The 106,531-nt window shown below is 44.9% G+C and carries 84 protein-coding genes; 7 read left to right on the top strand and 77 right to left on the bottom strand.

Annotated features, from left to right (window positions below):
* The first annotated feature begins 239 nt into the window (after positions 1 to 239).
* Positions 240 to 422 carry a hypothetical protein gene (locus IEY34_RS20835; protein ID WP_189014745.1) on the top strand — a complete coding sequence of 61 codons (183 nt, stop codon included), beginning with the start codon at positions 240 to 242 and terminating at the stop codon, positions 420 to 422.
* 31 nt (positions 423 to 453) lie between these two features.
* On the opposite strand, the gene IEY34_RS20840 is transcribed toward IEY34_RS20835, so the two are convergent.
* The 12 genes from IEY34_RS20840 to IEY34_RS20890 all read right to left on the bottom strand — a co-directional run bounded on the left by IEY34_RS20840 (position 454) and on the right by IEY34_RS20890 (position 12,112).
* Positions 454 to 1,065, bottom strand: a complete 612-nt coding sequence (locus IEY34_RS20840) for a DUF4291 domain-containing protein (RefSeq protein WP_189014747.1) — start codon at positions 1,063 to 1,065, stop codon at positions 454 to 456.
* A gap of 333 nt (positions 1,066 to 1,398) precedes the next feature.
* Positions 1,399 to 1,836, bottom strand: coding sequence for a DUF5071 domain-containing protein (locus tag IEY34_RS20845; protein WP_189014748.1), 438 nt, complete (start codon positions 1,834 to 1,836; stop codon positions 1,399 to 1,401).
* Positions 1,837 to 1,951: 115 nt separating this feature from the next.
* Positions 1,952 to 2,077, bottom strand: a complete 126-nt coding sequence (locus IEY34_RS37340) for a hypothetical protein (protein ID WP_268240149.1) — start codon at positions 2,075 to 2,077, stop codon at positions 1,952 to 1,954.
* 147 nt (positions 2,078 to 2,224) lie between these two features.
* Positions 2,225 to 2,554, bottom strand: coding sequence for a hypothetical protein (locus tag IEY34_RS20850; protein WP_189014750.1), 330 nt, complete (start codon positions 2,552 to 2,554; stop codon positions 2,225 to 2,227).
* A 194-nt stretch (positions 2,555 to 2,748) separates the two neighbouring features.
* A complete protein-coding gene (locus tag IEY34_RS20855; protein WP_189014752.1) occupies positions 2,749 to 3,666 on the bottom strand; it encodes a GNAT family N-acetyltransferase in 918 nt (305 codons plus the stop codon).
* Positions 3,667 to 4,188: 522 nt separating this feature from the next.
* Positions 4,189 to 4,668: a DinB family protein gene (locus IEY34_RS20860; protein WP_189014754.1), complete on the bottom strand. Its 480-nt coding sequence runs from the start codon at positions 4,666 to 4,668 to the stop codon at positions 4,189 to 4,191.
* Between the two features lie 184 nt (positions 4,669 to 4,852).
* Positions 4,853 to 5,359 carry a hypothetical protein gene (locus tag IEY34_RS20865; RefSeq protein WP_189014756.1) on the bottom strand — a complete coding sequence of 169 codons (507 nt, stop codon included), beginning with the start codon at positions 5,357 to 5,359 and terminating at the stop codon, positions 4,853 to 4,855.
* Between the two features lie 646 nt (positions 5,360 to 6,005).
* Entirely contained in the window at positions 6,006 to 6,473 is a 468-nt protein-coding gene (locus IEY34_RS20870; protein WP_189014758.1) for an RICIN domain-containing protein, read from the bottom strand.
* Positions 6,400 to 6,756 (bottom strand): hypothetical protein, encoded by a 357-nt coding sequence (locus IEY34_RS20875; protein WP_189014760.1) that lies wholly within the window; start codon positions 6,754 to 6,756, stop codon positions 6,400 to 6,402. The genes IEY34_RS20870 and IEY34_RS20875 overlap by 74 nt, the downstream gene beginning before the upstream one ends.
* A gap of 105 nt (positions 6,757 to 6,861) precedes the next feature.
* Positions 6,862 to 7,479: a histidine phosphatase family protein gene (locus tag IEY34_RS20880; protein WP_189014762.1), complete on the bottom strand. Its 618-nt coding sequence runs from the start codon at positions 7,477 to 7,479 to the stop codon at positions 6,862 to 6,864.
* A 347-nt stretch (positions 7,480 to 7,826) separates the two neighbouring features.
* Positions 7,827 to 8,783 (bottom strand): aldose epimerase family protein, encoded by a 957-nt coding sequence (locus IEY34_RS20885; protein ID WP_189014764.1) that lies wholly within the window; start codon positions 8,781 to 8,783, stop codon positions 7,827 to 7,829.
* Positions 8,780 to 12,112 carry a DUF5107 domain-containing protein gene (locus IEY34_RS20890; RefSeq protein ID WP_189014766.1) on the bottom strand — a complete coding sequence of 1,111 codons (3,333 nt, stop codon included), beginning with the start codon at positions 12,110 to 12,112 and terminating at the stop codon, positions 8,780 to 8,782. The genes IEY34_RS20885 and IEY34_RS20890 overlap by 4 nt, the downstream gene beginning before the upstream one ends.
* A gap of 106 nt (positions 12,113 to 12,218) precedes the next feature.
* On the opposite strand from IEY34_RS20890, the gene IEY34_RS20895 reads away from it, so the two are divergent.
* A complete protein-coding gene (locus IEY34_RS20895) occupies positions 12,219 to 13,118 on the top strand; it encodes an AraC family transcriptional regulator (RefSeq protein WP_229757756.1) in 900 nt (299 codons plus the stop codon).
* Positions 13,119 to 13,156: 38 nt separating this feature from the next.
* Here the strand turns inward: IEY34_RS20895 and IEY34_RS20900 are convergent, their stop codons facing one another.
* The 4 genes from IEY34_RS20900 to IEY34_RS20915 form a co-directional block, all read right to left on the bottom strand.
* Complete coding sequence (locus IEY34_RS20900; RefSeq protein ID WP_189014770.1) at positions 13,157 to 15,265, bottom strand: alpha-galactosidase; 2,109 nt, start codon at positions 15,263 to 15,265, stop codon at positions 13,157 to 13,159.
* 15 nt (positions 15,266 to 15,280) lie between these two features.
* Positions 15,281 to 16,102 carry a carbohydrate ABC transporter permease gene (locus tag IEY34_RS20905; RefSeq protein ID WP_189014772.1) on the bottom strand — a complete coding sequence of 274 codons (822 nt, stop codon included), beginning with the start codon at positions 16,100 to 16,102 and terminating at the stop codon, positions 15,281 to 15,283.
* A complete protein-coding gene (locus IEY34_RS20910; RefSeq protein WP_189014774.1) occupies positions 16,102 to 16,974 on the bottom strand; it encodes a carbohydrate ABC transporter permease in 873 nt (290 codons plus the stop codon). Before IEY34_RS20910 ends, IEY34_RS20905 begins: the two co-directional genes overlap by 1 nt.
* Before the next feature lie 91 nt (positions 16,975 to 17,065).
* Positions 17,066 to 18,394, bottom strand: a complete 1,329-nt coding sequence (locus tag IEY34_RS20915; RefSeq protein ID WP_189014776.1) for an ABC transporter substrate-binding protein — start codon at positions 18,392 to 18,394, stop codon at positions 17,066 to 17,068.
* A 190-nt stretch (positions 18,395 to 18,584) separates the two neighbouring features.
* On the opposite strand from IEY34_RS20915, the gene IEY34_RS20920 reads away from it, so the two are divergent.
* Together IEY34_RS20920 and IEY34_RS20925 are read left to right on the top strand one after the other, a co-directional pair.
* On the top strand, positions 18,585 to 20,387 hold the full coding sequence (locus IEY34_RS20920) for a sensor histidine kinase (RefSeq protein ID WP_189014778.1): 1,803 nt from the start codon (positions 18,585 to 18,587) through the stop codon (positions 20,385 to 20,387).
* Positions 20,388 to 20,400: 13 nt separating this feature from the next.
* Positions 20,401 to 21,957: a response regulator gene (locus IEY34_RS20925; protein ID WP_189014780.1), complete on the top strand. Its 1,557-nt coding sequence runs from the start codon at positions 20,401 to 20,403 to the stop codon at positions 21,955 to 21,957.
* Between the two features lie 21 nt (positions 21,958 to 21,978).
* On the opposite strand, the gene IEY34_RS20930 is transcribed toward IEY34_RS20925, so the two are convergent.
* From IEY34_RS20930 to IEY34_RS21070, 29 genes are all read right to left on the bottom strand, one after another.
* On the bottom strand, positions 21,979 to 22,746 hold the full coding sequence (locus tag IEY34_RS20930) for a DeoR/GlpR family DNA-binding transcription regulator (RefSeq protein WP_189014782.1): 768 nt from the start codon (positions 22,744 to 22,746) through the stop codon (positions 21,979 to 21,981).
* Between the two features lie 93 nt (positions 22,747 to 22,839).
* On the bottom strand, positions 22,840 to 24,045 hold the full coding sequence (locus IEY34_RS20935) for a carbohydrate kinase family protein (protein ID WP_189014784.1): 1,206 nt from the start codon (positions 24,043 to 24,045) through the stop codon (positions 22,840 to 22,842).
* A 2-nt stretch (positions 24,046 to 24,047) separates the two neighbouring features.
* A complete protein-coding gene (locus IEY34_RS20940; protein ID WP_189014786.1) occupies positions 24,048 to 25,205 on the bottom strand; it encodes a Gfo/Idh/MocA family protein in 1,158 nt (385 codons plus the stop codon).
* A gap of 23 nt (positions 25,206 to 25,228) precedes the next feature.
* Entirely contained in the window at positions 25,229 to 26,068 is an 840-nt protein-coding gene (locus IEY34_RS20945; RefSeq protein ID WP_373291298.1) for a class I fructose-bisphosphate aldolase, read from the bottom strand.
* 425 nt (positions 26,069 to 26,493) lie between these two features.
* A complete protein-coding gene (locus IEY34_RS20950; protein ID WP_189014788.1) occupies positions 26,494 to 27,090 on the bottom strand; it encodes a manganese efflux pump in 597 nt (198 codons plus the stop codon).
* Positions 27,091 to 27,117: 27 nt separating this feature from the next.
* Positions 27,118 to 27,780 carry a bifunctional 2-keto-4-hydroxyglutarate aldolase/2-keto-3-deoxy-6-phosphogluconate aldolase gene (locus IEY34_RS20955; RefSeq protein ID WP_189014790.1) on the bottom strand — a complete coding sequence of 221 codons (663 nt, stop codon included), beginning with the start codon at positions 27,778 to 27,780 and terminating at the stop codon, positions 27,118 to 27,120.
* Positions 27,781 to 27,793: 13 nt separating this feature from the next.
* Entirely contained in the window at positions 27,794 to 28,768 is a 975-nt protein-coding gene (locus tag IEY34_RS20960) for a phosphotriesterase family protein (RefSeq protein ID WP_189014792.1), read from the bottom strand.
* 428 nt (positions 28,769 to 29,196) lie between these two features.
* Positions 29,197 to 30,042, bottom strand: coding sequence for a carbohydrate ABC transporter permease (locus tag IEY34_RS20965; RefSeq protein ID WP_189014794.1), 846 nt, complete (start codon positions 30,040 to 30,042; stop codon positions 29,197 to 29,199).
* Positions 30,042 to 30,923, bottom strand: a complete 882-nt coding sequence (locus IEY34_RS20970; RefSeq protein ID WP_189014796.1) for a carbohydrate ABC transporter permease — start codon at positions 30,921 to 30,923, stop codon at positions 30,042 to 30,044. Before IEY34_RS20970 ends, IEY34_RS20965 begins: the two co-directional genes overlap by 1 nt.
* Before the next feature lie 87 nt (positions 30,924 to 31,010).
* Positions 31,011 to 32,393 (bottom strand): ABC transporter substrate-binding protein, encoded by a 1,383-nt coding sequence (locus tag IEY34_RS20975; RefSeq protein WP_189014798.1) that lies wholly within the window; start codon positions 32,391 to 32,393, stop codon positions 31,011 to 31,013.
* A 106-nt stretch (positions 32,394 to 32,499) separates the two neighbouring features.
* Positions 32,500 to 34,128, bottom strand: coding sequence for a response regulator (locus IEY34_RS20980; protein WP_189014800.1), 1,629 nt, complete (start codon positions 34,126 to 34,128; stop codon positions 32,500 to 32,502).
* Positions 34,129 to 34,133: 5 nt separating this feature from the next.
* Positions 34,134 to 35,924 carry a sensor histidine kinase gene (locus IEY34_RS20985; protein ID WP_189014802.1) on the bottom strand — a complete coding sequence of 597 codons (1,791 nt, stop codon included), beginning with the start codon at positions 35,922 to 35,924 and terminating at the stop codon, positions 34,134 to 34,136.
* A 155-nt stretch (positions 35,925 to 36,079) separates the two neighbouring features.
* Positions 36,080 to 37,060, bottom strand: a complete 981-nt coding sequence (locus IEY34_RS20990) for an aldo/keto reductase (RefSeq protein ID WP_189014804.1) — start codon at positions 37,058 to 37,060, stop codon at positions 36,080 to 36,082.
* Positions 37,061 to 37,063: 3 nt separating this feature from the next.
* Entirely contained in the window at positions 37,064 to 37,657 is a 594-nt protein-coding gene (locus IEY34_RS20995; protein WP_189014807.1) for a glucose-6-phosphate isomerase, read from the bottom strand.
* A gap of 42 nt (positions 37,658 to 37,699) precedes the next feature.
* A complete protein-coding gene (locus IEY34_RS21000) occupies positions 37,700 to 38,638 on the bottom strand; it encodes a shikimate dehydrogenase family protein (protein ID WP_189014809.1) in 939 nt (312 codons plus the stop codon).
* Entirely contained in the window at positions 38,632 to 39,594 is a 963-nt protein-coding gene (locus IEY34_RS21005) for a phosphoglycerate dehydrogenase (RefSeq protein ID WP_189014811.1), read from the bottom strand. Before IEY34_RS21005 ends, IEY34_RS21000 begins: the two co-directional genes overlap by 7 nt.
* Before the next feature lie 11 nt (positions 39,595 to 39,605).
* Positions 39,606 to 40,592 (bottom strand): SMP-30/gluconolactonase/LRE family protein, encoded by a 987-nt coding sequence (locus tag IEY34_RS21010; protein WP_189014813.1) that lies wholly within the window; start codon positions 40,590 to 40,592, stop codon positions 39,606 to 39,608.
* 32 nt (positions 40,593 to 40,624) lie between these two features.
* Entirely contained in the window at positions 40,625 to 41,668 is a 1,044-nt protein-coding gene (locus IEY34_RS21015) for a zinc-dependent alcohol dehydrogenase (RefSeq protein WP_189014815.1), read from the bottom strand.
* Between the two features lie 29 nt (positions 41,669 to 41,697).
* Complete coding sequence (locus IEY34_RS21020; protein ID WP_189014816.1) at positions 41,698 to 42,657, bottom strand: PfkB family carbohydrate kinase; 960 nt, start codon at positions 42,655 to 42,657, stop codon at positions 41,698 to 41,700.
* A complete protein-coding gene (locus tag IEY34_RS21025) occupies positions 42,654 to 43,697 on the bottom strand; it encodes a glycoside hydrolase family 88 protein (RefSeq protein ID WP_229757758.1) in 1,044 nt (347 codons plus the stop codon). Before IEY34_RS21025 ends, IEY34_RS21020 begins: the two co-directional genes overlap by 4 nt.
* Positions 43,694 to 44,374 (bottom strand): ThuA domain-containing protein, encoded by a 681-nt coding sequence (locus IEY34_RS21030; protein ID WP_189014818.1) that lies wholly within the window; start codon positions 44,372 to 44,374, stop codon positions 43,694 to 43,696. The genes IEY34_RS21025 and IEY34_RS21030 overlap by 4 nt, the downstream gene beginning before the upstream one ends.
* Before the next feature lie 174 nt (positions 44,375 to 44,548).
* Positions 44,549 to 46,156, bottom strand: a complete 1,608-nt coding sequence (locus IEY34_RS21035) for a response regulator (protein ID WP_189014820.1) — start codon at positions 46,154 to 46,156, stop codon at positions 44,549 to 44,551.
* Between the two features lie 104 nt (positions 46,157 to 46,260).
* Positions 46,261 to 46,941: an MgtC/SapB family protein gene (locus IEY34_RS21040; RefSeq protein ID WP_189014822.1), complete on the bottom strand. Its 681-nt coding sequence runs from the start codon at positions 46,939 to 46,941 to the stop codon at positions 46,261 to 46,263.
* A gap of 16 nt (positions 46,942 to 46,957) precedes the next feature.
* On the bottom strand, positions 46,958 to 47,668 hold the full coding sequence (locus IEY34_RS21045; protein WP_189014824.1) for a glycerophosphodiester phosphodiesterase: 711 nt from the start codon (positions 47,666 to 47,668) through the stop codon (positions 46,958 to 46,960).
* A gap of 32 nt (positions 47,669 to 47,700) precedes the next feature.
* Positions 47,701 to 48,615, bottom strand: a complete 915-nt coding sequence (locus IEY34_RS21050; RefSeq protein ID WP_189014826.1) for a carbohydrate ABC transporter permease — start codon at positions 48,613 to 48,615, stop codon at positions 47,701 to 47,703.
* An 11-nt stretch (positions 48,616 to 48,626) separates the two neighbouring features.
* The gene (locus IEY34_RS21055; RefSeq protein WP_189014827.1) at positions 48,627 to 49,499 is read right to left on the bottom strand and encodes a carbohydrate ABC transporter permease; all 873 of its coding nucleotides are present in this window, start codon (positions 49,497 to 49,499) and stop codon (positions 48,627 to 48,629) included.
* Between the two features lie 104 nt (positions 49,500 to 49,603).
* Positions 49,604 to 51,043 carry an ABC transporter substrate-binding protein gene (locus IEY34_RS21060; protein WP_189014837.1) on the bottom strand — a complete coding sequence of 480 codons (1,440 nt, stop codon included), beginning with the start codon at positions 51,041 to 51,043 and terminating at the stop codon, positions 49,604 to 49,606.
* A 42-nt stretch (positions 51,044 to 51,085) separates the two neighbouring features.
* A complete protein-coding gene (locus IEY34_RS21065) occupies positions 51,086 to 55,756 on the bottom strand; it encodes a sugar-binding protein (RefSeq protein WP_189014839.1) in 4,671 nt (1,556 codons plus the stop codon).
* 261 nt (positions 55,757 to 56,017) lie between these two features.
* Positions 56,018 to 56,938, bottom strand: coding sequence for a DMT family transporter (locus IEY34_RS21070; RefSeq protein WP_189014841.1), 921 nt, complete (start codon positions 56,936 to 56,938; stop codon positions 56,018 to 56,020).
* A gap of 126 nt (positions 56,939 to 57,064) precedes the next feature.
* Here IEY34_RS21070 and IEY34_RS21075 point away from each other — a divergent pair, with 126 nt between their 5' ends.
* Complete coding sequence (locus tag IEY34_RS21075; protein WP_189014843.1) at positions 57,065 to 57,955, top strand: LysR family transcriptional regulator; 891 nt, start codon at positions 57,065 to 57,067, stop codon at positions 57,953 to 57,955.
* On the opposite strand, the gene IEY34_RS21080 is transcribed toward IEY34_RS21075, so the two are convergent.
* The 13 genes from IEY34_RS21080 to IEY34_RS21140 form a co-directional block, all read right to left on the bottom strand.
* The gene (locus tag IEY34_RS21080; protein WP_189014845.1) at positions 57,938 to 59,746 is read right to left on the bottom strand and encodes a cache domain-containing sensor histidine kinase; all 1,809 of its coding nucleotides are present in this window, start codon (positions 59,744 to 59,746) and stop codon (positions 57,938 to 57,940) included. The genes IEY34_RS21075 and IEY34_RS21080 overlap by 18 nt on opposite strands.
* A 120-nt stretch (positions 59,747 to 59,866) precedes the next feature.
* On the bottom strand, positions 59,867 to 60,907 hold the full coding sequence (locus IEY34_RS21085) for a S66 family peptidase (protein ID WP_189014847.1): 1,041 nt from the start codon (positions 60,905 to 60,907) through the stop codon (positions 59,867 to 59,869).
* 723 nt (positions 60,908 to 61,630) lie between these two features.
* The gene (locus IEY34_RS21090; protein WP_189014849.1) at positions 61,631 to 62,029 is read right to left on the bottom strand and encodes an RICIN domain-containing protein; all 399 of its coding nucleotides are present in this window, start codon (positions 62,027 to 62,029) and stop codon (positions 61,631 to 61,633) included.
* 129 nt (positions 62,030 to 62,158) lie between these two features.
* On the bottom strand, positions 62,159 to 62,362 hold the full coding sequence (locus tag IEY34_RS21095) for a hypothetical protein (RefSeq protein WP_189014851.1): 204 nt from the start codon (positions 62,360 to 62,362) through the stop codon (positions 62,159 to 62,161).
* A gap of 89 nt (positions 62,363 to 62,451) precedes the next feature.
* Positions 62,452 to 63,825, bottom strand: a complete 1,374-nt coding sequence (locus IEY34_RS21100; protein WP_189014852.1) for a sulfatase family protein — start codon at positions 63,823 to 63,825, stop codon at positions 62,452 to 62,454.
* Between the two features lie 15 nt (positions 63,826 to 63,840).
* A complete protein-coding gene (locus tag IEY34_RS21105) occupies positions 63,841 to 65,400 on the bottom strand; it encodes an extracellular solute-binding protein (protein WP_189014855.1) in 1,560 nt (519 codons plus the stop codon).
* 27 nt (positions 65,401 to 65,427) lie between these two features.
* Positions 65,428 to 66,291, bottom strand: a complete 864-nt coding sequence (locus IEY34_RS21110) for a carbohydrate ABC transporter permease (protein WP_189014857.1) — start codon at positions 66,289 to 66,291, stop codon at positions 65,428 to 65,430.
* 11 nt (positions 66,292 to 66,302) lie between these two features.
* On the bottom strand, positions 66,303 to 67,196 hold the full coding sequence (locus IEY34_RS21115) for an ABC transporter permease (protein ID WP_229757759.1): 894 nt from the start codon (positions 67,194 to 67,196) through the stop codon (positions 66,303 to 66,305).
* Positions 67,197 to 67,354: 158 nt separating this feature from the next.
* Positions 67,355 to 69,574, bottom strand: a complete 2,220-nt coding sequence (locus IEY34_RS21120; protein ID WP_189014861.1) for an AraC family transcriptional regulator — start codon at positions 69,572 to 69,574, stop codon at positions 67,355 to 67,357.
* Between the two features lie 170 nt (positions 69,575 to 69,744).
* Positions 69,745 to 71,259 (bottom strand): glycerol kinase GlpK, encoded by a 1,515-nt coding sequence (glpK, locus tag IEY34_RS21125; RefSeq protein WP_189014862.1) that lies wholly within the window; start codon positions 71,257 to 71,259, stop codon positions 69,745 to 69,747.
* Positions 71,260 to 71,261: 2 nt separating this feature from the next.
* On the bottom strand, positions 71,262 to 72,203 hold the full coding sequence (locus tag IEY34_RS21130; protein WP_189014864.1) for a transketolase family protein: 942 nt from the start codon (positions 72,201 to 72,203) through the stop codon (positions 71,262 to 71,264).
* Position 72,204: 1 nt separating this feature from the next.
* Positions 72,205 to 73,050: a transketolase gene (locus tag IEY34_RS21135; protein WP_189014866.1), complete on the bottom strand. Its 846-nt coding sequence runs from the start codon at positions 73,048 to 73,050 to the stop codon at positions 72,205 to 72,207.
* A 16-nt stretch (positions 73,051 to 73,066) separates the two neighbouring features.
* Positions 73,067 to 74,500 carry an L-fucose/L-arabinose isomerase family protein gene (locus IEY34_RS21140; RefSeq protein ID WP_189014868.1) on the bottom strand — a complete coding sequence of 478 codons (1,434 nt, stop codon included), beginning with the start codon at positions 74,498 to 74,500 and terminating at the stop codon, positions 73,067 to 73,069.
* A 271-nt stretch (positions 74,501 to 74,771) separates the two neighbouring features.
* Here IEY34_RS21140 and IEY34_RS21145 point away from each other — a divergent pair, with 271 nt between their 5' ends.
* A complete protein-coding gene (locus IEY34_RS21145; RefSeq protein ID WP_189014870.1) occupies positions 74,772 to 75,812 on the top strand; it encodes a LacI family DNA-binding transcriptional regulator in 1,041 nt (346 codons plus the stop codon).
* 64 nt (positions 75,813 to 75,876) lie between these two features.
* On the opposite strand, the gene IEY34_RS21150 is transcribed toward IEY34_RS21145, so the two are convergent.
* The 13 genes from IEY34_RS21150 to IEY34_RS21210 all read right to left on the bottom strand — a co-directional run bounded on the left by IEY34_RS21150 (position 75,877) and on the right by IEY34_RS21210 (position 96,565).
* A complete protein-coding gene (locus tag IEY34_RS21150; RefSeq protein WP_189014872.1) occupies positions 75,877 to 77,325 on the bottom strand; it encodes a four-carbon acid sugar kinase family protein in 1,449 nt (482 codons plus the stop codon).
* A 7-nt stretch (positions 77,326 to 77,332) separates the two neighbouring features.
* The gene (locus IEY34_RS21155) at positions 77,333 to 78,592 is read right to left on the bottom strand and encodes a ribulose-bisphosphate carboxylase large subunit family protein (protein WP_189014874.1); all 1,260 of its coding nucleotides are present in this window, start codon (positions 78,590 to 78,592) and stop codon (positions 77,333 to 77,335) included.
* A gap of 14 nt (positions 78,593 to 78,606) precedes the next feature.
* A complete protein-coding gene (locus IEY34_RS21160; protein WP_189014876.1) occupies positions 78,607 to 79,269 on the bottom strand; it encodes an aspartate/glutamate racemase family protein in 663 nt (220 codons plus the stop codon).
* Positions 79,270 to 79,314: 45 nt separating this feature from the next.
* Positions 79,315 to 81,039, bottom strand: a complete 1,725-nt coding sequence (locus IEY34_RS21165) for a glycoside hydrolase family protein (protein ID WP_189014878.1) — start codon at positions 81,037 to 81,039, stop codon at positions 79,315 to 79,317.
* A 20-nt stretch (positions 81,040 to 81,059) separates the two neighbouring features.
* Positions 81,060 to 82,640: a response regulator transcription factor gene (locus tag IEY34_RS21170; RefSeq protein WP_189014880.1), complete on the bottom strand. Its 1,581-nt coding sequence runs from the start codon at positions 82,638 to 82,640 to the stop codon at positions 81,060 to 81,062.
* Positions 82,641 to 82,676: 36 nt separating this feature from the next.
* Complete coding sequence (locus tag IEY34_RS21175) at positions 82,677 to 83,498, bottom strand: carbohydrate ABC transporter permease (RefSeq protein WP_189014882.1); 822 nt, start codon at positions 83,496 to 83,498, stop codon at positions 82,677 to 82,679.
* The gene (locus IEY34_RS21180; protein WP_189014884.1) at positions 83,495 to 84,364 is read right to left on the bottom strand and encodes a carbohydrate ABC transporter permease; all 870 of its coding nucleotides are present in this window, start codon (positions 84,362 to 84,364) and stop codon (positions 83,495 to 83,497) included. Before IEY34_RS21180 ends, IEY34_RS21175 begins: the two co-directional genes overlap by 4 nt.
* A gap of 72 nt (positions 84,365 to 84,436) precedes the next feature.
* Entirely contained in the window at positions 84,437 to 85,777 is a 1,341-nt protein-coding gene (locus IEY34_RS21185; protein ID WP_189014886.1) for an ABC transporter substrate-binding protein, read from the bottom strand.
* Positions 85,778 to 85,897: 120 nt separating this feature from the next.
* On the bottom strand, positions 85,898 to 87,715 hold the full coding sequence (locus IEY34_RS21190; RefSeq protein WP_189014888.1) for a cache domain-containing sensor histidine kinase: 1,818 nt from the start codon (positions 87,713 to 87,715) through the stop codon (positions 85,898 to 85,900).
* Between the two features lie 34 nt (positions 87,716 to 87,749).
* The gene (locus tag IEY34_RS21195; protein ID WP_189014890.1) at positions 87,750 to 90,392 is read right to left on the bottom strand and encodes a family 78 glycoside hydrolase catalytic domain; all 2,643 of its coding nucleotides are present in this window, start codon (positions 90,390 to 90,392) and stop codon (positions 87,750 to 87,752) included.
* Positions 90,393 to 90,465: 73 nt separating this feature from the next.
* On the bottom strand, positions 90,466 to 93,537 hold the full coding sequence (locus tag IEY34_RS21200; RefSeq protein WP_189014892.1) for a glycoside hydrolase family 2 TIM barrel-domain containing protein: 3,072 nt from the start codon (positions 93,535 to 93,537) through the stop codon (positions 90,466 to 90,468).
* Between the two features lie 227 nt (positions 93,538 to 93,764).
* Positions 93,765 to 94,913, bottom strand: a complete 1,149-nt coding sequence (locus tag IEY34_RS21205; protein WP_189014894.1) for a Gfo/Idh/MocA family protein — start codon at positions 94,911 to 94,913, stop codon at positions 93,765 to 93,767.
* Between the two features lie 458 nt (positions 94,914 to 95,371).
* The gene (locus IEY34_RS21210) at positions 95,372 to 96,565 is read right to left on the bottom strand and encodes an ROK family transcriptional regulator (RefSeq protein WP_189014896.1); all 1,194 of its coding nucleotides are present in this window, start codon (positions 96,563 to 96,565) and stop codon (positions 95,372 to 95,374) included.
* Between the two features lie 459 nt (positions 96,566 to 97,024).
* On the opposite strand from IEY34_RS21210, the gene IEY34_RS37880 reads away from it, so the two are divergent.
* Positions 97,025 to 97,099, top strand: a complete 75-nt coding sequence (locus IEY34_RS37880; protein WP_229757760.1) for a hypothetical protein — start codon at positions 97,025 to 97,027, stop codon at positions 97,097 to 97,099.
* A gap of 287 nt (positions 97,100 to 97,386) precedes the next feature.
* On the opposite strand, the gene IEY34_RS21220 is transcribed toward IEY34_RS37880, so the two are convergent.
* The 6 genes from IEY34_RS21220 to IEY34_RS21245 all read right to left on the bottom strand — a co-directional run bounded on the left by IEY34_RS21220 (position 97,387) and on the right by IEY34_RS21245 (position 106,239).
* Positions 97,387 to 98,982, bottom strand: a complete 1,596-nt coding sequence (locus tag IEY34_RS21220) for a xylulokinase (RefSeq protein ID WP_189014898.1) — start codon at positions 98,980 to 98,982, stop codon at positions 97,387 to 97,389.
* A gap of 947 nt (positions 98,983 to 99,929) precedes the next feature.
* Complete coding sequence (locus IEY34_RS21225; RefSeq protein ID WP_189014900.1) at positions 99,930 to 101,525, bottom strand: xylulokinase; 1,596 nt, start codon at positions 101,523 to 101,525, stop codon at positions 99,930 to 99,932.
* Positions 101,526 to 102,208: 683 nt separating this feature from the next.
* Positions 102,209 to 103,186, bottom strand: coding sequence for a glycoside hydrolase family 43 protein (locus IEY34_RS21230; RefSeq protein WP_189014902.1), 978 nt, complete (start codon positions 103,184 to 103,186; stop codon positions 102,209 to 102,211).
* Positions 103,187 to 103,254: 68 nt separating this feature from the next.
* Positions 103,255 to 104,088, bottom strand: coding sequence for a formylglycine-generating enzyme family protein (locus tag IEY34_RS21235; RefSeq protein ID WP_189014911.1), 834 nt, complete (start codon positions 104,086 to 104,088; stop codon positions 103,255 to 103,257).
* 198 nt (positions 104,089 to 104,286) lie between these two features.
* Entirely contained in the window at positions 104,287 to 104,925 is a 639-nt protein-coding gene (xynA, locus tag IEY34_RS21240) for an endo-1,4-beta-xylanase XynA (RefSeq protein WP_189014913.1), read from the bottom strand.
* Between the two features lie 237 nt (positions 104,926 to 105,162).
* The gene (locus IEY34_RS21245) at positions 105,163 to 106,239 is read right to left on the bottom strand and encodes an alpha/beta hydrolase (protein WP_189014915.1); all 1,077 of its coding nucleotides are present in this window, start codon (positions 106,237 to 106,239) and stop codon (positions 105,163 to 105,165) included.
* Between the last annotated feature and the right edge of the window lie 292 nt (positions 106,240 to 106,531).

Below are 106,531 nucleotides of genomic sequence, written 5' to 3' on the forward strand. Positions count from 1 at the left end.
ACTTTGGGTGCAGCACCCAATCTATTTTTCTCAAGCATGAAGGTCATCTCCTAGAATAAATTCTGACCTCTACACCTTCGACAAAAGATTGGAAATACCTGCTAGTTAATTGTGCTGTCGTAGTTTAAAAAAGAGCCTGTTCCCTAAATGGGAAGACAGGCTCTAATGCATTAAGAGTTCACTTTCACGATGATCCTCCCGCTGATCGCCATACCGGCATCGTTTATCAATTCGCCTTGATGAACACCGATCGATCGAATACGACAGAATTAACGATGGCGGTGATCACGATTCGGATCGACTACGATCATACGTATCCATTCTTCCGATTTTTCAAATCGATTTCCGGCAGCAGTCCCGGCAAATACAAGAAAGCGCTGACTCGCCGCCTAATAGTCCAGTTTACAAAAAGAACCTTGTAAGGGTTGAAGCCCCCTAAAGGTTCCATTTTAATTACCGAGTTACCATTCCAAGAGTTCTCTGAATGCAATCATCCAAATGGTATTCACGTTCATTTGGTAACATGCTAACCTCAAAGCTGTTTAATTGTATTGCTTCTCTGATCTGTATTACATGCTCAGTAATGTCATTAACTTCTACTATCCATTTATGGACGTAATTTTCTACCATGTCACCTTTTAAACCTAGTTGAACAGCACGTCTGTGCAAAGGATTTCCATGTATATCACGATCAGGATCCCATTGGCATCTAACTTGAGAATTTTGTAGTTTTAATTTCCATTCATCCAAAGATACATAGGCATCTGAATGAAAGGAAGACAAAACTACATCTGACAAAATTGCATCGAATCCTTCTCTAGAAATGTCGATAGCTAGAATTCTTTCTTGATCAATTTTGGTGCCCCAACCTGACCGATACATCATCCATAAAAAAGATGGTTTGATCCAAGTCATCCTTTCCATTTTAAATGATGCGCCGAACGAACCTAACTCGACTGCTTCATCTGCAATCTTATGGTTATAAGCTTGATACACTCTAATTGTTTTTTCATTGTAATGCGCAAAAATTATCTTCTCTTCTGCATGTTTAGTAGAATTGCTCATTGATTACATCCCCGTCGTATTTAAATTTGTATATGGCCAAAGTTTAATCTCTTTGCTCGTATACAATCATTCCTTGTAATTGACCCCATCGTTAGTTTTTCAATTAAATCTCGTTCTTTGTCAGTCATCATTTTAATCAAGACGTGTGATGCGATGTATTACTTTTGTTTCGATAAATGAGTAAACAAAAGAAAGGATGACAAGTAATAGAGCCTGAATGAAAAATTGTCCTTTATAATAGTCCAATATCTTTAACATACCAATCAAAAAAAAGATGAATAAACATGATTTTATTATTATTATTTTCATCCCTTATCCTCCAGCGCAAATCAATTACCATTCAGCTTTTTTCAAAATATATTTGTATTCATGAAAATCAGATGCTACATTCATCTCTTCAATTAAGTACTTAATCCAAGCAATCCAAATAGTGTCGTTCTCTTTGTCAGCTCTTCTTAATGTATCTTCTATATAGTACTTTATACTATCGATCTCTAATCTTTTCATTATTTCAACTGCAGGCAACGCTCCAGGCCAATTCAAATCGGCCAAAAGTAAAAGCATTTGAGGAACTGCATTAATTTGATACGATATATCAAGTTTATCAATTATTCTAATTACATTGAGCCATTGTTCCTTGCTCGTTTCACTAATTAAATTATGTATAATCTCATCCTTGTATTTTATTAGCTCCTGAACAGCGAGGTCTTGGTCTTCTTGGGAACGATGCCAATTTAGTGCGGCAAGCAGTTCAGTAATTTTATTTTCCATAAAAACCTCCTCACATTCCATCTTGATGGTATTCTTAAAGGACGTTACTTTAATAAACAAGAGGAGCAGCCGTCAGAAGCCCCTCAACTTACTTTTTCCATCCCTATGAACTTGCTCATTTTCGCTCAAGCAAATCAATTACCACAATTGGCGCTTCGATCTCCGAAACGACCATGATCTTACCCGTTCTGGCATCCATATACACAACCATCTTGTTGCCCGCCGGGTAGACCTCTTCCACAACCCACCCGTCATAGATTTGTCTGTTCTTATTGTAATGAAGTACCAGACTCTTCTTGAAAATTGCTTTCCATTCGGCGAGGGAGTCGGGGTCCAGCTTTTTGGCAGTTTGTAATATCTTGATAATCCAGCAGCGCTTTTGCCGGCTTTAATTCTTCCCCTGACCAGCTCCCATTCCTCCGACCGCATTTTCACGGGTAATCTCCGTCCCTTGTCCAAGCCCATGAACATACGTGTTGATCCAGGCTTCACTGTCTTTCTCCGGCAAAGCCGTCGCCATCTTCAGCGCCGTCGCCCAATCATCGAGCACAATGGGGTTATTCAGTTTAGTCGCATCCAGCACATTTATTTGAAATGAATTCCACTCTTTTAGACTAATTGAACCTTGTGTCGAATGGGTATCCTCCGAAGCCCCGTAAGCCACACTTCCACATGACAATAAAACAGCCAGCATCGATACAATCAGCTTCTTTTTCATCGCCTTCACCTCTTCAAAATTATTCTCCTGTCGATTTGATTAGACGATGAATTTTCCAAAAAGTTCCTTTAACCTCAAAAAGAAGATAGGTATTGTCCAGCAGGCAGACTCTATATATGAGGTACTAGACAAACTCTCGAAATTGAAACAGCGACAGCCAAGGACGAGAAAAAAAGTCCTAGACTATCGCTGTATCATTGATAGAGTTCTCGATCATAACGCACTTCTTCTGAGACTTCTTTAAAGCCAACAGAGTTATATAAGGACAGAGCCGATTTATTAGCTGTTTCTACTTGTAGTTCGGCAAACGTACTACCATTTTCTTTGAGATATGAGAGCGCTTGAGACAGCAAATGTTTGGCTATACCTTGTTTTCTCCATGACTCTCTGACAAAAACATCTTCAATGATTCCCTCTCCATCTTCATCCATCCAAGCCATAACACTTCCTATTAAGGTGGCATCCTCCCTAACAACAAAAGCAGTCCACGCAGAATTCTTCTGATTATCCATTAATCGTTTGTGCCCAATTGGGGCCTCCGGCCAAATCTCCCTGTCGACGTTTAAGTATTCATTTACGTTGTCCTCCGAAGCCATTTTCCATTGCATGCATCGATAAGGAGCAGCAAGAACTGGGTGTTCAATCATCTCGGATAAATTACTACGCATCGTATACAAACTCTTCCTGTACACAAAACCTTTTGTTATGAAATAGTTGTTGTTTTGCTCTTCGGTGGATTGGTTGCCTATGCCCATCATCGTTTGGTAGGCATTCAGTAATGTTTCTTTCAACTCATATGCTCTATTTAACAAACGCTCATATAGGAGTTCGTAGACGTGGTAGTCTGCTTCTCTTTCTGGAAGCGTCTTTAAATTGAAATAAATATAGTGCTTATGTTCTTTGGGGCTTCCTAGTGGTATGGTGCAAACAATATGAACTTGCCCCTTAGCTATAATTCGCTCTTCCTCAACCGCTATGAATACATTCGACCAGTTATCTTCTTCGCCAACCCACCATAAAACCACGTTGTCACTTGACGTAACAATTTGGTAGAACTCACCCGTTTTCTGCAAATCATTTTTTGTGAATTTGCGGATTTCGATTTTCACCATAACACTAATCCCCCCTTTTTCATTACTTTTGAAAAGGTTTAATCTAACAAATTATATCATTTAATTTGTTATAACGATTAGTAATAAACAGTTATATTGATTTTAGGAGTTCACACATGGACGCGGAAATTCCGAAACAAATAGAAAGGCACAAGCCTCCTTACGAACTCAATAACCTTTATTTAGCCAAAATTGCTCATTCTGAAAATCTAATGAATTCCATATGCGCTATTTCAAGCTATCGATAACAATTCGGGCAATAAAATACCGGGTAACGCCAATCCAGTTCATTAAATCTTTAAAGTAGCCATTTTCTCGTCTATTAGCATCCTACAGTTCATTAGATGCCTTTGAGAGGCCGAATACCTCCCAAGCAAAGAAGTTTGCAAAAGCGGAACTCCAGTGCCTTATTCCAACGAAAGGAGCTGAATTTCCCATTAAACAGCAACTTAGCGCACTGTAGTTCCCTCCGCACGAGGGAGCCGGGGTAACTCCTCATTCACTCCAAAACAGTAGAAAGAGTTATAATACCGTTAAAATTTGATTTTTATGATGATTGTCGTGATCGTTAAATTCATGAATGATGTAAAGCAGAGAATAGGGTGTGCCGGTGTGTGGGCAATTTTCTAATCCGTTCGCGGTAACAGGTTTAGCAACAACCTCAGACTCGGTTAACAGTGTTTCAACCAGCATAGTACGAGTTTGCTTAAATTCATCGAGCAGACAATTTCTAGAAACTCCCGATCTGGCATATTCATATGCTATATTGTTAAAATAATCGAAATCTGGAAATACCATTCCTTTTCCATTTTTAATCGCAGGAATAATCGTAGATATGAGATAAGTATCCCAATTTTTAAGATGCGAAATAATTTCTCCTACTGATGCTTTTCCTTCAGCAATCGGTTGTAACCAGATTTTTTCGTGTATATTATGTAAGGTATCCGTCCACTCTGTAAATTCTTTATACCGATAAATCGTATTTTCACCGATACTAATCATAATGGAACCTCCAATTTATATAGATAAAAATTTGGCAATCATTCCTGTTTGGAATTCAAACCCATTTCAATAATACCGAATATATGTTCGATTGTATAGATGTCATTTTTGAACTAAACTGAACCTAACTTAACGAGGCTGCCGATTAATCTAGCAACAGCGTTTCTTATTTGAACAAACATTGTTACTTAGTAGAATATGCTTTTTTCAATATGTTTTCACTAAGACCAAATTGGGATACTTCCCCGTTCTGTAAATAATAACTATCTATACCAATTAGTTTTCCTTCTGTATCCCATGTAACAAATACCTGACATTTAATTGCATGAGATTTCAATCCTTCCATATCCACATTGCCATTTCCAAAAACATCGTAATCAGCTTTATAGCCATTTTTAGGTTCAACATCAAAACGCCATACTTTCCATTCTCCTGTCATAGCATCGGTTAATTCCGTATACTTTTCACCAAACAGAACCTTAATTTGCTCCTTTGTTAGTTGAAAAGACATGGGATTTCTTACATCATTACCTGTCTCTGGCATTGGAGACAACATTGGCGTTGTTGTAGATGTACTTGAATCTCCAATTTCTACTGGAGACGTTGTAACTAAAAGGTTGCTCCGTAATTGCTTGCAACCTGTCAAAGCAAAAATAAGAACAAGTGAAATTAAAATCAACCAATTTCTCATTTTAAACACCTCATGTCCATAAAAAACCTACTATCGGCTCCAATTTCTCCAGCATCATTTCCGTTATTACTTATTAAAACCAAGTTTTTGCCTTATCTTGTTTTCCTTGCTCGCGAACATGATTAATAACCTCATAGCTACTTTTGATCCCCCTTATTATATCATCAATTTACAAATTTAGGATATTTCCAGAACTCTTTTCTAAAGGATTACTGATTAACGTAAAAAGTACAGTATATTAAAAGGGGCTGTCCCAAAATGAGTTCATCTTCAGGCAGTCTCTTGCTTTCAATGTTGAACTACATGAAAAAGCTACCGTTAATGTAGACGTTTTTGCATGAAAAGCCGGATTACATGGAAAATCTCCCGTTATTCCTGATGTTTTTCCGCTGAATAGCGATTTCCCCCTAAATTAGCTGGAGGTTTTCCAGTTAGATGAGTGCTTAGAGCACTTAACGCTAAATTAGTAGGAGATATTCCTGTTAGATTTGGCTCCAAATCGAAACAAAATAGAGACTGCTCTCTAGGTTTGCAACCTTTTGAGTCAGCCTCCTATTTAGTGACGTGACCTGTTATCGCCCACACCCAACGCTTCACGACATGCCTAGTAAACTGCGATAACTGCCATTTCTGATTGTCTCCGCCATTAATCTGTCCACTGAGTGGGCCGAGCTCCGTCTGCCGTCGACCCAACGCTATCTAATACTTTATCTCTTTTGCGAATAATGAGTTTAGAGAATCCATTACCCACATCGACAAGCTGCCACCGTTGATTCTTTCCACCATGATAATCCCATTGAGAGATTTTTGCGCCTTCCGTCGTGGAACCACCGAAAACTTCGACAGCTTTACCTGAGTTTGCGCTGATCATCTTGTTAGCAGTGGGATTCGTGTTAAAAGTAATATTGGACGTGTTCGCTCCGATATCAATTACCCCTTGGGATGCGTTAGTGATCAAGCTGCCGTCCATCTTTAAATCGCCATATTTGGCCGTCCAGACGAGGATCGGAGCCGTCCTGAATTGGCCAGAGGTTCCATTATTATGGATCTTTTCCGTACGGATGTCGATAAAATGAATATCGTCCCGTACGCCATTTCCTTGGCCATAATTCACGCTTACGCCCCGCTAGCTCTGAATCATCGCCGGTATAGGCGAAGCATTGATCCACAACAGCATGGGAAGTATTAACCAGATCGAAGCCATCGCTATGGATCCAGTTGACGTTAGTTGCATCCTGAATCCTGAAGTTCCAGGTTGTACCATCTCGTAGGGTGATACCCTTGAATGTCAGACCATCCGGTTTCGTACCCGCCGTGTCTTTGTAAGAATGGATGATATATTCTCGGTTCGGCCCGCTATCCCCCGTTGTAAGCGTAATCCCTTTGGAATCGATCATCCTTCTTCCTTTGATAGCTACATTAGATGCCCCTACGATACGGATGTTGGCATTGGTATAAATGGTGTTAGTGAAATCATAATCGCTGACCGTTGCAGCGATGCCTTAACTATGAGGACTGATGTCGTAGAAGGTGAGACTATCTTTGGCTGCAACTAATTTAAAACCCTCAGCACCACATCTTATTTTAGTTATAGAGCACTCTGGGACCAAATTACTTTGTTCTATAATAAAATTCGGATGTTTAATATTCAGCTCTTCTTGAGAAAATTCATTTAACAAAAAATCTGTAATTAATCCACCGTGCGTCACTATAACAGTACTTTCCTGTGGATATTGAACTGATATTTCTATTAGACAGGAAGATAATCGCTCACCAGCTCTTCTTGCGGAATCTCCGCCAGGAGGTGAAAAGTCTCTTTCCTTTGTGCACCGATTCCACATTTCAACAAATTCCTGAAAGGTCTGTCCTGGAATGTCTCCCCAATTAGCACGCTCTCGTAAGCGAATATCCTTTATAATCGGTATTCTTGTAGCTTTTCCAATAATCTGAGCCGTCTGTTTTGCTCTGTTAAGCGGACTGCTGAATATTCTAGATATGGGTACTTTTTTAAAATGGCTTGCTGTCCTATGTGCTTGCTCTAAACCATCAGCTGTAAGGGAGACATCTCCAACATCTTTTTCTTTAATAGCATGTCTAACAAGGTAAATATCTGTACTCATCTTCACAACTCCTTTCTTAAAATTTTACAACCATCTAATTAGATATATATCTAATTAGATGATACAGTAATTTCAAGTATTTAGAAAGCCTAATTAAACTATCGGTTTCCGTTCGCTTACTGAACGGCAGCCCGTTGAATACAATGCAGAACAATTATTTTCTACGTGAATTATTCCCTAATATTTCAACCGATGAATTGAGCGCGGAAATGAGTTTATTCTGGTTAGGTCTAGAATCTCCTCAAGCGTTAGCCGATACATTTTCTTGAATATAAGTTATCTATGATCGTTAATGGACAAGAATAAGGAGGCTGTGCCCATGCACAGCCTCCCACAGGGAGTATAGCTCACTTAGAGAACTTGTTAATTCTATGACGCCAATCTCCTGCACCGATGGAAAGCTCTAAATACCATGCAAAGGATGCCTTTGCCGGTATGTGCCGCGCTGTCCCATTACCCTCTGCCATGTCTAGCGAGTCATAATAGCCGATGCTAGGCTCCAGCGCACAAGTAACCCGATCATTGAACTTGCCTTCGTCCATCCAAACCCCTAGGTACGGAACCTTATCGCGCGGAACAGACATGATTAAATAGTTGCCGCTCTCTTCCCCGTATAGACCAGACCAACCCGCAGGTACTTGGCCTTCGTAATAGAACTTTCTGCCATCTCCAGTAACCCCAGGAGCAAGCAGTGACACATCATCCCAAGTATACGATTCTTCCCGCTTAAGGGTAAGACCTTCGTACACACACATCATTTTGTCCATGTAATCTGGAAGAAGAACACGCGTTGGCTCGATGATTGCGAATTGGGGATGCGGCACCCACAAAAAGGGCATAGGCTGGTCGCTCAAATTGTCAACACGATAATCTATTCTTATCCGATCTGTTGAAGGAAATGAAATACGTCTTGTGAATAGGTAATGGAGCCGCGGACTTCGAACAGAGCAAAAAATCGTGTTTGCAACAATCGTATAATCCCAAGGAATCGCCCATATTTCTCCATGATCTGGCAGCGTTATATCCTTATCTATCATAGAAGGACAAGCATTTATTGTCGGAAAACATTCATCCCAACCGCTCATATCCCATTCGGAAAAGCTGGAGCCGTATTCCGGCTGTCGCAAAGCACGATGACCGGAGTCCAGCATCCATTCCCTCCCTGTAGGCTTGTAAACGATAGAAACCAATTTCCCGCCGATATCAGGTACCGTTGTTAGGCTGATATGTTCGCTTTCCATGGTTATGGATGCGAAACCTTTGTAGGTTCCCGTGGTAACACGAACCATTTGCTCGTTCTTCACACGCTCATGCCTCGATGAATTCGCGCACCAGTATGATTGGCTTCCTGACGAAGTGCTGCATCAAACTGCTCTTTTGCCAGCTCCATATTTCCCAAACCAAGATGCCCTAGTCCCATCATATATCGGCAGTGAACTTCATTGCGTACGTTCAAATCATCCTCGAACACTAGGAAGTCCGGCAAGGAAACGGCGAAATAGTCAAATTTCACGCTATCGAAGAGATGCTTCTCCGCATAATCAATCAGTTTATTAAAGCGACGCTTCGCTTCCTTCTCATTGCCCAGGGCAAGCCAAGCCATTCCTTGATAAAATATCATATCTGGCGGTTGGTCATTGTAATACATGGCGCTAGCCGGTTCCTCCAATCCCTGTGAAGCAATCGTGAAACATTCCTGTGCATGCGCAGACTCATTTAGACCAGCATAAGCAAGTCCCAGATAGTAATAGACATTGTTTTCTTGCGCGCCAGATAACTTGCCTTCACCAAGATTATCCGGATAAATAAGTGCTTGTCGCAATAAGCTGACGGCTTCTTCAAAGTGTTCTTCAGCCAAAGCTCGCTTGGCCAATTCGACATGGGCAAAAACATGTTGGCCCGTTACTTTGCCTTCGCCACCCTCCCACGGGTGGAAGTTGCGTGCTTGCAGGGCTTGAACGGCTTTCTCATGATAACCTTGCGCATTCAATAGAGTAATGTACTCCACGTAGAGATCATCGCGTTTGTTTACCAAAGCTTGATGTTCGCCCAGCTTGCCGCAGCGAGTCTCTGCCGTGTAACCAAGTTTTTTATACATTTGGTCCAGTTCATAGAAAATGCGTGCATCACTTGGCCCATAGGCAAAAGCCTTTTCCATGGCAATCAGCGCTGATGCTGCGTCCCCGCGTTTATTATAATAAGCGAGTGACAGATTCCGGTGTACAGTCGGGAAATCTTCCCGAATGGAGCGTGAAGTTTCCCAATGCGTGATAGCATCTTCATGTCTTCTTTTATCGTAATACCAATTGCCCAGATAATAATGTGCTTTATCATCGTTAGCGTCGGCCGCAATGGCACTTGACAATACGTGTAAATCGAATAGACTATTCGGGAAACAGTAATCGGGTGCTGCCGCGTTTCCTGACTTGCTATGAAGTCGAGCCCGTTCCAGCTGACCTAATCTCTCATGTAGGTAGCTGAGCGTGTAATGAATCATCGGGTACACTTCTGAAGAGTCGCTGCCTTGTACAAGGCGATTAAGCACGTCAATCGCTTCCTCGTACAAGCCGCAATTCGCATAATCAGAAGCTAGATGGAGATAATTATGTGCATCTCCACGCATAAGCCGCAGGAGTTCAGTTTTCACTTCGTTTGCAGTCTCTTGCCCACCATGACTTGATAAGGTAAGATATCGTTCGTTGGCCGAACCGAAATCAGCGATATCAAGTGCCAATGTCTCCTGCGAGAAGACGATTGCTTCCTCTAACCGTCCTAACTTGCGAAGCAGCGCGGCTTTCAGGTGGCGTGCTTTGTAGTTGCGAGAATTGCGAATAAGCGAACGCTCAACGAGTTCAAATGCTTCCGCGAAAGCCCCCTTCTCGCAAGCGATTTGTGCCAGCGTGAAGAAGCCAGCATCTTGCCACGCCGCGGACCACGTTGATTTGTAGAGCGCTGCAAACGCTTCTTCCAAACGTCCTTGAGCTTTAAGCGCAATCCCTAATTGATAGAACGCTTCACTGTCATAAGGGTTCGGATTACGCCAAGTTAATGATTTCACAGCAGTCCGGAAGTGGCTTTCCGCCTGGGTATACAACCCTCGACGCAGCAGAAGCGTACCGAATGCCACGTTAATGCGGCTGTCACTTGGATCGCGTTGCAAGCCTTCTAAGTAGTAATCTTCCGGTTCGAACGTAGCATGACGGTACTGCTCCAAATGCAAACCGGCCAAATACAGCTGCTCATTCGTTTTCAGCTCTGCCGGGGCAAGCAGCGGCTTAGCTGCGTCTGGTACTTGCTCGATGGACGGCTTCGCAGGTTGATAGGCAATGAGTAAGGTGCCACTCTCATCCCGTACAGTCAGCTTCAGGTCATGTGGCTGATCGTTAGCATCAAGCGTGATTACAGACTTGAACGTTTGTGTCGGCGACAATAGAGCGACTTCCTTCACATACGTGCGGCTTCGGCCTGTTAGCTCCACAACAGCGTTCTCGAATACAGAAGTTGCATACGCTAACACAACAGCTTCGCGCGCCTTCTCATCCACTTCTAAGTTGACGGCAGCATCAATGGAAGCATTTTTCACAACGCCGATATTTTTGTATGGCATGAAATACTGTTTGAACGATTTCTCCTCATAGGGCTGCAGCCAGGTGAAATCCGGTTGATTGTCCGTGTACACGCCGGTCATGAGCTCGATGTAAGGTCCATCTTCATCTGTCAAATTGCGATCCCATGCCTGCCCGAATTCGCCATTCCCCCAAGTCCATTGTTTCTTGCCTGGCGATACATGATGATTCGCCACGTGCAGCAAACCTGCCCCAACGCCGTGATCATACCCTCCTACGAAGTTATAATCGGATTTATAGGCCATATACGAAGTAGGGACTGGAATATTTTTGTACCGTGAGATATCAACGCCAGCAGAATAATCCATCTTGTAATACGTTCCTGTCGCGATTGGAAATCTGGAGACGTCGCGTTTGCCATGGTCGAAGACCGCCGTTACATCTGGCGGAAAAACGGATTGCGTATGTTCGTTAACCGCAACAGCAGGATTCGCCCACCACAGGAAGGTTTGCGGTTCTGGTGTCCGATTATATAACTGCGCAGAAATTTCCAGATAGGCTTTGCCTGGATATAAGGTGAAGCCAGCCGTCACTTTCGTCCCGTACATACGGTCGATTTCACTGACCCAGACGGTCGCACTTCCGTCCTCATTTTCGGTAAGTTTGTATTCCACTTGACCATACGTATTCGGACGGTGATGCTGCGGCCAGTTGAATTCGATGCCGCCGGAAATCCATGGACCCGCTAAGCCGACCAGTGCTGGTTTAATAACTCGATTGTAATAAACGAAGTCATAGTCATTCGTTTTGTCCAACGCTCGGTAAATCCGTCCGCCAAGCTCTGGCATGATCTCGATGCGAACATAGTCGTTTTCCAATATTACCATTTGATAGGACTGAGGTTTCTTCTCATCCTCAATTTTATCGATAACCGGATGTGGATATACTTTACCGGAGCTTCCTTGATAAACGCGCTTCTCTAAGAACATCGGATTGCGGTCTGGCTCCCCAATTGCATAAGTCGGAATCGATGCTTCTTCTTCCCATATACGAACTTTCTGACTCATCCTCATCACTCCCTTATCTTATTGTCTCTACTTTACCTCGGCAGAAGCTAATATCCAATTGACAAAATGCTTAATATAATGGATTATATTCTTATTTATAATGGAGGTGTACAAGTTGGACATAACGAGAAAGCCCGAAGGCTTTGAAGAAGAGAAATTGTTTATTCTTCCTGACTATATGCAGACGGAACTCTCCCGCTCGGAGCTGACGCGAGATTTATTCGTAAGTGATATTGGCTATTTCCCACATGCTCGCCACCATTACCGTGAACGCAGCGAAGGCAGCAGCTCCCATATCTTCATCTTTTGTTCGGATGGGGAAGGCTGGATCGAGATCAATCCGAACAAATCCATCCCTTTAACCCAGAATCATCTTGCTGTCATTCCGGCTGGAACGCCGCATCGATATGGCGCCTCTGGTGATGCACCATGGAGTATTTACTGGTTTCATCTGCAGGGCGACCATGCTGGTGCCTTTATACAGATGTATGGGATGGATGCAGGGCCCGTTCATCTCCCTATCGGTGCGATGTCCGAATTCAAGGATGTTTTCGATAAGTGTTATGTCCTCTTATCCTACAAAACGTATTCGCTCCCTATCCATACGCACGTATCCCAGTCGATGCGCCAACTGTTAAGCAGCATTGGGCTCAGTGCTGGCGGCACCGCTAAAGACAAAAAAAGGGAGCAATATCTAGAACTCGCCATCCGATACATGAATGATCGTTTGGAGAATTCGATTACGCTCCCTGAGTTAGCCAAGCACACCGGCTTGTCTAAACAGCATTTAATTTTGTTATTTAAGGAAGAAACAGGATTCCCGCCGATTGACTATTTTTTGCGAATGAAAATCCAACAGGCATCCCAAATGCTCAGTCTGACCGGTTTATCGATCAAGGAAATTGCCGCGAGATTAGGTATCGCTGACCCCTACTATTTCTCGCGGCTATTCAAGAAAATGACCGGTTCTGCACCTAGTGCTTACAGGAACGTTCCGAAGGGGTAATGTCCATCCAGGACTTGGAAAACTTTGTAATACGTATATCAATCAACTTTATGAATCCGTAAAATCGCACTTTGAAAGTCCCCTTTAAGATCAACCTTAATTCCTATTTTCAATAAAGCCTTGCCACTAAGAGGACTTTCAATGCCTTCAACTTGATACACCGATTGCTCATCCAATCCCTGCAGGCGAATCCGAGGCAGCTCATCCGCAAAGTTATTCGAATGTAAGAACGCAAAAACGACTGCTTCGTCTTGGCTTTCACTTACATACATCACCGATGCCAATTTACTTTCTCTCACGGAGAGAAGTCTATATTGATGCCCTTGCTGGATAATTGATCTTATCTCCTTATATAAATGAATAAGTTCTTTGGCTTCCTGATTCTCATCGTCACTCCATTTCAACAGGTTATCCCCGATACCCAAATTGCCCATCATGGCACAGTGAAAACGATACGCCAAGGAAAGTTTTCTACGATTGACCCAATTCACTTCATCCGTTACCCAGGACTCCATGATTTTGGCGCAATAAGCATAAGAAAATCCTTCTTGAATCCGTAACCGATCAAACGCATCGTTATTATCACTTGTCCATACTTGATCAAAGTATTGCAAGATCCCCATATCAACACGCCCTCCTCCACCGGAACAGGACTGGAGAATGACACTAGGATGCTTACGTTTCAGTTTTTCCGCTATTTCATAAACGCCCTGAGCATGCCGAACCCAAATTTCCTTCTGCTCCTCTGGTGCTGCACTCGGGTACCCTGGCTCACTCAAGTTTCGATTCATATCCCATTTAATGAAAGCAATCGGATGCTCGGATAGGAGGCGATCCATAGCGTTATAGATAAACTCCCTTACATCCGCTCTAGCTAAATTTAATACGAGTTGATTTCTTATTGGCGTTCGATCTCTCGTTGGAAAATGGTAAACCCAGTCCGGATGCGAACGATATAAGTCACTGTCCGGATTAACCATTTCCGGCTCTATCCATAATCCAAACGCCATGCCTAAATCGTTAACTTTACGAATTAAACCATGCAGTCCATTCGGAAACTTATCTGAATTAACAACCCAGTCCCCAAGTCCTGCCTGATCCGAATTTCGAGCACCAAACCAACCATCATCCATTACAAATAGCTCTACACCCATCTTGGACGCGATCTCTGCCAGCTTAATCTGTTGTTCTTCGTTCACGTCAAAGCTTGTGGCTTCCCACGAATTATAAAGCACTTTCCGCAGCTTGCCTCTGTTCTCTTCAGGCAGCACATAGTTCCGTTGATATTTATGAAGGTTTCGGCTAGCTTCACCGAACCCGCTATTGACATAACCAACGATATATTTCGGCGTATGGAAACTCTCTTGCGGCTTCAAATTCCAAGCGAAATCAAAATCATTAACCCCTGCGCTTACTTTCAACATATTAAATCTGTCTTTCTCGAAAACCATTTTCCAGTTCCCGCTAAAAGCCAATGCCCCAAAGAAAACCTCCCCTTGGTGTTCATCCGCTTTCCCACCTTGATCCAACATGAAGAAGGGGTTTGCATAATGACTGGTTGTGCCTCTTCTGCTTTCAAGCACGACCTTCGTATCTGGCAGCATAACGCGATCTAATTGCGTTTCAGCTGGCCATTTGCCAGTCAGATAAGTAAGTCTATAATCTCGCTCTCTTGGCAAGTACATGGACCCTGTCAATGCTTGTTCTAAGCCTATATTTGTCTTACCGAGGTTACGAATTTCAGCATATCGTTCAATGAGGTCACAATCTGCAATAACCTTATAATAGAGCCTCACCTCTAAGGGGTAATGACTATCTTTCAATATGAAGAGAAGTATGTTATCCCAAATTTCGAAATCGACAAATGTTAAATTCAGATCCCTCACATGGTCATGAAACGTAACTTTTAAACTTGGCTCCGTAAATTTGGCCTTCCCCCACCCCATATACTCCTCTTCACTCAGTTCACTTCCAAGGGTATAAGGGTACTCCGATATCTTCGCGGCCTCGGGATAATCCGAGAGGCGTGGAAGCTTTTCCCCGAAATAAATATGATTGAGGGTACCTTGCTCACTTAATCCCAAAGCGTAGGAAATATGATCTCCTTCAAGCACCCAAATATCCCTTAAAGCATCATGCCTTATCATCTATCATTCACCATCCTATCCTTTTACTGAACCGGAAGTCATACCGGTTATAATATATCTCTGGCCAAGAATATAAAGAATTAGTACAGGTAATACGGTCAAAATAATAATGGTAAAAATCATATTCCAGTCATTAAAATGAACTCCGAAAAAATTATATATCGAATTGATCATTCCCAATTTTTCTTGTCGATTTAATAGGTACAATGGGGTTACAAAATCATTCCATGCCCCTAGGAAATTTAGGATAAAGCCTGTAATCGTAACCGGTTTTAAGAGGGGAAATACGACACTAAAGAACAGTCTTCCTAGCCCGCAGCCATCTATAATGGCAGCCTCATCTAGCTCTCTCGGCACACTACCGATGAATCCGTAATAGAGAAACACCGCAAAGGGGATACCTAAAGTGGCGAATATCAAGATAATTCCTGTAAACGTGTTTTGCAGATGAACCATTTGAAGCACTTTAATCGTCGATACATAGTTGAGTGGAGCAACCAGGCCCAGGAAGAAATAATTATAAATAAATTTATTCCATTTATCTTTGTTCCTGACTAGTATGAACGCCGCCATGGAGGTAACAATAATACTGATTGCTGCCGAAACAGTGGACATGAGCAAGCTATTGAAAAAGGAGTGAACAAGGTTCCCCTTTTCGATGGCTTCCGCATAGTTGGACCATTGAAAGATATGCGGGAACTTGAAATTCATCGTATTCGCTTCACTTGATGTTTTGAGTGAATTAATGATAAGCAGGTACACAGGGATAAGGACAGATAAGCTTAACAGCCAAGTAAGAATCTCTTTTACATTTAGAAAAACAGCATTTCTAGTCATTAAGCATCTGCCTCCTCATCCGCAACTACCTTCTTCATAATGAACGCAATAATAAGTGTAATCAGAAATGCAATTATCCCTAGTGCGTTTGACATCCCATATCTACCAATTGAAAATTCTTTGAATATTTGCGTATTGATAACTTCCGTCAAGTTGCCAGGTCCGCCATTGGTTAACGCATAGATAATCTCGAATACGCGGAGTCCATGAATCGTATTCAGAATAATCGCAATGGTTAAAGCTGGTGTGAGAAACGGGAGTGTAATGGAGATAAATTGCTGCCATTTATTCGCTCCATCCAGAGAAGCCGCTTCATAATAAGATTTGGAGATCGTCTGTAGCCCAGCGAGTAGAATGACCATATTCCATCCAACCATTCGCCAAACTTCCACGCCCATCGTTGAGGCAAGTACAACACTCTTATCCGTAAGCCAGCTGCGTGTGAAATCACCTAGACCTATAAACTTTAAGATCACATTAATGGGACCCTGGGGGCCAAGAATAGACACAAATATAATGCCAATAATGAGCGGTGATAGCGTGTAGGGCAGGAAGAAAACCATGCGCAGCAGGTTTCTCGTCCTCAAGCCTTCATTCAATAAAATGGCCAGAAAGAGTCCAATCAGCACTTTAAAAATAACGGTAAAAAAAGTAAACGAGAAGGTATGAATAATGCTTTTCATATAGGGCCCTGTGGAGGAAAATATTTCTTTGTAATTATCCAATCCGACGAATCCAATATCGGGTCTCATCATATTCCAATCGGTGAACGAATAGTACAATCCTCCTGCGACAGGAATAATAAAGAAAAGGGTATATAAGACAATGGCAGGAATTACAAATAAGCGACTATACAATTTATTCATGTGCATGCTTTCATCACCCGGACTTTCAAATTGAATTTAAAAAGAAGGAAGCTTGATGGATTATCAGATTAACTAATCGTCAAGCTCCCTTGTTTAATTATTTAAACATTTTTGCGCGGTCAGCATCGATGGATTCTAGTACTTGTTTTGGCGTTTTTCCTCCTAAATACAAGTCTTGAACAGCCTTACCAATCGTTGATTGATTAAAGAATTGAACACCGCCTTCAAAATCCAGCCCTGCTCCATCTTTGGCATTAGCCATGACACTCGAATACGCTAATGTTGACTTACCTTCAACATCTTTGAATGAAGTGGGTCCTAAATCAGGTCTTCCAGCATAATAGACCTTAATATTGTCTGCTTTTACCAAGAAGTTGAAGTATGCTTTTGCTGCATCTATGACTTTGGAATCTTTATTGATGGAGCGAACAATCCCGCCTGATGAAGTAGCCCATGATTTATTATCGCTTAAAGGAACAGGAAACATTTTCCATGTATCCGCTTTACTATTAGGGAATTTCGCAATGACTTCATTCTGAAAAGTGGAATATGTGAGCATCATGGCATATTTTCCTGATCCCATTGCATCTACCGAATTTTCCCACGTTTGCGACATGAAGTCTTTACCGTAATAACCCTTATCCGCTATTTCCTTCATTTGCGTAAGACCTGTTTCTAATTCCTTTTGGTCTGCAAATTTGGCTTTGTTTGTATTGAATTGTTCATATATGCCTGGCGTTTTCTTGGCAATCATCGCTCCCAATGTATTTAACCAAGTCTCTTGGTGCCACTCTGCCTTTCCTGGTTCATAGATTGGCGTAATCCCTTTCGCTTTCAGCATTTCACAAACCTTTAAAAATTCTTGATAGTTCGTTGGAACTTGAACCCCGGCTTGTTCGAATAATGCTGTGTTATAGAGTAAACCCCATCCATCTACTGACCAGGTATTCAACGCGATAACTTTACCATTACGGGTAGTTCCCGCTTTGGCCCAATCCGTGTATCTGCTAACCCATGGCTCATTGGAAAGATCCAGCGCATGCTGATCTGGTAAATATTCATTCATCGCTACTCCGCTTGATGTGAGGTATATATCAGGACCTTCACCTGTTGCGAATTTGGCTTTCAAGACATTCGTATACTGATCGTCCGGTGAGATAACGAACTCAATCGTATTGCCTGTTTCAGTTTTGAATTGTTCAGCTAGTTTTTTGTCAATATCTCTGGTCCAGCCAGCAGATGATGCCACTTTAATCGTTACACCTTTGGCTGGTGCTTTCGTCGGATCTGCCGATTTCGTGGCTTCTGCTGGTTTGGTAGTCTCCGTTGTTGTGGAGGATGAAGTTCCACATCCTGCTAATACACCTACCAAAGCCAATATCGTCAACATTCCGCTTATCGTTTTAAATTTGTTGGTTTGTTTCATGTTAAATCGACGCCTCCTTTTAGTGTTTCTTTATTGGGGTGGCCTACCTTGTTACTATCATAGAACAATTTTCGACATTGTTACATGGATGAATTAAGCTACACTTTGTGGACATTTTTGTTCTATCGTGTATATAATGATTTCATTTCCTAGCTATTCATCAAATACGGGAAGATGAAAGGGTTTTTACATGTTTAAATTTAAAACCATTCAATCCAAACTATTCTTAAGTTATTCCCTGCTGATCATTGTTGTTATACTCGTTTTTGTTAGTTCATTCTATGTTTATATATCTAAAATTTTAGAAAATAAAGCTTCAGAATCGCTATATCAAGTCTCAAGCCATATCACGGCTGAATTTGATTCACAGCTGCAATTTATGAACTCCACTTCCCAAAAACTCTTATTTTCAAAACCGCTTAACCGACTGTTCTTCTCCGATATGTTTCAATTAAACAAATCTACGATCGATCAACAACGCCAATTCAATGATATTTTGTACTCGATCATTGGCTTAAACAAAGAATTTTCCCAAATCAATATGTTCCAAAAGAGTGGTGAATTCGCAAATATTGGCGATAACTCTGTTTTTTCGATCATTTCACCTGAGCAAATAGCAAAAATTCAATGGATACAAAATGCCTTTTCGAATCATGGGACAAAGCTGATTTCACTTCACAAACAAGATGTTTGGAATTTGAAAACACCAACAGTGATCTCATTAAGCAGAGCCTTTTCACCAAGTTGGGGCGAGATAGAAACTAGTATTCTTGAGATTCAACAAGATTATCATGTTTTTTCAAATATCATTAAATCCGCATTAGTAAAACCAGATTCCCAAGCAGGCCAAGAGATCACCGTATATGTCTTTAATAAAAATGGTGATTTAATTTACCCTATGGAAACTACGCAAACCGCACAGTTATATTGGGAAAGCATTCTTACACATACAAATACCTCCAATTTTATTATTAAAAACGCAAACACCCAAAGTCAGGATATGATATCTTACAAATATTCCGATTTTTCGGAATGGACCGTAATAGCGGCAGAGTCGAAAAACCTATTATTGAAACCTGTAACAACCTTTCGAAATGTGATCCTTGTCTTTGGCCTGATAGCCATCTTGATTACCTTGCTTATTTCCTATATGGTGTCCAAAACATTAACGACGCCGATTAAAAAAATTCATAGATCCATTCGGAGTTTAAGTCTGACTTCTTTATCTCCCACACTATCCCAACCCATTGAAAGCCAAAGCCACTTAAATGAATTAGAGCAGCTAAACTACTCATTTCTAGACATGCGATTACGGTTGCAAGAGTCGTTACAAGAAGCTATTGCTTCACGTGCTCACGAGCTTGAAGCTCGCATGTTCGCCTTACAAGCCCAAATGAATCCTCATTTCCTCTACAACACCATCACGAATGTTAGTATTATGGCCGAAGAGAATGGTCAACAATCGATTGTTGAGGTATGTGAAAACCTTTCTGCCATGTTGCGATATATTTCTTCTGAACATGCAGCTCCAGTAAAATTTAGAGAAGAGCTGGAGCATACACGCAGCTATCTAAACCTGATGAGGCTAAGATACGAAGATGATATTGTCGTTCATATCGATGTATCGGACTCACTTCTTGACCTGGATGTACCTAAATTAATGCTTCAACCCATCGTGGAAAATTGTATGAAATATGCCATTCATATTGATCCGCCTTGGATCATCACGATAGTTGGCCGTACGTTACCAGGCGGATGGGAATTAACGATTCGGGACAACGGACAAGGTTTTGATGCGGATGCAATTGTTCACTTACAGGAGCAATTTGAGAAAACAGATCCTTTAGTTAGAATCCCAAATTTAAAAATTAACGGCATGGGACTTCTCAATATTTATAGCCGATTAACCCTATTATTTGGAGACTTATTACGATTTACTTTGAGTAATCACCCGGAGGGTGGTGCGGTTGTTACCATTTCCATCAAACACTAGGAGGGATTAGGAAATGTCGAAATTAACGAAGCGCCGCGTTGTTGTCGTCGAGGATGAACATAAAATTCGTAGAAACACCGTACAAAAGATTGCAGATTCTGGGCTTCCCTTTGAAGTTGTTGGCACCGCCTCTAACGGACTAGAAGCTCTGACTATCATTCATTCACTTCAACCTGATGTTGTATTTACTGACATTATAATGCCCAAAATGGATGGCTTAGCGTTGATCAAACAACTAAGAAACGATAACCCGGAAATCCATATCGTCATATTAAGTGGATATAGTGAATTTGAATATGCGAAATCTGCTATGAAACTCGGGGTTCGGGATTATTTGCTTAAACCCTTGAAATTGGAAGCATTAATTGATTGCTTAAGTAATATTAGAACTAGCTTGGAAATGAATGACTCCATCACCGTCAGACATATATTGACCTCTGATATTTCCGGGTCCCTCTCAGAAACAATCGCTATTCATAACGAGGAATTTATCCTATTTCTACTCTGTATCGGGAACCTGTGCCCTTCTATCACAGCCTTATCACTAACGACTATTTTTCATGACAATTGGTCATCAATACCACTGAATGATATTCTCAGAAGCTCTTTGCAAGAGAATGAACCGTGGTGGATCATTGATGAGAAAACACCGAACCAGAAATTCCTCCTTATTTCAGCAAGCAATCGACAGCCTAGAGACATCATTCATCTTGCAGAAGAGATTCAACAGAAACTAGTAGACAAATCACCTTTGCATCCAGTGAATTTATGTCACGGTGGCGCCATTATTCAACGCAGCGGCATTTGGGAGAAAGCTCAAGCTCTTCGATTTAAGCTCGATTATGAATTATGTATTGGAACTTCCCGTGTTATTACACTGACGAATGGGAGCAACCCCAAAAAACCACCAATTTCCATTAATCCGTTACTTCGTAATAAGATGACTTCTTTTCTGCAATCTGGGGAGAAGGCTCTTTTGAAACAGGAGATTTTTCATCTGCTTCTTAACTGGGATCGCTTGAAATACCCACAACGATTATTGGAGATAGCAACTATGCAATTAATCCGAAACATACACCTACAAACAGGCAAGTTATCTGAGGAAGAACTCTATCAACTCGAATATGGGTTATATGAGAAACTTGCTATTTCCTCCGACTTTCCAAGTATCTTCGAAGATGTTTGGGAAATTATTGAAAGTATGCTTACAGTTAAGCAAGATGAAGACATGGGTACTCAGAAACTCATGCATCAAATCGCTGAGTATATGAAGTTGAACTTTACCGAATTTATAAATATTGAGGACATTTCTCAAAGATACCATTTCACACCTGCCTATCTTTCTAAATCATTTAAAAAGTACTATGGGGAAACTCCCCTTAAATTTTTAATCAAACTACGCATAGAAGAAGCCAAGCGATTGATTCAAGAAAACCCTACCTATGATATCGGAAAAATAGGAGAAATCGTCGGCTATTCAGACCAACATTACTTTAGTAGAATTTTCAGAAATTCAACAGGAAAAAGCCCCTCTGAGTTTAGGGAGCTTGTTCGTAAAACACGCATCTGACTAGAAAAAAAGGCGTTTATATTACGGAGAAACAACTACGATTTCTACAGAGGCATCCTTTAGCCTATCCGTCAAGTCCTCCTCAGGACTGCGATCTGAGATTATTCGATCCACAGCATTCAGTGACGCGAACGAAAACAAATCCCTCATGCCATACTTCGTATGGTCCATGACAATGTTCACTTCTGAAGCCTGCTTGATGACAAGCCGTTTAATTTCTGTTTCATGCATATTAGAGTTGCTGAATCCATGCTTGACTGACACGCCAGTGGTACCAATGAAGACACGATCAAACGCCATTTGAGCAATGGAACCTGCCGCAATAGGACCGACCAAGGTCGATGTTTTATCCAGAAGCATGCCTCCAACGACGATTGTGGATATTTGCTTTCCTTGAAGCTCAGCGGCAATATTCAGGGCATTTGTCACAACGGTAATATTCATATCTGGCTTCAAATATTTGGCTACCTGCAGTGTTGTTGAACCGCCATCCAGAAAAATAGAATCACCAGACTTAACTAGCTGAGCGGCTTGCAAGCCAATTCTCATCTTCTCATCCATCATAAAACCAGTACGGACCTGCAGCTCGATATCCTTGCCAACGAGAATAGCGCCACCGAATGTGCGCCTAAGCAGTCCCATGAATTCAAGCTTTTCCAGATCTCTGCGCAGCGTCATTTCGGTAACGTCAAACATATCTTTCAACTCAGTTATTTTAACTTCGCCGTCTAAAGCCATTCGATCCAGAATTTGCTGCTGTCGTTGGTTGATGGTTTGGTTATTCGTCATGGAGAGCCCCCGTTACTTTTCTTCAATGACTCTATTATCCCTAGAACTCACTTTAGGATCAACCTTAAGTTTACTTTCACCGTTTCGCAAGGCCTAAGATTTGTGATGAGGTCCGTTCCATAAGCCTTGCTCATTCAAAGTCCAATTATGCAGATTAAGCTTCATTTCACGTTTTGCCCAACCGCCGCTGATTCGACTCCATACTACTGATCCATCTGGAATGCCACTTGTCGCATCTGTCTGTTCAACATTACATGCACCGACGCCGACAGCAGTATGGAGTGAATCCTCCAAAGTTACCCCCCTCATTAGTCCAAGTAAAAATCCCGCTATCGTACAATCGCCAGCGCCAGTAGTCCCCGCAACATCCACCTTATAGCAAGAAGTTAGTAACTCACTATTCGTCCAATTTCTGAAATGCTCTTGAGCTGGCGCGCAAAGTCCCATAGCCAAAAGACGGCTATGATTGGAGGTTGTTCGCACATACAAGCCATGCTCTCCTAATTTCAGTACGACAATTGCAGCACCCATTTCCAGCAAATCTCCCGAAATTTCAGATAGTAGAGTTCCACTCGCAAAAGGTAAGAGATCTCCAGACGGAGCCTCTTGCAATAGTTGATCGTAATGTTCACGGTGCAGCATATAAAGAATTTCTTCAAAGCTGGGCATAAACACATCGACATATGGGAGTACTTTGGAAAATATAGCACGCCAATTAGCCCTGCCTGCATCAGACTTCGGGTCAGGCTTCGCCAAATCAAGCGATACGGTCAACCCGCTTTCCTTGACCTTCTTAAGCAATAAAGCCAATTCATTGCCTTCATCCTCATACATCCTGCGCATTAAAGGCGGGTATCCAAAATGAAACAAGCGCGCACCTTTGAGCTGTTCAGGTCTTAGGTCTCCCGCAGAATACGTATCGTTGGCTCCTGTCGAATGCAGGAAGGTCCGGTCTATATGCGGAGGACTAATAACAATAGAGTAAGAACTGTGCTCATCAGGAGACACGATCATACCATCAATTAAGGATGCACCATGCTGTCTCAAAATCATTAGAATGGCTTCACCGAAGATGTCATTTCCAATCTTGCCCATTAACTTCACTCGACTGCCTAGACGGTGAAGCGCAATTCCCGTATTGGAAACTGCGCCTCCCGTTGAAATAACCGCTGGACCAATATCAACGAGCTTACCCGGAACCAGATAAGCATCCATCCCAGATTGTTTGTCGTAGATCGTTGGTATAATATCCAAGCAGATATGTCCAGCAATGATCACTTCCGCCTCGTTCTGACTCAAAGCTAATCCCTCCAGTTAATCGGTATCGTCTGCCCTGTCCGGTTCGATTCCAACGCTGCTGTAAAAATCCTGTGGCTTCCTGCTGCCTCTTCTGGCGTTGCACAGTAGAAAGGCTGCTGTGTATCCTTGCCATGCGCCAGTTCATCACAGAAAGCTGCCCACATTTGGAGAATCGAATCCGAGAAGCCAAACTCAAAGATACCTCCAGTAATTGTGCCGTACGCTGATTTATATGGCGCATCCACGACATGCCACGCTTGATTTCCACCCGGTTTATAAGGTAAGGAAGCTACCTGCTTAGGATTTTTCGTAGTAAATTCTGCCGAGAAGTCCGTACCTGTTATCCGAATAAACCACGTGTTCGCATTGCCCGGGGCAATCCGTTTCGTTGATAAAATCATAGGAAACTGTTGGCCTTCCATTTCAACATCACAGGCAAGAATGGCATTGTCCCACGTTTCACAGGGCACCATGTTTCCTTTTCCATCTGGTCGTTCGGGTACGATTTTGGACAATAAGGCCCTTACGGACTTCGGCTTCCAGCCATACCGCATAGGCAGGTGCAGAACATGCATCCCTAAATCCCCCATGCATCCATATTCGCCATTCGTCGCGATTCGCCTTTTCCAATTAATCACTTTGGTCGGATCGAGATCGCTGGAATGCCAGAAGCCCGCTTCGACTTCGATAATTTTACCGAATTTATTCTCATGGACCCATTGAAAGATTTGTAGAGCTCCCGGATAAAAGGGAAATTCAGAGGAGCAACGAACGATGACGTTGGGATATTTGATAATGGCTTCTGAAATGAGTCGGTTTGCTTCCTGATCAATGCCAAACGGCTTTTCACCCAGCAAATGCTTGCCTGACTCGATAATATCGATATAGATTTGCGCATGAAGATGATGTGGAACCGCACAATAAACGGCGTCTACAGAAGGATTAGCAAGCAGCTCCTTATAGTCTGTGTAAGCTGCCTCCACGCTTGGGATGTTATCCTGAAACCACTGCGTCGCAGCCGAATTCGCATCGCATACAGCCACAATCTTCGGCTCAAAATCAACATTTGTAAGATGACACCAGCGGGCTGCCGCGCTTGCAAACTCTTTCCCCATTAAACCGCAGCCAATAACACCAAAGCGTATGATTTTTTTCGACATTTTTGATAATCTCCTTTGGGATGTTATGAAGTTAAACTAGCAAGAGCCTGCTCTGCGGAATTGCCGTGGTGAACGATGGACATCAATGCTTTGGTCATACCAGCTGGATTCGGGTGCTGAATCACATTGCGGCCATAGACAATGCCTGACGCGCCTTGCTTCATCAATTCTACGGTACGGGTCATAATTTCCTCATCGCTGGCTCTTCCGCCGCCTCGCACAAGTACTGGAATCCCAGAAGCAATTTCAATGACGCGGTGATATTCTTCTACATGGTCACAAGGATCTGCTTTAATCACATCTGCGCCCAATTCAACAGCTTGGCGAACCAGCGGTAAAATTTTATGTATATCACCATCAACCATATAACCGCCCTTTGCTTCATTGGCCAGCATAACTAAGGGTTCTACCATAAGGGGCATGCCGTATTTTTCACATTCTGTTTTTAAAATAGAAACATTTTTAGCACATTGATAGTGCAATTCTGGCTGATTAGGCAGTAACAAAAGATTGACACAAACCGACACAGCATCCATTCGAACGGCTTGCTCAATTGCCTTATCCATAAGCTCGCTAAACAAGAAACGCGGCAGCGTACTTCCATAAATATTCGCTACATCTGTACGCAGCACAAGTCCAGGCTTCTGGCTGCCAGGGATCGACTGGAGATGCCCAGCCTGCCCAATGCTTAGTTGGATACAATCCGGACCTGCTTCCACAATCGTCGCGATCGCTTGTTTCATATTCTCAATGCCAGCTAGAAATCCATACTCGTTAAAAAAGCCATGATCAACAGCTACATCAAAGCATTTTCCTTGCTCACTAAACATTCGGTTTAATCTTGGTTTTAGCGACAATGCCATACACTCCCTTAAATGAATGTTTTTTTATAACTTTTTAAGTTGTTTTCAAACATAATAATATGTTAATTTATAACATTTGTCTATAGAAAATAACCCCCCAGAACGAATTGGGGGGGGATTTGTGAGATTGCCGTCTTTGACCACGGTAGTGGAGCCTGCCAAATCGGCATCTCCTGTGCAAAAACCTAGCCCACGGATAGGTCACCCGGTCCATGTACCTTGAGGGAAACCAAGTTTCCTAACGAACTCAATACCCTTTATTCGGTTAAAATCGCTCATTCTGAAAATCTAACGATTTCCAGATGCGCTATTTCAAGAAAACAATCACCTTTCCGCCTAAAAGCTGCTCGATAACGCCAATCCAGTTCATTAAATCGCAAAAGCAGCCATTTTCTCGTCTATAAGCATCGTACAGGCAACCAGCACTATACAAACACTTCATACAATCCAATCAGAACTATAAAAATACCACCTATTCGATTAAACCATTTGCCAAGCCATGTTCTAGCCAGTTGCTGACCTGCTCGAACTCCAATATGTATGGTTAGTAACGAGAATATACCAATGGATATCGTCGTCATGACTGGAGATAATCCTGTCATGCCAGCTCCAAATCCACCAACAGCACAATTTAGCGCAAGCGCAATTCCGAGAGTAAGAGACTCCCTCCATGAAATTACTTTATCTCCATCGCGATCAGCTTTATTGGGACTATGTAGTAAAGAAGTGATGCCATTCTGACGGTGCTGATTTGAGCTGTTTTTCAAATCCGCCTTGATTGCAAAAAGCCCAATAATTACGAGAAAGGCTCCCCCACCCCAATTCGTAATCTCACCAGGAATGTATTGTGAAATTACATCGCCTAAGGCAATGGAGGTATAAGAAGCAATCATCGAAAGAATTGCAATAACGAAATTCGATATCAATGGAACCCTTGTAGAGCGAGCACCAAATGAAAGACCAATCCCCAAATTATCCAAGTTAGCAGCGATACCAATTCCTATAATTGAAAACCAATGCATCTCCCTACCTCCAAGCAAGCCAGATGATCAGATAGGCACTGCCAATCCCTTGGATTGAGCCTTCTTAATCAACGCCATATAGGCTTGAGCAGTATCCGTAATAGCCTGGTAATCACCCGTGTTGGCTCCCGCAGTCAAGCTTCCTCCTACGCCAACCGCGACAGCTCCGGCCTCCATCCATTGCGAGACATTCTGAATCGTCACGCCGCCAGTCGGCATAAGCTGAGCATGTGGCAGCGGACCTTTGACTGCCTTAATAAAGGCCGGTCCGAACAGCTCACCCGGAAACACCTTAATGATATCCGCGCCAGCTTCCAAACATTCGGCGACTTCTTTAATCGTCATTGCTCCTGGCATGATCGGCACCCGATAACGGTGGCAGAGCGTTACCGTGTCGATATTCAAATAAGGGCTCACGATGTACCGCGCTCCAGCCAGAATAGCGGTTCTGGCCGTTTCAGCATCCAGCACTGTACCAGCTCCAATCAGGCATTCATGTGGATCAAACTTTTGGGCAAGCGAGGCGATGATTCTCTCCGCACCAGGTATCGTGAAGGTGATTTCAATGGCCTTAATACCGCCAGCCATGCACGCAATCGCAATCTGCTCAGCTTGCTTCTCATCCTCTGCCCTTACAACAGCGACTAAGCCGCCTTGTTTGATTTTAGCTATAATCAGTTCTTTTTCCATGATGAATTGCCTCCTAATTAGCCGATATGGGTTTACTTGCTTTCAAGGCAAACGCGTTTGCCGGATTGTCCGTCATCACTATGCGAATCTGTTCCTCGCTAACCCCGGTGTGCTTCAATAAAGGAATGAATTGCCGGCTAATAAAGTCCAAACCGATTTTCCCACCGTAGCTTTTCATGCGTTCCCTGGTTGTATCAAGACCTAGTAAAACTCGCTTCTCCAGCCCCCAGTCCATCATTTGACGAATAAGAAGCGCTTCTTCCTCATCCGAGTGGTATTTGTAGCGAGCTATCGTATCATACTCCAAATAAACACCCATTTCCCCGAGTTTACGGTGCATGGCTAACTGATCCAGCTTACGATCTAAATGACAAATGATGATTTGCCCGGCAGGAACTCCGAGCTCCAAGTACATATTCACCAACGTTTCAGCCTGTGTATAGGATTCAATATGGCAAAGAATAGGTGCGCCTGTTTGAATTGCGGCATACGCAGCAGCGTGAAACCACCTTTTATCAGGATCGTTCATTCGCTCCTCATCCATAGCTGTTTTGATCACACCCGCTTTGGCGGTCATGCAGCTAATCGGTTCCCCGAGGTCCGTGCCAAGGAACATGCCTTCTGTAAGTTCATGCACGAATAGTTCAATAAGCCGGTCCTGTTCGTATTTTCGTATCCAATGGTCATCCCGGTAAAAGCTAAGTTTGTGAAAGCCCGTCGAAGCAACGATATGAATGTCTGTGCGAATCGAAGCTTCCATTAACCACGATTCGATTCTCCCGCAGCCCAAAGGCTGGGCATCAACAACAGCTCGGCCTCCGCAGCTTTGAAAGAGAAGCAGTTCCTCTACACTTAGGTGGTAATCGTCAAGGCACAGGGCCGGATTTAAAGAAGAAGGCTGCCCAGGAGCAAGAAACAAGTGTTCATGGCTGTGGCAAAAACCAAAATCCTGCATGGCGACAGGGCCTCTTACTGTTTGAATATGCATGCAAAGCTGCACCCCCCGTCCATATAATTCCTCTTTCCTAATAAGAAAAGCGGCTTTGCCGCCCTGAGAGATCAGTCTCTTCTTAGCGGCAAAACCTTGTAAGGGAACTAGAGGACGCTAATTAGGCAAAAAGTAGGGATGCGTGGGTAATAGCGGAACTACAGGGTCTTATTTCCACGAAAACGTTAAAAATTCCCATGAAACGGCAAAATAGCGTACTGTAGTTCCCTCACCCTCCCGAAAATGACACTTTTAGCTAGAATAGCGTATCGTAGTTCCTTTACTTCCGCGAGAGGCAGTTGGAATAACTCCGCGTTCACTCCAAAACATATAAACTCTTATATTTTGAAAAAGCCGTCCTTTCGGCTGATAGCCTTATGGACAGCTTGGGCATTGAATGCTAGCGGTACCTTACTAGCACAAACCGCTCAGCCCTTAACGGCTCCAGCAGTCAAGCTGCTCGTAATTTGTTCTGTGAAAAGCATGTATAGGAGAACAGAAGGGAGCGCGATCACCGTCATTACTGCGAATTGAGCAGCATAATTGGACGCATATTCACCAGTAAACTGAATCAACGAAAAGGGTAATGTTTTATACGTGTCTGTTCGTATGAAGGTAACCGCCATAATGAATTCGTTCCAAGTGTTTAGGAAGGCCAGAACGGCAACAGACGAAATCACGGGTTTGGATATTGGAATAATGATGCGAAAAACAACACCCAGCAAGTTTAGCCCATCAATAACGGCAGCCTCCTCGATTGCCCGAGGTGTCGTTTGTAGAAATCCGATAAAGATAAACACACTTAATGGGATTAGAAAAGCAATATTCGGTAAAATAAGGGCAAAATAGGTATCAATTAATTTAATTTTATTGAATATGAAGAAATTCGGCAAAAGAGTTGAATACAGCGGTACAATCATACAAATCATAACAAGGCCAGCCAAATATTTATTCCATTTCCAGTCAATTCTTGCGATTACATAGCTGAGCATCAGCGAAACGATGACGGTCACCGCGATAACGACAACAGCAACAATCGCACTGTTCAGAAGGTAAGCGGGCACGTGTCCAAGCTTAAACGCGTCGGCATAATTTTTCCATTGGAAAGGGCTGGGCCATTTTAAAATGTAGCTGCCGAAGAAATCACCGCTTTTTAGCAGCGAGAAGTTGATCATCCAAATTAATGGAAATATTTGTGCGATCGCTACCAGAGCCAAACTTATATAAAAGATTATCTGCACCAATTGTGTATAAGGCTTGGATAAGGTCCTCATTAGAATTCACCTACATCTTTCTTCAGCAAGCGATTCATCAACAGTGTCAGGAGCAGGCAGAAGAACACGAACAGAACGGAGATCGCACTTCCGTAACCGAATAGCCCGTCGCGGAACGCCTTGGAATATAAATACGTCGCCAGAAATTGCGTACTGTTGGCAGGTCCGCCTCCAGTCATCAAGAAGACCGTCTCCATCTGTTTGAATCCAGCAACGACGGCGAGGACGAAGTTAATACGGATGACAGGAGACAACAGCGGAAGCACGACCCGCAAATTGTACTGCCATTTGTTCGCGCCATCGACGACTGCCGCCTCGTACAACTCAGACGGAATGCCTTTGATTCCTGCATAGTAGAGCAGATAAGCATAACCAAAGCCTTGCCACATCGCCACGAAGATAATGGAGAAAATGGCGATATCCGGGTTTCCTAACCAGTCCTGCTTCCAAGAAGACAACCCGATGTCAGCCAGAACCCGATTAAGCAGCCCATATTGAACCGACAAAATGCTCACCCACATTTGCGAGGTCACGAACGTCGAGATTATAGACGGAATGAAAATGACTACACGCAGGAAACGTTCCCACCTGCCAGTATGAGGGGTAACAATCGCCATCAAGATGGCCAGGGGATGCTGAAGCAGGATGAAAGCTATGCCCAGTAAGACAGCATTCCGAAGCGAACTCCAGAACACAGGATCATGGAAGAAAATTTCCTTGTAATTTTCCAACCCGAGGAAGAGATAGTCTACCCCGTCATAATTCGTAAAGCTTAGATAAAGCGCGACCAGAATAGGTAGTAAAATCAATCCGAGAATGAATACCAGCCCCGGTAAGATTAACACAGCAATATTCCGTTTCTCCATCCAAAGTTTGTTCATGTTCCTCCACCACTTCCAATTCTCTCTGTGAAAGGGAGCAAAACCCTCTGTTATGTTTTGCCCCATGTTCCGTTTCCATCTATTGAATTATGGATTCAACTCTTTATTTGATTTTTCGGCAATAGCGTCGATGGATTCAGCAAACTTCTCAGGTGTTGATTTGAGCGCCAACAGCTCTGTTATGGCATCCAGGTAGCCCTTGGATGTGGAAGCAGAGAAACGGTCCTGCGAGTTCGCACCGCTGAATGCTTTAGCCGACTTGAGGATGTTCGTCAGATCCTTTTGAATTTGGGTTTCCTTGCCCGTGTTAAACTCATCATAGGATTGCGCTGGGAACGTAATGCCATTCTGCCAAACAGTTTTGGACCAATTCTCTTTTTTGAACATCCAAATGGCAAATTTCTTGGCTTCACCGGAATTTTTGGATTTACTGGATACACTGTATCCGCCGCCAAACCAGGCCAGAAGATCGGTTGTCGGACTCTTGCCATCATCAGAAGCTGGGTACGGAATGGCGATCATGTTGCTGCGCACATCATCCGGGAAATTCGTATCGGTCGAAACGCCCATTTCCCATTGCCCCATCAGGTACATCGCAGCCTTGCCTTGTCCGAATAAGTTTCTAGCAGCTCCGTAATCCAGATTCAGGAAGCCTTCGCCGAATACGCCGCTTTTCACCATGTCCTGCAATTTTTTCGCTGAGGTGATTACAGCTGGATCCTTGAAGGAGCCTGAGCGATCAATCGCTTTATGATACAAGTCGAAACCGCCGGATTGACGGGCTACAACAGCATCAAACAGCAAGCCTAGCGGCCACGAATCTCTTCCATCCAGCGCTATTGGCACAACATTGGTGCCTTTCAATTTCTCAGCAATTTTGAAAAGATCGGCTTCAGTTTTAGGAGGCTCCAATCCACGGTCGGCAAGCACTTTTTTATTGACATATAGGACCAAAAAGTCCGTATTTTTGGGAATTCCATAAATCTTATTGTTCAACGTGAATGAATCGAATGCTGCATCAATAAAGCCTTGACCCGCAAAATCCTCCTTAGTGAAGCTGACAAGCGCATTGTTCTTAACCAAAGGTCCGAGATAGCGTGCGCCTCCCCACATCATCGTGACATCCGGAAGAGTTTCCGAAACGTTATAAATTTTCAGCTTATCTTGGAACTGGGGATCTGGAGAAAGCGTTTCCACTGAAATCTTAATAGTCGGATTTTCTTTCATGTACTGGTCAATTAATAGCTGCTCAGCTTTCCCTTGACCACCTCCGCGATCAGGGTTGTTGCTGAAAAACTTGATTTCGACCTTCTGACCGCTCTCTGTCTTTTTAGCTGCGTTAGGCGTGTTGGTCGCGCTTGGGGCTTTGTCCGTCGTGCTGCTTGACCCTGCTTGATCCGATTTCCCACATGCCGTAGCGAGGCCGGCAAACATCACAATGACCGTAACCGTATTAAGAAGCTTTTTCAAAAGAACCCCTCCATATCATTTAATCTTGCATCAGCGCTGTAATTTCATTATAAAACAGGCTCGTTGGGGGCATAACCTATGATTCTTCGGTAAAGCTGTATGTTTATTAGGAGCCATTTTGTTTTTTGTACTGGGAGGGCAGCATTCCCGTCCATTTTTTGAAAAAGCGAACAAAATGCGCTTCATCGTAATACCCGACCTCACGTGCTACCATGTAGACTTTCCCATTATCCTGTTTGAGCAAAAGCTTCGCTTTATCTATTCTGAACTGGTGCAAATAGTCGAGAAAATTAATCCCCATCTCTTGACGGAATAACGTTGACAAGTGAGATTGGGATATGAAAACCTCTTCGGCAATCGATTTCAGCGTCAAATTCGTCATGTATTTGTCTTCTATCAGGGATAGTACATATTTAATAGTCTTATGAAGCGGTTTTTGGGTATTTCTAAGTTCAACGAATTTCTGAATAACAACCGTCAGCAGCGTTGACAGTTCCTCGAACGTTTCTTGGCACTGCACCTGCTCGGCAAAGGCTTCGAACTGCTCTACATACAATTTGGCAGAATCCCCGTTTGCAGCTTTAATTTCCTTAATCAGCGAGTCAATCAATGAATACGTGTGTAAATGGATGCGTTGGATGGAAAGATCCTGTTCCCGGAACGTATTCAGCCATTCCTCCACCTCTATGACAAAATCCGAAAAATTACTTGAAGCAATATTTTCGCGAATACGCCGTTCAAAATCAGCGAAATCCTCCTGAAATTTAGAAGCATCCCCTGCAGATGATTCCAGCTCCTTGGCCTCGGATGCGATAAACAAGCCGTTTGCTCCATGGAAAAACCGACGCGACAGCGCTTCCTTAGCCTTCCGATAAGAGTGGCCAATCTCAGCCAGACTAGTCGCAGATCCCACACCAATGCTTACGCTCACTTTTAAAAAAACGGCTAAATTGCGCTGTATCCCTTCAAGACTCATCTGAATTTCCGTATGAGTCATTGCTTGTGGCGCATTGGCAATCAAAATAAATTGATCCTCAAGCGTCAGCAGCTCGTGCTTGCCCGTGAAGAGGTCCCCAATACTTTCTTCCATGATGTTCGAAGCCGCGTAACGGATGAGTGCCAGGTCGGCATCCCGATAGGCGAGGGTCTTTAATTCCTTGGTGTCGAACCGGAATACAATAACCAAAGTCGGATTGTTCACTAACCTGATCCCGTATTCGGCGATTTCCTCCAGACAATTCCCCAAGTTTTGCGGATCGGTGGATCGCAGCCATTTCATTAACCTATCCTCTTTGATCGTTTGGATATTGGCATTCCACTGCCGTTCCAATCGGCCAAATTGTGAATCTTGGCTCCGCTTGCCAATTAATTTGCTTTTGGCACGCACAATAGCCTCTAGGACCATCTTGGGATTGCAAGGTTTAAGAATATAATCGAGCACGCCAAGTTTGACTGCCTGCTGGGCATATTCAAATTCGCTGTGCCCTGTTAAAAGCACTGGAATGAGATCCCAGCTTCGCTTGGATATTTCCTCAATGAGTTCCAGTCCTGACATGATTGGCATGCGGATATCCGTGAGAACAATATCCGGCCTATCCGCCTCCATCATCTCCAATGCTCTGAGGCCATTGGAGGCGGTCCCTGTAATGAGGATGTCCTCGGACTCCCAATCGATCATCGTGAGAATGCCTCCGCGAAATTCCGGCTCGTCTTCAACGATAAACAATTTATGCATGACCCTCATTCCTCTCTATAAGGCGTATCGTTCATATCGACTTTTAATTTGATCGATGTGCCGAAGTGAAGCCGGCTATTGATTTCGATTGCGATCCCTTTTCCGAAATGATTTTGTAATCGTTCCCTCATGTTCAGCAAGGCAAATCCGCCTTCAATCTCCGCAGAACCGGTTCGCTTCTCTAAGAGAACCGCCGTTCTTAGTCTCTCGAGTGTATCCGGCGCCATCCCCATGCCATTATCCGTAACTTCGAAAATGAGCTGCTGATCTGCTTCACGGATAGATAGATGAATAAAGCCCTGCCCTTCCATCTGCTCAATCCCGTGGACGACAGCATTTTCTGCAAGCGGCTGCAGAAGCAGCTTAGGCACTCGGAACTGCCGGAGATGTTCCTCCACTTCGATCGAATAAGTCAACTTGTCGCTAAAGCGGATTTTGCTGAGAAAAAAATAATTTTCAACAATCATAAGCTCCTTCTCTATCGTTATGACATCCGCGCCCTGACTCAAATTAAAGCGGAAAAATTCAGACAATCTTTGAATCATATCGGCCGTCTTTTCGGCGCCTTCACGGTATGACATCCAGGTAATCGAATTCAGCGTATTATATAGAAAATGAGGATTGATTTGCGATTGCAGCATCCTGAGTTCAGCCTCTTTTTGCGATATTTCGGATTCATATACATCTTGAATTAATTCCTTGATTCTCATAACCATAATATTATACCCTTTGCCAAGTTGGCCAATCTCATCTCTAAGTTCAATCTCAACGTGCTGTTGGAAATCTCCGGCTTGAAATTCCCGCATGGATCTCAGTATCCGCATCAACGGATTGGAGAAGAGTTTGGAGAGAAGCCAGCTAAGCGGCACGTTAATGAGTAGAATCATCACAACAAAGCCAATAGTCAACCAACGAATTTGATTCAACTGCTTAAGCTCCTCGATCTTGGGCTGGATCACAAGCACATGCCAGCCCGTCGCTGTAGAAGAAGTATGTGTGATCAACCATTGTTTCTCATTCTTGTCCCAATCCACCTTGCTGAACGGCACATGATTATAATATGGCAGCTCCGTAAACGCGCGGCCGCTCCACTTGCCGTCGGAATCAGAGAGGATCGTTCCGTCCTCATTAATTACGATAATTTCAACGTTATCACGTGCGGGACCAAACGATTTGCGGAAATCCTCCTCAGTCATGCCTATGATCATTAGCCCTTCCTTCTTGAGGCTCTCCGGATTCACGAGCACTTTGCTGTAAAACACCTTCCTGCGCTGGTCGCCAATAAACAGCTTCATCGGCCCTTCCTCCACTCCCCAAGCCCCTTTGACAACCTGGGAAACCGTTTGATTATAAATCCCGCTGGTTTTGTACGACTCATAGCTAATAATTTCGTTATTATTCAAGCTATTAAATTTAATCGTAGGATGATTGTCAGAGAAAATTAGGAGGGATTGGAAAAATTGCCGGGTGCTTAGCAGTCGGTTAATCATCGAGTTTACCACCTGAGCGGAATTGTAGCTGGCCTCGGGAGAGAGCAAGTCGTGCAGCTCCGACGAGAGCGACAAATAACTATAAATATCATAAATATCTTTGGCTAAGTAATCCAAATGGGATACCGTTTGTGAGGAAATGTTGTTTTGCGCTTGAGCAATTTTATCCAGCACTTGGTTCGAAGCGGTCACATAGGAGATGAACCCGATGCTTCCAGCCGAAACAATTAATAATGGCATGAACCAGAGCTGAAACTTTAGACGGATCGGGAGTTCTAGATATACCTTCTTGATTCTCGCCAACATGATGTTCCCTCCCATTTTTACTGTGCGAAAGATAGTAGAATATCTATAGAGTACTAGAATTAGACCATCTTTTGAATAAAAAAGATTGAAAGCCCGATTCCATGTAGGAAACGAGCTTTATCATGCTTGAGAGCGTATCTTTTATCATCAATGATTTACCAAGAATAGGATTCGGGAGCCGGACCACCCGGTCCAGGGAATAATTCATCAAGTCTTTGCAGAAAAGAAGCATCCAGCTTGATCTCAACAGCCCGGAGCACATCACGCAGCTGCTCAACCGTACGCGGGCCAATAATCGGTCCGGTAAGCGCGGGGTTCGCAAGCACCCAAGCCAGTGCGACGTTAGATTCCTTCTCGCCGAGTTCTCGACAAAGAGCGGAATACGCTTCGAGACTAGATCTGTTCTTCTCGATAACAGCCTTCTGTTGTGCGGTGCGGTTGTTTAAAGTCGAATTAAGCGCGCTGCCGCCTAGAACGCCCCCTGCCATTGGGCTCCATGCGACAACGCCAATTCCCAGATCATTCGCAGCCGGTAGAACTTCCAGCTCGGGCGTCCGATTGAGCAGGCTGTAAATATGCTGCTCAACGACCAGCCCCATGAACTTGCGATCTTTGGCTGCCGCCTGTGCTTTGACGAGATGCCAGCCGGCGAAGTTGCTCGAACCAATGTAATCGGCTTTCCCTTGGCGCACCACACCTTCGAGGGCCTCCCACAGCTCATCCCATTGCGTTCGCCAGTCGATATGATGCATGAAGAATAGCTCGACATGTTCCGTCTGCAAGCGGCGAAGCGATCCTTCCAAATGTCGGCGGATTTTGTACAGGGACAATCCTTTCTCATCGTTAGGCCCATCGAGTGGATTGCCTATTTTTTCGTAAGCCTTGGTAGCAAGGATCACTCGTTCGCGGCGATTGCCCCCTTGTGCAAACCAACGGCCGATTATGGTTTCAGTAGCACCCGAGTTCTCGCCCCAACCATAAATATTCGCAGTGTCGAAGAAGTTAATGCCTGCATCCAACGCTTCGTCCATCATACGGAATGCTTCCTTCTCATCCGTAGACACGCCGAAGTTCATAGTGCCAAGACATAGCCGGCTAACCTTCATCCCAGTTCTTCCAAGATAGGTGTATTCCATTGGTTAAATCTCCTCCCCGTCACGCCATTTTGGGTTATCGACAACGACTGGAACACCCTGCTCTTCAACAATCAGCTTGCGAAAACCTTTCGTTTCAATTGTGCCATAATCATGACCTGAATCTGCGCGATACACGAAAAAAGTCACAAGTGATTCATTCCCTGTATTCACGCTTCGGTGGGCATAGCGAGGTGGGACGTATACGGCCTGTCCGGGGGTGAAGCGCTCGGCTTGCCAATCTCCCTCAGGATTCTCCATCAGCATATAGCCTTCTCCGCTTAAGCAATAATACACTTCAGGCGTATCCAAAATGGTATGAAAATGACCCTTCGTCATGTAATATTCACGTCCAACTTTCCCTGGATGCACAATGCTCGTACCAAACAATAGCTCGTTAGGGGTTTCTGGCATTGTCAGCTCATAAAACTCATAGACAAGCGGATCGTCTTCCGCTACCAAATTAGCGAATGCTTTATCATTCTCATACATTCCAGCCATTTTAGACAACATCCGTTTGGTGGAGGTGTAATCTTTGGATAATCCGTTTTTCAAATCAAAATGAGCGGAAAAAGGGATCGTGACAGCTTGTAAACTCATCTAGTTTCTCTCCAATCTATCGGTAAGGTCGGGCAAAAAGGGTTAACGCAAGGTGCCTGCGATGCTCTCAAGCTCTGCAAATGCAGCAGGATCTATGTCCAGATGGAAGACTTCCTGAATCACTTGCGTCCAGCCGTGAATGAAATAGATCCAGCCGTCTTCGACGTGAAGCTGGCTTCCTTCCTTTTGGCGATTGGCTTGGTGCAAATAATCAAGCGCACCTCGATAGTTAAGCTCCCATACCAAGCTATTGGACGGAAAGCATCCCTCATCGGTAATCGGTGAACCAGGCTGATCTTTACCAAGCCCTGTGGCATTAACGACCAGTGAATGCGGCTTCAACCCGCTCAGAATTTCGTCGTTCTTAGCCGACTCTGGCGTTAAATAATAGGCGGCGACGGCATCGGGCGCGACCAGCTTCATGATCCGTTCTATTTCGTCCAGACGCTGCTTGCTCCTGTTGGACACGATCAGTTTGGTTGGCCGGTCCTTTTTGCGTGGATCAAGCAGATAGGCAGAGATTGCTATCGCACTGCCGCCTGCCCCCATGACAAACAACTCACCGCCATGCTCCTCCCAGTAGCCCTCGGGGACGAAGGCATCCAGAGTCAACCCGCTGGAGATTGGATCCTTGGCATAGCCTTCCAGCCGACCGTCTTTCTTGGATATGCAGGAAAGCTCGCCGAACATCGTCGCATAGGGGTCCAGATAATCAAACAGATCTTTGGCTGCATGGTAAAGATCGATTTTATGTGTCGTTACCAATGCTCCAAGTGATAGTTCATCATTTTTAATAAATTCAACGGCTTCTCTGTACAGGTCAGCATCAGCGTGAATGCCGATGTCGATTCCTTGAATAATGGCATCCTTGAGCCCCAGTGCTTTCGCCCAGAGCGGGAATAATTTCATAATTGAAGATTGAGTCGTCGTCACACCAATGAAATAAAGGGTCGGCCTTTCGGCTTTTTGCAGCTTTAGCATCGTGCTGCTCCTTTCGAATGCTCTTCCAGCATATTTAATAAATTGTATGTCGATATCGTCGCCATTCGCTCCACGGCTTCTTGGGTGAAAGCCCCTGTGTGAGAGGTTAGTAGAAACTGCTCCAAGCCTAACAACTTATGGCCCGCTTCCGGCGGCTCCATTGAGAACACATCCTGAGCGGCTCCAGCAATTACTCCTCCAACAAGAGCGTCATACAAAGCTTCTTCGTCCACAAGTTCCCCTCTAGATGTATTGATAATCAGGGCTGAGCGCTTCATCTTGCCCAATGTTTGGCTGTTGATCAGGTGCTTCGTCTCCTGCGTATAAGGAAGATGCAGCGATACGATATCGGACTGCTCCAGCAGCGTATCCAGATCATGTAAACGGCGGATACCATTCGTCTCCAGGAAGGATTCATCGTGCATGTAAGGGTCGTACATGGCAACCTGCATGCGAAGACCTTTGGCCCGGAGCGCAACCTCTCTTCCGATCTGGCCTCCGCCAACCACACCAATGATCTTGGAGGTCAGCTCGACGCCTAGGACCCGCCCCCACTCGCCCTGCTTGACCGCAGTGACATTCTGCGGAATGTGTCTTGCCAAAGCGAACAGGAGACCAATCGCATGCTCGGCTACCGAAATGTGATTCGTGCCCGCCGCATTTCTGACCTCGATGCCAAGCTCCTTGGCTTTCTCAAGATCAATATTATCCAAGCCCATCCCGTATTTCGAGATGGCGCGCAAATCTTTGCATCTCTCCAGCACAGCTGCCGGCAGCGGATCAACCCCAATAATGATGCCGACGACGCCCTCACTGGCAAATTCAATAATTTCCTGCTCCGTCATCGTCCGCCCGAACCGGTTCTCCACGATCTCGTAGCCCCGCTCGGTCATGAGCGGATATACAATTTCCTTGTAATTATGAAATGATTTCGGAGTGATTAGTACTTTTCCCATACAAAACTCCTTTATAAATCAAGCTCTGACAACGTTGCGGGCAATTCATGCTTGGTATTCACTTTGCCAGGGCCCGTTACCAGGTCGAAACAGGAAACGATCAGCTTCCCGTTCCAGATAATCGGCTCACTAGGCTGATCGAGCTCACCACTTAAGCCATTGGAATCCGGGCTTTGGGCGTACCGTTCGACTGTGCCATCCGGATACACCTTGGCAATTGCATTGGCTGAGAAATCGGCAATATACAAGTGGCCATCTTCGTCCATCACCATGCCGTCAGTCGTCTGAAGTTGATCAGGGTTTTTTGCCCAAACGACGTTGTCCTTCACCGTACCGTCCAAATTAAACGTAATCTTGTGGACAGCTCCATCGCCGAAATTGCCTACATACAAGTTGCCTTGCGGATCGAACTCAATGCCATCGGCACCATATTGATCGTTCTCATTGAGGGTCAGCAGCGTTGTCAGCATATGCGGATCATCCAGCGTATTGTTGATCTGAATGCCTTCCTCGTCGAGTCCGAAGCGATAAACACAGCTTCGCAGTAGTCCCGTAGGATCCTTGACCTTGGTCAACACACTTTGTGTGACATACATATGCGAGCCGCGAATGCGAATCCCGTTAGGATGCTCCATCCCTTGCGCAACAACAGTCGCTGCAACAACTCGGTCATCCACGATGCGAAGCCTTAGAATCCGGCCTTTGAAGCTGCCTGCCTCTGAGCCCGACCAGCCTTGATTGTCGCAAATATACACGTCACCGTCCGGTCCGAAAGCGATGCCCATCGGGCAAGCGATTCCTGTATCCGCATGAACCGGCACTTCGACCCATTTGCGCACTTGTCTTTGGGAATCGATTTTGACGAGGCAGCCTGGCCGGGAATGATCGGCAAAATTGGGACAGGATAGCACCAGTGTTCCATCTGATGCTACCGCCATACCATCAGGTGTCGTAACATACGCTTCCGGCAATAATGTGAACAATCTTGGTTCTTTCATTTTAAATTCCTCCTTCAATCTATGTGTTTCGTTCATTTGAACGTGATGACTGTTTTCTTCAGACCGCTGTTTGTTCCAACCAACTCGAACGCATCCAGAATGCGATCAAATTCGAATACCGTTGATACGAATGCCTCTGGTTTCAGAACACCGCACGCAATCCAATTCATCACCTGCAGGTGGCTCTCCGATTCTTCCAGCTTAGAGGGCCATTGAATGAAATCCAGATGCCAGTTATACGGCGCTTTGCTCCAATTCAGACGCATTTCGGTTTCGGGTGAAATCCCATAGCAACAAATATGCCCGTAGGGTGCAAGCAGTTCCATACTCTGGTTAATAATTTCATTTTTACCGACAGCATCCACAGAAAAGTCCACACCGTTATGACAAATGTTTCTTACCGCTGCTGTCAAATCGCATTGCTTGCTATTGAAGGCATAGTGAGCACCGGCCTGCAGCGCCTCTTCCACCTTCGCGTCACTCGTTACAGAAGCGATGATGGGCCCCATACCTAGCAGCTTGGCAAACGTGATGAAGGCAAGCCCGACTGGCCCCGCTCCAAAAACGACCACACTCGCATTGGGGCGGAATCCGAAACGTTTACAAGCGCTGAGCACCTCGCGAAAGGTAATGATCATGGGAGCAACCGTGATATCAATATCATGCGGCAGCCGCTGCTGGGCATAGTAAGCTTCGGAGAATTCCGGATATCCCGGCCCTTTGCCATCTTCGAGCAAAGATTTGCTGTCTCCTACAACCGCATATTCGGAGAAAGCCCCCCATCCGGAATGAACCCCGTCCGTCACGCCTTCGAGAAACGGCAGCAGCACTAAGTCGCCGACTTGCAAATACCGTACGCATGCCCCCGTCTCCACCACACGACCTACCCCCTCATGCCCCAGCACCGCAGGATACGTATCAAATCCTTTGAATTCCCCATGAATCAGCTTCATATCCGTTCCACGGCAAATGCCGCAGCTAACCATCTTCACCAATGCCTGATATTCCCCATGCACGGGCTTCGCTATTTCACGGATGGCTAGCTGTCCGTCTTTGTCTACAACCAGACTTTTCATAGCCTCTGACTCCTCTCTGCACGAAGCGCTCAAACTATCAGCGCCTCTACCTCCTCTTTCGTCGGCAACGAAGGAATTGCACCGATGCGCGTAGTCGCTAGGGAACCAGCCGCATTAGCAAAAAGCAGCATCTGAGGCAGCCCTTGCTCCAGATGGGGCACGCCTGCTTTCATACAATGCGCAAAGTTATGCAGCATCGCTGCCACGAAAGCGTCTCCGGCTCCCGTTGTATCCACAACCTGAGCAGCATATCCGGCTACATATCCACTTGATTGCCCCGTTGTGTAATAGCATCCGTCTTTGCCCAACGTAACGACAACCAGTTTGGCTCCCCGGTCTAGAATGTACCGGCCGCAGGCTTCGACATCTTGACAGCCCGTTATGAATGGATACTCTTCCTCACTGATTTTGACAAAATCGGCATAGCCGAACCCTTCATTAATTTCCTTGTATGCCTGCTCCGAGTCTCGCCACAGATCCATTCGCAAATTGGGGTCATAAGAAATCAGCAGATTGTGAGCACGCGCATAGCCAAGTGCACGAAGGGTAGCTGCTTTGCTGCTTTCACTGCCTAAGCTAATAGACCCGTAATGAAAAATTGTCGCATTGGAAATGTAGGATTCTACGATTTCTTCTGACGTGAGACGCATGTCCGCTCCAGGATGACGATAAAACATGCACTCCCGATCTCCGTCCGGCTTTTGCGCCACGAAGGAGAGCGTAGTCCGCGTCTCCTCATCGAATGCCAGATAGGAGGTGTCTACCTGCAATTGCTGAAGCACGTTTTTCAAATAGTAACCGAACGGGTCGCGCCCAACCTTGCCGATGAATCCGGCAGTTCCGCCTAATCTTGCAATACCAGCTGCAACATTGGCCGGCGCTCCGCCTGGTGCTTTAAGAAAACCTGTACTTTCCGTCAAAGGTACATCCTTGTTCGTGGAAACGAAATCAATTAACAATTCCCCTAGACAAATGACATCCAGACTCATGACTCCCCTCCTTTACCGTTCTCCGTTGACGCTCCAGCTTCTCCAGCTCTATTTGCGCTTATCAGGGCCAATGACCTAGCTGCGCTTTCCATCAGCATAAAGAATGCCTGACTTTCCGGAGCGGTCCCCGGCCGATCAAAAAATGGCGCTGCGCACGATCCTTGAACGAGTCCATTGCTGTCGACACGTCCACGAGCAGCTCTGCGCATATCATCCGCGTAGCGTGTATAGCCATCGCCCAGAAGTCCCATTCCAATAGCCCGATAAATGGTATAGCTTAGCATTTGCGCTGCATTGGTCTCGACAAATGTCTCCGCATCATCCATCACATCGTGGAATAATCCATCTTCGCGCATATGCAGCAAACAACCGTCAATCGTTTCGAGCAAATAGCCAGAAATGCGGTTTCGCTCCACCTTCATCGAAGCAGGAAGGCTGTCCAAAACCCTTACCATGCCGGCAGCTGCCCACCCGTTGCCTACACCCCAATGCGCTTTGCGAACAAATGATTTCGCCCCATCATCCCATATATGGGAAAACAACCTGGCCTCCGGGTCCCAGAGAAGCTTCCAGTAGCCATCGATTTGTTTTACAGCTTCTTTGTAATAACCGCATACCGCCAAAAAAGGCGGTGCCATATAGAAAGAATCAATCCAAACCTGCGGCTTATCTACGACATGGTGCAAAATCCCCTCCTCTGTTCGGGGAGCTTGGTGCAGCAGCCATGCGAGCATGCTTGCCTCCGCCTGCACGAACATCGGGTCGCCCGTGAGCTTAGCTGCATAGGCAACGGCTTCGCCATTCGCCGCAGAGTCGGTAACCGAATATCCGTCATTCATGACACCCAGCTTACCCGAAGCATCTTGCCGAACAACCGCATCTCTCGCTAACAAGATCGCCAGCTCTGAATCTCCGCTTTCTAACATTGCTTGAGCTGCTACCCCTTGTTCCCAGGAAAATCTTTGCATGCTGAGCAGTGCTCTTTTTACTCGTTCCACTAGCTGCTCATCATCAATAAAGTTAGGCGCCCTATCTGTCACAGCTGTGTTTCCTCCTTTATTGCGATTTGCTTGCTCACCGAATTGCTCACGCCCGCACACCAAGCAACCGCTTCTCCCAATAGTTGAATAACCTTTCCATGTTCTAATCCATCGGGAAGATGAGCCGGTGTGAAGCAGCACACTCTGCCATCTCCAAATGTATGTCTCCAAGCCGCGATGGAGTTTCCATCTATGGAGGAAGAACGTAAATAGACTTCGGTCTGATCTTCCTGACAGCTCACAAAATAGTGTTCGTCCAGTATCGTAAACTTGATGCCCGCTCCTTCATAATCTACAGGCTGATGCAGCGTCGGATGTGAGAGGAAATGACCTCTCAGCATCTGGACATACCCGCCATTTGCCGGGTAGGAGGCAAGGCCAGAGTGCCAGGCCAACCAGCCGCCGCCACGCATGACATACCGTTGGATCGCTTCACTTATTTCCTCCGTCATCCACATCCATTGCGAATCACCTTCGGGATCAAGCCGATTCTCCTTGAATAGAACGACAGCATCCGGTCGCTCGTCTAATGCACCGATCAAATCCTTCATTTCAATTATTCTCACTTCCGTTGAAGCCCGATCTCCGATAGCGGAAAGCACCGCTGACATCAAAGACTTTTCGAGTAATTCCCGTGGATGATAGTAGTCCCCCAGGACAGCAAGTATTTTATACATAGGTCCTCCTTACAAGCAGCCAACTCATTTATCCAGTTTACATCTAACTTTCTTTCTCAAATCCATCATATAGGCATTAGCACTCGGGCAGTACCCCACATCTTTCGCAAATCCTGTATATTTATTCGATGCTTAGTCCCTTTCCTCTGCTCTAATAACGCTATTTCTTCGCTTTTACTTATCACCCTCCTCGTCATTCCGTACATAACAGTCCCTGAACTCAGTGGGGGTCATTCCGGTATGTTTTCTAAACACTTGGCTGAAATACCTTGCATCCTGGTAACCGACTTTCCCCGCAACATCATAAGCTTTTGTTTCTTTATCTTTCAGCAGCAGTTTTTTGGCTTCCTCGATACGGATTCTGGTTAAACATTCAAGATAATTTTCTCCCGATTCATCTTTAAAAAACTGGCTGAAATACGTTGGATTCATATAGAAAACTTCAGCGATCTTAGTGAGACTCATTTCGCTCATATAATTCGCTTTCATATATTCCTTCGCTCTATGAACCAACGCTTTTTCCGAATTCAGTTTCAAAGTCTTAATCGTTCCATACGTTTTTGCGAGCGTTTCCTTCATACGCTCTTTCAACTCATGTATCCCCACAGATTTGTTCAATTCATTCTGAGAATAAAACTCGTTCATAAGCAGGTAACTCGGTTCCAGTCCCAACTCCATTTGCACTTTTGTAAAGCGCATCAGCATTTTCAAAAAAAAGTGCCGTATAAACTCAATTCTATTGTGCTCAAGTGTTATGCACGCTTCCAAATGCACGACGATTTCTTCGACCAAACCAAATGAAACACTTAGATTACCGGTCTCCAAAGAAAGCATCATCTTCTTCTCGTATTCAATAAACGTATGCAGCAGGATCGGCTCTTTCTCCTTAAGTTCAGAGAATCGCATGATGCCTCCTACACCTGCCTTTCCAACACGATTTAAAGCTTGCAAGGCTTCACGGAATGAATTAGAGGCGTTATCCAGACCAATGTACCGATTTCCTATCCCGAATTTGATCCCACCATCCACACTTTTGTTCAGCGAGTTCTGAATCAACTGGAACAAACCCTCACATTCGTAGCGCCCTTCCAACTCTGTGCTGCAGTTTATCAAAAAAATACACCGTCGGTATCCATCGTAAAAATATTGAACATTGTCTGAACAACAGACGCTGGCTATTATCGATTCCACGATGTCAAGCGAGTACACACCCTCATCCAATTCTCCGATTGCAACAACGAAACCGTTGTATGTGAAGTGAAAATGAAGAAGTCGGCTGATCTCCTCGATTTCGTCTTGATCCGCAATACCATAAATCAGGAAAGAGAAAAACTTCTCCCTTAATAACGGCAAACTCTTCTGCAATTGATGCTGTATCACTGATTCTTGGTCGGCCTGTTTCTGTTGCGTATGAATTTCCGCCGCAATCTGCTGCAAAAGATTCTCCAGTTTGTGCTTGTTTACAGGTTTAAGAAGATAGGAATATACCCCCTTCTCAATCGCCTCTTGGGCATACCCAAAATCATTGAAACCACTTAAAATAATAACCCTTGCCTGAAGATTCATTTGTTTTAACATCGTTATTAGTTCAAGCCCATTCATAACGGGCATTCGAATGTCTACAATTATAGCTTCCGGCTGGTGCTCTTGTGCCATCTCCAGCGCTTTCGCTCCGCTATCTGCTTCCAGAACAATCCCATATCCGAGACGTTCCCAATCCACAAGGCATTGCAAACCGGTCCGGATGATTTCCTCATCATCGACGATCATTGCTTTCAACATAGCTTTCCCCTTCCGGTATGGTTACTATTTGAATTCCGGAAAAAGAGGCCGTTTAGCATTTGCGCGCTATACAGCCTCTTCATTTTAAATCTATAGATTCCGATTCAACTTATCGTTTCCACTTCCACTGCCAAAACGTGTCTTAGTCTCTTGATCTGGTAATAAATCGACGTCGTGCGCTGTTTACCTGATGCGGAGATGACCATTTCAACCTGCTGCTTGTCATCACTCAAATCTTTCACCTTGATGTGTTTGACCCTCAAATGGCTCTCTTGCAGCTCGTCAATCAGTTTCGTCATCTCGTCGTTATTCTCCACGATGATGTTGACAGACAAATCCCGTTCACTCAGCTTCTGCGGCCCCAACAGCTTGAAGAACATCGGAAACAGGTTAACGGCCATAATGATGAGAATGACAGTCGTCAGCGCTTCCATATAATAGCCTGCACCAGCAGCAATGCCTAGCGCCGACGCTGCCCATACCATTGCTGCTGTCGTCAGGCCCGAGATAACATCGTTGCTCCGGCGCAAAATCACACCGGCGCCGATAAAGCCGACACCGCTGACAATCTGCGCAGCTAGCCTCAGCGGGTCCATGTTCGTATGCCCTGGCAGCGAATATTTGTGCACTGATTCGATAGAAACGATCGTGATCAGGCAGCTTGCCACGGAAATAACCATGCTTGTCTTCATCCCAAGCGGCTTATTCTTGAGCTGGCGATCTATGCCGATCAAGAGCCCTAGAAAGAGCGAGAAGATCAATTTCAACAAGAAATCGTATGTCATCACAATCCCCCATTATTCAAAGGAAACGATCCGGGTAATTCGTAATCACGCCATCGAGCCCCGCGATAGCCAGAGGCTCTGCCCATGCTCGCTCGTTTACCGTATACGGATACACCTTGTACCCTTGCGAATGACTTCGCGCGATATACTCTTCATTCACTACTGTATAATGAGGATGCAGACTATATGCCCTAAACGGAAGCTGCTCCACATAACTCCAAGGTTCGCTTTTACTTGTACCGAATAACAATCCTAACTTCATTCGTGGCTCTAACTCCACTATTGCTGCGAGCACGTAGTGATCAAAAGAAGAGATGACCACCCTCTCTAACAAATCATGTTCTAGCACAGTGCGGACAATTTTTTCTTCAATACCTTTATAATAGAAGGGTAGGTTTTTAATTTCAAGATTAATTAGCAGCCGTGTTTCGGCTATAAGCGCCATAAACTCATGCAGAGTCGGGATTTTCTCGCCTCGAAACCGCTCTCCGTACCAAGAACCAGCATCGAGTCGCTGTAATTCTTCAAGCGTCATATCCTGAATTAAGCCTTGTCCATTCGTCGTTCGCTTGACATCATCATCATGGCAAATGACCACCTCGCCGTCCTTCGTCTGATGAACGTCCAGCTCTAAACCATCCGCGTTCATGTCCAGCGCGAGGCGGAACGCCGCCATCGTATTTTCCGGAGCATGCCCGGAAGCTCCGCGATGTGCAATAATGAGCATCTCTAATCACCTCTTCGTTTTATCTTGTGGTTTTATCCTTTTATCCCGGACATCGTGTAACCTCTCATGATTTGCTTCTGGAAGATGGCAAACAATGCTAATGCCGGTAATAGTCCGATGACCAATCCAGCGAACATGGAATTGTATTCGTTAGCTCCTCCCGAGGCGTTTGATATTCTCAGCATCGCGTAGATAGCTGTCATAATCGGGAATTTATTCATATCTGTCAATAAGAGCATCGGCCAGAAAAATTCGTTCCATGTCGATGTCACTGTAAATATCGCCGTCACGACAAACACCGGTTTGCATATCGGTACAACCACTTTCACGAATATGCCAACCTCTTTTGCTCCGTCGATTCTCGCCGCTTCCAAAAGCTCTGTCGGAACAGAAAGAAAAAAGCTATAAAATAAATAAACATAGAAAGCATTTCCGATATGCGGCAACCACAATCCCCAGTACGAATCAAACAAATTCAGGTGAAAGATCGGCAAATCTTTTAAATTCAAATAAAGCGGTATCATGTACACCTGTCCTGGTATCATTACGGATGCTAGTATCAAGTAAAATATTATCTTTTTGCCCCGCGGATTCAATTTGGCCAACGCATACCCGGATAAAGCCGCAGGAATAATCGAAAACAATAAATTTCCCATCAAAATAACAAGTGTATTTTTAATATATAGCGCGAATTTAAATGATGTCCAGGCGTTCGCATAATTGCCCCACTTCCACTCTTTCGGTATAAATGTAGGCGGAAATGTATACAGCTCTTTTAAACTTTTGAAACTGCCCAGCGTAAGCCAAACGATCGGATACAAGACCATGCACGCCAGCAGTATCATTATGATGATAAGGATACCATATCCTATTTTTACTGAAGTTTTTTTAAAATCCATATCAGTAATCAGTGTTCGGTCTGCACTATCTGTAAGTTCCGTTTTCACAAGAACACCTCCTAATCTTCATTTTTTTGCAACCTAAAATAAATGAGGGTAAAGATGAGAATAAATAAAAAAGTAATAATCGCTTGTGCGGTTGCTTTACTATATTCAAAGTCAGAAAAGGCGTAGTTGTAATTCAACAGCATTACGGTTAACGTCGAGTTCACGGGACCGCCCTTCGTCATCAGAAACGGTTCTGTAAAAAATTTAATATTGTTAACGATTGCCAAAATAAATGACATTTGGATGAGCGGGCGGATCGAGGGCAGCGTCACATACCAGATTTTTTTCCAAATGCTAGCCCCATCAATTTCACATGCTTCATATAGCTCCGCTCGTACACCTTGCAGGCCAGCCAAAAAAACAATCGCGGAACTCCCTACCCACCCCCATATTGTCATAAGCAGAAGGGAAGGCATCGACTGAGATGGAGAATTGATAAAGGGCTGTGCAGGTATGCCAAGAAAAGACAAAACTGAATTCAACATGCCAATCTGCGTCGGATTAAACATCCAAATCCACAATAACGACGAAATTACGGCTGGAACGATGGAAGGCACATAAAAACTTATTCTGAGTATACTGCTCCATTTCCGCGTTTCATTCAGCGCAATGGCTAGAACAATTGATGTGGTAAAACTAAAAAGAAGGGATAGCAATGTAAAATAGAGTGTATTAGCCCAAGATGTATAGAATAACTCATCAGAGAGTACAGCCTTGAAATTTTTAAAACCGACCCATTCATGACGAATGCCAGGTAAGTAGTCCGTGAAAGCAAGATAAAACCCTTTCAAGAAGGGATGCCAAACAAAAAAAACAAATCCGATTAGCGAAGGCAGCAAGAATAGCCATGGAATAACTTCTTTATCGATGATATTACGGTTCATAGGGTTCTTTCCTCACATCCTTATAAATAGAAACGACCCCATCCCCTATTTAACGCGAGACGGGGTCCTATCCAGTTCATTCACTACATTCTACTTTGGTAACGTTATTTTTTGTTGACGTTTCTATCAAGAACTTTATCGACTTCGACAGCGGCTTTATCTAATTCTTGCTTTGGATCCGCATTCTCGTCCGTCAATACCTTCTGAATGGCTACTGAAACCTTTTTATACAATAACTGAGCTTCCTGCGGCGGCTCTTGTTTCAGACCTTTGGCCAAATCGGCAAATGGATCGAATTTGATATTGCCTTCTGGTACCACCGCATATTTTTTCACCGCCTCTTTCACAATGCTTGCCGCTTCGGAATCTGATTGAAACATGTATACCCGTGGCACTCCTACAACTTCGCGACCTTTCACTTGTGCAAAATAGTCTTTATCAACCGTGTCGCGATCTAATTTGTAATAAAGCTCATAAATAACCTTTAAGCCAGCAATGACTTCCTCATCTGTAGCATAATTGGGGAAAGCAGCGATAGAACCGCCCATCAACCATCCGGCATTCCCTCCAGGACCTGTCGGCAACAGAGCAATCCCGATATCTTTAATCTTCCCGCCATATTGATTAACCGCTTGACTTACGACCCAGTAGTCCCCCAAAACCATCCCAGCTTCGCCGGTCGCAAGCAATCTCATACTTTCGTCTTGATTCGTCAGCACATTAGGATGCGCTACTTTATGTTTCCATTTCAAATCTTTCATAAATTGGAGTGCTTGAACGCCCTGATCCGAGTTGAATGACGATTTCCATGCTCCATCCTTTAACGCTTCCATATCCCCGCCGGCTTGAAAAACGTAATTTTGGAATTTCCAAGCTGCTTCCGCATCAGCGCCATTAATTTGGATGCCATATTTGTTTTTCGCTGGATCTGTGAGTTTTTTAGCATACTCAACCAGTTCATCCCACGTTTTCGGTGGTTTGTTCGGATCAAGCCCCGCTTCGGTAAAGCGTGCCCGATTGTATAACAGCATCTGCACGTTCCCCTTGATGGGGATGGAATATGCCTTACCGTCTCCCCCCACACTGATCTGTTTCACGATATCCATATTTAATGCTTTCTTAAGCTCAGGCACTTTGTCCAGATAGGCATCGAGCGGTTTTAATAAACCTTTGGCAGCCAGTGGTCTCGTTTCTGTCGCGTACATGAAAGTCATTGTGTCCACTTTTTTCGCTTCCACTCTTGGAATGAACGTTTCAGGCGTGTATCGGTAAAAAGTTGCCTCAATCTCAACATCGCTTAGTTTATCGTTGATCGCCTTGATCTGATTATTAATTAAATCCTTTTGCTCCTGAGCCGCTCCGTCGTCAGGTTTAATGTTAAAGGTTATCTTCGTTTTCTTGACAAGGGATTTCGATTGCTCAGTTGCTTTTGCGGCCAAAGTTGCCGCCGGTTCGTCTGACTTGGTAGAGGAGCACCCGGATAGGGCCATGGAAGAGATCAGTGTCGTATAAATGGCTACATGTACGGCTTTTTTTGCTTGCATAATCGTATTGCCTCCAGTTCATTAGTGTGAGTTGCCAACCTATCACTTGGTTACTTTTACGAACATCGTATCACTGGATGTTTCTCCAGCGTAGTTAACAAGTTCACAACGATATTCATAGGTACCTACCTGTTTGTTACGGTTTATTGTTATTGCCGATTGGGCTAGCGGTGTGTGATCCGCAAGCGCTTGGATATCGATAAGAACCCCATTCTCGTACAAGCGATACGAGGTGCCATTCATTCCCCACCACATGTTCATGCTCACTTTGAAATTGCCGTCTTCGTCCCAGTTATCATTGGAAAGTACCGGTTTGGCCGGGACAGCTTGCGTAACGTTAACGGTCATAATATCGCTTCTCGTCGAGCCGAATCCATTGATAAGTTCGGCATAGTAACGGTATGTGCCATTCGGCTTGTAGGTAACTGACGTGACAGTTGATTGGGCATTTGGTGAATTGTCAGTGAGAATTTGGGTATCAATTAAGGCGTCATTTTCATATAACTTATACATTCTGCCGTTATTCCCCCACCACAGGTCCATTTTCACCTTGTAATTGCCGTCAAGAATGCCAGTGTCATAGCCATTGTCGTTCGACAGATCAGCTTTGGCTGGCGCACCGCTGCTTTTCGAAGAGATGTTATTCACGGTAGCCATTGCCGTACCTCTATTACCCGCAGCATCCGCAAATTCGAATGTAAAGCTGCCATTGTAAAAGAACGTGTAGGAGCTTGAACCACCGTTGTTCGTGATGGTAACCTGCTCATTTGGCGTAATGGTCGCTACAACTCGATCATCCGTTGGCGTTGAACGGCTGTATGAAACCGTTGCTGTCGGAGCTGTCTTGTCGACAAGGCTAAGTATCGCTGGCTTGAACAAGGACGAATCTTTGGTTCCTCCGATTCCTGCTCCCCATTCTACCCATCCCTTGCGTCCCGCGCCGTCATTATCGTTCACAAGCAGGGACAAACTTAACAATCCGTCTTCCGGCTTGATAGATCCCAGATCATTCCAGGGGAGTGCGATTTCATAAATCGTGTTCTTGTTCGCTTCATCTCGTGAGACCTGTAACCTAGCGTTATCCATTAGCCCCGTAGAACCTCCTAACGGTGCCATCCAGCGGTACGCCTGCGGACCGTTGGGGGTAAGTGCAAACCCCATCTCATTCCATTTATCGCTTTCGCCCGGCATTCCGGAAGAAACTGCCAATTGGATGCTGTCGCCTTTCCACATATCGCCTTCCACATTGTTTTGCACGAACACGTCATCATGAATCTTTGCCGTTACGTACAAGTTGTTCTGGTCCCATGTGTACCAAACCTTCCCGCTTAAATCCCCTTGCCCGCCATACGTAGGCATCTTCACGGCGCCCTGGCTGAACAAATCGATACTCGCAGAATCGTCTAAGGCATCGAGAATTCCATCAACCTGAATTGTTTTGTGATCCAAAGAAAGCATTTGAGCTGGTTGGATTACTTTCACTTTCCCTGCATACGTAAGCTTGCTTCCATCCGCAAAATTCATCTGCAAACTTATCGGAAATAGCTGATTATATGCCAGTTGCGGTAGTGGAAGCAGTACGCTTTGCTCAGCCCCCGGTGCAATAGCTTGATCATAGCTTTGCTGCCCTGACTGTACGCCGATTTGCCAATTAACATTGGTTAAACGCTTCTCAACAGCCCTCTGATTGTGCACAATCATTTCTATCCAATCAGCGCCGTCTTTATAAATATGTCGAGCTGCGATACTCTGGGCGGATTCGACCAGGACAGATTCAGCTAACTTACCTACCTTTTTCCCATTCACGAGTACTGTGGCAAAAAAAGTTTTGCTGCTTGGTTCGGCATAACCAGGAAGAGAAATAACCCGCTCTTGGCGTGAGCCTGATCCGGCCGTCAACTCGTACGAAGTTCCTTGAATATCAAAGCTGGCGGTCAAGCCCTCACTGGACGATGTAAGATTATCTACACGAAGTGTCAGGTCCACTTGATCATCCACAAATGTCCGATGCCCTTGCAGTGCGAACTTGCCTCCAGGCACCACTCCCGCTATGTTTCCTTTTACAAAGATGGGATTCCCCGTTAAGGTTACATACACCTTTCCATTTAGCGGTTCTAAGGTTTCTTCCTGTCCCATCATATCTGTGATGCTTACAGGCTGGTTCGTTGTGATAGTCACATCGGTCTTCGCCTGCGTCCACATGACATGGATGGGACCCTCTTGGCCTTGGAACGAATACCGATTAATCCCATTATCCGAATGCTGTTCATAAAACTGCTTATTGGTTAACAAACGGTTCATAGTCGCTAACGAAACATAACCAGGTTTAGGGGTATAGCCCCCCTTTTCATCTGCTGGATTACGAATGAGGCCAAAATTATGCTCAGGTTCCTGCTTATCGGTGCCATCATTCATAAAGTCATACCAAAAGATTTTATCCACACCAGACGCAAGAGCGAGCACATACGTACGAATTAAATAGCTGGCTTGAGTTTGTTCATCAACGCTCCGTGGACCGATATGAGTCGGCCAGCCGATCTCTGTGATCCAGATTGGCTTGGATTGCCCGTTATTGTACCGTTTGATCAGAGCATCAAGCTTCCCAAGCTCTTCAACCAGTCCTTCGGGCGTTAACGGATAACGGTATGGATGAACCGAAATCGCATCCATATAAGACAATCCGCCTTGTTTAAACACCTCTTCCAGCCATTCCAAAGGAATCCCTGCCGTTGCTGCCCCAACAACAGTGACATCCGGGCGAATGCTTTTCACCGCTTCATACGTTTTTTTTAACATTTTGAAATAATAGTCCGGTCTGCTATCCGCAGGACCATCCCCATTATCCCCGTAGTTGGGAATATTATATTCGTTATAGACTTCAACCCAAGGAACTTGCGAGCCATAATGGTTCAAAACTTCCTGCGCATATCTTGCAAAGGCTGCTCTTCCCTCATCCGAATATGGGGTGCTGTTGTTGTCATAGAATTCATCTCGGGACATAAGATCCATGAAAGGAGTAAGCGAATTTCGCTGAATGGCCTGCATGAATAAATCATGTTTCGGATAAAATCCATTGAATATGCCTTTTTTCAGCTCAACTTCTCCCCAAAAAGCGCTATCCCGCACATTTTTGCTACCTGCGTATTTCACCAGCGGTGCCAATTCCCGATTCCATTTAATAGCGAAATGGGTTTGCACCCCGAATGGCGACTCATCTACGGAGGCTAAATTGAAATCAGAAAGCGACGCGAAAGTGGTTTCCGCCTTTTTGATGGCATTGCCATCTTTATTGGCGGTAACGCTTAGACTGTAATAGCCTTTGGATGGAACAGGAATCTGCAGATTCAATTGATGATCCGTAACCGGCGTAATCCCAGATGAAACGCGTTCTCCCCACAGATTATGTACATCCCAGCTTACAGCATCACCCTTCGTCAACAGTTGGAAGGAAGGCCGTTCATTCCCCGTAAACACATTGCCTATCCGTGTCTGGCTAAGTTCCAAATCTGGTACAGGCACTTTAACACTCATGTCATCGATCCACAACGTACCGGCCAGTTTTCCGCTCTTCAAGTGACGTTTGGCCAGGAGTACATCGATCTTCTGGGCTGGACCGTGCCATTGCCCGTCATTAGCTCCGAAGAAATGACCATACTCTTTGCCACCATTAAACTGAGTCACAATCACCTGCTGCCAGTCGGATGTCGCAGACAAATCGATTCTTTGTTCATGCACCTGCCCCGTCGAATCCGTCAACCTAAGCCGGATCGCGGTTAGATCATCCGTTTTCGTCCAGAAGGAAAGCTTCTTCATGTCCATCGTCGGGACATTTCGGCGTGGCAAAAACCGATTCATGCTCACGTAGGAGCCGCCGCCATTAAAATCCCCGACTAGCTTACCCGAATGACCGTCAGACTTGTATATCGTACTATCGAGCGTAAACTCCCCTGCCGCTCCGGGAACTTCATCACCCCTGTAAAGATTCCAGCCTTCATCTTCACTTGCAAAGCTCCCAATAGCCACATCCGGGAACAATTCATACGCTGGCACCGCCACTTTCGCTTGGATATCGTCAAACCAAACTGTAGCGCTTAATTTGCCGCTTTTGAGGTGGCGCTTCGCTACCAGCAAATCAATTCTCCGAACAGGAGATTGCCAGCTTCCGTCATTAGCGCCAGACCAATGCGCATATTCTAGACCACCATTAAATTGAGACACAGTCACCTGCTGCCAATTGGAAGTCGGTTGCAAATTAAGTCTTTGGTCGTGCACCTGACCCGAATCGTCGGTTACCCGGAGGCGTAATGCGTTGGCATCCTGCGTCTTCACCCAGAAGGACAGTTCACGCAAGTCAATAGGCTGCTCACTTCGTGAGAAAAGTCGGTTCATTGCCACATAGCTGCCACCATTTTGAAAGTCCGCACTCACTTTCATGGCGTTATTCCCCGATCTGAACACAGTCTCGTCGCGCTTCAGTTCCCCTAGCGCACCTGGAAACTCGACGCCCAAATAGAGCCCCCACTTGTCATCATTACTTTCGAAATCGCCAAGCGTCATGTCTTGAATGACTTCTCCCTCGCCGGCAGCGATCGCAGTTCCTTCGTTAAAGCCATGAAACCCAAATGAAGTTACAGCTAGCAAACAAACAAAAAGTAAACCTATTGATCCTGTTCCCCACCGCTTGCTGCTTCTCACGCATTTCTCAAAAAACATTTCATCCCCTCCTTCATTTTTAACTAAATCGACAAATTCATTGTGAATGCGGTTTCATTTGTCAGTTTAATTTTACCTGTTTAAGGGAGGTTCATTAATGAGATGATTTCAAGATTTATGTTTGATTTTTTCTGGACTTGTCGAATAGAACCTCCTCATTCACATTTCTTCTTGTTCACTGCTTAATATTACTTGAATATCCAAAACACTTGAATGCGTTGAATTCAAGAATTTGGTTGAATTTTTTTGGTTCTTGTTCCACTATTTCACATTTTCCTTTTCGTAAGTCCTATTGCGCGACTGTTTTGAAATTAACAGAATGCCCAAGAGAACAAAGACAATACCTATCGCATGATACCAATAAAACGTTTCCTTTAAAATAAAGCATGAAACAGTAACGGCACTGATTGGCATCACCCCCGTAAAAACGGCAGCGGTTCCTCCTGGAATTTTTTTTATTCCCTCGTTCATCAGAAGGACGGCCAGTACGGTTACAATAATCCCTGAATAGGTTACAAGTCCCCAGTCCACTAGAGAAACAGTGGTAAAGTCAAATTGTCTAGCTTCATAGAGCGCAAACGGTAGAAACATCAGTGCCCCGAACGTAATAATACATGTACAGATCGCCAATGAGCTGAGCTCTTTTGAAATCATTTTGCTGCATGTCAAGAAAACCCCTTCTCCGATAACCGCAAGGAGTACCAGCAGATTGCCAAACAACTCATGCATAGACCAATTTGAATTACTTACGTTGCCAAATACATTGATGACGATCGTCCCGATTACCGAAAGTATAATTCCGCCGATCTGATTCCAAGCCAATTTCTCCTTTAGAAAGTAGTAAGAAATAATTCCAACAACCGCCGGAGTTACACTGGTAATTATTCCGCTCTCAATACCCGTAGTGAGTTTTAACCCATACATGAGAAAAACGCTAAAAAGAAACACACCAAGCAACGCCTGCAACAACATGATGAGCAGATCTCTACCTTTGACTTTCGGAATACGTTTTTCACGATAGATAAGTAAGACAATAAAAATGGATGCCCCTATGAACAATCTCATTTCCGACACCAAAAATACCGGGAAATGTGCAGTGAGAATTTTATTCAGCGAAACGAAACTTCCTACAATCATCATAGCCACTGTGATTTTAAAGTATGCTTGTACACGTTCAGACATCATTTTCTCCCCTATCGTTGAATTACTATCTTGTCCAATACCTATTATAGGTTTAAAGTATTGATTAGAAAAATGAATAATTATCATCATTAACATGAAAAAAATCGATATATGGGAGCTATCTTTATGTCACTTACCAAGTTTGAGATTTTCCGTACCGTTGTTGAAATAGGGAATCTAACCAAAGCGTCTGAAACACTAAACCTCTCTCAATCTGCCGTCAGTCACGCGATTTCAAGCCTTGAATCTGAACTTGGATTTAAGCTTTTAATGCGCGGGCGCTTCGGAGTCAAACTAACAGATAACGGGGAACGCATATTACGACATGTCCATAGCCTATTACAGGTTCATGAACATTTGAAGCAGGAGGCAGCCGAAATTAATAAACTTGAAACAGGGACCTTACGCATCGGTAGTTTCAGCAGTGTAACGACGCAATGGCTGCCTCAAATCATGATGCGCTTCCAACAGCTTCATCCCTCAATCGAATTAATATTAGCAGAAGGTGACTACAACACAATTGAACAATGGATAGTAAATGGTACTGTTGATCTTGGTTTCGTTTCCTTACCTACCTCTGAAGCATTAGAAGTCATTCCCCTGCGAAAAGATGGCATGTTGTGTATTGTATCGAATCAACACCCTCTTCATGCACAAAAAAACATTGGATTAGAACAACTGTCCAAAGAGCCATTCATCATTCAGAAAGCAGGATGTGATAAGGAAGTACGCATGATATTTAAAGAAAGTGGTTTCAGACTTAACGTGAAATTCGAAGTTAGTGACGTGCATGCCATAATTGCAATGGTACAAAGCGGCCTTGGAATCAGCATTATTCCTGAAATGCTTCTTCCAAGACTACCCGAGAACATAAGTGCACTGCGGTTAGAAAGGGAATACTATCGCACAATTGGACTTGCGACCTCCTCTTTAACAACCACCGCTCCAGCTGCCAGAAAGTTTATTGAGACTGCGAAAGAATGGCATAAATTCATGAAGTTATCTGAGTCTCTCTGAACCTGCTGTCCTTGGCACAGTCACCTTGATGATCGTTCCTTTTGCCTGCTTGCTATAAATTCTCAAACCGAATCCTTCACCAAAATACACCTTCAAGCGCTGATGAACGTTAACGATGCCAATTCTCGTCCCTGATTTAATGCCATTTGCTTGCGCGAGCTCAGCCTTGAGCTCCAACCACCGTTCATAAGCAATCCCTGGCCCGTTGTCCGCAACGATGATAGCGATGTTGTTGCCGAATGCATAAGCACGTATCCGAATCCATACGGGGCCGCTTTGTTGTTCTACACCATGAATGATGGCATTCTCAACCAACGGTTGCAAGCTCAATCTCACAATCATGCAAGATCGAATATGTTCTGGCAGCTCAATGTGAACATTCAACCGTTTACCGTGACGGAGCTTCTGAATAGATACGTAGTGACGCACGTTATCGATTTCCTCTGCTAATGTTACAAACTCATCGACCGAGTTGACAATGTATCGGAACAGATTCGCCAACATTTCAACCGTGTGCGCAATCCTTTCATTTTTATCAATTACGGCCATCATGCGAACCATTTCTAGACTATTGTAAAGGAAGTGCGGATGAATATTCGCCTGCAGCGCTGCAAATTCAGCTTCTTTTTTCTTTTGCTCCGCAAGATGCATTTTGGTTAGCAGCTGTTTAATACCGGTGATAATATCCGTGTAACTCGAACGTTGAGGCCAATATCGGATATGGCTTTTAATCAATGCTTTCGTAGATGGTTGATCCATGGATACACTAGCAGTTATTCTCCTTAACTCTACAATAAGCATGGAAATCCTCGATGTAATTACATAAGCACCACCCGTTACTGCCAAAATACTACTGATGGACACGAAGAGGATAATTGCCTTAAGCCCTTCTGTATAACCGAGCAAAAATTTATGGGAAACCACATTCATGATTTTCCATTTCGAATATTCAGAAGTTACGAATGTGACCACTTTTTTATCTCCATTTATCTCTACATTGTAACTCCCCTGATCACCTTGAGAATTTAAATGAGCCAATTCCGTCTGCTGCAACATATGTCCCGTCAAGTCGGGCCTATTGGTGTAATAAGCAATCCGATCTTGGTCGTCTACAACAACCATGACCCCCTTTTCGGGCCAATTCACTTTGCTGCACAGTTCTTCAATAAGCGATTGATTCATATCGATTTCAAGCACGGCCAACTGCCCGCTTCCCTCTAAATCGGAAATTTTCCGCATATATGAAAAATCGTATGCACTCCCCCCAATCGTAGTGGTTTGCTGGCCATTCTCATTACGATGAATGCCGAACCATTGGACCATTTCATTGGAAGTTGCAAACTGTTTATAGGTGTTAAAATGCGTATAGCTGTTTTGCAAATACAAGTTTTGTTCTAAAAAACGAGAGTACACATTACCGTAGTTGTCCAAAACGATAATATTGTTAAGATGTTTATTAGCTCTTGCAATATTATCGATCAGCAATTGAATACTCTTCTCCTCGTAGCCTCCAAGCTTCGTTTTTTGCGCATCAAGTGTTCTTAACTGTTGAATGTCGACATGCGTATAAATGAGCATGCTGGCATTTTCAACCTGATTGAACACGCCATCGATATTTTCTTTGACCTGCTGCAGAATATTCATCGAGTAAGCACTTGTCTGTTCGTGAATCAGCCTCGCTGAAGCATTAAATGCAATGACCCCCACAATGATGATAGGCAGTAAAGAAATGGCAAGTACAAGCCAAAACAAATAGTAGGACTTGAGTTTTAATCGATTTCTAATTTTCAAAATATCCCCCTTATTTTCCCATTTTTTTTCTAAAGGAGTTCAAAAAGAGAACGTTCCCTTACCTTCGCTTGGGTTACGTCCTCTACTTAAACTACAATCTCATATTAAAATAAAGCTTTCTTATTCGGTGAAAGGACTTTCTAAGAGGGTTATTTCATTTGTGTTAGGATTTAATTCTACTTTTCCCCCAAGAGGTAAGATTAATTTGGGATCTGTATGACCAAAGTCAAAATCAACAACTATCGGTAAATGATCCATACCGAACTCACCTTTTATGACATTCACTATGATCTCATTGAGCATTAGGTTTTCTTCTGGCGTGTAATCTTTCGCTCTTCCAAACATGATCCCTTTTATTTTCGAGAATATTCCTTGCATACCATAATTACGCAGCATGTACCCAACTTGCATGGGGGAAGGTTTTTCTTCGGATGTTTCGAAAAATAAAACTTTATCATGCCAGAAAGATTCATTTGCCCAATAAACAGTCGATTTCATAAATTCTAACACTTCGATACATCCGCCCCACAAATACCCTTGCTCCACCGAGTTTCCCTGTAAAAACGACCATCCATTATCGTTTTCACTAAATTCCTCACACTGGCCCAATGTATCGAGTTGACCCCAATCTTTATATCCATTTGACCATTTCTCAAAGGGAGAGTATTTGTAAGGAAATTGATTTAATAATAAAATCGATTTCAAATGCTCGGTATGTTCTGATGGAAGATGCTTAATCTGAGCTAGCCCTGCCATAATAGAAGGTCCATAAAATGTAACCATGCCTAACTGGTTCAAATACGTTAAAAAGGTTGTAGCATCTGAAAAACCCATAATAAATTTCGGATTGTTGAGAATCAATTCAGTATCTAGAAATGGTAAAATTCTGATGGATTCATCTCCGCCAATGGAAGTAATAATTCCATCTATTTGATCGTCTTTGAAACAATCGTTGATATCTTTTGCTCGAAGTTGTGGATTCCCGTATAAATCATCTGGAGACATTCTAGCAGTTGGCATTTCAACAATTTCAAATCCCATAACTTCTTGCAAGTTTCTTAATCCAAGCTCATAGATATCAGGAAACAAATATGGCAATCCACTTGAAGGTGATATGATTGCAATCCTTGAACCTGGCATTATTCTTTTAGGTTTTTTCATCTTCGTTACCTCCCAATTCACTAAATTATTTCCTTATACTATCACACTAGACCCCTGTTTGCAGAATTTCCAAGAAAAAGTACGTCTAATGATTATTTTACAGGGACGTTTTTCAACCATTTCCACAGCCTTTTTATGAGACTGAGCAAGGCGCGGATGTTCTTGCAAAACGTTTGTACCTGAGCGGCATGATGAGTGTGTCCGCTGTCAAGATGCATGACAATTGTACCTTCGTGCGTCACTTTCTAGTGAGTTAAACTTTTCATATTATAAAGCAAGAAAAGTCTCATTGGATTAATCCAATGAAATCGGCTTTAAAGCTGTTGAAATCAACCTTTCACTGGATTTATCCAATCTTTTTAACAGGGAATCGTTTAAAAAGGGCCGATTCTGGAAATTCCATTGGAAAAACCCAATGAAATAAGGTTCTGAAGCGCAAAAACGAGGAAAACACTGGATAAATCCAATGTTTTCCTCAACTGAAGGAGCGGCACCAAAGGGGCGTAGCCGCTAGGCCTTCGGTTGCTTGTTACCGAACATACTGTTCCGCGGAAACGAGCCAACTTGTCAGGAGTAGCGAAGCGGTGAACATCCCCATTCTCGCCTCTAGTTCTGCCGCTGTAACCAGTTCTATACCTGTCATGCTTTCCAGTATGAATCCAAGTTGTTTGATAGAAAAAGCTAGTGATTAGAGCGATTTACGCTCCTTCACTAGCCAGATGGTTACTGTTCCACTATATGGAACTTGAAGTTTTGAGACCATGTATTCGTATCTGCATTTTGTACAATTAAAGCGCCATTCACATCTGAACCGCCGCTAATGCTAAGTATTTTACCGCTATTTCTATTCTTGATTTTAAAATAGCCTCCTCCGATGCCAATTAATTGCCATTGCTGATTGATGCTTGTACTTCTGGTGTATCCCCTTGCCATCAGGGATGAGCTGACATTGCTGATTGTTCGAGGTCGATGATGTAAATTGAATAACTTGTGCGCCATCAGTTGTAGAAGCTCCTGTGATACGAGTTTGTTGTGCTCGGACTCATCGCACATACGCTTGATGCCGTCCAAGTTCCAGCTAGGCTCGTGGCCGAAGAACAAAATGTCTGACTTGACGCCCAACCGTTAGTTCCTGAAGTAATCAACCAATAAGTTGATCCTCGTTTAATTAACGTGGAAGCTTCTTTGTAGCTATAGCTGCCTGAGAGTAGCTTCGTATTCTCTGCAATACTCAGATAGTCCGATGATTGCTTACTGATTCGAATGGCTGCCGTCGTCATCCTTGAATACGGAACCTAAATTCACCATCGTACTGCCGCTTGGAAGCAGATCGGTATTATTAAACGTGAACGGTTTGGCTTGTTTAGGGCCTACTAAGGCTGATACCATTAGCAGAACAGCCAACAAAGCAACCAAAACATTTCTGATATAATGAAACCCTTGCAATTTTAACATTACGATCATCCCCTCTGGTTTGTCTACGGACATCTCCATACTGATGATTTGACTAGATAAGGTTACTGATTAATGCTATCAGTTTGAAGCTACAGCTTCTTACGAAGCTCTGAAACAGCTACTCTTCTTGCGCCAGAATTATTTTTGGGTTCAGCCAGCTCAATCATTGGAGCGGCTTCCCCTGCTTCCTGCATTCTCCGAATCAAGCGCTCGCGTAAATCACTAGTAACACTATGGAATGATTCGATGCCGATTAAATTAGTCAACTCATGCGGGTCTGATTGCAGATCATAGAGAAACTCTTCTACATAAGTATCTGCCCCCGCATCGTGATTAGGGTTCAAGCCAGGCGCAGAAACGCTGTATTTCCAGCGCTGCGTGCGAATCGCGCGTCCAACCTGTGACTCGCTGATCTGAACCAGTACTTCTTCCGGCCAGCCCTCTCTCTCTCCGCGCAGCAGTGGAAGAATGGAGCGCCCCTGCATCGAAGCCGGAACCGGAATGCCAGCAGCTTCCAATAAAGTTGGAGGCAAATCCACTAGCGACACCATTTCCTGCAGGCGGCCGCCGGACTTGAAACAGCCACCCGCGAATGCGGTGGGAACGCGAATTGAGCTGTCATGGCATGACCGTTTATATTCGCTGTTGCGCGTCTTAAAGTGGCATCCATGGTCCGAAGTAAACATGATGATCGTGTCTTCTGCCAAGTCCAAGCTGATCAAGCAGTCGAACAAGCGTCCCAACGCTTCATCTACACGTTTCACCATTCCGTAGTAACCGCCAAGATGCGCATGGGCCGAACCGCCAAGCGTCGCTAAGTCTCCGGGGACGAACTGACTTCCGCTATAGCGTCCTTCATACCCGCGCGGAGCCGGATAATTATCGGAATGATTCTGATGATGCGGCTCCAGATAGGAAAGAAATAGGAAGAATGGTTCATCCTTATGCTGATCGATGTACCGGATCGCTGCATCTGTCTGTGCGTCTACACGGTACCCTGGGAGCTTTACTGGTTTATTGTCATTATCATACATGACCGTATCGTACGCATCTGAAGAGAATTCAAGCACGTTGGATGCTAACCAGTACTGATAACCACCCCGTTGATTTTGCGGTACAGGTTCCTGCTCGGCCAAGTGCCACTTACCGATATAGCCCGTACGATAACCAGCTTCATTAAAATAATGCGCAAGTGTCTGTTCGTCCTCTTGAAGTGGAATTCCGTTTACGTAACATCCTGTTTCCGTCGCATACTTCCCAGTTTGTAGGGAAGATCTAGCAGGGCCACATACCGGTTGGCATGTGTACGAATTATACACATGCGTCCCTTCCATCGCCATACGATCAAAATTTGGTGTCAATTCAAGAGGATTCCCATGAACTCCCGTCGTATCAAAACGCTGCTGATCCGTAAAAAATACAATCACATTCGTTTTTTTGTTCGTTGTCGTTGTCGTTGTCATGATCAACCTCTAGATTTATTTTTTGGTCTTCTTCCACTCTTCGTTAGCTTGCTGCTCAATCTTTTGGCCGCCCTGCTGGTAATATTTCTGCACGAACTCATCAAATTTATCTAGGGTCCAAACACCCGTTACAATTTTGACGAAGTATTCCGTCCACAATTTCTTCTCCAGATCTGGGTAATCCAGCTCTGCGGGTACCGTCTTCCACAGCTGGTTTTTAATAATATCTTTAGAGGCAATGTCCAGCGCTGCACGAACATGATCATCCGTCCAACGACGATCCGTTACTTGAACGAATCGAACCGGATTAGAGAACCCCTTTTTGTATAAATCGGAGTAGTTGCTCTTTTGAGTAATCATATTTTTCGCTTTATCATACGTGTAATCGACATTTTCTTCTCCGTAAGTAAGCAAATCTACACCGCCATTCGGATCATCGCTAACGGACCAATCCAGCATTTCAATCAGTCTCTCGGGGTCTTTCGCTTTTGTACTAACCGCACGCAGCGCTCCGCCTGAATATGGATTGACCTCCGACCAGCCGAGTTTGCCATCTGGCCCCTTGACACGATTAATCATCACCAATTCAGCCGTCGGCAATACTTTTAGAAGGGATGAATAAAAACCGCCGCCGTTTGCATTGATCGCGAAAGCATCCCCTTCAAAGACACCTACCTTGGAATTAATAACCCGGCTTTCTCCTTGTTTGCCTTCCATGACTGGGAACTCAGGATCAATCAAGCCTTCCTTATACCATTGCTGCAGAACCGCAAGCGCTTGCTTGGTTTCTGGCGTAACGAAGCTTTTTACGATCTTCCCATCTTTCTCCGTCCAGAAAATTGGACCCGTTGTTCCGTAAGAACTAAGAGCGATACCAAATGCCCCGAACACCGTATTAAAGAGCGTTGTCTTGTTGCCACCTAGTCCATACGTATCATTTTGACCATTCTTATCAGGGTCATTCTTGGTGAACGCCTTCATAACATCATGCAGTTCATTCAATGTCGTAGGCTGCTTCAAGCCAAGGTTGTCTAACCAGTCCTGTCGAACCAGCAACCCGGTCGTGTTGGGGGAATTGAACGATTCCGACCTTACGCCTTGAGGAATCGCATAGATCTTGCCATCAAATTTCACACCTTCCCAACGTTCTTTCGGGATGTATTTCATTAGATGAGGAGCCTTGGCCAGCAGATCATCAAGCGGTTTAAGCAGACCTTGATTGACATACTGAGCCAACTGCGTCGTATCCACACTGAAGTAATCGGGTATATCACTGGAAGAGACCATGAGATTCAGCTTTGTTTTATACTCATCACCAGAGATCATACTAATTTTATAATCTATACCCTGCAAGCCTGCTTTCTCCATTTGTGCTATAATCTTTGCTCTGGCTTCCCCTCCATTTTCCGGATATTCTGGAATCCCATAGTTGAAGAACATATTGAACGTGACAGGAGATTTCTTTGGAATCGTCGTTGAACTGGATGCCTCTTTATTCGAGCTGCAGCCAGCAACAACGATCCCTACCAAACAGGTCGCACACATAACGGACAGCACTTTATTCATCTTTTTCATACAAACACCCCTTCATCATTGTCATGTTTAAGATTTAACAGAACCTAGCATTGTGCCCTTCATGAAATACTTCTGCAAAAAGGGATAAACGGCAAGAATAGGAATAATAGATATGATTACTGTCGCTGCTATCGCAGATTCTGCTGAGAATGTAGTAAACTGGCCTGTATCCGTTGCCAATTGCTGACCTGCAATTATTTCTTTGAGCAGCAGCGGGAGCGTGTACAGCCTCTTATCATTTAAGTAAATAACCGCTTGCATAAAGTTGTTCCAGAGTCCCACACATTCCCAAAGCGCGATGGTTGCGATAACGGGCTTACATAGCGGTAAAATAATCGTGAAGAAAATCCGAAGTGGATTGGCGCCATCCATTGTAGCCGATTCTTCCACTTCCTCAGGAATGGTTCGCATGAAGCTTTGCATGACAATTACATTAAAGGCTGAAATCATACCTGGCAGCATGAGCGCCCATAAGGTGTTGGTCAGGCCCAAGCTTTTCACTACCAAATAGGTAGGAATCATCCCACCGCTGAAAATCATCGTGAAAATGACTAGAATCGTTATTACTTTTGCACCAGGAAGACCTTTTTTGTTTAAGGCATACGCTGTCGTCGCTGTAAACATGACATGAAGAAATGTACCTACAACCGCAACGATAATGCTGTTTCGATACGCTAGCCAAATGAAACTGGAAGACAGTACACTTTGATACGCATCAACTGTAAAGCCCCTCGGAAAGAAAAACAAACCGCCTTGCATAGCTCCTGCCGCTGTACTGAATGATATCGAAATTTCATGCCATAAAGGATATAAAGTTACCAAAGAAAGCAGTCCAAGAAATAGTGCATTGCACCACTCGAACATGCGTTCACCTAAGCCTTTCTTCATCATCACACTCCTCCTCACCAAAGTCCCCGTTCACCCAAACGTCTAACCAGCCAATTCGTAAACAGAAGCAAGCACAAGCCTACAATAGACTGGAACAAGCCAGCAGCCGTAGCAAACGAGAATCTACCCATTGTTAAACCTACACGGTACACATACGTATCCAAAATGTCTGACACGTTATAAACGAACGGATTGTATAGAATAAAAATTTGATCGAAACCTACATTTAGAATTTGTCCCGTACGCAGAATCAGCAGTACAACAATCGTTGAAGCAATACTTGGAAGTGTGACATGACGAATTAACTGAAACCTGTTTGCTCCATCGATTTTGGCTGCTTCATACAATTCGGGATTAACACCTGCGATCGCCGCCAAATAAATGACGGTTCCCCAGCCCGCTTCTTTCCACATCTCTGAACCAACCAAAAAACCCCTGAACACGTCCGGATTCATAAAAGGACTAGTTGAAAGCCCTAGCCATTTGGTCACTCCCGTATCTACCGAAAATACGGAGAATAGAATACTGCCAAGTACAACCCAGGATACGAAATGCGGGAAATAAATAATCGTTTGCACAATTCGTTTAAAGACCCCATTGAGCAATTCATTTAAAAGCAGCGCCAAGAGTATGGGAGCAGGGAAGTTAACTAACAGTTTATAAAAACTGATAATAACTGTATTTTGGAGCGCAACCCAAAAATCTGGCGATTCAAACAGAATTCTGAACCATTTTAACCCTACCCACGGACTGTTAAAGATGCTTCCAGCAATTTTGAAATCTTGGAAAGCGATTGCAACCCCACCCATGGGAATGTACTTAAATAATACGAAGTAGATAATTCCCGGTAGCAGCAGCAAATAGTAATATTTGTTTTTGTGGAACGATTTCACGATCTGATTCTTCAAGACCTCTCCTCCTTTCAACCAAATCGTTACACATACTGTGTACGCTTTCATCGTAGTAGAGGAAAAGATAAAAAAAAATCCTCAGTTTGCAATAAACATGAGGTTTTTATGATATTGGAGTCTCTGATGTTGGAAATTTCGAATAAATATCAGTTTTTCTATATTTTTTTTCTGTACTCGCCAGGAGTTAGTCCTTCACATTTCTTAAAAAATCGAATAAAACTTTGAACATCATTGTAGCCTACGGCCTGACTGATCTCTTGTAGAGAAGCCGTGCTTCTTCTTAAGAGATCTTTGCTCTTCTCGATTCGATACTCTGTTAAATATTCAAGCATGGATTTACCCGTCTCTGCCTTAAACGTCCGGCTTAGATGGCCACTGCTGACACCCATAAGTTGCGCAATATCGGTAATGGAAATGTTGCTTGTATACAGATCCTCCATGTAGGCAATCGTTTTTGAAACATATAGATTTGTGACCTGCTTGTCCTGTATCGCTTCAAGGAATGTAATGATCTCACTAATGTGCGTGATCATAAATTGATATAATTCATCATTATTTTGACATTCATTCAATTTGTAGATATCAACATGCTTATATATACTCCCAATATCGTGGCCATCTTTCAAAAGCTCATTTACTATAGAGCTCATAAAAACGACGATCATCCCTTGAAGCTTTTCCAGTGGATACTTCGCGTTATACAAATATTGCTCAAAGAGATCATTCACACATTGGATGGCTTTTTCCCGGTTCATTGTTGTGACAGAATGAATTAACTGCTTTTGAAGAGATAGGGGGTAGACAAATTTCAATTCATTTTTATGATCTTGAATAAATACAATATCATTGCGATTAATCACCGCTTTATAATTCAGCATCCTGCGGATCTGCTCATAAGCTGCATGCAGCCTATCTATAGTACCAACATCGCTTACGATAAGTTGCAGCGAAACGTTCAATTGTGCTTGCGCTATAGCATTCATGTCGGTGTAACATTTATGAATCAGCTGCCTCCACTCTTCTCCCATTCCGCTGCGGGGCAGATTAACGATAAATCCAAGCTTACTGCGATCTAATATCGTACCTTCTACATGCATATATGTCTTGAGGGTCTCTGAAACCATACTGTAAAAAATTAGTTTACGCTGTGGATCTTCTGCCTCTTCCTGACTCATCGCCTCGAAGACAGCAACGATAACGGCATAGTTAGGCTCCTTGAATACGATGCCTACCTGCTCCAGCCTGGTAGAAATGCTCCCTTTATCTGATACATTGTTGCGTAAAATATCGGAGATCAGATGGTCTTTCATCACCGGCTCATTCTGTTTGATCGTGTCTATCATAGAACTGATTGCTCCACTGACCATGAGAAATTCATCAGCTGTCTGCTTGCTTTCTCCAGAGCCCGATAGAACCTCAATAATTTTCTTCCACGGATTGTACATCTTCACAGCAAAGACGTAGGCTATGGCAAGACCGATCAAGAACACTACAAGCACAATGAGCAATAGACTAGACATCTTGGAGAATAACCGCTCTTTGTATAAATCATACGGGATCAAGTTAACAATCGTCCAACCGTTGCCCTTAATGGTTAAGCTATGTACGAAATAAGTCTGACTATCAATATGGATTTTCTGCATAGTTTCAGAAGGAATGGTCGCTTTGGCCACAACGAGCTGGTTTATCGTGTTGTTCTCATCTTCGCTTGTTGGAGAAATAATCTGTGCATGGCTATCCATGATAAACATCCGTTGATCTACGTTATTATTCAGATTATAAAGGGTATTTATAAACATATCTTTCTTTATATTTATGATCAGCGTTCCCAGTGGCCTGGCATCTGTAACAGGTATAGCCTTGTAGAAAGTAATATAGTCATCACGGACTTGATACCAAAAGGTTTCATTGCTATGCAAGCGGATCTGTTCTAACACAGGCTTATCATAAAAAGAAGCAATATCAAAAAGCCCTTCTCTTGAGGTCATGAATTTCTCATTCAGAGCGCTGTATATGTAAACAGAATAAAACAATTCGTTTGAATTGACTTGATTACGCACTTGTTCCTTCAATTGATAGTAATCATACATTGTAAATTCAGAGGGACTTTTAAGCATCCTGTTCATATCCGGTAAAAATGATAATTGCAAGGAAAAATAATTGATCTGACCAATTAGATCTTCTACACTTTTCGCAACACGCTGTCCGCTATTGTCAGAAGCTTGCTTGATTTGAGACTTCAAATCTTCACTAATCGTATATGAATATACCGACACAATCATGAGAGTTGGGATGAGTACCGAAATAAAATAGGATAGCAATTGCTTTCTAAACAATGAACCGTTGAAAAAGAGCTTTTTGGTATACCCTATCACATACATTCACTCCCTTAATTCTTCACTCCACTAGTCGGACTAGATTTCATCTTAGTCACATGCATATGCTTTGTCAATAATCAGTTGCAGAGGACTTCCAAAGGCTAATCTTCAATCCAAATAAAGCCCCTCCCAGAAATGGGAAGGGCTTCACTACCAATAGATCTGGTTCATTTTCTACATCCTGCTTTCTCTTGCAAAACAGAATTCACTGCTTTTTTCCATCCAGCACAATAAGCTTCCCTAACTTCTATCTCTATCGTGGGTGTGTAGATATGACAGGCATTATCCTTACTTGTTATCTCAGTCATGGAGGTCCAAAATCCGATGGAAATACCTCCGATATAAGCTGACCCCAAGGAGGATAGTTCTGCGACTTCTGACTTTCTAACGGACTTGCCAAGCAGATCGGATTGGAATTTCATCAAACTGTCATTGCTTGTACCACCACCATCGGCACGTAGCTCTTGAAGGGCAATGCCGGTTTCATCCTCGATAAGTTTAACCGCATCATAGACCTGATAAGCTATACTTTCAAGAGCAGCTCGAATAATATGGGCTTTGTTCGTTCCTCGGTTCATGCCTGTGATAGACGCTCTCGCGTAAGAATCCCAGTAAGGAGCTCCAAGTCCAACAAATGCAGGCACTAAGTAAACACCTCCACTATCAGGAACTTCTTGAAGCAACTCCTCCATCTCGACAAAATCACTGAATAATCCGAGATTATCTCGCACCCATGACAGGCAATCACCTGAGGTGCGAATAACCGCTTCCACAGCATACGTTACTTTTCCATCTATTCCCCAAGCAATGGCACTTACTAATCCGTTCCCTGCTTGAACTGGCTTATCACCGACGTTCATTAATACCGATGAGCCAGTGCCATATGTCGCCTTAGCCATCCCTACACGGAAGCATTGATTGCCAAAGAGAGCTGCCTGCGAGTCTCCAATGACACCGGTGATCGGCACACGATTTCCGCCAAATAAAGTCGAATCCTCTGTGTAACCAAATATAGCATCTGAAGATTTAACCTCAGGTAGCAAGCTGCGAGGGACTTCAAAGAGGCTGCAAAGCTCTTCATCCCATTCTAGGGTATGAATATTAAATAAGGATGTACGGCTTGCATTGGTGTAATCTGTTGCATGCACATGACCGCCAGTCAACTTCCAAATCAACCAGCTATCCATGGTTCCAGCTAGAAGATAACCTGCAGCGAGCTTATCCTGAACGCCCTCCACATGTTGAAGAATCCATCGCCATTTGGCCGCAGAAAAATAAGGATCCAGCATTAAGCCGGTTTTGGAGCGGACCCTATCCTCCAAACCTGCCGCCTGATAAGCTGCACATAGATCAGCTGTCCGTTGGCATTGCCATACAATGGCTTGGTAGACAGGAAGTCCAGTCATCCGATCCCAAATCACTGCCGTTTCTCGTTGATTCGTAATCGTTAATGCCGCAAGAGTCTCAGCACCAATCCCAGCAGATGACATTGCTTCATGAGCTGCACGTTTTACATTGTTATAGATCTCAATGGGATCTTGTTCAACCCAACCTAGTTTAGGATAGGATGTTACATGAGAAACCGTGCTACGCGTTATTATAGTTCCCTCTCGGTCAACAATAAGTGCCTTCGTTCCCGATGTACTTTGGTCAATTGCCAACAAATATGACTTATTCCTCATATTTACTCCTGTTTACCCAACATTTCTAATGCAATTTGTTTTAGATTACTGCTGCTGATCCCATAATGCTCGAACACTTCCGCACTTTTACCAGCAATCGCTGGTTCATCTGGGATGCCGACAATACGCATGGGAACCGGGTGGTTTTGAACAACTACTTCGGCTACAGCTGCACCTAGTCCGCCAAGAATACTGTGTTCTTCAACAGTAATTACATGGCCTGTTTCTTTGGCAGCTTGTATAATAGCTGCTTCATCCAGGGGTTTAATTGTATGAATATTGATGACCCTACATGAAACGCCAACCTGCTTTAACTCTTCATGAGCATCAAGCGCTACACGAACCGTTTCGCCAGTTGCAATTATCGTGATATCCGATCCATCGCGCATCGTCACTGCTTTTCCAATAATAAATTCGTAATCGTCTGAATCATACACATCTTCAACGGCATTACGGCCAATGCGGATATAAACGCCTCCATTATGCTTGACAAGTGCTTCAGTCATTCGTTTTGTTTCATGACGATCAGCTGGTAGTATAACGGATAAGCCTGGAATTGCCCGCGCAACCGCGATATCTTGCACAGAATGGTGAGACATACCTAATGCGCCATAGCTAACTCCACCGCTGATACCCACCAGCTTGACATTGGTCCCCGAGTAAGCCACGTCTACTTTGATCTGCTCAATGCTCCGCATACTCAAAAAACACGCTGGTGAAGTAACAAATGGCTTTTTGCCACTGTGAGCCAGTCCTGCGGAAATTCCAACGATATTCTGCTCTGCAATGCCAACCTCAACGAATTGATCTGGATATGCTTTTGCGAAGGGTGCCATTGCTGCTGAACCCCTTGAATCACTAGCGAGCACCATAATGTCACGGTCATCTTTGGCAAGCTCGAGAAGTGTTTCACAAATCACTTGACGGTTAGGAATCGTATTCATATTAACGCACCTGCCCCTTCTGTTCATCCATCTCTAAAGATGCGGTTAACTCGGCTAGTGCTCTCCCTAACTCTAGCTCGCTCGGTACATGATGATGCCAGTGAGGGACATTCTCAGCAAAAGAAACTCCCTTGCCTTTCACCGTGTTCGCCATGACTAACGTAGGTTTACCAACAGCTGCTGGAACTGCTTCAAATGATTCAACCAAAGCTTGCATGTCATTGCCGTTGATTGAAACAACGTTCCATCCAAATGCTGCCCATTTATCTTCAAGTGGATCGAGTCCCATAACTTCCTCGGTTGACCCACTAATTTGCAACCGATTCCGGTCAATAATAGCAATTAAATTATCCAACTTATAATGAGCGCCAGCCATAGCCGCTTCCCATACGGAGCCTTCAGCTTGCTCACCATCCCCCATGAGGCAATAAGTCCGATAGGATTTACGGTCACGTTTAGCAGCAAGGGCCATTCCGACGGCAACTGCCAAACCATGGCCAAGTGCCCCCGTATTCATCTCGATACCAGGCACTTTGTTATTTGGATGTCCAATAAGCTTGGTGCCAAATTGGCTGAAGGTGGCGAGCTCTTCTCTTGGGAAAAAGCCTCGATCAGCAAGAATGGACCAAAGAGATTCTACGGAATGTCCTTTGCTCAATATAAACCGATCCCGATCTTCAGCCTTTGGATTAGCAGGATCTAGATGCATAATTCGATAGTAAAGGGCTGTCAAAATATCCGTATTGCTAAGCGACCCACCGGTATGCCCCGTTTTTGCACTAGCAATCATTTGAAGCAAATCCATCCGAATTTGTGTTGCTTTGGCTTGCAGCGCTCTGATTTCCATAATGATTTCCTCCTCTTTACAAACCTTTGCCTCGCAACCACGCTTGTATTTCACTTTCTGTTGGGTCTACAGGATCCGGTGTCAAACCCGGAATATAATTACATGCTTCATAAAGGGATGGAATCACGTTCGCATGAATGCCAACGGAATGATGCACATAGGGTCCTTTGACCAATTTTTCTTCCCAAAGTGGCCAATCGTTCACTTCCACCCACACATATGAACCACGTGTGTACGGCCCTTGTATGCCTTGAGCACGCCCGAGGAACAGTTGATAATCACCATGATCCCCATCGAACCGTGCTAGTGTCATACCACCGCCCTTAATTTCTCCTTCATGGGTCCCCGGTGCATGATCATCGAACAAGAAATGTTTGCGCAGTTTAGGTTTCTCTTCTACGGAAAGTGATACCGGGAAGTTACCGCAGTGGAAAAGCAATTCACCATTGGCATTCTCCGGGTGGCGGACCGTCAAATCAGCGAAGAAAGTAGGTGCTTGATTCATAGCGGCAGCCTGCACCATCACCGATGTGATCGCACCATGAATGTCTGTCTCGCAAGTCACCGGAATTTGTTCATCCGTCAGAATCGCATTCGCTAGGCAAGGCATAATACCCATGGCTTCTTGCAAAGAGGACCAGCATTGAATGGCAATAGCCGTACTACCTGTTTGCAGCGCGTATTGTTTCATCGCTACCTTCAGTGCAGCAATCCGCTTCACATCTGCTTCTGTCACTTCGGACCAATCTAGCTTTGCTTTAATGTAGTCCATGGCTTCGGCCAATTCAGAGGAATTCCCGTTTTCAACCCGCTTAGAAGCGCGCTGAATATCGACAAGTGTAATCGGATAGAGTTCGATACCGAATCGTTCCAACAACTCTCCTTCGTTACACATCATTGTCCAGAATGAGGACGGACGGGGACCAATTTGCAAAATGCGAAGTGCACGGAACTGACGAACGACATTAGCCGCTGAAATAAAATTGGAAAACCCTCTTTCAAATACTGGATCGTTCACTCGTGTATTCGTTACATAGGAAAATGGCACATTAAAGCGTCGCAGTACCTTACCCGTAGCAAATAACCCACACTGTGTATCTCGAAGTCTCATTCCATCTTCAAGCGGAGCCTCATCGCGAGGTCCCCACAGGAGTACAGGCTTGCCCAATGCCTTGCCAACTCTCGCTACGGTATCCTCTGTTCCAAAATTACAATGTGGGAAGAAAACAGCATCAACCTTTTCCTGACGGAATCGATCGATAATTAGGTCAGCGTTAATATTGTCGTCGTATAGAAGGCCTTCTGAATTTATTCCCTCAAGATCAACGATGTCGATGTCGAGCCCAAAACTTTGGATCTTCTCTTTTATTAATACTTTGTACTTAAAAGCGTCCTCTGCACTAAAGACAAAACGCCTTGTAGGCGCGTAGCCAAGCTTTAACTTTTTCATATGTCTGCTCCTAATCGTTTTTAGTAATTAGTTTAGTTTTTAACTAAACAAAACTAAACTTGTATTTGGTAATTTTGATGTGATTATTACTTATATATGACGTAAACCTAATCTAACACGCGAAAACAACCCCGTCAATCATAATTTTAGTTATAATTTAGTTTATTTTATATAATAGTTTAGTTCTTATTTCATCCTATCATTGCATTGATACGCATTGTGTTATAAACTAAACTAACTAAACAACTTTAGTGACTGGGGATCAATTATTATGAAAATGGAAGATATCGCAAAACTAGCTGGCGTGTCCAAATCCGCTGTTTCGTTTGCCCTGAGTGGGAAACCCGGAATCAGCAATAAAACTCGTGAACGTGTTCTTGAAATCGCTCGAGAAAATGGCTACACACCCAAGCCGAGATTATCTGGCATTGAAGGATCCGTAAAATCCTTATCCTTTTTGGTCTTTACGAATTCAGGGATCGTCCTGGAGGAGTACTATCAGCAACCTTTCTTTCGAGAACTCATTCATTTCATCGAAGAACGGTGCCGTGCCAAGGGTTATTCTTTACTTTTTTCAACGATCAACATGGCCAACTTCGATCAAGAAATTGTGACCTTTGCTGAAGATAATCAAAGCGATGGTGTCATTCTGCTTGGTACAAACCTAACTCCAATTGATATCTCCGAAATTGCAAAACGGTTAGGCCCTAGCCTTGTCGTACTTGATAACTGTTTTGATACATTACCTGTTCATTTTGTCGGGATCAATAATAGGATGGGAGCGTATCAAGCGGGGTCTCATTTATGTCAATTGGGACATCGTGAAATCGGTTATATTGCTTCGAATGTGAATCTTCATAACTTCGAGGATCGAAAAGATGGCTTTCAAGAAGCACTCAAGAAATATGACATACAGATCCTTCCAGAACACCACTTTTCAGTGGCTCCCACTATGCTTTCATCGCAGGAAGATCTTAAAACCCAAATTAAAGCTTATTTGGCTACAGGTCGTCCCCTGCCAACAGCTCTTTTCTGTGAATGTGATTATATCGCTATTAGCGCAATGAAGACATTAACTGAACTTGGCATTCGAATACCTGAGGATGTTTCGATTATTGGGTTCGATAATATTACAGAATCGCAAATCATTTCACCTGAGTTAACCACTGTCCATGTTGAGAAACAGAGAATGGCTCAATTAGCTGTTGATTTAGTTATTGAATCTATCGAAGTAGGACAAGAAATCACATCCAAAATCAGGGTCGATACCCTATTTGTTGAACGGCATTCTTCCGTAACTTACAAGCAATAAAAAGATGCCAGTAGACAGGTACTCCTGTGCTGGCATCTTTTTGTTGTATGAAGTTAACCTGCGTTCATTTCCTGAACGAATTACGTTCGCTGCGCGAGTCAGCCAGCTTTACTCTTTCGAAGAAATGCTCCCCGCCCACTTGACCGCCCTTGAGCACAAGCTCAAGTCCGTCAAACTGCGAATCCGAAGAATACGCGCGGCATAGCGGACCGCCCGGCTCCAAAGCAGCCTTGCAGGAGAGGGCATATATGCCCAGCTCGCGCGTAATGTAGCCCGATGTGTCGCCGCCAGCGATCAGTATCCGGGACAAGCCCATGTCCGCCACGATTTCGCGAGTCAGCTTGCCAAGCACCTTGCCGAGGAGAGGACCGCTATCCTCCGCTCGCAGTCCTTGCTCGGCCAACGTCTCACGGATCAGAGTGATTGTACCGTCCTGCGGGCCCGATGCGGAGTACACCACAACACTCCGTCCACTCTCCAGCGCAGCCCGCACTTCAAGCAGCAGACTTGCGTACGCCTCTGCAGCTAATTCAGGCCGCAGCAGAGCATCAACCGGGACGCGGATACCCGAGAAGCCAGCTTCCAAAGCACGCTGGATCTGTTTGTCTGTGATTGGCGAGCAGCTGCCTGAAACAACAAACAGGCGGTCTACTGCCTCGACGGCTTCCTGCTCCTTCCCTTGGAAGGAGGAAGCCAGCACTTCATCCGCCTTCCAGGCAGCGGTAAGTGCATACTCCACCCCGGATGAGCCGACCACGAAAAGTCCGTCTCCAGCCTCGGCTTCTTCCCAGATCAACCTGCCTGTCGTCTGGAGCCTCTGCTCATCGAGCACGTCGAACAGCACGATGTCCGGCTGCTCTGCTTGAATCTGCTCGGCAAGTCTTCCCTGCACCTCGTCATAATCGCCTTCGAGCGCAAGGAGATCAAAAGAAGCCGAACGCAGCCGCGTCTGCTCGTGCAAATGCTTCCGCAGGTCCGCCTCTGCCATTGGCGTCACCGGATGTCTGGCCATCGTCGGATGGCGATCCAACCGATGAATCTCTGCTCCCGCTCCTACCCCGGTTCCGGCAAAATGTTGGCCAAAGACGGTATACCTCCGTAGATAAGGAACACCGACTACAAGCGGTATATACCGTCCGCCGAATACTTCCCGACCGATCTCCATCGCCTTCCCAATGCTGCCAATGCCAGGTGATGAATCGAAGGTCGAGCAAATTTTGTAATGGATGACAGCGGCTCCCGCCGTTTGTAAAGTGGCAAGAATCGGCCGCAGTTCCCGTTCCATCGCCTCAGGAGACAAGGATCTTCCAACACCCGCGACACCGAAGCAAGCGACATCACGAAACTGTGTATTCAGCCTCTCAGGTGAGGGCGGTTCAAGGAACAGAACCGTGGACAGCCCCGCGGCAAATAAAGCTTCCAACACATCCGTTGATCCTGTGAAATCATCGCCATAATAGCATAACAGCCGCCCGATCTGATCTTGACCCTTGTCATCTCCCTGCGTGTTCATCGAAGAATCAACCTCTTCCATATTTCTCAATCGCCCGTCGCAGTGCGGGATGCTGTGCCGCATACGTCTCTAGGGGGATGCCCTGAACAGCCGCTTCCCAGCCCAGCTTCATGCTTTCAAAGCCTGCCGCTGGTCCATCGGGATGCGCCAGCATGCCGCCGCCGGCCAGATGCATCACATCGACGGATCGCGTAGCCTCGTAAGTAGCAGGGGCCGTTCCGGCCCACTGCATCGAAGATACGACAGGCATTGTGTTATAGCCGCCTAATAGCGGCGTGGTGCAAGCCTCGATGGAACGGAGTACAGATTCGTTGCTTTCATAGAACTTGCTGTTCAGGCCGTTCACATGAAGATGATCGGCTCCAGCCAGACGGCACAGCTTCTGATACGCCGTAAATTCAATCCCCAGCAGCGGACTGCGCGTCAGCATGCCCCATTGATTGCGGTGACCGTGAATCGGCACTTCACTAAAGCTGTTCAAGTAAGCGAGCCCGCTTAAACCGACGCTTAGGATGCTGACCATCACGCTGGTGCCGCCTGCTTGCACGACGATGTCGTGATTGCGGCGCAGTTCATCTATATCGCCGGTAATATTAAAAGCGTACATCAGCTTCTTCCCAGTCGCATCTGCTGCGCGCTCAATCGCTTCCATGACAGCCTTGACTTTTTGCTCCAGCGGAGCAAAAGGCGGATTGGCATTCAGCTCATCATCTTTTATAAAATCCATCCCGGCTCTTGCCAGTTTCTCTACCAACTCCGATAATTGCTCTGTGGACAGCCCAATGCTGGGCTTAACAATAGTCCCAAGAATAGGACGGTCATAGACACCTGTCAGCTTTCGAGTGCCTTCAATCCCGAACTTCGGCCCAGGGTAACGGGCAGCGAAAGCTTCCGGCAGCTCCAGATCAAGCAGACGCAATCCTGATAACTCTTGTAATTCGTATAAATTGCCCGCTACAGCGGATAATAGATTAGGTATCGAAGCACCGAAATTATGAAGTGGGAATGACACCGTCACCCGGCCTTGCCGATACTTGCCGTCATGCCCGGCCGGTGGCTTCGCACCCGGCAAGGATGGCTCATCCACTTCACCGATCTCTTCAATATGCTCCACGCTAGCGCCGAATCTCGCTTTCAGCTCATCCGTCTCTCCCGGCACGGATGTAAAGGTTCCCGTGGATTGCTCCCCCGCAATCGTTGCGGCTGCTCGCTCCAAGCTATATGGCGTTTCTACCAAATAAGTAGCTGTGACACGTTCCTGACTCATTCTGCCTCTCCCCCTCAGCTAAGCTCCAGTATCGCTTTGACCGCCTCAACGCCCATTCGCGGAGAAGAAAGAACGGGCTTGCCGGTCACTTCCCGCAGCGTCTGCTCCATACGCGCCATAGAGCCTTGCGCAAGCACGAGGACATCCGACTCATCGGAGACTCGCTTCGCCGTTTCCAACAGAATGCGGTCATGCTCCGCAGGATTTCCGCCAACAAGCGCATCGAAAGCTCCTTCAGCAAGTCCGTTGACTACTGTCACTACCTTGCCTGCTGCATCAGCCTGCTTCTGTATCAAGCGGATCGTTGGCTCCAAGGTAGATGGCAGCGTCGCGAGGACGGCTATACGTTCATAAGTCACAGCGGCCAAAGCGGCCATCGACTGGTCGATTTTCACAATCGGCACCCCAATAAGTCGACTGGCGTCATCAGCTACTTCGCCAACAGAGGAGCACGTATTCAAGATAACGTCCGCGCCAAGTTCCTCGGCATGATGGAAGTATTGAACTAATCTTCGCGCTACACCTGGAGGCACATGACCGGCTTTCACCACATCACCGATCAGGCTGTCATCGATGATATTAACGAGTCGCACATCGGGAAGCAGCTCCTTAAATACAGCCTTCATCGGATCGGCCAACCCTTGGCCCGTGTAAACAGCTACTACCGTTTTTTGCATATGGATATTCTCCTCCTACCAAGTTGACTTGCCGTTACAACCTCTTTACCATACGAACTCTTTATCCAACCTGCGGTAATTCCCCTCACGCATCGGGGTTTCATTAAAGACTTTGCGCCCGCTGTAGAGCGGCTTCTTCTTCCCTTGCGGCGTAATATTCACCACGTCATCGCCGCGCCATTCTGTTTCGAAGGTTTGACCTACCGCATTCTCCAATGTTTTGCGGAAGCTCAGCGGGAAGGTCACCGTGATTTTCTCTCCAGCAGCCGCGGAACCGAGTACGAGGAAATGCTTGTTGACCCAGCGACTCTCTTCACTGCCTCTTCCTTCTGTTACATGGCCATTCAGCTCACGTGTAAAATGAATCTTCGTAAAGCCAGCCCATTCCGGAATACGAATCATGACACGCGGCAAATCGGTATGCACATCGATGACGACTTTGCCTTCATGCGGCAAATAACTGCTGACATCCAGCCATTTGGAGCCACGATTGAGCAGGAAATTGATCGAGATGGTGCCATTGTTCTCTGTAATGATGTTGCTCCATCCCATGAAAAGGCCACGCGTACCTGAGCCCAGGCAGCAGATTTGCAAATCACTTGTATGCCCGCGTCCTTCATTCACATCACAGATGAAATCATTAGGTGCGGAATATCCAGCGAACGATCCTCGCGTTCGCTGCGCGACTTGAAAGAATGACTTATTGGCATGACTATCATTCGATGCATCGTCCGTCTCTTCCACCCAATCCAGATCCAGCAGTTGAGACTCCGCCAAATGGTTGCGAAGAAAGCGTTCTACTGTTCCCCAGTACGCTACATATCCGCTCTGCGCTAACGTGATTCCTGTCGCAATGAGATCGACAAGCGAGCAGGTTTCGTGCTCATAGGCCTGCTCGTGCAGGTCCCCCGGTGTCCAGCCAAAAGAAGTGCATTTGGTCAGCGCCCAATCGAAGCTCTTCTTCACCCAACTGATCATGGCTGCATCGCCTGTGAACACTCCGAATCTAGCAATCGCATCCAGCGTGCCCAGACGGGTATGAAAGTGACCGCTGCGGTAAGCCAGCGCATCATTAAAACTGCCGTCTTCATTAAATACGCCGCTGCGCTCAATAATTAAGGCGGTGAAAAACTGACACAGATCAAAAGCATCCTGATTGCCTGTCAGTTCATGATATTTGAGAAGCGGCATCACCAGTCTGCCGCAGAAAGCTGCGGGATCCGGTGCCAAACGAAGCTGAATACCGTTCGTTGACGGCCACCCGGTTTCCTTATATTCGGATGCCGGATAGTACCAGATATCGCGCTCTTTAACCGCTATTCGTTTCAGCGCCGCCACATGGCGGTCGGCTGCTTCTTTCACTTTAGGATCGCCCGTTTCCATAAACCAGGTGGTGAGCGATAGGATAACCGCCCGTTGGTCGATCAAGTTCGCATTCGGTTCCCAATTGCGTGATGGGTTGATTTGGCGATAGCTCATACCGTCCTCTTTGAAAAACGACAGCAGGTTCTCCCTATAGCGCTCTTCGACTTCCTTCCCGTACGTCTCTCCCGACATATGCCGCGCCAGAATCAAGCCGTCGATCATCCGGCCGTGCGAGGAGCCATAATCCCAATCCCCATGGGTCATGAATGCAGGCTTATGCGTTAAATCCGCGTTGAAAAACGGAATGTAGTTGTGATCCTTATCAGCCATCCCCACCATCGCATTAATCGCGTGGCCGGCACGTTCTTCTAGCATTAATGTATCGGGAATCTGTTTATGTTCCATCAGTTCTCCACTCCTTCATTTTAAAGGGATTTTTCACGATACTCCCCTATGGTCATTCCTGTTTTTTTCTTGAAAATTTGACTGAAATATCGATAGTCCTCATACCCGACCATCTGGGCAACTTCGTAATTTTTATAGCTCGACAATTTCAACAATTCTTTCGATTTATGAATGCGAAAATCGGTCAAATAATCAACGAAATTTTGGCCTGTCGTTTTCTTGAACAAGCGGCTCACATAATCCGTATTCATGTAGTGACTGTCGGCAATTTGATGAAGAGACAGCGGTTGATCATAATGAGTCTCAATCAACTTTTGAATACCACGGACGATCTTCTCTCCCTGCTTCTCATTTGAGCGCAAGTAATAAGCAAGTACAGAAGGAATGATCTCTTCAGCGAAAATGTACTTTACAGATGCCGCATCGTTCCGTCGTTTAATCCTCTCCGTGTACACAAGGGAAGTTACACCGCAGGCTTCCTCCAGCCTCGTTTCTGTTCCACGAAGCTGTTTCTCGATGGAGTGGACGAGCAGCATTGCGCCGCGCTGCAAATAGTCCACCGTTACGTCATCCCCGCTAATCGCAGCAAACAGCTTGTCAAACTCCTGTTGAACCCCATCCCTGCTGCCCATCTGGAGCGCTAAGAGAAAGGCATTCTCCTTCTCTTGCGGATACGCGGCCAGTTGAACATTCTTATCGTTGTCCGCAAAAATAACCTTCCCTGTCGTATGCAGCTTTTTCCGCTTCAACGCTTGCCCCGCCTCCGCGTAAGAATGACGCAGCGAATGCGCATCCGGCTGCTGACTGCTAATCCCGAAGCTATAACTGCCAATGCCCGATTGCTCGAGCACCGAACGTACAGAATGGAGGAACTTGCTGAAATCTTCCTGGTTAAGCTGTTCGCCTACAATTGCCATAACGAGCTCTTGCCTTGCATCCGGTGCTGCTGTTACAACAAATTGGCATGTCCCTTTACACAAGAAAGGCTGGCTCCGGTGCACATGCTCCCGCAAAAGGGGAATCACCTTGTTGATGGATTCACTGCCATCGCGAAACGCATCCGGTTGACCGACCACAACGTAAGTTTCACCGAAGAACCATCCTTCAGGGAGCGCCACTTCTGCGGCATCTTCACGCGCTTCAAGGCTTGCATCCGCCTGGTATACGATGCGCCGAAACCAGTCTTCCCTGCTCTCCACCTGAACACTGCGTTTCTCGTCATCTCGCCGCTGCAGCTCAGCCAGCGCTTTCTCCAACACAGCGACCAGCTCTTCCTTTTTGACCGGCTTCAGTAAATATTCAAACGCCTTGTGCCTAATCGCTTCTTTCGTATATTCAAAGTCGGAATATCCGCTAACGACAACCGTTAGTACATCGGGCACATCCCGATTGAGCATTCCGATCAGTTGTTTTCCGTCCAACCCAGGCATCCGCATATCCAGAAATAGAAGATCCGGTTTCTCTGCAAGGGCTATGGCATAGGCCTCTTCGCCATCCCCTGCCTCGCCAACTAACTTCAAATCGAATTGATCCCAGGGAATAGAGCGAATTAACCCCCTTCGGATCCACTTTTCATCGTCAACAATGACTACCTTACGCATGGACGAAAGCCTCCTGGCATTGAGTTTACAGACATGTTATCCTTTTAGAGAACCGGCCGTCAAACCATCAATAATATACCTTTGGAGGAATAAATAAATAATTAATATCGGGGCGACAACAACGACCATGAAAGCGAACACAACGCCCCAATTCGTACTGTACATCGTCACAAAGTTGAAAATTTGCAGCACGATCGTCCACTTTGTACTGTCTGTCATTAAATAAAAGGGACCGAAAAAATCATTCCAGACTGATACCAGCACGACAATGGTAACCGTCACCAGCACGGTAATAATCAGCGGCAAAATAATTTGCCAGTACAATCGAAAGTACCCGCATCCTTCCAGCAGAGCCGCTTCATCCAGCTCTCTGGGAATGGATTTCATAAAACCAACGAGCAGGAACACGGCAAAAGGCAGCAGCAGCGCCGTATAATACATAATGAGGCTAAAGTACGTCCCCCGGATGTGCAGGTCGCCCATCAGTTTAATAGTCGGAACGATGGAGACAGGTACGATTAATCCCATAATAAACAGGTAATAGGCTGAACGTAGAAAGCGGCTGTCTCTTCGCTGAATAATAAAGGCAGCCATCGACGCGAAAATATTGACAATGACGACGACACATCCCGAGATGAAAATACTGTTCATAAATCCGCGTAAAATATGAGCTTGACCAAAAATATCCTTGTAGTTGCTGAACTGCCATTTGGTTGGCAGCGATAAGCCAAACAGAGCCGATTCCCGAATATCTTTGAAGGAATTAACTAGAATCATAAAAAAGGGAATAAGGATCATCAATGCCAGACAGATCGCAATCAATTCAAGAAAGATCAGCATGCCGCGCTTCTGTATCACATCTCCACCTCCCTTTTCTTCATTTTCATCAATACAGGCACGCCAACGACCGTCACTAGAACGAAGAGCACAACGTTAACCGCTGTGGCATAGCCGAACTCTCCAGAGCTGAACATACTGCGAATATAGGTGAAGAAGACTTCCGTCGAATAGCCGGGTCCACCTTCCGTCAGCACCATAACCATTTCAAACACCTTCATAGAGCCGATCATAGAAAGAAGCACATTGACGGTAAAAGCAGGCGCCAGCAGCGGGAAAATGATGTTTTTGAAGCGGCTCCAGTAATGAGCTCCATCTATGGAGGCGCTTTCTGTCAAATCCTTAGGAATGAACTGCAAACCTGCCAAATACACGACCATCGAAAAACCAGCCACACGCCATATATCCGTAACAATAATAGAGAATAGCGCAAATTTCGGATCATTCAGCCAATCATGCACCAGCATATGAAGTCCAATCGAATCCAGAATCTGGTTTACAATCCCGTGCTCCGGATGATAAATAGCTCGAAAAATATAACCAATAACGATAGGCGCAATTACATAAGGAAGAAAAAATATCATACGCAGCACATTGCGCAGGACCAAAGCTTCGTTCAGTATGAGCGCTAAACCAAGACCGCATACATTCTGAAGCACGGTTACAACAGCGGCGAAAATTAACGTATTGAACAAAGCTGTTGTCAATCTGGGCTCTTTGAAGAGCTCGACGTAATTTTGAAAACCGATAAATTTAATGTCCGGCGCATTAATATTCCAGTCCGTGAAGCTGTAATAAAACCCAATAAGTGTCGGAGTAATAAAAAATAGTAGAAATACAGCCAAAGCTGGAAATGAAAAATAAAGTGGATATTTGCTTTTCCCCATGTCTCCCCCTCCTGTCCCTGTTCCCGGCCGGAACCTGTTTCCGACCGGTTAGATTTTGATCGTCTGAAAGTGTTATTCGAAGCCTGCTAAACGTTTGTTTTTACCATCTTTTTTGTAATTGGCGTCGAATTCCTTCACAGCAGCATCAACATCGCCAAGGATAAAGAAGTTTTGCAGCGTTTTTTGGAAATCAGCAAAGGTTGGAGTCAGACGGTTTTGCACATTGATTTTGGCTTTGCCGACATCGATCAAATCTTTCACTGTTTGTTGAACGGGATACAGCTCGCTCTTTGCATCTTTGAAGATAGGAATACCAGGAGCTGCTTGGTAATACAGATTAACCATTTCCGGGGAGATCATATATTTGATCAGCGCCATGGCTTCTTTCGCATGCTTCGCTTTCTCAGGAACCATCAATTGATTTGGAGGCGTAATTAGGGCAGTTCCTGCATCCTTATCCGAAGGGAATGGGAAGAAGCCAATGTGATCTTTCACAAAATCCTTGCTGAATTTCTTCTCCAACTGTGGAATAATGCCATCGAGCATAAATGTCATAGCGACTTTGCCATCGCCTAATTTGGTTTGCAGTTCATCGTAGGTGCCAGCCATCGGACTGTCTTGATACAAACCAAGATCCTTGATCTCCTTCTGCTTCTTAAACAAGTTTCTCACTTCCGGGATATCCGCGAGATTCAGTTGATTGCTTTCCAGCTTCTGCACGCCTGCATCGCCTATCGCCGGATCTACATTGGAAACCCAACCTGTTAAATAGAAGATTTGCGCGGGCCAGCCATCTTTCACGCCTTCGTAGAAAGGAGTTACACCGGAGGCTTTAATTTTTTTCGCATTCTCAATTAAATCCGCATAATTTTTGGGAGCCTGCACGCCAGCTTTACTAAACACATCTTTATTGTAAAAAACACCCATCATGCCCGTAGCTCCGAATGGAACTCCGAAGATTTTTTTGTCTATTGTGGTTTGGAATTCTTTCATCGAAGGAATGATGCGCTCCCATACGGCTGTATCTGAACTCCAATCATGGAGCGTTTCTTCCGCTCTCAACTTGACGTTCTGCTTCGTTCCTGGCTGCATCAAGAATAAATCAGGGAAATCGCCTGTCGCAAAGCGAGTTTTCATCATATTATCGAAATCTCCGCCTGGCAGCGCTTGCACTTCAACTTTATTGCCAGTCTGCTTCTGATACGCCTCAAAAATCTTGTTGAATGGCGCTGCATCCACCGTATTGGAAATGACGAAAGTTAAGGTGACTGGATTTTTCGCCACAGCTGTTGTTGGAACTGCACTCGCTGCTGGCGTCCCCCCTGGACTGCTGCCACCGCTGCTGCATCCAGCCAAAGAGCTGGCTGCCAAACATACCGTTAACATCGATAAGACTGTTTTCATTTTTCTCATATCTAAGTACCCTCCTTTAGGAATCGCTTACATGTCTATTATATGAAAACGCTTACCGACCCTCTATGCATGATTTCGACTAATAATGTTTAATTTTCTGACACTATGCACTGGACTGCTTTAGAGATTCCATGATGAAATGATAAGCGTGACACTCGTTCCGACTCCTTGCCCGCTTTCCATTCTGCACTCGAATTGCTTGCCTAATCGAATCGCGTAACGCGCGTACACATTACGAATTCCGATTCCCCCTTCAGCAGATGACATCGGAACATCTTCCGAATAAATAGGAGCACTGAGCTTCGCTCGAAGTTCAGTCAATCGCTCCTCCGTCATGCCCACCCCATCGTCACTAACCGTTAGCACTAAAGCTTCGCCATCCCTGCGTGCGCTCAGGCGGATGGTGCTGTGTCCCCGTTTCGGCTCCACGCCATGGAAAACCGCATTCTCTACCAGCGGCTGCAACGTCATCTTCAACAGGGGATGGTCGTACAGCGACTCCTCCACATCCACCTCGTATGTCACTTTGTCCTCGAAGCGAATCCCTTGAATGCGCATATACGCATCAATCTGTTCTAACTCTTCCCGCAGCGTTACGATTTCTGTTTTATTCTTGATATTATAGCGAAACATATCGGCCAGAGATTGCGACATTTCGCCAATCTTCTCCGCCTCATAGTAGTCAGCCATAGCTTTAATGCTGTCCAGCGTATTGTACAGAAAGTGCGGATTAATTTGTGAATAGAGCATAGCAAGCTCCACTTGCTGCAGCTTGATTTGATAGATATATTTGGATTCGATTAAGTTCTGGAGCTCATCTTGCATATCATTAAAGTTCATGGCAATTCTGCCGATCTCATCATTCCTTGTAATCTGTACACGGATGGAAAAATCCCCCCTCTTCACGCGGGAAATGGTTTTGTACAAATCAAGAATAGGATTCGTAATCCGTTGACCAAAGAGAACTGAGATGAAAAAGGTGACCGCCAGCGCAATAATTGCGGTAAGGATCGTTGTCGTTTTGATTTGATTCAGTGGACCGAATATTTCATTCTTAGGCATCATCAGAACGACTTTCCAATTGGAATACTCGGATCGTATATAGGTCACAAGAACGTCCTTCTGCTTTCCGTACCAGAATGTCCCGTTATCCTCCTTAATCCGTTCCAGCAAGTCCGACTGTGTCGTATCGAAGAGTGATTCCCTTGACGTAAAGATTTGTCCATTGTCCTCGTCCAGAATAAGCAGTTGGCTGTTTGCAGAGAGACTGTCATTCTGTCCTATCATCCGAAATAATTCAGCTCGGTATTCGGCCCGCACAATCATAAAATAATCGGGATTGGCAAAATCGCGAATTAAAATGGAGGATGAGAACGCTGGCTTATCATTGTCTGCATGAGAATCAGCAGGAGGACCGCTGAAGTAGACCTTGCCATCTCTGGCTACCGTCTGGCGAAACCAATCGGATTGCCTCACTTCTTCGGCTGTCCATTGCTTCAGATTATCCGAAGCATTCAGCAGCTCTCCGTTGCTGTAATAGATTTGAAAGCGAATAAAGTCTGGAATCGGCGTAATATTAAAGCTTTTCAGAAAAAGATCGCCCAGCTTCTGTTTGAACTGGAACTTGGCCTGATCGTCCATCCTGGCGTATGCGTTAATTCCATCAATATATTCTTGACTGTAGTAGGGCGCTAACAGGAGATTCCGCTTATTCTGAAAATCGTTATCCATATTTTTCTCAATTTGCCGTACGATTTGGATGCTTGATGACTCTGCCTTCTCTGACATAGAACGATAAGAAATATAGAAGGAAATGGATCCTACAAGGGCTATGCAAATAAAAATAATGATAAAATAACTGAGCAGCAGAACAATGCGAATTCGAGAAAAGATCGATCGCAATTTCCCCCACATTGTCCGTTGCTTCGTCCCCAGCATATCAAAACCGCCTTTCACGTTCTCGTTAGAAACACTATTTGGGCATTGTACACTCAAATACGTATTCGCCAGAACCAATTCGATATGGCGTCAGCCTATCCTTCTCAGCAACCGGAATACCATCCATTCGACGCTGATCGCCAGGCAGGTAAACCGTTGCCGACGTATTGGCGGGGAGGTTCACTTTCAAGTGGAACTGACCGCTGCCTGACACATGCCATGCAATGGCAATTGTGCCGTACAACGATTCATACTGTGCAGTCACATTCGTTAATTCCCCACCTGGTTGAGGCTTGATCACCGTATGCCTGAACCCGCCTTCGACCGGGTCGGTATCGATGCCCGCCATGTAGCGGAACATCCACTCCCCAACTGAACCCAACGAATAGTGGTTAAAAGAATTCATTTGCGGCGTTTGGAAGCCCATTTCTTCGGTCCAACCGTCCCAGCGCTCCCAGATGGTCGTGGCTCCGTGCTTGATGGAATACATCCATGATGGGAACTCCTCTTGGGTTAAGAGCTTATAGGCGACGTCCAGTCGGCCATGCTCCGTCAGCGCAGGCAATAAGTAACCGACGCCAAGGAATCCGGTCGATAAGCGGTCCCCGCGTTGCTGAATGTCAGCGACCAGATGATCGACCGCCTGATCGCGAAGCGTGTCAGTCAGTAGTCCGAATTGGAGCGCAAGCACGTAGACGGTTTGCGTACCGCCGTGAATGCGTCCTTCTCCATTCACGAACGCTTTGCGGAAAGCTAGAGCAATATCTTCGAATAGCGAGCCGTACTTTGCTGCATCCTCCGACTTGCCCAGAACACGCGCGATTTGTGCAAGCAGCTTCGTGCTGTAAGCGAAGTACGCGGTTGCCAGCACTTCATTCGGCGTGTCCGCCTCTATGGACAGCCAGTCTCCATAGTTCGCATAATTCGGACGGACCAAATCCGTGGTGTTCGCCTTTAAATAATGAACCCAACGGACCATCGCTTCATAATGCGTTGCCAAAATGCGCGTATCTCCATACATCAGGTACAGGGTCCATGGAATGACGACTCCCGCATCGCCCCACCCGGCATTATCTGGGGCGAACCAGTTCAATCTGGTGTTCCACATTTTATGGCGAATCCAACCCGCATCCGGCGCTACATCAGTGAAGGCTCCAGATGGCTGCTGACTATCCACCATATCCCACATGAATTTCGAAAAGAAACGAGATACATCCATATTATAAGCAGCCGTCCGCGCAAAAATCTGGGCATCGCCCGTCCAGCCCAGTCGCTCATCCCGCTGTGGACAGTCCGTCGGCACAGACAGGAAGTTGCCGCGCTGTCCCCACGTGATGTTGGCATACAGTTTGTTGACCCTTTCATCAGACGTCTCCAGCTTGCCTGCAACAGGGGTATCGGAATGAACGACCTTCCCCACAATGCTGTCCAGATCCGGCACCCCTGGATATCCAATCAATTCTACGTAGCGGAAGCCGTGGAACGTAAAGCGCGGCTCATAGACCTCAACGTCCTTGCCTTTCAATATATAATTCTCTTGCTGCACGGCTACACGCAAATTATCCAAATACATCGTACCGTCAGGATTCAGCATCTCTGCGTGGCTGACGGTTACCTTCGTTCCGCGCTCACCCTTGACCCGAAGCTCTGTCCAGCCGACCATATTTTGCCCCATATCATAAATGTAAGTTCCTGCTGCTGTTTGCCTTACAGTGAGCGGACGCATCGTTTCGGTAATCCGGATGGGCGGCTCCACAGCAGCAACGAGAAGACCATTATAACCTGGACGCACATCCGGGGTCTCCCAATCCGCATCAGCATAGCAAGGGCTATCCCACCCTTCTTTTTCCAAGCGAGCATCATAAGTTTCCCCTAGAATCATATCCGAATATACAATCGGACCACGAGATGTCTTCCAACTGGCATCCGTCAGTACGGAATCGCGCGTTCCGTCCACATAATCGATATGAACCTGCATAAGGAAAAAGGGCCTCTCACCATACACCTTGTTACCCAGAAATCCTACCGTTCCTGCATACCAACCGTCCCCGAGTATAACACCAAAGGCATTATGACCTGGATGGATGCGCTCAGTGAGATCGAAAGTCGTCACTTGAACGCGCGTATCATAATCCGTCCATCCGGGCGCAAAGTGGGCGCCGATAGGCGCTCCGTTCACTCTTAGCTCAAAAACGCCAAGTGCTGTCGCATAAGCAGTAACGCGTCGCACACCATCCTTAACCGTAAAATCTTTGCGAAAAAAGGGGGAAGGCTGCATCTCCAGATCAGATTCCGACTTGCGCCCAATCCACAGCGCTTTCCATTCATCTCTGGAGAGAAGTCCCATCGTCCAGAAAGCCGGATCACTCCAATCCGAAACGATATCCGCAGCCCCCCATACACGAACTTTCCAATAATAGCAGCCCTCTGTTTCCAAGGGTTCTCCCTCATACGCAATATGCGTGGATTGATCCGACAGCACTTTACCCGTATCCCAGATATCTCCGATATCCTTATTCAACTGTTCCTCCGAACGAGCAACCAGCACCTGATAGGCAATCTGCACAGCTGAACGCGCATCTGAAGCCAGCTTCCAAAAAAGTCTAGGCTTGCGCTCATCCAGCCCCAGCGGGTTGTGCATATATTCCGTTCTGCAAGATGTTACCCGAAGTGTCATGGGTAATCCCCCTTTTCGTATGATTGTTAGCTTCTCTGTTAACAAGAAAAAACCTTTAAGTTAAGCGCTATGCTTAAAAGAATAGCATCGCTTGCAAGCGAACTTGGAACTTCATCGGCTGCGGCTGGACCAAATAAGCTTCCAGTGTAGGCGCATAACCGCAGCTGTGATTGCCAAGCCCGCTCTGCACGGCGTCGATCTTAACAATCGTTTCATTCAGCCGGGTTAGCTGATGAACATGCTTCGTAAGCGTCAAATCTTCCGTGCTGTAATGATGGCAGCTTAGATCAATTAGCGGCATTCCGTTAATTTTCAATCCTGCCCCTGTAACGTTCGCAAGAGCCGCCCAACGGACATCCGATTTATTGCCGTTCTCCTGCGGTTTAATATAGGGGACGAACTGCTCCTGAACCGTGCCGCTGAATATCCCCAGCTTGCCGCTTTCTTTGCGATCCGAGTAACATTCATGCGGCCCCCTGCCATACCAGGTCATGTATTGAAAGCTCTCAGGCATCTGCAGTTCGATCCCGAAGCGCGGCAGCGGAGGCAGACCTTCTCTAGGTAAAATCGATGCTTCCAGCAATAGTTCTCCACTGCTGTTGATCGTGTAAATCAAGCTGGAATGGAAAGCAACCGGTTCCCCTTTGGCACCGATAACCGACTCGGTCACAATGCGGACGCTATGTTCCCCCCATGCTTCTACCGACAGCTTCCTCTGCTGGGTGACGAGCCGATCATACCCCGCTTTGGTCCACGTTTTGGCTAGATGCACATCATTGTCCACGGGTGCTCGCCACAGGTTGACCTTCGGCCCCTTCGTCAGCAACGGCTCGCCGAGATAATGCCACGACGAGATGGCCCCCGCTTCTTTATCAAACACAATCGAGAATTCACGACCATGCACCGAGATTTCCCGTTCGGTTTCATTCCAATGAAGTGTAGACTTCGAGTCTGCATGGGCAAGGGGCGTGTTAGTGACCTGCAGCATGCCAAGCGGCAAGTCGGCCCAAGCGATCTCGTGTCCCTGCTGCGCCCAAATTGTATCTTCCCGCAGGGAGAAGTGAATGTGCAGCACGTACTCCCCCGAGCCATTCATCTCGCTCTTCGGCGGCAGCGACAGCGTTACTTCTTCCGATTCGCCAGCAAGCATGCGCAGAATAGGAAGCTTCCCTCGCACCGCAGGTCTTCCATCTCTTAGCAACGTCCATCCCCCTTGGAGATGGGACAGATCAAGAAAATCGTAGCGATTCGTAATTTTCACTTTCCCGGTCTGAGCATCGATCCATTCAACTTGGACAGGCTCAATGACTTTCTTCAATTCCAATAGGGATGCCTTGGTGCTTCGGTCTGGAAACAACAGTCCATCCAGGCAAAAATGCCCGCTGTGCGGCTCTTCCCCAAAATCACCGCCATAGGCATACCACGCTTCCCCGAACTCGTTCACTTGCTGAATCCCTTGATCGGACCATTCCCATATGAGCCCGCCCAACAGCCGTGGATACGTATAAATCGCTTCCCAATATTCCTTCAAGTTGCCCACAGAGTTGCCCATGGCATGACCATATTCACACATGAGGTAAGGTCTGGGATCCTCTTTGCGGCCTTCTTCCACAATCATATCGACGGACGGATACATTTGACTGACGATATCAACGATCGGAGCATCGTAAGCTCGTTCATAATGAATAAGACGGGAAGGATCTCTTTCCCGTATCCATGCCGCCATAGCATCATGATTCTCTCCATAACCGGATTCGTTCCCAAGCGACCAGATAACGATGCAAGGATAGTTCTTGTCGCGTTCCACCATCCTCCTAGCCCGCTGTAAGTAAGCTTCCTTCCAATCTGGAAGCTCAGATAAATAGCTTTCATTCCCCATGAAATGGCAGCCATGGGTTTCCAAATCGGTTTCATCGATCACATACAGCCCGTAAGAGCTGCATAATTCCAGCCATCTCGGATTGTTCGGATAATGAGACAGCCTTACCGCGTTGATATTATGCTGCTTCATGAGCATGATATCCCGCTTCATCGACGCCAACGAAGTGACATATCCTCGTTCTGAATCGAACTCGTTACGGTTGACCCCCTTGATGGTGATGGGCTGGCCATTAACCAGCATCCGTCCCTTATGAATCTTAATATCGCGAAACCCAACCGCGGTACGATGAACACAGGATATCACCCCCACTTCGTCATAAAGAGTCAGCAAAAGCGAATACAACTGAGGGGTTTCTGCCGTCCATAATTGCGGGTTCAGAATGTGTTCCTTCACACATATGTCCGCGTTACTGCCTTCCACAGCAGATGCGCTTAAAGTCTCAAGGTCACGATCTACAATCTGCCGTCCGCTCTCATCCAGTAAGGTCATCCTTAACCGATATTCCTGACCTTGATACGCTGGCAAACAGGCAGTCTGAATGTGAAGACCCAACTCAGCTTCCTCATAGCTCCCGCCAAATTCCGTGTGAACGAACACATCCCTCACATAAACCCCAGGCAGAGCAAGCAGGTACACATCTCTGAAAATCCCGCTTAACCGCCACTTATCCTGGCTTTCCAAATAACTGCCATCCGACCATTGGTACACCCGAACGGCTAATACATTGTCATCCGACTGCAAGTAGTCCGTAATATCGAATTCCGATAATAAATGACTGCCTTGACTGTAACCAACAGCCTGACCATTGACCCACACATGAAAAGCACAATCCACACCTTCAAAAACAAGACGAACACCCATTCCCTCCCATGAGTCAGCAATCTGGAAGCAAGTGCGATAGCAACCCACCGGATTCTGCTGCGGCACATGCGGAGGATCAAGGGGAAACGGATAGGGGCAGCTGCTGTACTGCGGAGTTCCATATCCGTGCAGCTGCCAATTCGATGGCACCGGAATCTCCGGCCAATCAGCCGCCAGGTAATCTGGTTCCATGAATAGAGCAGGCGCAGAGAGCGGCGATTCCGCATACATGAACAACCAGTTCCCATTCAACAATTGGAACAAGGGCGACGCCTCTCTGGGCTCCATCGCATTAGCCCAATCCCTGTATGGTATCAAGGGAGCTCTGGGCGGTTCCAGGTTTCTTTCCAACACTTGCAAATTTGCCCAATCGGGTATCGCTTCTACAACTGGTTTATACATCTCATATCCCCCAGCATCAGATTTAATAGTAATCGCTTTCAATACTGCCAATTTGAAGACAGCCGATCGTGCTCGGCTCTTCTTATTAGCATAGAAAAAAAGAGTTATCCGGACAATTGATAAATCCGACATCTAATGTTGATCATTCTGATATCAACGGAGACAACCAAAAAACCATCTCGCAATGACGCCATTGTGCGATGGTTTTTTTGGTTATTATGTACTTCTTAGATAGATTTGACATGCTCCCATGTGCCAGTTTTTACACTTCTCACAATAGCATCGTTGATAAGCATAATTTGATACCCTTCTTTGAATGTGGCGACAGAGTGAGAAATTGCATCATTATTTACGACCGCCTCATAAAAGTTATGCATCATATTTTTAAGACTGTCTGTCCAACCTTCTTCATGACCGCTTGGGTAATGTAAGAATGGTAACGCTTTCTTTTTGAGTAAACTTGGATCTCTAAGTATGGTTTCACTCGGTTTATCCCTATAGCCCATCTGCAGGCGGAATGGCTCCTCTTGCTTCCAGGTTCCAGAAGAAATTAACCCATCCAAGTTTATCTCAAGGGCATTTTTCTTGCCCGCAGATACTTGAGAAACGGTAAGTACCCCCCGAGCTCCATTACTAAACTTCACCATAACCGAACAATAATCTTCGGTATTAATATCTACCAGATTCACACTAACATCTGAGTTCACCTCAAAGGATGCACCGCTTTTACTTGGCTTATAACGTTTAGGATGAACAACCGAAATATCAGCTAGAACTTCTACGATTCTAAGATCCGTCACATATTGTACGAGATCAAAAAGGTGGGAACCTATATCACTTATCGCTCGTGTCTCGCCTCCGTATTGAGGTTCCATGCGCCAATTGTAGTCTGTATTGTAAAGAAGCCAGTCCTGTAAGTAACTCCCTCGAATAATTCGGATTTCACCAAGATCATTGTCTTGGACCATATTTTTCAGTTGTTGAACCATAGGAAACTGCCTGTAGTTATAATTAATCCCCGTAATTAGCCCCTTTACTTGGGCTAATTCATAAAGTTCCTTAGCTTCTTCGCTTGTAAGAGTTAAAGGTTTCTCCGAAAGTAGATGTTTCCCGTGCAGTAACGCTTGTTTATTTATTTCAAAATGAAGGTGGTTTGGCGTACAGTTGTGCACAACCTCAATCTCATCGTCACGCAACAGATCCATGTAATTTCCGTATGCCTTCGGAATCTTAAGAGAGCTTGCATACTCATCTGCGTGAAGCTGACTACTTTGTCCTATAGCCACGATATCAACAAATCCCAATCTTCTTATTGCTTCAAGATGGGCTTTCCCTATAAAACCAGCTCCAATAATTGCGGTTTTTATTTTTTTCATAACATCCCTCCATACTTTTGACTATATCAGTTATACTTTTAACGGTCAACGTTAAAAGTAGCGATAAAGAAAAACGGCGTCACCGCCCTGATAAATCAGCCTCTTCTTAGCTAGGAACAGAGGGGAGGGAACTAGAGGACGCTAATTAGGCGAAAATCAGGGATTTGTGGGTAATAGCGGAACTACAGGGTCTTATTTCCACAAGAAGCATCAAAATTCCCATAAAACAGCAAAATAACGTACTGTAGTTCCCTCAACCTCCCGATAATGTCACTTTTGGCTAGAATAGCGTACTGTAGTTCCCTCCCGATAATGACACTTTTGGCTACAATAGCACACCGTAGTTCCCTCCCTCCGCGCGAGGCAGCTGGAGTAACTCCGCGTTCACTCGAAAATGTTAAAAAAATAAACACACACCTTCTCCCAGAGTAAAAAGTGTGTGTTTATTCATATTTTCGTTAAAGAATGCCTTTCAGTTCATCGTCAGTCGATTGAATGATAAGTTGATCAATAGCCATAAAGGCGCCGCCAATAAGACTCGCCATTTCGCCAAGACTCGATTTATTTATGATTAAATTTCTCGTAGCGAGTGGTAATGACCTCTGATAAACACTTTGGCGTATAGCAGCCAGAAAAATGTCTCCAAACTCCGCAACCTTTCCTCCAATAATGATAAGGTCAGGATTAGCGAAATTAACGATTGAAGCAATCACTCTTCCGATCAAATTTCCACTTTCGCGGATCAGTTCTACAGATACTGGATCCAGTTGCAGGACCCCAGTCCCTATATCATCAAGTGTCAATTCGCCGCGACTACCCAGCCTCTGCAGTAAAAAATGGCTGTTATTGGAACGCGCACGCTCTTTTCCTTTTGAAAGGATGGCTTTTCCCCCTGCGGAAGCTTCTAGACACCCTCTATTTCCACACCAGCACACGACATCCGCCCCGATATCATAATGGCCGATATCCCCTGCACTTCCTGTGGATCCTCTATACAGCACTCCATTATAAATAATCCCTGAACCAATCCCGCTGTCTACATTCACATAGATGATATTGCTGTATGCGAACTGTAATCCCTTAGCATGTTCCCCTAGTGCCATAATATTCACATCATTATCAACAAAGCAAGGGCAATCGAAATATTTCGACCAAAACTCCCTGATCGGATAACAATCCCAACCGGGCATTAACGGGGGTGAAATGGGAACACCCCTCGAGAAATCAACAGGCCCTGGTATGCCAATGCCAATACCTTTGACAGAAGTACGATCAAAGTTATTTTCTATAATCATTTGATCAACAAGTTTACGGATATGCGTCAAAATAGGAATGGGGCCATCCCCGATTTGAATTTCGCAGGTTGTTACACAAATGATTTCGCAATTAAAGTTTGTAAAGGCAAGGCGAACAAAAGTAGTGCCTAATTCAATAGACAGAATTAATCCTATATGTTTATTTAATGCATACTGCCTAGGTTTCCTTCCACCTGATGAAACCCCAATTCTTGATATCTCGATTAACTTTTCTTCAAGTAACCGATCCACATGTACAGAGATGGCTGACAAAGATAAGCCCGTTGCTTCAGCTAAATCGGCTTTCGACAGCGGGAACTTTGCTCTCCTAATCCTCTGGAGAACATTAGCCGTCATGGAGTGCATCTCATTTCACCACTTTCATCCGTGTCCATTCGTATAATAAATTATTATTTTAACTCTTTTCATTCCATTTTGACAAGGACTTTACGAGAGCGGCCGTTTTAAAAATCCAAAGGAAAGCTGGCTCTAAGGTTCGCTCTTCATGCGTACCGCGGATGCTTGGATGTTACCCTTGAATCCGCTCAATCTCCCGTTGTGCAGACGAAGGTGGATAACCCCTTACTTTTTTAAACATCCGGTGGTGTTAAATTATATGTCCCCCCCGAGTTTCTATTTAATAATGAACATGTGAATATATTTGCACCAGAACGGTGAGAAAGTCTACATCCAAAGTAAGCTTATTCCGGAGACCAACTGGTACATGGTCATGATCGTTCCTTTTCAAGAGTTCCTATCGGAAAGGCGCTTCAAGCACAAATAAATTCCCATTTTCTTTATAATACGCTAGATCTGATCAATTGGATGGCACCAAAGCAAATGATTCAAGAAACAAGAAATGTCGTTCAGGCTCTTGCGAAATTGGTATAACAGAAAAAAAGCTGAATGAGCTATTAACCAATAAACTGGAAAGCAAGAACGGCAGTAGTTTTGGTATCTTAAATATTAACGAGAGGATTAAACTATTATACGGGAATGAGTACTGGGTAATTGTAAGAAGCGAGTATGGTACAAGTACGACTGTGGAAATTCGAATTCCAACTTCTATCACCTGATTGTATGACGCTTATGCAGCCCCATTATGATAAAGAGGCACTGCCATTAGCAATGCCTCCTTATCTGGTTATCTGACTAAGTGAATTACTTCAGAATAACTCTTATATACTCTCCACAGCAGCCTTTTCAATCATCAAGCCTTTTTTGTATCTCTCCATAAAGATTTTAAATCCAGCTACATCCTTCTGTTCAGGTTGTAATGTCCTGCCTGCTTTTTCCGCAAATACTTTTTTGCTCAAGTAATCATCTAAAGACTCTTGTTTCTCTTTGGAAATCATGTAAGAAGCGAGCAGTGCAATTCCCCAAGCTCCCCCCTCACCTGCTGACTCCATCACGGCAACAGGAACATTCAATGCAGCTGCCATCATCTTCTGCCCGACACCTTCCGTCTTGAAAAATCCTCCATGACCTAAGATTTTCTCCAACTTTGCACTTTCTTGTTTTAATAGGATATCCATGCCGATTTTCAGCGCTCCTAAAGAAGTATATAAATGAGTTCGCATAAAGTTTGCTAAGTTGAAATTACTACCAGATGAGCGCACAAATAATGGACGTCCTTCTTCAAAATGTGTGATGTGCTCACCCGAAAGATAGCCATAAGCCAGTAAGCCACCACAATCTGGCTCACCTTGCAGCGCCAAGTTATATAGCGTACTGTACAATTGGCTTTTATCTATCTGTTGTCCTAGTACCTTCGCAAATTCATCGAATACACCTAACCACGCATTGAGATCGGAAGTACAATTGTTGGAATGTGCCATAGCAACCAAACTTCCCGTTGGTGTGGTAACAAGATCGATTTCAGAGTACACTTTCGAGAGTTCTTTCTCGAGTACGACCATCGCAAAAACAGAAGTGCCCGCAGATACATTTCCTGTTCGTTCAGCGATGCTATTGGTTGCAACCATACCGGTACCTGCATCTCCCTCGGGAGGACATACGGGTATACCCGCCATTAAATCTCCGCGAACATCTAACAGTCTTGCGCCTTCCTCAGTGAGAACACCTCCATTCTCTCCTGCGACTAGCACTTCAGGCAAAATGTTCTCTAGTTTCCAAGATTGCTTATATGCCGTAGTTAGATCATTAAATTTTCTGATCATGTCAGTATTAAATTTTTTAGTAGCTAAGTCTATTGGAAATACACCAGAAGCTTCACCAATGCCTAATACTTTTCGTCCAGTAAGTTTCCAATGAATATATCCTGCTAGTGTAGTAATGAAAGCAATCTGGGGAACATGAGTTTCCTGATTAAGCATAGCCTGATAAAGATGAGCAATACTCCACCGCTGCGGAATGTGATAGTTAAATGCTTCTGTTAGAACGTGCGAAGCTTGTTCAGTTATGTTGTTTCTCCATGTACGAAACGGTACCAACTGCTCACCTTTCTGATCAAAAGCCATATATCCATGCATCATTCCACTGAACCCTATTGCTCCAATTGTTTGTAACGGTACGCCAAAAGTGCTGCTTACCTCATTTGCCAAGTTTTGATAACATGCCTGCAGACCCTTCCAGACATCTTCTAGGCTATAGGTCCAAATATGATCTAGGTAGTTATTTTCCCAATCATAACTGCTCGAAGCAATTGGATTATAGCTTTCATCAATTAATACGGCTTTAATTCTCGTAGAACCGAACTCGATACCTAACGAGGTTCTACCCTTCTGAATCGCACTTCTCATTTCACCATTCATCAAATATTCCTCCATATCTAATAAAAGAACAACGGCTGTGCTCATGTATTTCGAAGTGAGCAATTTACAAGTGTAATTTTAACTTATACATACAAATTTTTCTATATTCTTATTAAAATCGCTAACTCCAACGATCACGGTGAATCACAGATTTTCGCAGAGCCAAACGTTCTCTACGAGGAAGCTGTATTTATTCCAATTATCTCCAAATTGATAAGAAAACCGGCGTCGCCGCCCTGAGAGATGAGCATCTTCATAACGGTTTTCAGCAATCTAGCGGATCCTATTCCCTTTGGGCTTTGAAATGACAGAGATCGTCGTGTGAAAAGGAACTATGATCCGCTAAATGGCGGGAACTGGGGTAAACGTAGCCTGAAAGGGAACTGAGATCCGCTATGTACGCGGAACCTGCTGATTCCAACCAGGAAAAGGTGAAATAGCGGATCGTAGTTCCCTCTGGCGTCGAAAATGGCTGTTTTCAGAATTATAGCGTACTGTAGTTCCCTCCCTCCGCACGAGGCAGCTGGAGTAACTCCGCGTTCACTGGAATACATAATAATTTTCATATATCAAGGGAAACTTAGCCTGCACCTAGGTTTTCAAGGCCCTGCACCTTCGCAAGCCCCCTTACGAACTCAATACCCTTTATTCGGCCAAAATTGCTCATGCTGAAAATCTAATGAATGCCAGATGCGCTAATGCAACCAATTGATAACCATTCAGCCAATAAAGTACCGGGTAACACCAATCCAGTTCATTACGTCTCAAAAGCAGCCATTTTCTCGTCTTTAAGCATCCTGCAGTTCATTAGATATAATCTGCCCGTCTTACTTGAATGAACAAAAAAAGGAGCTACCGTGAGGCAAGCTCCTTCACTATCGTTATAAACTAACTTTCCATCCCCAAACCGTACAAGCGGCTCCCGCTGCTTCCGCTCTTCCCCGCCCTTATAAATACTCTACAGCGGCCCTTTCTATTGCCAACCCTTGTTTGTACCTTTGCATAAATACATTAAAACCATTAACGTCCTTTTGCTCAGGTAATAGGGTCTTACCGACTTTCTCTGCAAATATCTTTGTAGTCAAATAATCATCTAAAGTCTCGTTCTCCTCTTTCTCAATCATGAAAGAAGCAAGCAGCGCAATTCCCCAGGCCCCTCCTTCACCTGCTGATTCCATGACGGAGACAGGAACATTCAAGGCAGCTGCCATAATTTTCTGCCCGACACCTTCCGTCTTGAAGAAACCGCCATGACCCAGGATTTTCTCCAACTTCGCATTTTCTTGTTGCAATAGAATGTCCATTCCAATTTTAAGTGCTCCCAATGAGGTAAACAGATGGGTTCGCATAAAGTTCGCTAAGTTGAAATTACTATTCGATGAACGCACAAATAATGGACGTCCTTCTTCAAAATGCGTGATATGCTCGCCAGAAAGATAGCCATAAGCTAACAAGCCACCACCGTCTGGATCGCCTTGCAGCGCTAAATTATATAGCGTGTTGTATAATTGATTTTTATCTATATGTTGTCCTAATGCTTTTGCAAATTCATCAAATAATCCTACCCATGCATTGAGATCAGATGTACAGTTATTAGAATGCGCCATAGCAACCAGACTACCAGTAGGTGTGGTAACAAGATCGATCTCAGCGTACACTTTAGAGAGTTCCTTTTCCAATACAACCATGGCAAAAACGGAAGTGCCGGCAGATACATTCCCTGTTCGCTCAGCAATACTATTCGTTGCAACCATCCCCGTCCCGGCATCTCCCTCAGGTGGACAGATCGGAATTCCTGCCTTTAACTCTCCGCTACTATCTAGAAGTCTTGCACCTTCCTCTGTGAGAACACCGCCATTGTCTCCTGCCACTAACACTTCGGGCAAAATGTTCTCAAGTTTCCACGATAGTTCTCTATCCTTAATTAACTGATTGAATTTCCCAATCATATGGGCACTAAATTTTTTGGTAACTAAGTCAATTGGAAATACGCCAGAAGCTTCGCCTATGCCGAGTACTTTTTGTCCAGTGAGTTTCCAGTGAATGTACCCGGCCAATGTGGTTTGGAAATTAATTTGGTTAATGTGATCTTCCTGATTGAGAATGGCTTGATAGAGATGAGCGATGCTCCAACGTTGCGGGATGTGATAGTTGAATACTTCTGTTAGAACACTCGATGCTTGTTCTGTAATATTATTTCGCCAAGTACGGAACGGAACTAATTGCTCACCAACCTCATTAAATACCATATATCCATGCATCATGCCGCTAAACCCAATTGCTCCAATGGTTTGTAAAGGAACTCCATAGCGAGACTTCACTTCAGAAGCCATCTTCTGATAACAATCTTGTAGTCCATTCCAAATGTCCTCTAAGCTGTATGTCCAAATGTGGTCAACATAGCTGTTCTCCCATTCAAAACTGCCGGATGCAATTGGAGAGTAGTCTTCCCCGATTAGAACAGCCTTAATTCTTGTCGAACCAAACTCAATACCCAGAGATGTTTTTCCGTTTAAAATAGCATTTTTAATGTCATAGCCCATTGACTATTCCTCCACTCATCTATACAATTGCATAGGCCCTGCCCCATGTAAAAAGGGAAGGGCCATATTTCATTTCGTTATCGACTATTTCAACTTCCAAAGCATATCATCGATGCCAGTCCTGTCTATGTCATTAATTTTACACCAAATTATTGTACTTGTACATACAACTTCAAGAAATTTATTTGTTTCATCTAAAATATTCATATTGGTACGTACAAGTTAGGCAGTAAGAAATTACCCTCATTTGCTTAGTCTCGGCGATTTTCTGACCGTTAGCGGTGCTCCAATCCTGGATTGACAGATATTTGTCATTGTTCAAGGATTTTATGGAATCTCGCTTTTAATATATCTAGGCCATATTGTTTGTGTAAATCACCTAACGGTTCATAATAGTTGCCTGCTACCATTTGACTCTAGTGAACCCAAGGTGCATCGAATACTAAGTTCTCAAAACCCATTGCTGTGAAAGCGCTGTTAATTACACCAAAATCATAATTGAATAAGTTGTAAACAATTGAACTACCCCGCCAAGCTCACTCTGGCTTCCATCTTAACAGTACAGCGCAGCTGCCGCTCTTCTTCCCCTACGAAAGGGCAAGTTCTCGCGTCGTCAAATTCTTGTCGTCCGACAAAATAGGTGCCCCCTGTTTCGGCAGAGTCATAGAATACCATTTTCTCCGTTAATCAGGATAGATCATCCGAATCGTACCATCTTCGTTATAGGATAACTCCGTATATTTGACGCAACGCTTGTGGTTAACGCCTTCGGACAAAGAACTGTCATGGTAAAATAAGTACCATTTGTCCTTGAACTGGACTATGGAGTGATGAGTGGTCCAGCCGATAACCGGAGGTAAGATCGTGCCCTTGAAGGTATACGGTCCCAACGGATTCCGACTGATGGCATATACTAATTTATGGGTGGTGCCCGTGGAGTAGGACAAGTAGTACCAGCCGTTATATTTGTGTACCCACGGTCCTTCAAAATAGCGCCTATTCTCGTCTCCAGCGAGAATCGGGCTGCCGTTTGCGTCAACAATCGAAATTTCTAGAGGAGCGGTTTGAAATGACAGCATGTCCGCGCTCAGCAGAGCGACCCGAGGACCTATCGCAGGAGCCTCCGCCGCCGGCCCCACCGCTTCCGGCTCGAAAGTACTGGTCTGCCATTTTTCCAATTGGCCGCCCCAAAGACCGCCGAAATAAATGTAAGCCCGATTATCGTCATCAACAAGCACGGCTGGGTCGATACTGAAGCTTTCCTTGATATAAGACGGTTGAGGAAGAAAAGGACCGGCCGGCGAAGTGCTTGTCGCCACACCGATTCGAAAAATCCCATCATGATCCCGAGCAGGAAAGTACAAGAAATAGGTTCCAGCCTTAAAAGCAGCATCAGGAGCCCAGAGTTGTTTGGAAGCCCAGGGAATATCTTTGAGATGAAGGACTTGGCCATGGTCGATAACGGGGGACTCGAAGCCATCCATGGATAGAACATGATAATCTTCCATTGCATATTGGTCCCCGTTGTCATTATCAGTGCCGTCATGATCGAGATCGTGTGACGGGTAGATGAAAATTTTCCCCTCAAATACGTGTGCCGAAGGATCGGCAGTGAAGATATGGGTAACCAGCGGGTGATGAGGTTTCGGTAATTTGTGCATACTTGCGCTCCTCCTGCTTTATAGTGTGTTTGTTTGTTACGTCTCTGGTCATTATGCCTCGTTCCCGATTACTCGCCGCGACACACACGAAAACCCTGATCGGGGCCAAAGCCATTCGCCTCAAACTTGCCTCGAAAAGATAACTGGCTGTTGCTGACGTCGCCAATCCAACCGCCGCCCTTCGCAACCCGGTAAGACCCGCTATTGCTATCCAAGTCTCCGTACCAGTTCCAGCTCCATTCCCTTACATTGCCTGACATATCGTAAAGTCCTAACTCGTTGGGTTTCTTGTCACCGATAGATTTTGTTTTATTATGGTTATTTTCTATCGCAGGCCAGTTCCAATCACCCGATAAGTATTTATCTCCAGCGTTTTTCCAATACCATGCTACTTCATCTGCCTTATTGCTTCCGCTGTAAGTGTAACTCTTGCTCATTTGACCTCCACCTGCAGCATATTCCCACTCCGCTTCTGTCGGCAATCGGTAACCATTAGCTTCAGCATTGATCGTTACTGTCCATTTTATATTATCGTTATCACTCTTATTATTCGGGTCTATTTTATTCTTATCTATATTGTAGTACGGTTTTAAGCCCTCTTTTATACTTCTTTTAATACAGTAGTCAACAACGTCGTACCAGCTCACCATTTCTACCGGCAAATTGTCGCCTTTGAATTCGGAGGGATTACTTCCCATTACCTCAATCCACTCTTTTTGAGTTAACTCATATTTACCGATATAAAAGTTCGATATTTTCACGCTTTTTCCATAGTAGTTGGACTTTGTGTTCATAAAAGTCCCGCCTTTGACTAGTACAAAGTTATCATTCTTTTCAGGTTTTTCTTGCGAACAAGCGCTGACAACAACCACCATTAAAAAGAAAATTAATAGCTTTATCATAGATTATCTCCTTTAAACTGAGGAAAAAGGGATCGGTTCCCTCCATAATACATATGGTTTCAGATATGTAGATTTGACATAGATAAGGCCGCCGGCTGTGAGACCGGCAGACCTTAGCCATATCAATGATTAAAGGACTTTCTCAATCTTCTAGAAACGGTCAGGCGCCCGTCAGTTGCCCTGCTTGCAGGTGAGCTGTTACCACACCGTTACGTTAGAGCTCCCACTACTTTGATAGCCCTCTGTCGCTAATACCTGGTACGTCCAACTACTCCCCAGATTCATTCCTTTACTCTGCCATGCGTTAACGTGGTTACTGAACGTGATAGCAACGTTGCTACCGGTCGCTCTCTTCGACTGTCGGACACTCCAGTACTGGGTGAAAGTTTGTGTGCCGTCAATGGAAGGTGCGTTGGTTCGCGTAGCCGTATATATGTCATAAGTGCCCCCATCACTGGTCACAGTGCCTTTATACGTTCCAGTAGGTCTATATGTTCCCCAGCTATCAACGACGTAATATTCGATGAGTGAGTTTCTCGTCCACCCATAGAGTGTCAAATACCCATTGCCGGACGGTGCCCAGACGCCAGCATTGTAGTTTATTGTCCTAGTTGCTGATCCGATATTCCAGCCTTTACCGACAACGAAATTTCCCGAATTTGTCCAGTTGACGCTGTAATTACCACCAGATCCATTAACAGCGTTTACAGTTCCACCGCCATCGGTCCAATTTTGCCAGTAGTCTGTCGCTGCAATTGCGGTTGTTGCAAACATGCTGGTACAACCTACTGTCGCTGCAAGAACTAACGTCAAGAACTTCTTTTTAAACTTTAACATAGTCTACCTCCTAAAATTTTTTTATTTGTCACAACGTACCTACATACTACTTGAGTATTACCCTTTGTAAATGACCTCCTCCCTAAGTAAATTATAGTACGTAAGCGCATACATGACATTTAACAAATTAAAGAATATTGCCCCTATTTTTAACTCAATGTTTAAAAATATGGAAACTAACCCTAGCTCGCTCGGTTGTTAATACAAGTAGACAAGAGCTCGCAGCGGCAATACTCATTACAGTGTTTTCATCACAACATGGGACCTTACATGATCATCACAATTTCTGAATATCAATCGACTAAAATTGTACGCACCGTTATTCCAAACATGGAAATCATGAAAGCCATCTTTAATCAGAATTTGATAGTAATGATTAAGTTGATCCCCCGCTTGGCGTATAAGCCCATCTATCGATTTTATATAGCTGCCAATGGCTACTCCGTCCGCATCGCCGCAGGTGGTATATAGCAAATGAAGATTATGGACGCAAGACGCAAGACTGACTCCAAGGGTTTTGCCTTCACTCGACGTAGGAGCGTTTGAAAAAGCCCCTACATAAGCGAACAAATCTACCATACCTGGTGCGAGTACAGTCTTATCCAACCCATTGTTCCAAGGACTCTCCGTGCGGGTGATTCGCGTCGAATCATGCCGGCAACCGCCGAGGATCAGATTCAGGGCTTGCATTCCCCCCATAGAGAGCCCCGCGATCGCTCTGCGCGTGCGATTAAATAGGATGCCCTCTTGTGAGGTTTCTGTTATATCTGCTGCGGTTTTGTAATGCGATTCTATAAATGGAATCAGATCGTATCTCAGCTCATAATCAAAGTAATAGAAACCTAGCATATTGGTTCCTTCAGGTTTGAAGGAAGTGTCTGTCCAGTCATACGCGCTTCTTCCGTTGGGAAATACGACGATCAACGGATCGATATCACCGTTTGCTATGAGATTGTCAAATAGATTGCAAATGATGAATTGTCCGTCAGCTTTACCGTTGCTGCTTAACCACTCAGAATGATCTCCGCCTACGCCATGAAGCAAATACAATACATTGTATCTGACAGAATTGTCGTTTGGGTCATAAGCGGCAGGCAAGTAGACGTTGCACTTCTTCCATATGGCATCTCCCGCAACGGTTTCTCTTCCTGCTTCACGGCTATCGATGATCCGATCTGTTACAAGCTGTCGAGTCAAATGAATATAGTTGCTTACCTTATAGGTAACCTCTTGAATCGTACCTTGAAGCCCTTCATTAACTGAAACTGGCCTAAAATATTCGGCAGGCACTGCCTTCACATTCATGCTGCTCATGGCTCATTAGTCTCCCTTAAGATAAATATGTGTTCCCAGTTAACCCCATCCCACTCCGGCAGCTCCATAAGAAAAACGGCTTCGCCGCCCTGATAAATCAGCCTCTTCTTAGCGGCAAAAAGTAGGGTTGCGAGGGTAATAGCGGAACTACAGGGTCTTATTTCCACAAAAAGTAACTACTTAGGTCTACCCAAAATTTTGTTGGATATTTTCTTCGTTGGCACAAGGGAATATGAATAAATATGGAGAATAGAGATTTATTCCATATTAGGGACGTGAGCCAATTGAAATG

The organism is Paenibacillus marchantiophytorum (genome assembly GCF_014640555.1).
GTDB lineage: Bacteria > Bacillota > Bacilli > Paenibacillales > NBRC-103111 > Paenibacillus_E > Paenibacillus_E marchantiophytorum.

Excerpts from the sequence above, each read along its gene's own strand:
- IEY34_RS21185 (WP_189014886.1), bottom strand. The coding sequence starts at position 85,777 with ATGAGAAAAATGAAAACAGTCTTATCGATGTTAACGGTATGTTTGGCA.
- IEY34_RS20980 (WP_189014800.1), bottom strand. The coding sequence starts at position 34,128 with ATGCATAAATTGTTTATCGTTGAAGACGAGCCGGAATTTCGCGGAGGC.
- IEY34_RS21140 (WP_189014868.1), bottom strand. The coding sequence starts at position 74,500 with ATGAAAAAGTTAAAGCTTGGCTACGCGCCTACAAGGCGTTTTGTCTTT.
- IEY34_RS21100 (WP_189014852.1), bottom strand. The coding sequence starts at position 63,825 with ATGACAACGACAACGACAACGAACAAAAAAACGAATGTGATTGTATTT.
- IEY34_RS20850 (WP_189014750.1), bottom strand. The coding sequence starts at position 2,554 with ATGAAAAAGAAGCTGATTGTATCGATGCTGGCTGTTTTATTGTCATGT.
- IEY34_RS21010 (WP_189014813.1), bottom strand. The coding sequence starts at position 40,592 with ATGAAAGAACCAAGATTGTTCACATTATTGCCGGAAGCGTATGTTACG.
- IEY34_RS21210 (WP_189014896.1), bottom strand. The coding sequence starts at position 96,565 with ATGACGGCTAATGTTCTCCAGAGGATTAGGAGAGCAAAGTTCCCGCTG.
- IEY34_RS21070 (WP_189014841.1), bottom strand. The coding sequence starts at position 56,938 with ATGTCTGAACGTGTACAAGCATACTTTAAAATCACAGTGGCTATGATG.
- IEY34_RS21190 (WP_189014888.1), bottom strand. The coding sequence starts at position 87,715 with ATGCTGGGGACGAAGCAACGGACAATGTGGGGGAAATTGCGATCGATC.
- IEY34_RS21230 (WP_189014902.1), bottom strand. The coding sequence starts at position 103,186 with ATGCACAAATTACCGAAACCTCATCACCCGCTGGTTACCCATATCTTC.
- IEY34_RS21085 (WP_189014847.1), bottom strand. The coding sequence starts at position 60,907 with ATGAAAAAACCTAAAAGAATAATGCCAGGTTCAAGGATTGCAATCATA.
- IEY34_RS21075 (WP_189014843.1), top strand. The coding sequence starts at position 57,065 with ATGTCACTTACCAAGTTTGAGATTTTCCGTACCGTTGTTGAAATAGGG.
- IEY34_RS20865 (WP_189014756.1), bottom strand. The coding sequence starts at position 5,359 with ATGAGAAATTGGTTGATTTTAATTTCACTTGTTCTTATTTTTGCTTTG.
- IEY34_RS21105 (WP_189014855.1), bottom strand. The coding sequence starts at position 65,400 with ATGAAAAAGATGAATAAAGTGCTGTCCGTTATGTGTGCGACCTGTTTG.
- IEY34_RS21130 (WP_189014864.1), bottom strand. The coding sequence starts at position 72,203 with ATGAATACGATTCCTAACCGTCAAGTGATTTGTGAAACACTTCTCGAG.
- IEY34_RS20845 (WP_189014748.1), bottom strand. The coding sequence starts at position 1,836 with ATGGAAAATAAAATTACTGAACTGCTTGCCGCACTAAATTGGCATCGT.
- IEY34_RS20955 (WP_189014790.1), bottom strand. The coding sequence starts at position 27,780 with ATGGAAAAAGAACTGATTATAGCTAAAATCAAACAAGGCGGCTTAGTC.
- IEY34_RS21045 (WP_189014824.1), bottom strand. The coding sequence starts at position 47,668 with ATGCTCATTATTGCACATCGCGGAGCTTCCGGGCATGCTCCGGAAAAT.
- IEY34_RS20985 (WP_189014802.1), bottom strand. The coding sequence starts at position 35,924 with ATGTTGGCGAGAATCAAGAAGGTATATCTAGAACTCCCGATCCGTCTA.
- IEY34_RS21225 (WP_189014900.1), bottom strand. The coding sequence starts at position 101,525 with ATGGGCTATGACATTAAAAATGCTATTTTAAACGGAAAAACATCTCTG.
- IEY34_RS20905 (WP_189014772.1), bottom strand. The coding sequence starts at position 16,102 with ATGACTAGAAATGCTGTTTTTCTAAATGTAAAAGAGATTCTTACTTGG.
- IEY34_RS21040 (WP_189014822.1), bottom strand. The coding sequence starts at position 46,941 with ATGACATACGATTTCTTGTTGAAATTGATCTTCTCGCTCTTTCTAGGG.
- IEY34_RS21065 (WP_189014839.1), bottom strand. The coding sequence starts at position 55,756 with ATGTTTTTTGAGAAATGCGTGAGAAGCAGCAAGCGGTGGGGAACAGGA.
- IEY34_RS20925 (WP_189014780.1), top strand. The coding sequence starts at position 20,401 with ATGTCGAAATTAACGAAGCGCCGCGTTGTTGTCGTCGAGGATGAACAT.
- IEY34_RS21155 (WP_189014874.1), bottom strand. The coding sequence starts at position 78,592 with ATGAGTCAGGAACGTGTCACAGCTACTTATTTGGTAGAAACGCCATAT.
- IEY34_RS21235 (WP_189014911.1), bottom strand. The coding sequence starts at position 104,088 with ATGATAAAGCTATTAATTTTCTTTTTAATGGTGGTTGTTGTCAGCGCT.
- IEY34_RS20930 (WP_189014782.1), bottom strand. The coding sequence starts at position 22,746 with ATGACGAATAACCAAACCATCAACCAACGACAGCAGCAAATTCTGGAT.
- IEY34_RS21020 (WP_189014816.1), bottom strand. The coding sequence starts at position 42,657 with ATGAGTCTGGATGTCATTTGTCTAGGGGAATTGTTAATTGATTTCGTT.
- IEY34_RS20965 (WP_189014794.1), bottom strand. The coding sequence starts at position 30,042 with ATGAGGACCTTATCCAAGCCTTATACACAATTGGTGCAGATAATCTTT.
- IEY34_RS20945 (WP_373291298.1), bottom strand. The coding sequence starts at position 26,068 with ATGGCATTGTCGCTAAAACCAAGATTAAACCGAATGTTTAGTGAGCAA.
- IEY34_RS21035 (WP_189014820.1), bottom strand. The coding sequence starts at position 46,156 with ATGTTGAAAGCAATGATCGTCGATGATGAGGAAATCATCCGGACCGGT.
- IEY34_RS20990 (WP_189014804.1), bottom strand. The coding sequence starts at position 37,060 with ATGGAATACACCTATCTTGGAAGAACTGGGATGAAGGTTAGCCGGCTA.
- IEY34_RS21030 (WP_189014818.1), bottom strand. The coding sequence starts at position 44,374 with ATGTATAAAATACTTGCTGTCCTGGGGGACTACTATCATCCACGGGAA.
- glpK (WP_189014862.1), bottom strand. The coding sequence starts at position 71,259 with ATGAGGAATAAGTCATATTTGTTGGCAATTGACCAAAGTACATCGGGA.
- IEY34_RS20960 (WP_189014792.1), bottom strand. The coding sequence starts at position 28,768 with ATGCATATTCAAACAGTAAGAGGCCCTGTCGCCATGCAGGATTTTGGT.
- IEY34_RS21195 (WP_189014890.1), bottom strand. The coding sequence starts at position 90,392 with ATGACACTTCGGGTAACATCTTGCAGAACGGAATATATGCACAACCCG.
- IEY34_RS21145 (WP_189014870.1), top strand. The coding sequence starts at position 74,772 with ATGAAAATGGAAGATATCGCAAAACTAGCTGGCGTGTCCAAATCCGCT.
- IEY34_RS21015 (WP_189014815.1), bottom strand. The coding sequence starts at position 41,668 with ATGAAAAGTCTGGTTGTAGACAAAGACGGACAGCTAGCCATCCGTGAA.
- IEY34_RS20900 (WP_189014770.1), bottom strand. The coding sequence starts at position 15,265 with ATGATAAGGCATGATGCTTTAAGGGATATTTGGGTGCTTGAAGGAGAT.
- IEY34_RS20940 (WP_189014786.1), bottom strand. The coding sequence starts at position 25,205 with ATGTCGAAAAAAATCATACGCTTTGGTGTTATTGGCTGCGGTTTAATG.
- IEY34_RS21150 (WP_189014872.1), bottom strand. The coding sequence starts at position 77,325 with ATGAACACGCAGGGAGATGACAAGGGTCAAGATCAGATCGGGCGGCTG.
- IEY34_RS20995 (WP_189014807.1), bottom strand. The coding sequence starts at position 37,657 with ATGAGTTTACAAGCTGTCACGATCCCTTTTTCCGCTCATTTTGATTTG.
- IEY34_RS21160 (WP_189014876.1), bottom strand. The coding sequence starts at position 79,269 with ATGCAAAAAACGGTAGTAGCTGTTTACACGGGCCAAGGGTTGGCCGAT.
- IEY34_RS21135 (WP_189014866.1), bottom strand. The coding sequence starts at position 73,050 with ATGGAAATCAGAGCGCTGCAAGCCAAAGCAACACAAATTCGGATGGAT.
- IEY34_RS20840 (WP_189014747.1), bottom strand. The coding sequence starts at position 1,065 with ATGAGCAATTCTACTAAACATGCAGAAGAGAAGATAATTTTTGCGCAT.
- IEY34_RS21165 (WP_189014878.1), bottom strand. The coding sequence starts at position 81,039 with ATGGAACATAAACAGATTCCCGATACATTAATGCTAGAAGAACGTGCC.
- IEY34_RS20920 (WP_189014778.1), top strand. The coding sequence starts at position 18,585 with ATGTTTAAATTTAAAACCATTCAATCCAAACTATTCTTAAGTTATTCC.
- IEY34_RS21110 (WP_189014857.1), bottom strand. The coding sequence starts at position 66,291 with ATGATGAAGAAAGGCTTAGGTGAACGCATGTTCGAGTGGTGCAATGCA.
- IEY34_RS21220 (WP_189014898.1), bottom strand. The coding sequence starts at position 98,982 with ATGAATGGTGAAATGAGAAGTGCGATTCAGAAGGGTAGAACCTCGTTA.
- xynA (WP_189014913.1), bottom strand. The coding sequence starts at position 104,925 with ATGTTAAAGTTTAAAAAGAAGTTCTTGACGTTAGTTCTTGCAGCGACA.
- IEY34_RS21245 (WP_189014915.1), bottom strand. The coding sequence starts at position 106,239 with ATGAGCAGCATGAATGTGAAGGCAGTGCCTGCCGAATATTTTAGGCCA.
- IEY34_RS20860 (WP_189014754.1), bottom strand. The coding sequence starts at position 4,668 with ATGATTAGTATCGGTGAAAATACGATTTATCGGTATAAAGAATTTACA.
- IEY34_RS21095 (WP_189014851.1), bottom strand. The coding sequence starts at position 62,362 with ATGTTAAAATTGCAAGGGTTTCATTATATCAGAAATGTTTTGGTTGCT.
- IEY34_RS20875 (WP_189014760.1), bottom strand. The coding sequence starts at position 6,756 with ATGATCGATTCCAAAGGGATTACGCTTACAACGGGGGATAGCGGGCCG.
- IEY34_RS20855 (WP_189014752.1), bottom strand. The coding sequence starts at position 3,666 with ATGGTGAAAATCGAAATCCGCAAATTCACAAAAAATGATTTGCAGAAA.
- IEY34_RS20915 (WP_189014776.1), bottom strand. The coding sequence starts at position 18,394 with ATGAAACAAACCAACAAATTTAAAACGATAAGCGGAATGTTGACGATA.
- IEY34_RS21000 (WP_189014809.1), bottom strand. The coding sequence starts at position 38,638 with ATGCTAAAGCTGCAAAAAGCCGAAAGGCCGACCCTTTATTTCATTGGT.
- IEY34_RS21060 (WP_189014837.1), bottom strand. The coding sequence starts at position 51,043 with ATGCAAGCAAAAAAAGCCGTACATGTAGCCATTTATACGACACTGATC.
- IEY34_RS20880 (WP_189014762.1), bottom strand. The coding sequence starts at position 7,479 with ATGAGTACAGATATTTACCTTGTTAGACATGCTATTAAAGAAAAAGAT.
- IEY34_RS21205 (WP_189014894.1), bottom strand. The coding sequence starts at position 94,913 with ATGAAAAAAATAAAAACCGCAATTATTGGAGCTGGTTTTATAGGGAAA.
- IEY34_RS20835 (WP_189014745.1), top strand. The coding sequence starts at position 240 with ATGAACACCGATCGATCGAATACGACAGAATTAACGATGGCGGTGATC.
- IEY34_RS21055 (WP_189014827.1), bottom strand. The coding sequence starts at position 49,499 with ATGAACCGTAATATCATCGATAAAGAAGTTATTCCATGGCTATTCTTG.
- IEY34_RS20970 (WP_189014796.1), bottom strand. The coding sequence starts at position 30,923 with ATGAACAAACTTTGGATGGAGAAACGGAATATTGCTGTGTTAATCTTA.
- IEY34_RS20910 (WP_189014774.1), bottom strand. The coding sequence starts at position 16,974 with ATGCACATGAATAAATTGTATAGTCGCTTATTTGTAATTCCTGCCATT.
- IEY34_RS20890 (WP_189014766.1), bottom strand. The coding sequence starts at position 12,112 with ATGAGTCAGAAAGTTCGTATATGGGAAGAAGAAGCATCGATTCCGACT.
- IEY34_RS21005 (WP_189014811.1), bottom strand. The coding sequence starts at position 39,594 with ATGGGAAAAGTACTAATCACTCCGAAATCATTTCATAATTACAAGGAA.
- IEY34_RS20950 (WP_189014788.1), bottom strand. The coding sequence starts at position 27,090 with ATGCATTGGTTTTCAATTATAGGAATTGGTATCGCTGCTAACTTGGAT.
- IEY34_RS21170 (WP_189014880.1), bottom strand. The coding sequence starts at position 82,640 with ATGCGTAAGGTAGTCATTGTTGACGATGAAAAGTGGATCCGAAGGGGG.
- IEY34_RS21200 (WP_189014892.1), bottom strand. The coding sequence starts at position 93,537 with ATGTATAAACCAGTTGTAGAAGCGATACCCGATTGGGCAAATTTGCAA.
- IEY34_RS21180 (WP_189014884.1), bottom strand. The coding sequence starts at position 84,364 with ATGGGGAAAAGCAAATATCCACTTTATTTTTCATTTCCAGCTTTGGCT.